Raw genomic sequence first — 115,343 nt, forward strand, 5'->3', positions numbered from 1 at the left:
CGCTGGTCACGCATGCGGGTACCCGCAGCGGTGGCGGCGGCGATCAGCGTACCGGAGGTGACCGCGGCGGTTCCCTGGATATCGTCATTGAAGCAGCACAGCTGGTGGCGGTAGCGGTTAAGCAGTCGGCTGGCGTTCTTCTGGGCGAAATCTTCGAACTGCAGCAGGACGTGCGGCCAGCGCTGTTTCACCGCATCGACAAACATATCCATAAACTCAATATACTGGTCGTCATTGATTCGTGGATGACGCCAGCCCATATACAGCGGGTCTTCCAGCAGTATCTCGTTATTGGTGCCAACGTCCAGCATGATGGGCAGCGTCGACGCGGGGTGAATGCCGCCGCAGGCGGTATACAAGGAGAGCTTGCCGATGGGGATCCCCATGCCGCCAATGCCCTGATCGCCAAGGCCAAGAATCCGTTCGCCGTCGGTGACCACAATCACCTGGATGTCGTTGCGGGAAAAACTTTGCAGCATCTCGTCAATATGGTGGCGGTTTGGCCAGGAAATGAACAGGCCGCGCCCGCGGCGATATATTTCCGAGAAGTGTTCGCATGCTTCGCCCACCGTGGGGGTGTAAATCACCGGCAGCATTTCTTTCATGTGATCGCGCAGCAAATGATAAAACAGCGTCTCGTTGGTATCCTGAATATTCCGCAAATAAATATGCCGGGAAATATCACGTTTGAACTGGCAAAACTGCATCCACGCACGTTCCGTCTGTTCTTCAATGGTTTCGATATTATGCGGCAGTAATCCCTGTAAATTAAATGCCGTACGTTCGCCTTCAGTAAATGCCAGCCCTTTATTTAATAGCGGGTTTTCTAATAGCACGGCACCATTATAGGGAGTGTATACGGTTTCTGTGACTAACATGTTATGACTCCTGAATCTTATTTAAAAATAATATCATGGGTATTTGCTGATATAGGTGTGGCGCAATATTTAAGATATAAAATAAATCATGATGCCTTCGGTAACGACGCCAATGGCGGTGCCAAGCAAAATAGAGGATGAAGCGGATTCAATGTAGGTATCGCTGCGCAGGGCAAACATACCGGCGGCGATCGCTGAAGGGGTTGCCCCGATAATAATCACCTGTTGCATCAGCGTGTGGCTGAGGCCAAAAGCCAGGCCAGCGGCAGCCATCATGGCGGGTTGAATCAGGTTTTTAATACTGATGTTGGTGCAGGTCTGGATATTCAGCGTTGGACGTTCGCCGTAAAACAGCAGGCCCAGAGCAAATAAAGACAGCCCGCCGGCAATTTTTCCGACCATTTCAATCGGCATGCTGAGCATATGCGGCAGCTGGACTCCGGCGAGACTCAGCAGGACACCAGAAATCGGGATCCAGACAATAGGGTTTTTGACAGCATTGAGTAAATTTTGCAGGATCAGCGTGGTGGCATGAACACGCTGGGTCGCGTCTGAATCTTTGTCCCCCATGCGAATCAGGATTATCGTCAGCGGGATCATAAAGACGCTGGTGATTAAATTGCCGATAAGCACACCGAGAAAACCTTCAGGCCCGATCAGCACCGCCAGCACCGGCGCGCCGAAATAGGCCATATCAGGAAATGCGCACACCAGGGATTGAATGGCGCTGGTTTTGATATCGTGGCGAAACACGTAGCGGGAGATCAGTAGGGTGAGGAAGTAAGACCCCATCAAGCCAATGACTAATACCGCCATAAAGGTGAAGTTTTTAATTTTATCGGGATTGGTATGTAAGGCCCCGATAAAAAGATGGAACGGCAGGGCAAACCGAATCACGACGGTGGCTAAAACCGAGGCATCTTCGCGCCGGGTATAGCCTAACTTACCACTGAGCCAGCCGAGCAGCATGATAAAAACTAACGGGAACAATGATTGTAGTAGCAGTGTCGGCATAGGTGATCCTGAAATTATAATATAGGGTTGGTTGTGTTTTTTAATTTAACGATCCCATAAGAATTGAAAGGTGATTGACATCACAGTGGCTAGTGTTTAAATAATTTCGCGTCAGGAACTTTACTTACAAATAACACGGGTGAGAATAACGCCTTGTTTTATATGGCAGGTGTTACAGAATCCTGTTTGCTGATAACTTTAGCTTCACAGCGATAAATTAAATTACTTAAAAGCGAGTTATTGTCTCAGTCACAAAATCGACAGGTAACAGGGGTATTGGCTTTTTAATAGCAAAACCCTGTGTTACCGTTTTGATGGTTTCAATTATAAAAGCACTTAATTTTTAATTTTTATTTCCATTTTTATTTAATGGCGTAATTTTTTATATATCCTAAATAACTCGAGTTGCAGGCAGGCGGCGACGCAAGGAATCCCCAGGAGCTTACTGAAGTAAGTGACTGGGGTGACAAATCTTTCTGGAACAGATTTGAACGCTGCGAGCAGCGGCCCTGATAAGGGTGAGGCTTAAGGATGAGCGGAATAACGAGTCAAGCCAACGCTCATGCAACTTGAAGTATGACGGATATATTGCGCCCCGATCCTACGCAAGCTATTACAACGCAGGTGAGATATGAAAAATAATTCACTGAACCACCCGATTGAAAAAACGCACTCGAGTGGGCAAACCGCGCGGTTTTTTTCGAACGTTGACGTCGGCGCCGTGCCGTTAACCCTGTTTGTCGGTATCGCCACGATTGTGGTGGTGGCGTCGATGGCGGGAGTGTTACCAAAGAATATGATCGGCGGGCTGGCGGTCATCATGACCTTAGGGTTTGCGCTGGCTAAAATAGGGCGGATGGTGCCGGTGCTGAAAGATATCGGCGGTCCGGCGATCCTGTGCCTGATGATGCCGTCGGTGCTGGTCTATTTTGGCGTGTTTGATCCACACACTCTGGGCACCGTGCACTTGCTAATGAAAGAGGCCAATCTGCTCTATTTCGTCATCGCCTGTCTGGTGGTCGGCAGTATTTTGGGCATGAACAGAACCATCCTGATTCAGGGGATGGTGCGGATGTTCGTGCCGCTGGTGGTCGGAACCGGAGCGGCCATATTCACCGGGCTACTGGTAGGCAGCCTGTTTGGCTACAGCCTGTATCACACCTTTTTCTTTATCATCGTGCCGATTATTGGCGGCGGTATCGGGGAAGGGATCCTGCCGCTGTCGTTGGCCTACTCGGCGATCCTCGGACAGACTCCGGATGTCTATGTCGCGCAGCTGGCACCAGCCGCGGTGGTGGGGAACATTTTTGCCATCATCTGCGCCGGCTTCCTGGCACGCCTTGGCGCACGCCGTCCGCAGCTTTCCGGTGACGGCATGCTGATTCGCAGCCATGATGATAACCGCGTCTTCTCGCAGGCGCAGAGCGGACAACCGACCGATTTCCAGCTGATGGGCGCCGGACTGCTGATGATCTGTGCCTTTTTCATCGTTGGCGGCTTGCTGGAGAAGGTGCTGCACATTCCGGGTCCGGTGTTGATGATTCTGGCGGCGGTGCTGTGTAAATACACCAAAGTTATCCCCGCCGCGATGGAGCTGGGGGCGCACAGCTGCTACAAATTTGTCTCTGCCGCGCTGGTCTGGCCGTTGATGATTGGGCTCGGCATGCTGTATGTGCCTCTGGAGAGCGTGGTTTCGGTCTTCTCCGTCGGCTATGTCGTGGTGTGCGGGTCGGTGGTGTTGTCGATGGCGCTCAGCGGCTTTTTTATCGCCTCACGGCTGAATATGTATCCGGTGGAAGCGGCGATCGTCACCAGCTGCCATAGCGGTCTCGGGGGAACCGGGGATGTTGCGATACTCTCGGCATCCAATCGCATGTCGCTGATGCCTTTCGCACAGATCGCCACCCGTATCGGCGGGGCCTCAACGGTGATTGCCGCCACGCTGTTAATGAGCTGGATCGTCTGATTCGCCGGGCTGCAGGTGATTAATCTTCCACGTATCTTTCAACAAAAAAAACCTGCCAGCGTGATGCTGGCAGGTTTCAGGCGTTTCGCGACCGGAATATTATTCGACGGTGAGGATACGCGTGGTGTTGGTGCTGCCGATGGTGCTCATCACGTCACCTTGGGTGACGATAACGAGGTCGCCGGAGACCAGGTAGCCTTTATCGCGCAGCAGAATTACCGCATCGTGAGCCGCAGCAACGCCGTCACTGGTGCTGTCGAAATGCACCGGCGTCACGCCACGGTACAGGGCGGTCAGGTTCAGGGTGCGCTCGTGGCGGGAGAGGGCAAAAATCGGCAGCCCGGAGCTGATGCGAGAAGTCATCAGTGCGGTACGGCCAGATTCGGTCATGGTGATAATAGCGGTGACCCCTTTCAGGTGGTTTGCCGCATACATCGCAGACATGGCGATCGCTTCTTCAACGTTATCGAACTGAATATCAAGACGGTGTTTGGACACGTTGAGGCTTGGGATCTTCTCTGCGCCGAGGCAGACGCGCGCCATCGCGGCGACGGTTTCTGACGGGTACTGGCCGGCGGCCGTTTCAGCAGACAGCATTACCGCATCGGTACCATCGAGGACGGCGTTCGCGACGTCCATGACTTCCGCACGGGTTGGCATCGGGTTGGTGATCATCGACTCCATCATCTGGGTCGCGGTGATCACCGAACGGTTCAGCTGACGGGCGCGGCGGATCAGGGCTTTCTGAATCCCGACCAGTTCCGGATCGCCGATTTCAACGCCGAGGTCACCACGTGCCACCATGACCACGTCAGAAGCCAGAATCACGTCGTCCATCGCGTCCTGATCGCACACGGCTTCTGCACGTTCAACTTTGGCGACGATCTTGGCGTCACAACCGGCTTCACGTGCCAGACGGCGGGCATAGTTCAGGTCTTCGCCGCAGCGCGGGAAGGAGACGGCGAGGTAATCGACGCCAATTTTCGCCGCCGTTACGATGTCGGCTTTGTCTTTGTCGGTCAGCGCTTCCGCAGAGAGGCCACCGCCCAGTTTGTTGATGCCTTTGTTGTTCGACAGCGGGCCGCCGACGGTGACTTCGGTGAACACTTTCAGGCCCTGAACTTCGATAACTTTCAGCTGTACGCGTCCGTCGTCCAGCAGCAGGATATCGCCCGGCACAACGTCCGCTGGCAGACCTTTATAATCAATACCGACGCGTTCTTTATCGCCTTCACCTTTACCCAGTTCGGCGTCCAGCAGGAATTTGTCGCCGATATTGAGGAAAATTTTGCCTTCTTTGAAGGTGGATACGCGAATTTTCGGTCCCTGGAGATCACCGAGGATCGCAACATGGCGGCCCAGTTTAGCCGCAATCTGGCGGACTTTATCCGCGCGAATCTGGTGATCTTCCGGGGTACCGTGAGAGAAGTTCATACGTACTACGTTAGCACCCGCGGCGATAACCTTTTCGAGGTTGTTATCACGATCGGTGGCTGGGCCTAAGGTCGTTACGATTTTGGTTCTGCGAAGCCTTCTGGACATGTAATACTCCGTTGACTAAAACAACTTTGGTGTTGCGTGAACATGGAATCGGTGGTGCCAGCCAGCAAATTTGCTGTACCGGGACAAAACCGAAGGTCTAATAGGTCACTACTTCATTATCAGGTTTTATGGGTTATCGCTGCGTACGGGTAGTTCTTTATCAAAACGCGATTCCTTTAATGCTTCCTTGACCCGCTTCAAGTTATCTCTGAATTTAGCGCCACGACGGAGGGTAAAACCGGTCGCCAGCACGTCAATGACCGTCAACTGGGCAAGACGTGAAACCATTGGCATGTAGATGTCCGTATCTTCAGGGACATCAAGCGTAATCGATAACGTGGCCTCGCGGGCCAACGGCGTGCCTGGCGAGGTAATGGCAATGACCATGGCATCGTTTTCACGCGCCAGCTGCGCCAGTTCGACCTGACTTTTAGTCCGTCCAGTATGGGAGATAATCACCACCACGTCATCGTCATCGCAATTCATACAGCTCATGCGTTGCAGGACAATGTCATCGGAATAGATGACCGGGACATTAAAACGGAAAAATTTATTCATGGCGTCATGGGCGACCGCCGCTGACGAACCGAGGCCAAAGAAGGCAATTTTCTTGGCCTGGGTTAACAGATCGACGGCCCGATTCACCGCTGACATGTCGAGCGAATGGTGGACCTGATCTAAACTGGCCATGGCCGACTCAAATATTTTACCGGTGTAGGACTCGACGCTGTCGTCTTCATCGACATTGCGGTTAACATAGAGGGTCCCGTGCGCCAGGCTTTGTGCCAGATGAAGCTTAAAATCGGGAAAGCCGCGGGTTTCAAGGCTCCGGCAAAAACGGTTAACGGTAGGCTCGCTGACGCCAGCCTCCAGCGCCAGGGCCGCAATGCTTGAATGAATGGCCTGAGCAGGCGTAGCAAGGATGACTTCCGCCACTTTGCGTTCGGATTTGCTAAGGTGTTCCAGTCGGGACTGGATTTTTTCCAGCATATTCATGGGTAACAGGGCGCTCATCAGTGGAAACGATTTCATTAATGGATGAAATCATCAGGCGTTTTAGCAAGAATATACCCCTCTGCTGTCGCCAGCGGGGAGGAATGACGTTAAAAAATGTTGTTTTTTTTCATTACATGATCAGAGTCGTATTTTATTAACTTAAAAGCGGTCGAAACAACGAACTCACCAGGCCGTTTGCCCAAATTGTCGGCGGAACTTTTCTCCGCGTGCGGTTTAGCTGCGGGAATAGGGGCCAGAGGGTTTCGGGAAGTTCGTAAACACAGTACAGTGCAGTGTAATAAAATTACAAATATAGCCTGGCATAAGCACCAGACTATCAACTGAGGAGAATGACATGGCGGTAACGCAAACGGCCCAGGCATGCGATCTGGTCATTTTCGGCGCAAAGGGTGACCTGGCGCGTCGTAAATTGTTGCCTTCCCTGTATCAGCTTGAAAAGGCTGGCCAGATCAACCCTGACACCCGCATTATCGGGGTCGGACGTGCTGACTGGGATAAAGATGCTTACACCAAAGTAGTTCGTGAAGCGCTGGAAACTTTCATGAAGGAAAAAATCGATGAAAGTTTGTGGGATACCCTGAGCGGACGTCTGGATTTTTGTAACCTCGATGTGAATGATACCAAAGCGTTTTCTCGCCTCGGCAAAATGCTGGATCAGGAAAATCGCGTCACTATTAACTATTTCGCGATGCCGCCAAGCACCTTTGGCGCGATTTGCAAAGGCCTCGGCGAAGCAAAACTGAATGCCAAACCGGCGCGCGTGGTCATGGAAAAACCGCTGGGGACCTCTCTGGATACCTCCCGCGAAATCAACGACCAGGTCGGCGAATTCTTCGAAGAGTGCCAGGTCTACCGCATTGACCACTATCTCGGCAAAGAGACGGTGCTCAATCTGCTGGCGCTGCGTTTTGCGAACTCCCTGTTTGTGAATAACTGGGACTGCCGCACCATCGACCACGTTGAAATCACCGTGGCGGAAGAAGTCGGTATTGAAGGCCGCTGGGGTTACTTCGATCAGGCCGGGCAGATGCGCGACATGATCCAGAACCACCTGCTGCAGATCCTGTGCATGATTGCCATGTCGCCGCCGTCAGATCTCAGCGCCGACAGCATCCGTGATGAAAAAGTCAAAGTACTGAAATCACTGCGCCGTATCGATCGCTCCAACGTGCGTGAAAAAACCGTCCGTGGTCAGTACACCGCCGGTTTTGCTCAGGGTAAAAAAGTGCCGGGATACCTCGAAGAAGAGGGCGCGAACAAATCCAGCAATACCGAAACCTTCGTGGCGATCCGCGTGGATATTGATAACTGGCGCTGGGCTGGCGTGCCGTTCTACCTGCGTACCGGTAAACGTCTGCCGACCAAATGTTCTGAAGTCGTGGTTTACTTCAAAACACCGGAGCTGAACCTGTTCAAAGAGAACTGGCAGGAGCTGCCGCAGAACAAATTAACCATTCGTCTGCAGCCGGACGAAGGCGTTGATATTCAGGTGCTCAACAAAGTTCCTGGTCTGGATCACAAACACAATCTGCAGATCACCAAGCTGGATCTGAGCTATTCGGAAACCTTCAATCAGACTCACCTGGCGGATGCCTACGAGCGTCTGCTGCTGGAAACCATGCGTGGGATCCAGGCGCTGTTCGTGCGTCGTGATGAAGTGGAAGAGGCGTGGAAGTGGGTGGACTCCATTACCGAAGCCTGGGCGGCGGATCGCGATGCGCCTAAGCCTTATCAGGCGGGGACCTGGGGACCGGTTGCCTCCGTGGCGATGATTACCCGCGATGGTCGTTCCTGGAACGAATTCGAATAGTCAGCAGCTTATCCGGATGAGTTATTTTACCGGTAACATGATCTGACGCAGTATGTCGCATAATTTTTAGCCTTTTAAGCTCCGGGAGGATTCACCCCCGGGGCTTTTTTTATTACACTGCCTGTAGATATTTTGCCGCTGAGCTGCAGTGCTGGTGCCTTTCACCGAATAAGTCATCGTTAAATCACTGTGGCCGGACAGATAAAAATTCAGGAGCCTTTATGAACTCGACAATGTTACGGGTAACAAATCGCATTATCGAGCGGTCGCGTGAAACCCGCACCGCCTACCTCGCACGGATTAACCAGGCGAAGACGGATACCGTCCATCGCGCCCAGCTGGCCTGCGGTAACCTGGCCCACGGCTTTGCTGCCTGTCAGTCGGATGATAAAGCCTCGCTGAAAAGCATGTTGCGTAACAACATCGCTATCATTACCTCCTACAACGACATGCTCTCCGCCCATCAGCCCTATGAGTACTATCCGGATATCATCCGCAAGGCGTTGCATTCTGTGAATGCGGTTGGCCAGGTTGCGGGCGGGGTGCCGGCGATGTGCGATGGCGTCACCCAGGGGCAGGATGGTATGGAGCTCTCGCTCCTGAGCCGCGAAGTGATTGCGATGTCGGCCGCGGTCGGCTTGTCGCATAACATGTTCGATGGCGCGCTGTACCTCGGCGTGTGCGACAAAATCGTCCCGGGGCTGACCATGGCGGCGCTATCTTTTGGTCACCTGCCGTCCATTTTCGTGCCGTCAGGCCCGATGGCCAGCGGCCTGCCGAACAAAGAGAAAGTACGGATTCGCCAGCTGTATGCTGAAGGTAAGGTCGATCGTATGGCGCTGCTGGAGTCAGAAGCGGCCTCCTATCATGCGCCGGGCACCTGTACCTTCTATGGCACCGCGAATACCAACCAGATGGTGGTGGAGTTTATGGGGATGCAGCTCCCAGGCTCATCTTTTGTCCACCCGGATGCCGAATTGCGTACGGCGCTGACTACCGCTGCGGCCCGTCAGGTGACGCGCCTGACCGGTAACGGCAACGAATGGATGCCGCTGGGCAAAATGTTCGATGAGAAAGTGGTGGTGAACGGTATTGTGGCGCTGCTGGCGACCGGCGGTTCCACCAACCATACGATGCACCTGGTGGCGATGGCTCGCGCCGCCGGCATTATCATCAACTGGGATGATTTCTCCGATCTGTCCGACGTGGTCCCGCTGCTGGCGCGTCTCTATCCGAACGGCCCGGCCGATATTAACCACTTCCAGGCTGCAGGTGGCGTGCCGGTGCTGGTGCGTGAATTGCTCAAGGGCGGCCTGCTGCACGAAGATGTGAATACCGTGGCCGGGTATGGACTCTCCCGTTACACCATGGAACCGTGGCTGAATAACGGCGAGCTGGACTGGCGTGAAGGGGCAAGTGCGCCTCTGGACGATCAGGTCATCGCCACTTTCGATAAGCCATTCTCTCGCCATGGTGGGACCAAAGTGCTCAGCGGTAACCTTGGCCGTGCGGTCATGAAAACCTCCGCTGTGCCGGTAGAAAACCAGGTTATCGAAGCTCCCGCGGTGATTTTTGAAAGCCAGCACGACGTGCTGCCGGCGTTTGAAGCCGGGATGCTGGACAAAGATTGCGTGGTGGTGGTCCGTCATCAGGGGCCAAAAGCGAACGGCATGCCAGAATTACATAAACTTATGCCGCCACTTGGTGTATTATTGGACCGCCGTTTCAAAATTGCGCTGGTTACCGATGGGCGACTCTCTGGCGCATCCGGCAAGGTTCCGTCAGCAATCCATGTCACGCCTGAAGCTTATGATGGCGGCCTGCTGGCAAAAGTACGTGATGGCGATATCATCCGCGTGAACGGGCAGACCGGTGAACTGACGCTGCTGGTGGATGATGCTGAACTGGCTGCGCGTCAGCCGCATATTCCTGACCTGAGCGGTTCGCGAGTGGGAACCGGCCGGGAAATGTTCTCTGCGCTGCGTGAGAACCTCTCCGGAGCGGAACAGGGCGCAACCTGCATCACTTTTTAAGACGATTCGAATTGTAGATCTGGCGAGAGAAAATCTGATGAAAAACTGGAAAACAACTGCAGAAGCAATCCTCACCACCGGCCCGGTTGTACCGGTAATCGTGGTGAAAAAGCTGGAACACGCTGTGCCGATGGCAAAAGCGCTGGTTGCAGGCGGCGTGCGTGTACTGGAAGTGACGCTGCGTACCGAATGTGCGCTTGAGGCTATCCGCGCGATTGCCAAAGAAGTGCCGGACGCGATTGTTGGTGCAGGTACCGTTACCAACGTCGAGCAGCTGAAAGCCGTCACCGACGCAGGCGCGCAATTTGCTATCAGCCCGGGCCTGACCGAGTCCCTGCTGAAAGCGGCAACGGAAGAAGGCACCATCCCACTGATCCCGGGTATCAGCACCGTTTCTGAGCTGATGCTGGGCATGCAGTATGGCCTGAAAGAGTTCAAATTCTTCCCGGCAGAAGCCAACGGCGGCGTGAAAGCGCTGCAGGCTATCGGCGGTCCATTCGCTCATATCCGTTTCTGCCCGACTGGCGGCATCTCTCCGGCGAACTACCGTGACTACCTGGCGCTGAACAGCGTGCTGTGCATCGGCGGTTCCTGGCTGGTACCGGCAGATGCGCTGGAAAGTGGCGATTATGACCGTATCACCAGCATTGCTCGCGAAGCGGTAGAAGGCGCGAAGTAATTTTCACGCCCTGATTTATCGTAAAGTACTCACCCGGTAGCATTCGTGCTACCGGGTTTTTTTTATCCTTGAACCACGACGGCAGAGGCGGCGGTTTTTGCCCGCGCCACTGCATCTTCAACGCTGTCAGCGACCGCCAGCGTCACGCCGAGTCGACGGGAGCCGTCAATTTCCGGCTTGCCGAACAGGCGCAGCTGCAGGCCTGCACCCACCGCCGCCTGAATATTGCTAAAGGTGACGTTCTGGCTGGTCAACTGCGGCAGAATGACCGCCGAGGCCGCCGGGCCGTACTGACGAATCGCGCCGATCGGCAGGCCGAGAAACGCCCGGACGTGCAGGGCAAATTCGGAGAGATCCTGCGAGATCAGGGTGACCATGCCGGTATCGTGCGGACGCGGGGAGACTTCGCTGAAGATCACCTCATCGCCACAGACAAACAGCTCCACGCCGAACAGGCCATAGCCGCCGAGCGCCAGTACCACCTTGCTGGCAATCTCCTGGGCGCGGGCCAGCGCCAGTTCGCTCATCTGCTGCGGCTGCCAGGATTCGCGATAGTCGCCATCTTCCTGACGATGGCCGACCGGGGCGCAGAAATGCACGCCATCCACGGCGCTGACGGTCAGCAGGGTGATTTCAAAGTCGAAATTCACCACTCCTTCAACGATAACCCGACCGGCACCGGCGCGGCCGCCTTGCTGCGCATACTGCCAGGTATCAGTCAGCTGTTCAGCGCGGCGAATAAAACTCTGGCCTTTGCCGGAAGAGCTCATGACCGGCTTCACAATGCAGGGCAGGCCAATTTCGTCCACCGCATCGCGAAAAGCGCTTTCGCTATCGGCGAAGCGGTAGGAGGAGGTCGGCAGCTGCAGCTCTTCTGCGGCCAGGCGACGGATACCTTCGCGGTTCATGGTCAGCTTAGCCGCGCGAGCGGTAGGGACCACTTTTTGCCCGGCCTGCTCCAGTTCAACCAGCGTATCGGTGGCAATGGCTTCGATTTCCGGCACGATGAAGTCCGGTTTTTCCTCTGCAATCAGCGCCCGCAGGGCATCGCCGTGCAGCATGTTGATCACGTGCGAACGGTGCGCCACCTGCATCGCCGGCGCGTCGGGATAGCGGTCTACGGCGATCGTCTCAATACCCAGGCGTTGACACTCGATGGCCACTTCTTTGCCGAGCTCGCCGGAACCTAACAACATAACCCGCGTTGCTGCCGGGCGCAGGGCTGTGCCTAATAACGTCATGACTCATTTCCACAGTAAAAAAACATGCGCCGTAGTATAAACGAAAACGTTTGCGTCTGTCTTTATGGCTGTCAGTTGAGTCCAGGGTGAAAATTTGTTATACTGTATAAAAATACAGTATAAAGAGGCTGCACAATGGCGGTTGAAATTAAATATGTGGTGATCCGCGAAGGTGAGGAAAAAATGTCGTTTACCAGCAAAAAAGAGGCCGATGCTTACGACAAAATGCTCGATCTTGCCGAAGTCCTTAACGACTGGCTGGTAGCGTGCCCGCTGACGCTTGAAGAAGCACAGCGTGATGAAATGGCGCTGTGGCTGGCGGAACGCAAAGAGACCCTGCATCACATCCTGAGAACAGGGAAAGCGCCGGAAGCAGAATCAGACGAAGAAACAGCAGGGCAGGAGCCTCAGGCTGACACCGCGGAAGGCGCGGCGGATGAACCAGACGAACCGCAGGTTGCCGCGGCGAAAACCCGCAAGGTGAAGGCCGCCTGATTGCGGCCTGAATTTGCGCATCTTTATCTGCTCATCACATTTCCTGACATCTCGTCGTTTAGGCTGATGGTTTCGCTTACTATGCAACGAGGGAAATCATGTCTAACTGGCTTAATCAACTCCAGTCTCTGCTGGGTCAGCAGGGACAATCTACCTCCTCAGGTGAACGGCAGGAGGGGAAAAGTTTCCTCCTGCCCGGCGCGCTGGGCGGCCTGGCCGGGCTGCTGGTAGCCAGTAAATCATCGCGCAAGCTGCTGGCTAAATATGGCACCAGCGCGCTGCTGGTCGGCGGCGGTGCGGTGGCTGGAAGCGTGTTGTGGAATAAGTATCAGCAGAAATTGCGCGAGAGCGCACCAGCGTCGTCGGCAACGCCAGCATCACCGCCAGCATCACCGACAGCTGCGCCATCGGTTGCATCTGCGTCACCCTCTACCGGGCTTGATGCCCGCAGCGAGCGGCTGATTCTGGCGCTGGTGTTCGCGGCGAAAAGCGACGGCCACATCGACGACCACGAGCGGGCCAACATCGAAGAGCAGCTGCGTGCCGCCAATATTGATGTGCAGGGGCGGGTATTGATCGATCGCGCGCTGGCTCAACCGCTCGACCCGCAGCGTCTGGCTCAAGGGATCAACAGCGAACAAGAGGCGCTGGAGGTGTACTACATCAGCTGCGCGGTGATCGATATCGATCATTTTATGGAACGCAGCTACCTCAACGCCCTCGGGGAGGCCTTACGCCTGCCGGCGGAAGTGCGGACCGAGATCGAACAGGACATCCAGGCGCAAAAACAGGCGCTTTCCACCTAAATAAACAGGTTTTGCTTGCATCGCGGGCCACTTTTGCCACCCTTATAGACACGCCATCTTTCAAGCCGCTTCTTGAATGATTTTGTGTAGTAGAAAAGGATGCAAAAGAGCAGACGATGCCACCAAAAGCAAAACGAATCCCCCACGCCATGAACTTACATGGCGATACCCGTATCGATAATTACTTCTGGCTGCGCGACGACGATCGCGAGCGGCCAGAAGTGCTTGACTATCTGCGCCAGGAAAATGAGTACGGGCATAAGGTCATGTCGACACAACGCAGCCTGCAGGATCGGGTGCTAAAAGAGATCATCGACCGTATCCCGCCGCGCGAGGTTTCCGCCCCCTACAGCAAAAATGGCTACCGCTATCGCCAGGTGTACGAGCCGGGTTGTGAATACGCCATCTATCAGCGTCAGTCGGTGCTGAAGCAGGAGTGGGATGAATGGGAGGTGCTGCTGGATGGTAACCAGCGCGCGGCCCAGAGCGAATTCTATACCCTCGGCGGGCTGGGGATTGCCCCGGACAACATTCTCATGGCGGTGGCGGAGGACTATCTCTCCCGGCGGCAGTATGGCCTGCGCCTGTGCAATCTGCAAAGCGGCGAATGGTATCCCGAGGTGCTGGAGAACGTCACGCCAGAATTTGCCTGGAGCAATGATTCACAGACCCTGTGGTATGTTCGCAAACATCCGACTACCTTGCTGCCTTATCAGGTCTGGCGGCACACCGTCGGTTCGCCGTCCTACTCAGACACGCTGGTCTATGAAGAAAAAGACGACATGTTTTACGTCAGTCTCCATACCACCACTTCCCGGCAGTTCGCGGTGATCTATCTGGCCAGCGCGACAACCAGCGAAGTGCGCTTGCTGAATACCGAAATGCCGGATGCCGAGCCGGTGTGCTTCCTGCCGCGCCGCAAAGATCACGAGTACAGCCTCGATCACTACCAGCACGCCTTCTATCTGCGCTCCAATCGTGAGGGTAAAAATTTCGGCCTCTACCGGACTCACGAACGTGACGAGCAGCAGTGGCAGACCCTGATCCCACCGCGCCCGGACGTGATGCTGGAAGGATTTACGCTCTTTACCGACTGGCTGGTGGTCGAGGAGCGTCAGCGTGGGTTAACCAGCCTGCGCCAGATTAACCGTAAAACCCATGAAGTGGTCGGGATCGCCTTTGACGATCCGGCCTATGTGACCTGGCTTGCCTGGAACCCAGAACCTGAAACTTCCCGCTTACGTTACGGTTACTCGTCGATGACCACGCCGGATACCCTGTTTGAGCTGGACATGGATACCGGCGAGCGGCGGGTGCTCAAACAGCAGGAAGTCAAAGGGTTCGACCCCAGCCATTACCGCAGCGAGCACCTGTGGATTAAGGCGCGGGATGGCGTCGAGGTGCCGGTCTCGCTGGTTTACCGTCGGGAGCATTTTCGCAAGGGCGGCAACCCGCTGCTGGTCTATGCGTACGGATCTTACGGCGCCAGTGAAGATGCGGACTTCAGCGCCAGCCGCCTGAGCCTGCTTGACCGTGGCTTCGTGTTTGCTATCGCCCACGTTCGTGGCGGCGGCGAGCTCGGACAGCAGTGGTATGAAGACGGCAAGTTCCTGTGCAAGAAAAACACCTTCAATGATTACCTTGATGTCTGTGATGCGCTGGTGGCGCAGGGGTATGGCGATCCTCAATTATGCTACGGCATGGGCGGTAGCGCCGGCGGGATGTTGATGGGCGTGGCCATTAATCAGCGTCCGGAGCGCTTTCACGGTATCGTCGCCCAGGTGCCGTTTGTTGATGTCCTGACGACCATGCTTGATGAGTCGATTCCGCTGACCACCGGGGAGTTTGAGGAGTGGGGCAATCCGCAGGATGAAGCGTATTACCACTATATGAAGAGCTACAGCCCCTATGATGGCGTGACCGCTCAGGCCTATCCTCATATGCTGGTGACCACCGGTCTGCATGATTCCCAGGTGCAATACTGGGAGCCGGCGAAATGGGTGGCGAAGCTGCGCGAGCTGAAGACGGACGATAATCTGCTGCTGCTCTGCACCGATATGGATTCGGGCCATGGCGGCAAGTCGGGGCGTTTTAAAAGCTATGAAGGCGTGGCGCTGGAGTTTGCCTTTCTGATTGGCCTGGCGCAGGGGACTCTGCCAGGCCAGGCCGACGTCTAATCGCGCTACTCCCCGAGATAGTGCTTGAGCGTCAGGCGCAGCTCGGGGCTCATCCGATCCAGATTATTGAACAGCCAGCGTAAATAGCCGGGATCGTTTTCCGCGATTTCTGCCACCGCTTTACCGCGATACTTGCCGAACGTGAAGGTGGTCAGGAGCGCCGGGCGGCCGGTGATGGTCACCATGTCGTCAGGCTGCCAGCCGGAGACGTTCATGATATCGAGCAGCAGCGCCGCGGTGATATAGCAGTCGTACAACGCGCGGTGATGATGCAGCCCTGCCGGTGTGGCGACGCTAAGCTTTCGCGATTTATACAGCCCCATATTGCTGTATTTGATTCCTGGCCACAGACGCCGCGCCAGCTTCATGGTGCAGATCCACTCTCCGTGCATTTCGGGTAAGACCCGACGGTCGAAACTGGCATTGTGGGCGACATACCACGGGCTGCCGAGATAATGCGGCAGAACCTCTTCAATCCACGGCTTGTCCGCCACCATCTCTTCGGTGATGTGGTGGATCGCCATGGCCTGGGGGCTGATCGGGCGGTCGGGGCGGACCAGGTGGCTCATCGGGTTGGTTATCTGCCCGTCGACAATGTCCACGGAGGCGATCTCGACAACGCCGCCTTGTAACCCGCAGGTTTCGGTATCTATTACGCGTAGCATGGGCTGCTCCAGGCCAGGGTTACCCGCGTACGGGAATACACCGGCCTTGCCAGGTAGGGTGTCCGCAGGGAATGGCAATTATTTTGCTTTGGGTTCATAAGGTAATCGCGACAGGGAAACGGAGGCCAGTCGATGGGCAATCAGGCGTTCGCGGAACCAGTCGCGCAGGTGCGCTGGCTGCTCTCTTTCCACTAAATCGGCGACAACCGGCATATTGTAGCGTTCTTTAAAGGCGACGCCGGCTGCGGCAAGATCGACATTCACTTTGTCCATCTCATCCTGCGAAAGTTTTGCCAGGTTTTTTTCCAACGGGTTTCTCCTTCATGATGCCGTAAAGCGTTCGGGCGAGTCGTCAGGCTCGGACGCGCCGCTCGACTACGCCATTATACAGGGTTATTCTCTGTGCTACATATCATAACGAAAAGGAATGACGATTATGCGTATCACTGCCGGGCGCGCGCTGCGTGTCTCTGCTCTTCTCGCCGGTTTCTTTGTCAGCGCCGCGGCCTTTGCCCACGCTCATCTGCAACAGCAAACCCCCGCCGCAGATTCGACGGTGGCGGCTTCTCCCGAGACGCTGACCCTCAACTTTTCTGAAGGTATTGAAACGTCATTTAGCGGCGTGACGTTGACCGGGCCGCAGCAGCAATCGGTGGCAACCGGAAAACTGGCCCGCAGCGACAGCAATCCGACCCAGCTGATTGTTCCTTTGACCCAACCGTTGACGCCAGGGACATACACCGTCGACTGGCATGTGGTGTCCGTTGACGGTCACAAGACCAAAGGGCAGTACCACTTTACCGTGAAATAATCGATGCTGACGGGAATTTATATCGGCCTGCGTTTTGTCCACTTCCTGTCGCTGATGGTGGCCTTTGGCTGCGTGCTGTATGGCGGGTGGTGGGCGCCAGTCTCTCTGCGTCGTTTACTGATGCAGCGTTTTTTGCCGCTGCTGCGTCATCTGCTGCTGCTCAGCGCCGTCACGGCCCTGCTAATGCTAATGGCGCAGGGCGGGTTGATGGGAAACGGCTGGGGAGATGTCTGGCAGCCCGCTATCTGGCAGGCGGTCGCCGGCACCCGTTTCGGCAGCGTCTGGGTCTGGCAAATCCTGCTGGCCTGGGTCACGCTGGCGGTGGTGTGGCTGCGACCGCGCCGTCTGGCCCGGCTGCTGCTGGTGCTGCTTTGCGGCCAACTGATATTGATGGCGGGCGTCGGGCACGCGGCAATGAGCGAGGGCCTTCGTGGCGTTCTGCAACGCACTAATCATGCCGTACATCTGTTCTGTGTTGCCAGTTGGTTTGGCGGCTTGCTGCCGTTCATCTATTGCCTGCGGCTGGCGCGAGGGCGCTGGCGTCAGTCGGCAATCAGCACCATGATGCGCTTCTCGCGCTACGGGCATCTGGCGGTGGCGGGAGCGATTGCCAGCGGCGTGGTGAATTCGCTGCTGATTCAGGGGGGACTGATCCACGACTCCCTCTGGGGACAGATGCTGTTGATCAAATGTGCTCTGGTCGCCGGGATGGTGGCAATTGCGTTGGTGAACAGGTATGTTCTGGTGCCACGTATGTCGGTGAGCGCATCGCGAGCGGAACAGCTCATTGTACGCACCACGCAGGCAGAAATTGTGCTTGGCGCACTGGCGTTGCTGGCTGTCAGCCTGTTTGCAACCTGGGAACCTTACTGAATTAACTGGCTAAATCATGAAAAAAACTCTTTTGACGATGTTGTTACTGGCAAGCTCGGGCGTCGCGCTGGCGGCACCGCAAATTATCACCGTCAGCCGCTTTGAGATGGGCAAAGACAACTGGGCATTTACCCGCGAAGAGGTGATGCTGACCTGCCGTCCAGGCAACGCGCTGTTTGCCATTAACCCCAGTACGCTGGTGCAGTATCCGCTCAATGATATTGCCGAGCAGCAGGTGAAAGCAGGTAAAACCAGCGGGCAGCCGATCTCGGTGATCCAGGCGGACGATCTTCAGAATCCGGGACAAAAAAAGAGTCTGGCGCCATTTATTGAACGCGCGCAGAAACTTTGCTGATTCCCGAAGCTATCCTGCTGTATTAGCACATAAAAAAACCGCCGTTATCCTTTGTCAGGATCGGCGGTTTTTTGCTGGCACCGTGATTTCGACAGGAATTATTCGACCACTTTTGTCGCGGACTGGAAAACCTGTCACGGTAATCTATTCTTATAAGGCAAGGCGATTAGCCTGCATTAATGCCAACTTTTAGCGCACGGCTCTCTCCCAAGAGCCATTTCCCTGGACCGAATACAGGAATCGTGTTCGGTCTCTTTTTATCTGTTGCTTATCAAACTGTTATGTCATCTGACCGCAAATAATCCTTCATTTTCCACGGCGGTCTGCCCTTCTTATACCACAACCCAAAACGCCTTAACATTCCCTTTACAGAAAAACGCGGTATTAAAATCTCAATAAGAGACGGTTACGGTGACGGTATCGCTATAGGTTCCGGCCGGCTTGCTGGTTTGGGCTGGATTAATCTTTAGCGTGTAGTTTACATCCTGAGCGGTGCCGGTACCGCTAACGTTAAGGTCGTTGCTCTGGGTCCATGCGCTGCCTGACAGTTGATAGAACTGATACTGCAATGCATAACTGTTCTGATTTATGGTCGCCATCAGCTGGCGCCAGCCTCCGCTGGTGGGGTTGGTGCTGGTCAGGTTTACGGTAAAGGCCGCGTTCTTAGTGCAACGAACCGAAAATTTGCCGCTCAGGTCGGAAAAACTGGAAGGCAGGGAGGCGGGCACAAAGGCGACATCCGGCGCACTATCAAGGAAACAGTAGTTCGTCACTTTCAGCGCCACGTTAAGCACTACTTGCTGATGGCCGGTGGCGTAGTTACAGGTGATGATACCTGAGACGCAGATTCTGTAATCCCACAAAATGTTGATATTGTCGGTATAGGTTCCGGCGGGCATATTGAGTCCTGACGGAATTTTCAGAAAAATGGGCAACGAACCATCGCTGGCGTTGAATAATCCCAGCAGCCCGATAAGTGAGGTGATACTCCAGGTTTTGATATAGCCGATGGGATAAACCTCAGAACAACTGTCATCTGAGCAAAGGCTATAGGGTACAAAATCGGTCCCGCTGGCGCTCATCATCTGCGGAACCGTGCCATTTGGATGATCTGATGAGACGATTTTAGCGCTAATGGTATTGGTGCTGAGTAGCGACAGCGCGCTGCCGGAGCAGGCGAAACCTGATGCCGATTTAACCGTTTGCGGCGTACTGGCGAGAGTAAATGAGTTAACGGAACCAAAGCTTGCCGCGTTGGTGAGCTGAAATGAACAGCTGATATCCGCGCGAGCGAGTGGGCTGAATAAAAACAGCAGCGTGCATAAAATCAGAATGCGTTTCAACATCGTCTCCGCGTTTTTCATTGGCAACTGATTGGCCCCACCCGCTGCGGGACCGGGGTCTGTTCGGGTAGTTCAAAGTGCACAACGCACTGGCCTTTGTCGGCATTGATAACCAGCTTATTCTCTCTGTTGAGGTGTGAAAGCCAGACGATACCGTCATATCCCACTACGCTGACCTGATGACTGGTGGTTTCCTCTACCGGGGTGCCGAGTGCCAGGGGCTGGCCGGCACCATCGACCAGCGTGATCGTGGCTGAGCGAACCCGGCGGACCGGGAATTCCACCAGCGCGCCGCTGGACTCCCGTACGGCGATCCGCTGTTCCACCAGCGGAACTTCGGTATCCGTGGGCAGGGGCAGGGTATCCAGCGTCACTTTGCCTGGGTACCACGCCGTAGCCCATGGAATAAGAAGATGGCCATTCTTATCGGTGGCACCCACTTTGCGGTTTTCATAATTCACCGTGACGTCAGGGTAACCATCGGTCGACACGACGATAAACGCATCGTTAATTCGGCGGGCGAAAAACAGGCTGTTATCCATCAGCACCACCGAGCCTGCGGCTTCAAACCAGCCGTGACGATCGTCGCGTGAGCCGTAATAACCGCCGCTTAACGTTGCTAGCTTATTGACCCACGTAAGATCGGCCTGGCTATAATTATCACCGCTTATGGAATGGGCGATATTCCAGCCGAGTCCGCCCTCGACCGGGGCTGAGCGGTTATAGGCGATGTTTTGCCCCCATTCGCCAGAACTGGATCGTTGCCCGCTGATTTGTACGCTACCCAGCTCATCAAACGGGATAATCAGCTGCAGCATACTGGAATAAGAGTTAGCCTGCAGATCGTGGTTAACGCTGATATTAACACTGCTGTTTTTCCACAATCCCCGACTCCACGACAGGTTCATCAGGCGGGTACGGCTACTGTCCTGCGCCTGGATATCGAAGTAGCCCAGGCTGAATGATCCCAGCACACGGCCCCACGGGCTGAAACTTAAGGTCGCTTGATCTGACTGGCGGCTGAGGGTTGAGGTCGAACGATAGCTGCTGAGGTTATCGAAGTCGGCGCTGCGCTGAATATGCTGATAATTCACTCCCCAAATACCGCTGTAATAGGAATAGCCCGAGGTCAACTGGCTACCTTTTCCCTCTCCCTGGCTGGCGCTCGCAGAGAGGCTTAAAGTGCCTAACGTCCCGACGCTAATATCACTGCCGATACCCGCATTGGTTAGCCCTTCGCGGTCCTCAGTGTGTGTTGATAGCGTTAACCAGTTGCTCACACCGTAACGGTAAATGGCGCTGACCGCGCCGGCGCCATAGTCAGCATTTTTGATGCCGTAGTTATTGCGTAGCGCGCCGATAGAAAAGTCAAAATCACTCAGACCCTCGCGTAGTAGGGTATTCGAGACGTAAAAGGGAACGCTGGTGGTCACCTGGCGGCCCAGGGCATCGGTGGTCACCACCGTTGCCTCACCCGCTCCGCTGATAAAGGGCACGTTCGTCAGGGTATAGGGGCCACCGTTGATCTGGGTTGAGCTGGCCTTATAACCGTTGATAAAGAGATCCACGCTCGAAGGGACTTCCGCGCTGCCCGACAGATTGAGCAGCGGATAGGTCACCAAATCCGGGCGAACGCTGAAATTACGGCTAAAACGCAGGCCGCCAAGGCGGACAGAGCTACTCCAGGTTAGGGCATCGCTAACCACATCGCCTGCCTGATAGCTCAGCATTCGCTCGGTATCGCTATATTTCCACTGGGTGTCGTAGCGGATATAGCCCTGCTGTTCAGCGTTCCCAGAAGACCAGTTCTGCCGGATCACGGCGAAGTTGGAAAAGGTACCTGCTGCCCCGAAAAAGCGTGTTTCCGTTGAGGTGCTGGTGGTTTTGCTATCGTCAGACGAGACGAGACTGTAAGAGTCATAGTTGAAAAGCAGCCCAGGTGTACTGAGCGGCCGATGGTAATTCTGCTCGCCGGTGTTATCAATCCGTTGTTCCGGTAGCCAGCTATCGGGAACTTTCAGCTTGAGCATTTGCCCGGCCTGATCGTACTCGAACTGCACCGAAGGGATCTGCGAAACATCGACCAGCGTTTCACCTTCCGGGAGGGGAATGTAGGCCTGTCTTAACACGGAGGCTGAAACCCAATAGCGATCGTTGCTCACTTTTACCGGAACCGTGCCAGCCAGAGTATTGCCATTTACGGACAGGCCCAGATACAGCACATACTCCAGCTTCGGGCTAAATGAAGCCATCGGTGCCGGTAAGCTGTCGTAGGTTGCTGCATGGCTGGTCGACGATGCGATTGCCAGCAGTCCCCCCGTTGCCGTCCCTGCCAGGAGCCGCATAATCAATGGATGGCCGGAATTTCCACCGCCTGGCTATTGTCGGTTAATTTGGCGAACAGTCGCTGGCCTCCTGATACTGACGTTTTGCTTGCCACCGGGAAGCAGACATTGCGCTGCGCCAGCACATAGCCGAGTAGTCCCTGGGTTTGGGTGGTTTCCCGCTTACCTGCGTTTTTAGCCCAGTACACATCGCTAAGTCTCGCATGCTGGTTGCCTGAATTTTTAATACACAGCATCTGGCGACCCTGTTGGCTTGAAAGCGTCCAGCCCAGGTTTGCTCTTACTGGTTCGACAGGGCTTTCGAGCTTCAGCGGAGAGAGACCCTGTCCATAGGTAAATAGCGGCAGCACGTAACGCATACGCATTTTCAACCCGGCGGAGCTTTTCTCCGTTTGAACCGTCGGTTGGTTAGACGGAACTTCATCAATCACGATGCGATACGATTTTTCTTTTCCGCCGGCGACGGGCGCGATGCGCATCAGACGCACCAGTTGGCGCTGTCCAGGCTGCACGGTGGTGAAAGGGGGGCTGGCAACCACCTCGCTCTGATCGGCGTAGGCGTCAGAAGAGTCTTTTTGATCCCAGGAGAAAATCCGTAACTGCAGATTGACCGGGGCAGTACCGCGATTTTCCAACCAAAGTTCAGAGCCTTTTTCATTGTCGCTGATGGTTTGAAAAATCGGCCACACCAGAACGGAACTGGCGGCATGGGCGGCAGAGAATAGCGAAGAGGAGAGCAACAACAGGGCAACACTACTGCGAATCATATATAACCTGCTTATTATCTAATATGTCAGTGTGACCGTGACGGTATCGGTATACGAACCCTGCGCCGGGAAGCCATTCGTGGCAAAAAGGCGGCCATAAACCGTATAGGTTTGGGTGGTGTTCGGAAATGAAGCCACGCTGTACGCCAGGGCGTTAGTTCCCCACACGTTGGAGCGATTGGTATCCTGAAAGAGCTGATAGGCAAGGGTATTACCGCTACCGTTTGCCAGGTAGCGCTGAGTGGCTGAGCCACCGTTGACGCCATAATCGAGGGCGATTGAGATAGCCATTCCTGGCGTGCAGGCGACGACAATAGAGCCAGCCCCTGAGGAGCTGGCAACATCGACGTTATTGTAAAGAGAGGACATCGACCCGAAGCTTAGCGTGCCGAAATCCGCCGTTGGGGCACCGCTGCTGCCTAATAAGCAGCCCGTCGTAATTTGCGCCGAGACTTTAAAACTCTTCTGGGCTACATCAGCGCAAGCGCCTGCGCTAACGAGCATGATAAAAAACAACCACTCCGATCGTACCATGACGTCCATTTCCTCGTGCCGTTACCAGGTCAGGGTAGCAATAACCATATCTTGATATAAACCTGGAGACGGCGCGGTTACAGCGCCCTGATCTACTGGCAGAATACGCGCATAGATCGGAATGTTCTGCGCTGTACCTGTGCCCACAATGGCAATCTCGCCATCAGGAGTGACTTCAGTGAGGCGGCTGCTATCCGAGTAGAGACGGTAGGGAATCTGATCGCCATCGGCGTTCTCCAGCCTCCTTACCGTTCCTGAGCCGCTATGCTCCCCGCCATTAAGGGTTAACGTTGAATTGAGACCGTCGCTGCAGGTTACTGAGACCGCATTGGCTCCAGAGCTACCTAACATATCGGCGTCAATAGCGTTGACCAGATCGCTATAGCTGCCGAAATCAATGGTGCCCCAGCTGTTGGTGCCAGTCGCGCTGGTACCATTATTCACCGTACACCCGTCTCCGATAGTAAGCTGTACCCCCACCTGGCCGGTTAATGTGCCGGTCTCTAATGGGAGTGCAAATGCAGATTGAGTCACAACAATGGCGCCGAACAAGCCACTTAATACGCTGCCTGTCATCGTTTTGACGTTCATGGCGAACCTCTTTAAATGTGAAAGCCGCAGAGAGAAACACAACGAGAATTCTTCTAAACCAATCACTAAGGCTGGTTTTTATTTTTTAACGTATAACGACTAATAGCGGATAAGGGTAATTTTAGATAATATATTTCAGTTTGTTTTTTTAATGGTTTTTTATGCTGGATTATTTAATTAAAATGGTTGTTTTTGTGTGTTTTCTGATTTGTTTGTGGTTTTTTGTTTCTTGTTTTTCCGTTTTAATCCTGCCGGCTTTCTTAAAATTTTTAAAAACCTGTATCTGGTGCAAATTTCAGAACAAAAAAATTGGACAAAAATGGGGTTCTAGTTAAGGCATTAAGGTTCTAACCAGATGATTCATAGGCGAAGAGGTATCTGAAACTTGGTGGATTAGTCAGTTTTGGATGAATAAAACGATATTGGTGAGTCATTTTTACTTATTTGGGAATGAATAATATGGCGGTGCAAGAAACTGGCGGTTGAACTGTAAAATGAAAAGTATTTATTCTGGTGCGACCAACGTGGGGTATAGCTGTGTCTCCAGATAACTGACAAGGGACCAGATTTCACCGCTGAAAATAAACCACAGGGAAGCCGTCAAAATAATTAAAAGGATAGCCAACAGCACGGCTTCTGCTTTACTCATAACTTCAATGGCTACCTGAACGGAAACGATGAAGGTACGATAGTAACGAAACCACGGTGCAGGATGCAAACGCCGCTGCGCAAAACGGCGTTTATTTGATTTAAACCGGGCCCACGCCATTAAAGACGGGAGATGAGCCTGTTGACCTGCCCGGCCAAATCATCAAGCAACTGAAAACGACGGCGGTACTCCGACCGTTTTTTGCTGGCAATGTCGTCCAGCGATTTTCGTTCCAGGCGTAGCGGTAAACGCCAGATCCAGCCATCTGCCGGTACGCCGTCAATCGAGCGCCAGAACTCATCATAGCTGGCGTGAAAATGACGACCCTTGCTCAGACGATAGCGCAGCGCGCGGAAAACATGGCCGTTATCGCTCACGCCATCAATGGCCTGGATATTGCTTCGGGCCGCCAGCGCCCAGATAAACTCCAGCAGCAGGCGCTTCGGGAACAACCCGTAGCAGGCGCGGGTAGCAAGCTTAATCACCTCATGGGACACGTTGCGCCGCGGCCCCTGAAGGCCACCGATTACCAGGTGCCACCGATCCTGCTGGCGCACGATACTGAACGTTGCGCTGGCCAGCAGCGTCTGGTTGCCATCGCGCAGCCATAGCGTGGTTTCACCTTCACGCTCGGCTTTACCGGCGGAGGAGGCCGACAGGGTGAAGCGGGCCTCATCTTTGCCCTGCAGCTCCAGCAACGGCATCTCTTTAGCAGAGGTCATGGCGGCGGCCAGCGGCGTACCGGAAAGCGAATCTACAAACTGATAGTGGCTGATTATTGCCTGGGCGCGCTGTCGGGCGTTGAGTCCCCGGTTCAGATACTGGCGATGGACTTTCCCCGGTAGCGTCACCTGTGCGGCAAGCAGCTGTTTAAAATCAGGACGTAGCGAAAGATAATCTAACATCTCCCGGGTCGGGGTATAAAATAAAAGCGTGCGCAGCAAAAACTTAAAGCGATATTGCCGCTTGTGCCAGATCGGAGCGGGAATAACTCGGCCCATCACCAGATCGGCAATCAAATTTGTGGATGGCTGTTGGGTGTAGACTGAATGCAGGCTATTGTCCGTCACGATAAAATACCTCGTCGTTATTATGCCCCTATTTTAAGGGCTGCTCGCGGCGAGATTAATATCCCGGCGGACTATATTTGTGTTTCGTTTAAATTTGATTGAGGTGGCTGGCGACGGGGTCGCGAACGATAATTAATGATAAGTGTATCGGGAGGATAAAATATGTATCAGCGTATTGATGGCTCATCCTGGCGCTATATCTGGGTGGTTGGCGATCTGCACGGCTGCTTTTCCCTGCTGATGGCCCGATTGCGCCACCTTAAATTCGACCCCTACCAGGATCTTCTGATCTCGGTGGGGGATCTGATCGACCGCGGCCCACAAAGCGCGAAATGTCTGGGGCTGCTGCGTTGCCATTGGTTTCTCGCGGTACGCGGCAACCATGAACAGATGGCGCTGGATGCACAAGAGCAGGGAGAGCAAATGTTATGGATGATGAACGGCGGTCAGTGGTATCAGGCGAGTTCGCGAGCCGAGCGCCAGCAGGTCGATGCGCTTTTCGTATGTTGTCGCCAGCTGCCGTCGATCGTCGAGCTAAACTGCGGAACGACGCGGCATATTGTGGCTCACGCCGACTATCCGGCACAACGTTACCGCTGGCAACAGCCGGTGGATGAACAGCAGGTACTGTGGAACCGCCAGCGTCTCACCGATCATCTTGCCGGGCGGCATGGTGCGATTGATGGGGCGGATCATTTCTGGTTCGGCCATACGCCGTTGCAGCAGCGCTATGACAGCGATAATCAGCATTACATCGATACCGGGGCGGTATTTGGCGGTGAGCTGACGCTGGTGCAGCTGCAATAAGGGATCTAAAAATCGCTGTATTCGCTGGCGGGTTGCCAGAAACTATCGACAAAATCCTCGACGGGGAAGCAGCCTCCGTGGCGTATTCGCTGATCGTCCATGGCGACCAGGCACCGGGGTTCGTTATCGTAAACATCCACGACAATATCCTCGCAACCACCATCCAGGTAACAAATAAACAAAACTAAGGCAAACATCCTGGCCTCATGTCCGGGTTTGTTAATCAGTATAGGGTAGTTCAGAAGCGGCGGGGATAAATAACCCGTCTCAGGCGACGGGTTCTTTTTGAATCAGGCTACGCGCATGACCCAGGCATCGGATTGTTGATCGTAATGTTTACGGTAGAGAACGGAATGTTGGCCATCAAGAATCGCGGGTACGCTGGTTTCTGTGTCCCAGCCATCCAGCTGCATGCATAAATCCGGATCGGATTTACAAGGAATACTTAACGTTCGCTCGCCCTGCTGTTCACCGTGCAGTTCGGCATCGTCTATCTCAAACGCGCCGATACGTATGCTGGTTTTGCTCATACACTCACCCCATTGGTCTGCTGAATTGTGGTACGACCAGTTAAGGTCGACATTTTTCAGCGTAGACAATGGGGCGTAAATCGCCAGTCAAAAAGTGCGGTATTTTTGCACTCGATCACGCCTGACCAGCAAAAAGTTTCCCGTCGCGCACCAGTTCTCGCGGGTAGCTGTTTTTCAGCCGCGAACCTACTTTTTTCGCCAGCCCCAGAGTGGCGCCCTGGAAAGTGACGATGACTTCATCCTGGCGCGGTGGCGTCTCGGGGTAAACATCGCGGCCCCGGTACCACTCTTCGGCTTCCGCCTGGGTCAGTTCGAAAGGGGTGTCCGGCGCGGCCAGAGCGATGACAGCTTCATGCTGCCAGCGATATCCCTTGTTGTGGGTCTCTGCCAGACGCAGGCCAATGCGTGAAAAACGGACCTGGCCTATCAACGACTCCAGCGCTTTCGGGAACAGCCAGATCTCTTTGTCGCGCTGCCACAGGTTATGGCTGTCGTCCCAGTGCAGGCCGACGGCGGCGGCCGCTGCGCGAACGGCGGCGCTTTCCCGGCCCTTCAGCGGTGAAAACGGAAACTTGCCCACTTTGTAGCCGGGAGCAGGCAGCGCTTCAATGGCGGCGGTTTTGCGCAGCCTGGCGACAAAAAAGCCTTCGCAGTCGAAAATCTGCGGGAAGACGTGGAGAAAACCCTCGGCGGTTAAGGCCTCTGTGGCCTGCGGGAACAGTTCGCCAAGCGGCAGTACTTCAACCGCCTCGGGGTAACGCGCTAGCAGCCACTGTACGACGGCTTCGTTTTCCTGCTGGTTGAGGGTGCAGGTGGAGTAAACCAGGGTACCGCCGGGGCGCAGCGCGTGAAAGGCGCTATCGATTAACTCTCGCTGGGTGTCGGCGATCTGCTGGTTGCTTTCCGGCGACCAGTTTTTTAAGGCGTCAGGATCTTTACGCACCACGCCTTCGCCGGAGCAGGGAGCGTCGAGCAGAATGGCATCGAAACACTCCGGTAGCGCGGCACCAAATACCCGGCCGTCAAAGTGGGTCAGCGCCACGTTGCTGATGCCACAGCGGCTGATATTGGCATGCAGGACCTTCACCCGGCTGGCGGAAAATTCATTGGCCAGGATCCCACCTTCGTTGCCCATACGGGCGGCGATCTGGGTGGTTTTCGACCCCGGCGCGGCGGCGACATCCATCACCCGCTGCGGCATCTCGCCATCGGCAAACAGCGCGGCAACCGGCAGCATGGAGCTGGCTTCCTGAATATAAAACAGGCCGCCCAGGTGCTCGGCGGTGCTGCCCAGTGGCAGGGCGTCTTCATCGTCCCGTTCGATCCAAAAACCTTCTTCGCACCACGGGATCGGCGTCAGTTGCCAACCGTAAGGCGCGACCAGTTGCAGAAAATCGGCAACGGTGATTTTCAGCGTGTTGACACGCAGGCTGCGGCGCAGCGGGCGCTGGCAGGCGGCGATAAAATCATCGAAGGAGAGATGCGCGGGCATAGCGTCACGCATTTGGGCGAGGAATTGTTCGGGAAAATAGACTGCGTTATGAGCCACTGCTGCGCACCACAAGAAAAAAGGGTGCGCAGTTTAGCATAAACGCTCCGGCGGGGGACACCGGAGCGTTAGGTTGACTACTGCGGCAGGGCGGTGCCCCATTCGCGCCACTCTTTTGGCTCGCTCTCCAGCAGCAGGAAGTGCTTACCATCCTGAGCCTTCGGCGCCAGCGGCGTGCCAGGCGGTGTCGCAAAGGAGATGCCGCCACGAATGAACTGGTTAAACGTCCCGGTTTTCACCACTCCGCCAATCAGTCCAAAGTCGAAGTTATAGCCGGAGGAGAGCCAGAATACCGAGTTGTTGCGCACCAGGTACTGGTAGCGTTTACTGATTCGCATTTTGACCATCACCCGATCCGACATGGAGCCGAGTGTCAGGCTGGTGACGGTCCCGACTTCAAGCCCACGGAACAGCACCGGCGTACCGATATCCAGTGAACCTGCTTCCGGCACTTCAACCACGATGCTCAGCCCGTCGATATAGCGCGAGTCGCTGATGGTCGTTTCCTGAATCTCAAAATCACGACGGGGTGAGCCGCGGCCCGGTTCGACGTTGAGATAAGGCTGGAAAATGGTATCCAGATGTTCAACACCGGCAGCCGAAATTTGCGGCGTGATCACCGAGAAACGCGTCCCGGCACGGGCGAAGGTGTTGACGTATTCCGGGTAGAGCACCGCTTTCGCCTGCACTTCGTTTTTCGCGGTAATCAGATTCAGGGTTTGAATCTGGCCGATGTTAATCCCGAGGTAGCGAATCGGCATCCCTTCAGAAATTTTGCCGGCGTCAAACGCATGCAATGTAATCTGCCCGCCGACAGCGCGCGCGGCAGTTTCTGATGCATAGAGAATGCGCTTATTGTCCACCCGGGCACTGGCGCTGTTGCCGCTGAGTTCGTCAAAGCTGATAGCTCCTCGCAGGGCGCGGGACAGCGGAGATGCCTGTACGGTCAGACCGTTGCCGTCGAGCTGCACCTTAGCCCCGCCTTCGGCCCAGAAGACGCTGTTGCTGGTCAGCAGGTGGCGGTATTCCGGTTTGATATGCAGGTTGATATCGAAGGCATTGCGTCGTGGCTTAACGGAGATAATCTCGCCGACGGCGAATTTACGGTACAGCACGACCGAGCCTTCCTGCACGTCCGGTAGGGTCTCCGCCGTCAGGCTCAGGGTGGTGGTGGGGACGTCGCTGAGACTATTTTCTTCCGCTTTTTCCATATTGGCATACAGGGGATAGCTGGACTGAATCGCCCCTTTTTCACCAGGAATAATGCGGATACCACCATCGACCCACTCGCTGGCGCTGGCGCCCAGAACTTTAATGCCGTCCAGACCGACTTTGACATCCAGGCGGCTGTTGACGACAAACTTACTGTCGCCGCGGACCAGATCACGATATTCCGGGTTAATCGCCACCTGGAAGGTGACGCCTTTGGCCGTGAGCTTGCGTTCAAGAACCTGACCTACTTTGACGCCGTGCAGCACCAGCGGTTGCCCGGCATCAATGCCGTAACTTTCCGCCGCCGTCAGGGTAAGCGTGGCAACGTCCGGCTCTTCAAGCAGCGCTTTGTCTGCCGGCAGTACCACGAAATGATTGCGATTTTCTCCTTCGCCGGGCACCAGTTCAAAGGTATTGCCGGTCAGCAGGGCGCTCAGGCTTGGGTTATCCAGCGAAATCTTGGGTTTTTTCATCTGAATAAGCGTTTTATCCCGCAGCAGGGTAACCACGCTCGGGTCGACCGTCATCTCACCGGTGACTTTACTGCCGGGAGTGAGGTTGAGTTTGGTCAGTTGCCCGACTTCCAGCCCCTGATACATCAGTGGCGTAGAACCGGCTTTCAGTCCTTCGCCGCCCGGCAGGTCAAGGGCAACCAGCACGCCGCGCTGGCTATGGGCCAAATCTTCGTATAACCCGTATTCGGCATTTTGCGGTGCGGTTTGGGAACTGGCTGGTGAGTCAAAGGCAATCGCGCCATTGACCATCGCCGACAGGCTTTCCAGCTGGACCTTCGCGCCGCTCAGGCCGACATCTGCCTTAATACCGGAGACATTCCAGAAACGGCTGTCTTTTTTCACCAGATTGGTAAAGCGACGCTCGATCAGCACATCGATGTTGACGCCCTGATTGTTCGCATTGAGCGCAAAGTCGTACACCCGGCCCACCGGAATTTTGCGGAAATAGACCAGCGAGCCGCTGGTCAGCGAACCGAGGTCAGGCGCCTGAAGATGAATCATCAGCTCGCCGTTGCTGATACGGTATTTCGGCTGGGTATCGAGGGCGACGAAATGGTCCTGGGCTTCACCTTTCCCCGGCATCATGCCGATATAGTTGCCGCCTACCAGGGCATCAAGACCCGATACGCCGGCCAGAGAGGCTTTTGGCGTCACCAGCCAGAACTGAGTGTCCTGGCGCAGTGCCCCTTTCATGTCGCCTTTAACACTGGCAGACACTTCGATTTTGCTCAGGTCTTTGCTTAATGAAATATTTTCAACGGTACCCACTTCTACCCCTTGATAGCGGATAGGGGTACGCCCCGGGACAATGCCGTTGGCCGACTGGAAATCAATCGTAATGGTGGTTCCGCGATCGTTATAGCTGGTCCAGATGAGCCAGCTGGCGATCATCAGCGCAATCACCGGCAGCAGCCAGAAAGGTGAGATGCGACGTTTGGTTTTAATTCTGGCTTCAGTCGGTGAAGCCGGCGTTTCCTGACTCATGTGCGTCCCAAAGTAAGCGGCTGTCCAGCCATTCAACAGCAAGGATAGTTAATATTACTGCGGCGCCGAAATATACCGCAGCGGGCCCCATCGTAAAAGCGAGGAGTTGGTCGCGATTAATCAGTGACATGGTTAATGAGATAACAAACAGATCTAACATTGACCACCGGCCAATCCAGGTAATCAGCCTGAGCAGCAGGATGCGGGTGCGCAGACCCTGCTCGCACTTGAATTGTATGCTGACCAGCAGCGTAAACAACACAATAACTTTGGTAAATGGCACCAGAATACTGGCGATAAACACCACGGCGGCGATCGCCACGTTACTGTTTGCCAGCGACATAATGCCGGACAGAATCGTATCATTCTGCCGCGCGCCGTTCACGTAGATGACCGATATCGGCAGCAGGTTTGCGGGCAGCAGAAAGACCATGGAGGCAATCAACCCGGCCCAGCTGCGCTGGAGACTTTGCGGCCGCCGATGGTGTAACGGCGTATGGCAACGGCGACAGCGCCCGCGAGCATCGCGAAAACCGGTGTGATGACAGCCGGTACACACCTGCAGCGCCGGGTCGGGACGCAGGGCGGGCCGCTGGGGGTAAAAGCGCTCCCAGAGCTCTTCCACATTCATATGAATGATCGTCAGAATGCTGAGCAAGGTCAGTGAAATGAAGGCCACAAGCCCGACGCCAGGCTGCAGAAACGCATAGTCCTGCACCTTGATGGACGCCACGCCAATGCCGACCAGATAAATATCCAGCATCACCCACTCTTTAAGCTTTTCCAGCATCAGCAATACCGGGCGGAGATTCATGCCCAGCACGTTTCCCAACCACAGGTAGGCGATAGCGATGACCAGGATTGCCGGAGCGCCAATGGCGCAGAACAGCACCATCGCAGCGGTGAGCGGATCGCCCTGGTCGGTCATTTGCCAGATGCCCTGTAAAACGTTAGCGTCGATGCGCACGCCGAGCAGATGCAGGCGCAGCAGCGGTTCAGTCCAGGCGAAGGGCATCAGCAGCAGCATGGCGATAGCCATACAGCCCAGACGAGTGAGCGACCAGTCGCGGCCATCGCGGATCTTCGCATTGCAGCGCGGACACCAGGCGCTCTGATGGCGCTTCAGCACCGGCAGGCTGAACAGGATATCGCACTGCGGGCAGCGGTGATAATGCGCTTGCGGCAGTGGACTACTGACCGCATGCACGATCATTTTTTTCGCTGGCGTCAGCGGTTGTGTTTTTAGTGGCATTTATTACGTACAGGGATGAATGTATCTCACTATATTAACCCAGGATTGAATTCATCTTGAGCCTGAACGCATTTAATGCTTATTTTATTAGGCTGTACGTATTTGGCAGTAAGACAACTAAGTGATTACATAATGAACAAAACAGAGTTTTACGCGGAGCTTAACCGTGACTTTCAGGCATTAATGGCAGGTGAAACCAGTTTTCTGGCGATGATCTCTAATACCAGCGCGCTGTTGTTTGAGCGTCTGACTGAGGTCAACTGGGCAGGCTTCTACCTGCTTGAAGACGATACGCTGGTGTTGGGTCCATTCCAGGGCAAGCTGGCGTGCGTGCGGATCCCGGTCGGACGTGGGGTTTGCGGTGCAGCTGTTGCGCAAAACCGTGTACAGCGTGTGGAAGATGTCCATGCCTTCGACGGGCACATTGCCTGTGATGCCGCCAGCAATTCGGAAATCGTTTTTCCTTTGCAGGTGAACAACCAGATTATTGGCGTTCTGGATATCGACAGTACCGCGTACGCCCGCTTCACTGCTGAAGATGAGCAGGGGCTGGCTGAACTGGTCGCGCATCTGGAAAAACTCATTTCTGCGACCGACTACCAAAAAATATTTGCCCGCGTCGCAGGATAATCAACGGATAACGTAGCATTTAGCGATGGCGTCATTATAATGTCGCCTGTTCATGCCTGCGGCTTGTTGGCTACGTCCGTTGTAATCAGGAAATTTCATGGAAAATCAACCTAAGTTGAATAGCAGTAAAGAAGTTATCGCGTTTCTGGCCGAACGTTTCCCTCAGTGCTTCAGTGCTGAAGGTGAAGCTCGCCCCCTGAAAGTCGGTATTTTTCAGGATCTTGTTGAGCGTGTTGGGGGGGAGATGAATCTCAGTAAAACCCAACTTCGTGCCGCTTTACGTCTTTATACTTCGAGCTGGCGTTATCTGTACGGCGTTAAACCAGGCGCTATCCGCGTTGACCTTGATGGCAACCCGTGTGGTGAACTGGAAGAGCAGCACGTTGCTCATGCCCGTCAGCAGCTCGAAGAAGCAAAAGCTCGCGTCCAGGCGCAGCGCGCAAGCCAGCAGGCTAAAAAGCGCGAAGCCGCCGCTGCTGCAGGTCAGCAGGAAGATGGTGCGCGTCGCGAGCGTAAGCCACGTCCTCAGGTTCGCCGCAAAGAAGGCACCGAACAGCGTAAGCCGCGTCCTGCCGTTGCGAAAGCACCGCGTGAAGAGCCGCGCCTGACTCCAGTCTCAGATCTGACCGCGTTAAGCGTTGGTCAGGCGCTGAAGGTGAAAGCAGGCAACAACGCGATGGACGCCACCGTTCTGGAAATCACCAAAGATGGCGTTCGTGTACAGCTGACTTCTGGTTTGTCAATGATTGTACGCGCAGAACACCTGGTGTTCTGAAACGGAGGCCGGGCCAGGCATGAACAAACTCTTTAAGCTCACCGCGCTTGCGGGCCTGCTAGCAATAGCAGGCCATGCGTTCGCCGTGGACGATATTACCCGAGTCGATCAAATACCGGTGCTGAAAGAAGAGCCGCAGCACGCGACGGTGAGTGAACGTGTCACTTCCCGCTTTACGCGTTCTCACTACCGGCAGTTTGATCTCGACAACGCCTTCTCGGCAAAAATTTTCGATCGTTATCTGAACCTGCTGGACTACAGCCACAACGTGCTGTTGGCCAGCGATATTGCTCAGTTTTCGGCAAAGAAAAATCAAATCGGCGATGAACTGCGCACCGGAAAGCTGGACGTTTTCTACGACCTGTATAACCTGGGGCAGAAGCGTCGTTTTGAGCGCTATCAGTACGCGCTGAAGGTGCTGGAGCGTCCGATGGACTTCACCGGCAACGATAGCTTCAATCTTGACCGCAGCAAATCGCCCTGGCCGAAAGACGAAGCCGAGCTGAATGCGCTGTGGGACGCCAAGGTGAAGTTTGACCAACTGAGCCTGAAGCTCGCTGGCAAAGATGACAAAGAGATCCGCGAGACCTTAACGCGCCGTTATAAATTTGCGATTCGCCGTCTGGCGCAATCCAACAGCGAAGATGTGTTCTCGCTGGTGATGACCGCGTTTGCCCGCGAAATCGACCCGCACACCAACTATCTGTCACCGCGTAATACTGAGCAGTTCAACACCGAAATGAGCCTGTCGTTAGAGGGGATCGGTGCGGTATTGCAGATGGACGACGACTATACGGTGATCAACTCGCTGGTGGCCGGTGGCCCTGCGGCGAAGAGCAAGTCAATTAGCGTTGGCGATCGTATTGTGGGTGTCGGCCAGTCTGGAAAAGGCATGGTCGATGTTATCGGCTGGCGTCTGGATGACGTGGTTGCCCTGATTAAAGGGCCGAAGGGCAGCAAGGTTCGCCTTGAGGTTCTGCCGGCTGGCAAGGGCGCGAAAACCCGCATCGTGACGTTGACCCGTGAGCGGATTCGCCTTGAAGACCGCGCGGTGAAAATGTCGGTGAAAACCGTCGGTAAAGAAAAAGTCGGCGTGCTGGACATTCCTGGCTTCTACGTTGGTCTGACGGATGATGTGAAAGTTCAGCTGCAGAAGCTGGAGAAGCAGAACGTCAGTAGCGTGGTTATCGACCTGCGCAGCAATGGCGGTGGGGCACTGACCGAAGCGGTTTCGCTTTCTGGTCTGTTCATTCCATCAGGGCCGGTAGTCCAGGTGCGTGATAACAACGGCAAAGTGCGCGAAGACAGCGATACCGATGGCGTGGTCTATTACAAAGGTCCGCTGGTGGTGCTGGTTGACCGTTTCAGTGCTTCCGCGTCTGAAATTTTCGCCGCCGCTATGCAGGATTATGGCCGCGGGCTGATTGTTGGCGAGCCGACCTTCGGCAAAGGCACCGTTCAGCAGTATCGCTCTCTGAACCGTATTTACGATCAGATGCTGCGTCCTGACTGGCCTGCGCTGGGTTCGGTACAGTACACCATCCAGAAGTTCTACCGCATCAACGGCGGCAGTACTCAGCGTAAAGGCGTGACGCCGGATATCATGATGCCAACCGGTACCGAAGATCGTGAAACCGGCGAGCAGTATGAAGATAACGCGCTGCCGTGGGATAGTGTGAATGCCGCGACCTACGTGAAATCCGGTGATTTGCAGCCTTTCGACCCGGAACTGCTGAAGCTGCACGATGCACGCATTGCCAAAGATCCGGAATTCCAGTACATCATGAAGGATATTGCCCGCTATAACGCAATGAAAGATAAGCGTTATATCGTCTCTCTGAATTACGCCCAGCGTGAGAAAGAGAACGAAGAAGACGATGCGACCCGCCTGGCGCGGATCAATGACCGTCTGAAGCGTGAAGGCAAGCCGGCGCTGAAGAAACTGGACGATCTGCCGAAAGATTACCAGGAGCCGGATCCGTATCTCGATGAAACGGTCCACATCGCGATCGACCTTGCGCATCTTGAGAAAGCGCAGCCGGCGGTAGAGCCGCCGGTAGCAAAATAAGTACCCAACGGGCACAAATCATGTGCCCGTTTTCTTTTCTGTTTCCCGCCGGTTATTCCCACGTCGAATATACAAAATGTCAACAAGCTGTGCTGGTGTCAGAACAGTGCGACAAAATGTAAAGTTGTGTTTTTCTCGTGACTTAGCAGGGGCTGATAGTTGAAAATTAGCCTACTACCCATACGATATGGGTAATCGCATAGTGCGTTTTGTTAAATCGAGGTTAAAAGAAAATTATGATGCGAATCGCGCTTTTCCTGATGACCAACCTGGCAGTTATGGTGGTGTTCGGGCTGGTGCTAAGCCTGACGGGAATTCAGTCAAGCAGCATGACCGGATTACTGATCATGGCGCTGCTTTTTGGTTTTGGTGGCTCGATCGTTTCGCTGATGATGTCGAAATGGATGGCGCTGAAATCAGTGGGTGGGGAAGTGATTGAGCAGCCGCGTAACGAAACCGAACGCTGGCTAATGAATACCGTCTCGCAGCAAGCGCAGCAGGCGGGTATCGGTATGCCGCAGGTAGCTATTTACCATGCGCCTGACATCAACGCTTTCGCTACCGGTGCGCGCCGTGATGCGTCGTTGGTGGCCGTCAGTACCGGACTGCTGCAAAACATGAGTCGTGACGAAGCTGAAGCCGTTATCGCTCACGAAATCAGCCACATCGCCAACGGCGACATGGTCACCATGACCCTGATTCAGGGTGTGGTGAACACCTTCGTTATCTTTATCTCGCGCGTTATCGCGCAGATTGCGGCCGGGTTCCTTGGCGGCAACCGTGATGACAGCGAAAGCAGTAACGGCAACCCGCTGATTTACTTCGCGGTGGCGACGGTGCTGGAACTGGTGTTTGGTATTCTGGCGAGCATTATTACCATGTGGTTCTCGCGTCATCGTGAATTCCACGCCGATGCCGGCTCTGCGAAGCTGGTTGGCCGTGAGAAAATGATTGCGGCGCTGCAGCGTCTGAAAACCAGCTACGAGCCGCAGGAAGCCAGCAGCATGATGGCGTTCTGCATTAACGGTAAAGCGAAGTCAATGAGCGAACTGTTCATGACTCACCCGCCGTTGGATAAGCGTATCGAAGCGCTGCGTAGCGGTGAATACCTGAAGTAACACAGTACTTGCAGACAAAAACGCGGCCTTCGGGCCGCGTTTTTTTATGCCGCACGAACGCCGTCGATCAGGACTCAGGACGAGGCTGAGTGACCCGAAGCCCGCTGACTGCGGCGGCCATCACCGCCAGCCCGCCGGCCAGCAGCAATGCGCTGTGGGTGCCGCCGTTGCCCTGTAAATTCAGGAACAGCGCCACCAAAGCCGCGCCGGCACTTTGCCCCAGCAAACGCGCGGTCCCTAACATGCCGCTGGCGCCGCCGCTGCGATGGCGAGGGGCGGAAGAGATAATGGTGTGGTTATTCGGCGACTGGAACAGACCAAAACCGGCACCGCACAGCGCCATGCGCCAGATAATATCCAGGTCAGAGGGAGAGGCGGGCAACAGCGCCAGACCAAACAGGCCCCCGGCCATCACCAGCATGCCGACCGCGCCAAGTAATCCCGCATGAACTTTCTCTATCAGATAACCTGCCAGCGGCGCCATCACCATCGTGGCTAGAGGCCACGGTGTCAGCAACAGCCCGGTTTCCACTTCGCTACGCCCCAGCATCGACTGCAGGAAGAAGGGCAGGGAGACCAACGCCAGCATTTGCGCGCAGAACGAGCAAATTGAGGTGCAGATAGAGAGTGAAAACAGCGGGATCCGCAGCAGATCTATCGGTAACAGCGGCACCGGCATTTGCAGCTGGCGGCGGACAAAAAAGAAGCCGATCACGACGACCGCGGCCACTTCAGCCAGCACCAGTTTACCGGACTGACCTTGCGCAAAACCGCCGAGGGCGGTAATCAGCAGGCCAAAGGTCAGCGCATTCATAATGGCGCTGGGAAGGTCGAAGCGGGTGATCTTACTCCGCCCGGTGTTGGCGGGCAGGAAGCGCATGGCGAGGATCAGCGACACAATCCCCAGCGGAATATTAATCAAAAACAGCCATTGCCAGGAGGCGACGGAGAGGATCGCTGCAGCAATTGTCGGACCTGCCGCCGATGACACCGCCACCACGAATGAGTTAATCCCCATCCCGCGCCCGAGGAAACGCTGGGGGAAGATAAGGCGGATCAGCGCCGTATTCACGCTCATCAACGCCGCGCCGCCAAGACCCTGAGCGACGCGCGCGAGGGTCAGCATCTCCAGGCTACGGGAGAGGGCGCAGGCTAACGAGGTCAGGGTAAAAAGCGCCAGGCCGATTTTGTAGACCCGACGGTAGCCAAACATGTCGCCCAGAAAGGAGAGCGGCAGCAGAGCGATGACGATGGCTATCTGGTAAGCGTTGACTATCCATATTGATGCCGCGGGGGAGGCATTCAGGTCCGTTGCAATGGTCGGCAGCGCGACGTTGGCTATCGCGCCGTCGAGGACCGCCATGGCCAACCCCAAAATGATGGTCAGGATGGCACCATGGCGCTGGGGCGTCGGCAGGCCATCAGAAATATTTTTATCCATGTCAAATATGTGTCTTTAAGGGGGTATTATTCTATGGATAATAATTTTAGCATTGATTATTCGGTTGTATGTCGCAGATTTGTAACGAATGGGCAGAAGATCGATTGCGGGGGCGCTGATGCGAATTTATAATAAAAACCGGTTCTAATTTTTATAAAACAGTTACGATGAGGTGATAAATGGCAGTTGCAGATTTGGATAAACAGCCAGATTCTGTCTCTTCGGTATTGAAGGTTTTTGGCATTCTGCAGGCGCTTGGTGAAGAGCGTGAAATTGGCATTACCGAACTGTCCCAGCGCGTCATGATGTCAAAAAGCACCGTTTATCGCTTTTTGCAGACCATGAAATCGCTGGGCTATGTGGCTCAGGAAGGCGAATCGGAGAAATACTCTCTGACCCTGAAGCTATTTGAGTTGGGTGCCCGTGCGCTGCAAAATGTCGACCTGATCCGCAGTGCCGACATTCAGATGCGTGAACTTTCACGTCTGACGAAAGAGACTGTCCACCTGGGCGCGCTGGATGAAGACAGCATTGTCTATATCCACAAAATTGACTCAATGTACAACCTGCGTATGTACTCGCGCGTTGGCCGTCGCAACCCACTGTACAGTACCGCTATCGGTAAAGTGCTGCTGGCGTGGCGCGATCGCGCGGAAGTCGAGCAAATTCTGGAAGGCGTTGAGTACAAGCGTAGCACCGACCGCACCATTACCAGCACGGAAGAGCTGATTGGGGTACTGGAGCAGGTGCGTCAACAGGGTTATGGCGAAGACAACGAAGAGCAGGAAGAAGGGCTGCGCTGCATCGGCGTACCGGTATTCGACCGCTTTGGCGTGGTGATTGCCGGCCTGAGTATCTCATTCCCGACGCTGCGTTTCTCTGAAGAGCGTCTGCACGAGTATGTTGAGATGCTGCACACCGCGGCGCGCAAAATTTCAGAACAGATGGGATACAACGACTACCCATTCTGATGTGAATGGCCGTCGGGTTCACCGGCAACAGCAGGAGTCGCGCTTCTGCTGTTGCCGGAATGCGTTAGCCTTTGTCGATGACCGTTTCACTTTTGCGTAAAACCGGGCAATCGGTCAGCCCGATAATTCCGCTGTCGGAGTGCACGTATTGCGCTGTGCTGGTGCCGCGAGCGGTCAGGTATTTACACTGAAGCCCCAGTCCTGCGGCGTTCTCATTACTGCCGATCAAAATCCCATAACCGCTTAACAGAATACCAATCCACACGATGGCCAGTACTACAATGGAACGAATGATTAATCGCATTGTTGCCTCATTGTTTGCATTATCCTTGACGATATATTGACAGTTAGATGTCTTGAAACAAGTCTATGATTCCTAAACTTACCTTTCGTATTACAGTTAGTCACGGTTTAAGATGCGCATGTTATCCTGGAAACATCTGATACTGATGCGGAGAGTGGAGTGAAAAAATTACGCTGGGTTTTGCTGATCGTCGTCATAGCCGGTTGCTTATTGCTATGGACTCAGATGCTTAACGTAATGTGCGATCAAGATGTACAATTTTTCAGCGGCATCTGCACCATCAACAAGTTTATCCCCTGGTAAGACATTTTTATTACGACGGATTTTCTTCTGCTCTGCGAGTGGTAGAATAAACGCCTTCTCTTTGAGGTGGTGAAATGAGTGAGTTACTAAATCCTGGGATCTTAAATCTGGCTTCGCTGGCGCTTTCCATCGTGCTGGTGCTTGTCGGTTTGTTGTTGTGGTTTTTTGTTAATCGCGCAAGTTCGCGCACCAATGAGCAGATTGAACTGCTACAGGCGTTACTGGACCAGCAAAAGCGGCAAAATGTGCTGCTGCGTCGTCTCTGTGAAGCCAATGAACCTGAGAAGGAAGAGGTTGCCAACGCATCAGTGGCAGAAAAAGACGGGGATGACTTCATCCGTCTGGTCGCTGAACGGTAGGTAACACGCTGACAGGTGTGCACCGCCCGGTGTACACCTGGATTACCCCATAACGCTATAACTTTTTCTTATCTTTTTTCTTACTCCGATCGCCCAATTCTTGTGCGTTAATGTGGGCTGGCTCTCAATTCTTCCTGTCAGCGTCACGGCTTTTTAGTAAATCAAATAAAGTAATAACAATATGTTTTAATTACCTGATGGACAATTATGTCATTAATACTTCATGTTTAAATAGTATTATCCATAATATTCATACTGTGACCGCTGCGTCGGTTTTATATCACCATACAGGCTCCATTTAAGACAATATTCAACTATCGATATACACCAGCATGTGCATCATTATGCGCATGCCATTGCACATACGCTCGCAGGACACCGCGCATATGCCGGCGTGTTGAACCGACAGAAGTTGTTGAGCAATGGTAAAAAAGTTGCAATCTTTGCGCGCATTATCAGGGCCAGAGCGGGGTGCTGACGCGTGCCGTCCGCAGTAGTTAAGCACGCATAAATGTGCAGGTGATCAAATGATTCCCTTATAATCTGTGCGAAGGATCGAGACACCTTTAAAAATGGCTTGCCATTATTTACGTTGTATGTGATAACACGTTTCGGGTTAAACGAGGTACAGTTCTGTTTATGTGTGGCATTTTCAGTAAAGAAGTCCTGAGTAAACACGTTGTCGTTGAATACTGCTTCTCTGCCGAACCTTATATTAGTGCCTCATGCAGTAGTGTGTCAGAGTTTTATCTATGTAAGCGCCGATGGGCGAAGAAAACAGTCTAAGGAATTTTGCAAATGGCAAAGATTAAAGGTCAGGTTAAGTGGTTCAACGAGTCTAAAGGTTTTGGTTTCATTACTCCGGCTGATGGCAGCAAAGATGTGTTCGTACACTTCTCCGCTATCCAGGGTAATGGTTTCAAAACTCTGGCTGAAGGCCAGAACGTTGAGTTCGAAATTCAGGACGGCCAGAAAGGTCCGGCAGCAGTTAACGTTACTGCTATCTGATTCAAGACCACTCATCTTGTAAGAAAAGCCTCGCCTCTGCGGGGCTTTTTAGTTTTTATTGCAAAACATTTCCATTCTCCCTCCTTTGTCGCGCCTTGTTGCAAAACATCACCGTTATTCGCACTGTTTCGCATCCTGATTTGGTGATTTCCTGTTAAATCAGGTGGTTGCAAAATAATGCTGGAGCTATGGTGCCAAAGAATAAAAATCAGTCAGCCGCTCATTTCACCCCGGTCCGTTTTGGGTTGTTGTGCGTAGCGATTTTGGGTTGTCTCGGATTCCTGTTAGGCCGCGTGGCCTGGCTGCAAATCATTTCACCAGATAACCTGGTTAAACAAGAAGATATGCGCTCGTTACGGGAAGAACCTATTGACGTTCAGCGGGGCACCATCAGCGATCGTGAAAACCGTCCGCTGGCGGTCAGCGTCCCGGTCAGTGCCATCTGGGCCGACCCGCAGACGATGATGGAAAAGGGCGGCGTTGGCTATGGTCCGCGCTGGCAGGCGATGGCGGAGGCGCTACACCTTAACCTTGGGGACCTGGCCAAACGCATCGAAGCTCATCCCCACATGCGTTTTATTTATCTGGCTCGTCAGGTCAATCCGGAACAGGCTGAATGGATCGATAAACTCCATCTGCCGGGGATCAACCTGCGCGATGAGTCGCGGCGGTTTTATCCGGCAGGGCACGTGGCGGCCAACCTGCTGGGATTTACCAATATTGATAACCAGGGCATTGAAGGGGTTGAGAAGAGTTTTAACAGTCAGCTGACGGGGAAAGCCGGGCGGCGACTGGTGCGTAAAGACCGTCATGGCCACGTGATCGAAAATATCACCGAGGTGCCGGCGGTGCCCGCGCACACCATTCAGTTAAGTATTGATGAGCGCCTGCAAACGGTGACGGAAGATGCGCTGGATAATGCCGTGAAGTGGAATAAGGCTGAGTCTGGTGCCGCGGTGCTGATTAAAATCGACACCGGAGAGATTCTGTCGATGGCCAGCTATCCGGATTTCAACCCTAACAACCGTGATGACGCGAAACTGGATGATTTCCGCAATCGGGCCATCAGTGACACCTTTGAACCTGGTTCGACGGTTAAGCCGCTGGTGGTCATGACGGCTCTCCAGCAGGGGATCGTGCAGCCGGACAGCGTGGTCGACACCCACCCGTTTGTGCTGGATGGTCACCGGATCCGCGATGTGGGCTATTACCCGGAACTGACGTTGACCGGCATCCTGCAGAAATCAAGCGATACCGGAGTCTCGCACCTTTCACTGGCGATGCCGGTTCAGCATCTTCTCGATACCTACAAAGCGTTCGGGTTTGGCGAACCGACCGGTCTGGGCCTCACCGGCGAAAGTTCGGGCCTGATGCCGCAGCGTCGCTATTGGGGGCAGCTTGACCGGGCGACCTTTGCGTTTGGCTATGGTCTGATGGTTACGCCGCTCCAGCTGGCGCACGTCTATGCCACCATTGGCGGTTTTGGTATCCAGCGCCCATTATCGATAACCCGAATCGACCCGCCGGTGATCGGCACCCGAGTGATGCCGGAACCGATCGTGCATGAAGTGGAGCACATGATGGAGAGCGTGGCTCTGCCTGGCGGCGGTGGGACCAAGGCGGCAGTTCGTGATTACCGTATTGCGGTAAAAACCGGGACGGCGAAAAAAATCGGCCCGGACGGCAGATACATCGACAAATATATTGCCTATACGGCAGGGGTCGCCCCCGCCAGCCACCCGCAGTTCGCGCTGGTGGTGGTGATTAACGATCCCAGCAACGGGGCCTATTATGGCGGAGCGGTTTCCGCACCGGTATTCAGCCAGATCATGGGCGATGTGCTGCGTCTGGAAAATGTCATGCCGGATGGTATGCCACAGGGGTCAGAGAATCTTATCGTGATGCACAACGGAGAAGCCGCGCCGCCTGCGTTGTAACAGTGGTCTGAAAGGGCGAATAGCGCTACACTTTCGCCCTTTTAGCGACACCGGAGTTGTTATGTCATACAGTTGCCCGCTTTGCCACGCGCCGCTTGTCCGCCGCGACAACGGTTTTACCTGCCCGCAGCGGCACCAGTTCGATCTGGCGAAAGAGGGGTATGTCAATTTACTGCCGGTGCAGTTCAAACGCTCTCGCGATCCGGGTGATAGCGCCGAGATGATGCAGGCCCGCCGGGCGTTTCTTGATGCCGGTCACTATCAACCCCTGCGCGATGCGATCTGCGAGTTCTTGCGCACCGAAACGCCGTCACGTCTGCTGGATATTGGCTGTGGGGAAGGGTACTACACTCACGCCTTCGCAAGTATTGTCGGGCACTGTTGGGGCCTGGATGTCTCTAAATCAGCCATTCGTGCGGCAGCGAAACGCTATCCGCAGGTGGATTTTTGTGTTGCTTCCAGCCAGCGTCTGCCGTTTGATGACGCCAGCCTTGATGCGGTGGTGCGGATTTATGCCCCCTGCAATGCCCAGGAGCTGGCCCGGGCGATCGTCCCTGGTGGCTGGGTGATTACCGCTACGCCGGGGCCTCGCCATCTGATGGAGCTGAAAGGGTTGATTTATGATGAAGTGCGCCTGCATGAGGAAAATCATGAGGCAATGCCCGGCTTTGTCTTACGTCAGCAGCAACAGCTGGCCTATCCGATGCAGCTGAGCGGGCAAGAAGCCGAAGCGTTACTGCAGATGACGCCGTTTGCGTGGCGGGCAAAGCCTGAGGTGCGTGAAACACTACGAGCGCAGGACATTTTTAGCTGCCAGACGGATTTTATGCTCCACTTCTGGCAGCGCGAGGCCTGAGAATTAGCCGGCGAAGTGGCTCCAGAGAATTTCGCTGCCGATACCAATCAAGACGATACCACCAAGGATCTCTGCCCGTTTGCCAAGCAGCGGGCCGATAAACCGTCCGACCATAATCCCCAGCGTTGACATGATAAGCGTTGCGCAGCCGATCGCGAGGGCGGTGGCGATGATGTTCACCTGCAGGAAAGCCAGGCCCACGCCGACGGCCATTGCATCGAGGCTGGTGGCGAAAGCGGTCGCCACCAGCAACCAGAATCCATGACGGAGAGGAGCCTCACAGGCTTCGCTGTCGCCTGTGCGGAAGCCTTCAACCACCATCCTGCCGCCAAGAAAAATCAGCAGTGCAAAGGCGATCCAGTGGTTCCACTCGAGGACAAACTGACTGGCGAGCATTCCCATACCCCAACCAACGAGTGGCGTGAGGGTTTCGATCGCGCCGAAAATCAGTCCGGTGCGTAAGGCTTCAGAAAATTTAGGTTTGTGTAAAGTGGCGCCTTTCCCGATTGATGCGGCGAAAGCGTCCATGGACATGCCAAAGGCAAGAAGAATCGTGGCAGATAGGTTCATACATGCGTCCTGACCGGGGAAAATCCATATGACACATCACTACCCCCAGTAAACATACGCGACCCGGTAAAGAGGTATGGCGTATAGCGGTGATGTGTCTATGGTCTCGCCTGATCGAACTTCTTTTCGACCCGTACGTGCCACGTTTTGCAACGAGTATGTTGACACGTACATTTCCTGGCAGGCAGGAAATCGGCTACTCCCCAACGACGGGCGCAACCTTAACATATTTTTAGAATATAAAACAATAACAGGATTTATTTATTTCGACAACCAAATGATAACGATTTTCATTTGAAGTTACAAGTAAATGATTCGTTAATTAATATCGGCGAAGTGGGCGAATGAAATATAGCCGATGCTATATTTCATTCGCTGGAATTGGTTAAAAATTGACGAGATATAGCACGGGTTATATTTTTAAGTTATTGAGTTGAAACGAGAAGTTTGTATATCTTCTCAAGGTCATCAATGTTTTTGACCCGAATAAGCAAACGCCGCTGTTCTAATTGCATCACCAGCACGCCATCTTCCGATAAATTCATTTCTTTAATGCGGCTATATTCAATCCAGATATTGGCGAAGAAAAAACCACTGGTTTTGAAGATGATTTTCGGCGTGCGGATCCAGAACAGGTACAAGCCCATCAACGCCAGTGCAGATAATAACCATGTGGTGATTAACGCGCCGTGGTTGGTGATATTGTTGTAAATCAGAATAGCCACCAGGCCGACGAAGATGATCCCATCGACACGGCTGCGGCGGAGCAGGGGGATAGTCAGGAGCTGCGGACCGTTGCGCCGCGGCATAATAAACTGGTCATAAATTGCAAACGCCAGCAGAACAAGAATAAACAGAACCAGCACCAGATCCGTGATTGTCATCCATCCTCCGGTAAAAAAAAACCGGGGGCTAAGCCCCCGGCGTACAACAGGATACTTACAGGCCCAGCAGGCCGATAGCATAGCCCACGATACCGATGACGAAGAAGCCAACGATGATCCACAGGGCGTTCACTTTCTTACGCAGCAGCCACATACAGGCGAAGGTCAGCAGCAGAGGAACCAGGCCAGGCATCAGCTGGTCAAGAATGGTCTGCACGGTGGTGACGCGAGTCTGGCCATCCTGACCGGTGATTGTTGACACCACCAGCGGGATATTCACGTGCGTCCACTTGTTAACCAAAGCCCCCATGACAAACAGGCCGAGAATTGACGCCCCCTCGGTCAGTTTTTGCAGGAAGCCGCCGCCCATATCTTTAACGATGTCGATACCTTTACGGTAGCCGTATGCCACGCCGTAGTAACGGGTCAGCAGACGTACTGCGTTAAACAGGATGAAGAACAGCAGAGGACCCAGCAGGCTGCCGCTCATCGCGATACCTGCGCCCAGTGCAGCGAATACCGGACGAACGGTACCCCAGAAGATCGGGTCGCCGACGCCGGCCAGCGGCCCCATCAGACCTACTTTGATGCCGTTAATCGCACCATCGTCGATCTCTGCACCGTTAGCACGCTGCTCTTCCATCGCCAGCGTTACGCCTAGAACCGGCGCCGCGACGTACGGATGGGTGTTAAAGAACTCCAGGTGACGTTTAATCGCCTGTTTACGGGCATCGTTGTTCTCCGGGTACAGACGACGAATTGCCGGTACCATTGCGAAGCAGAAGCCCAACGCCTGCATACGTTCAAAGTTCCATGACCCCTGGAACAGGTTAGAACGAATGAACACGCCACGAATATCACTCTGAGTGAGTTTTTTCTCGGTGGTATTTTTAGTCATATCAACCATTTCGCTCACCTGTTAGTCCAGTTCGTTATCGAGATCGTTATTACCAGCAGCCTGCGCTGGCGCACCCGCTACGCGGTTGTATTTCGGGCTCAGCTGGATATAGAGGATAGCCATTACGGTACCGATCACACCCAGAGCAACCAGGTTGAAGTCGGTGAACGCGGCAGTAACGAAGCCCAGGTAGAAGAACGGCATCAGGTAGCCCGCACGCATCATGTTGATGACCATTGCGTAACCAACGACGACGATCATACCGCCCGCGATGTTCAGACCACCGGTAACCACTTCAGGAATCGCATTCAGCAGACCCTGTACTTCGCTGGTGCCGACAGAGATTGCCACGATAACCGCAGGGATAGCGATACGCATTGCCTGCAGGAACAGGGACGACACGTGCAGCCAGGAAATCGCTGTCAGGTTGCCGTTTTCGGCGGCCTTATCAGCGGCGTGCTGGAATGCCACGGTAATAGTACGAACGATAATGGTCAGTACCTGGCCTGCTGCTGCCAGCGGGATTGCCAGGGCGATACCGGCGCCAATGCTTTGATGGCCGGCGATAACCAGAACGGTGGAAATAATAGATGCCAGTGCCGCATCAGGTGCAACGGCAGCACCGATGTTCATCCAGCCCAGAGCGATCATTTCCAGCGTACCACCGATGATGATACCGGTTTTCATATCGCCGAGAACGGCGCCGATCAGCGTACAAGCGATCAGAGGACGGTGGAACTGAAACTCATCAAGTACCGACTCCATACCCGCAATACACGCGACGATGAACACCAGCACAATCTGAAGAAGGGTAATCTCCATTGTACTTCTCCTGTTGATTAAGTCTTAAGTTGAAAACGGGGACGCGACTTGCAAGGTTATTTTGCTACCTTGCTAATCAGGTCCATCATTTTCAGTTTCTGGTCGGTGGAAACTTTACGGACTTCCAGTTCGATACCGCGAGCATTCAGCTTTTTAAATGCTTCAATATCTTTTTCATCGACCGAAACGGCGTTGTTCACCTGCGTTTTACCCTGACGGAAAGCCATACCACCGATGTTGATGGAGGTGAGTTTCACGCCACCTTCAACGATACGTTCTACGTCGGTTGGATTGGTAAACAGCAGCATGACGCGATCGCCTGCGTATTTCGGGTTGTTGTAGACGCGGATCATTTTTGCCACATCAACAACGTGGGCGGTGACGCCCGGAGGAGCAACCTGGGTCAGTAACGTCTTACGAACGTTATCGGCCGCGACTTCATCGCTCACGACAATAATGCGGGTGACGTTGGTTTCTTTGGTCCAGCGAGTCGCGACCTGACCGTGGATCAGTCGGTCATCGATACGTGCCAGTCCGATAACCATATAGTCATCGGGGCCCATTGGTTTTAACGGCGCTGCCGCTTTCGGTGCTGCTGCCTGAACCGGTGCCGGAGCGGCTTTTTCCACGGTTTTCGCTTTCAGCGCTTTCACGCCTTCACGACCCGTTTCTACCGCCAGCGCCACCAGTTCGTCGAAAGAGGGATCGTCGTCACGCGCCATCAGCGTTTCGACCAGCATGGGAATGTTGACGCCGGCAATGACTTCGTACTGTTCTTTATCAACGACAATGCGGCTGGCAGCGTTAAACGGACTGCCTCCCCATGTATCGACGAGGAACAACACGCCTTTCGACGTATCAAGCTTTGCCAGCTGTGCGTTGTACTTCTCGATCAGCGTTTCTGCGTTTTCACCAGGAACGAAATCAATCCAGCCAACGTTTTCCTGCTCGCCCAACAACATTTCTGCTGTTTTTAGCAGTTGTTCTGCAGCCCAACCATGTGTGCCTATTACAATAGCAATCGTCACTTGCTACCTCCTTTATTATCGTGAATGCATCATCTGTGTTGATACATCCTGAATCACTCTTGCGAACAAAATCGATTCAGTAAGGGTGTAAGATCGAAAATATTGACTACCGTGATTTATTTTAGATAGTGAAAAAATAATTAATGTGATGAAGATCCGTAAATCACTCATCTGCAATTAATAATTTCGCAGCGCAAAAAATAGCCTTAGCTATTGCAAAGACTGGTAAAGTTTTTTCCAAACTCTCTACATTTTTTGCTATGTTTAGCTTCCGTTTAATTACTCAGGAGTATAGGGCATAGCCCGCTGTATGGACCCTCATCGACGTCTTTTCACTTTCTGGCACTATTCTGCCGCGACAACCTGCTACGCTTTTTTACCCGCAACCATTATCTCTGTCGTGCGTGACATCACGATGACTTCGTCTGTCGTCAACTGGAGCAACTCATGGAACTCTTGATGGATCCCTCTATCTGGGTCGGCTTGCTGACGCTGGTCGTACTGGAGATCGTGCTCGGTATCGACAACCTGGTTTTTATCGCCATCCTGGCGGATAAGCTGCCACCTAAACAGCGTGATAAAGCGCGTTTGATTGGTCTGTCGCTGGCGTTGTTTATGCGACTTGGTCTGCTGTCGGTTATTTCGTGGATGGTGACCCTGACTAAACCGCTGTTTAGCGTCGCCGATTTAACCTTTTCCGGACGCGACCTGATCATGCTGGGCGGGGGGCTGTTCCTGCTGTTTAAGGCCACCACGGAACTGCATGAGCGGCTGGAGAATCGCCAGCACGACGAAGGTCATGGTAAAGGCTATGCCAGCTTCTGGGTGGTGGTACTGCAAATCGTGGTGCTGGATGCGGTCTTCTCGCTGGATGCGGTGATTACTGCCGTTGGTATGGTGAACCATCTGCCGGTGATGATGGCGGCGGTAGTGATTGCCATGGCGGTGATGCTGTTGGCATCGAAGCCGTTAACCCGCTTCGTTAACCAGCATCCGACAGTGGTCGTGCTGTGCCTGAGCTTCCTGTTGATGATTGGCCTGAGCCTGGTGGCTGAAGGCTTTGGTTTCCATATTCCGAAAGGCTACCTGTACGCCGCGATTGGCTTCTCGATCACCATCGAGTTCTTCAATCAGATTGCGCGTCGTAACTTTATTCGCCATCAGTCAACGCTGCCGCTGCGCGCCCGTACGGCGGATGCGATTTTGCGCCTGATGGGCGGACGTAAACAACACGCTGTGAGCCACGATGGTGATAGCCCGGCGCCGGTTCCGGTGCCTGAAGGGGCGTTTGCCGAAGAAGAACGCTACATGATCAACGGGGTTCTGACCCTGGCTCAGCGTTCGTTGCGCGGCATCATGACCCCGCGCGGTGAAATTAGCTGGGTGGACGTGGAGCAAAGCGAAGAAGAGATTCGTCGCCAGTTGCTTTCTTCACCACACAGTTTGTTCCCGGTGTGCCGCGGCGAACTGGATGAAATCATCGGTATCGTCCGGGCGAAGGAGATGCTGGTGGCGCTGGAAGCGGGTGAGAATGTCGCGGCGCTGGCCTCGGCTTCACCGGCAATTGTGGTGCCGGAAACGCTGGACCCGATCAACCTGCTGGGTGTACTGCGTCGGGCACGTGGGAGCTTTGTCATCGTCACCAATGAATTTGGTGTGGTACAAGGTCTGGTTACGCCGCTGGACGTCCTGGAAGCGATTGCCGGTGAATTCCCGGATGCCGATGAAACCCCGGAAATCGTCGCCGATGGCGACGGCTGGTTGATTAAAGGTTCTACGGACCTGCACGCGTTGCAACAGGCGGTGGGGCTGGACGATTTGGTCAATGAAGAGGACGATATCGCGACGGTAGCCGGACTGGTCATTGCCGTGAACGGCCATATCCCGCGCGTTGGCGATGTGGTGGAGCGGGATCCGCTGCAGTTTACTATCGTGGAAGCGAACAACTATCGTGTCGATCTGGTGCGGGTGATTAAAACCCAGCACGAGAATCACGAAGACGAGTAATCGGCTCTCGCCGTCATGCTGACCGGTCAGCCTCCTCAGGGGGCTGGCCGGTTTTTTTATCAGCCTTCACCATGCTCTGCCAGCCATTGCGCAAACGCCGCGACTGGCATCGGTCTGGCGTAGTAGAACCCCTGCAGGACATCAACCCCGTGCTGCTGCAGATACCGCGACTGAGCTGCGGTTTCAACGCCCTCGGCAACCGTCAGGATATTCAGGCGGCGCGCCAGGGCAATGATCATATCAGTCACCGTCGTATTCACGCTATCGACGCCGATGGCGCTGGTGAAGGACTTATCAATTTTCAATACGTCCGGGCGCAGCTTCTCCAGCCATGTCAGTGAGCTATTTCCGGTACCGAAATCATCAATCGCCAGCATCACCCCTTTAAAGTGCAGCAGCTCCGCCATATGGTGATCCCCCTCCTGCAGCACATCGCGTTCGGTTAGCTCCACCACCAGTTGCTGCACCGGGTGGGCGCTGAACCACAGATGATGCAAATCGCGCATCAGTTCGCCGTTGGCAAAATGGCGGGCGGCGACGTTAATCGAGATATGAAAATTTTTATCCTCCGGGAACTGCGATAGCTGGCGTGCGGTTTCCTTCAGAACATAGCGGGTGAGGGGCACAATTAAGTTCGCCCCTTCCGCGAGAGGAATGAATACATCGGGAGGGATATTTCCGCGACGCGGATTGTTCCAGCGCAGCAAAATCTCGACGCCGACGCATTTTTGCGACCGCAGATCTTTTAGCGGCTGGCACCACAACGTAAATTCGCGGGCGGCGATACCGAGGCTGATCTCCCGGGCAAAGCTCATTCTCCCCGCCGTAATCAGCCACATCATGCCACCCAGCATCACGCTGAGGATCAGCGCCAGCGGCAGTGCGCCAGGAAGTTCCGCAAGGGCGATAGCCGTGGCACCGGGGCCGCTGACGTTAATGGCGAATGGAAACTGGGTTGACTGCTGGTGGTAAATCATCTTCTCGCCGGGCGGCACTTGCTGCTCGGTGATGCCGATACCATGAATAAAATTCTGCGCGCCGACGCTCAACCCGATACCGGTAATCAGGGGTGATTTTGCGGCGAGAATTAACTCCCCTGGCAGTTCAATGTTGATGACGATCATCACGCCATCGGCGCTGTTAAACCGGGAGGGATACCATTGCACTAATACCGGCGAGCCGAGCAGCAGCGAGTGATCTGTTGAAAGCATCAGCAATGGCTGCGGAGAAGGGAGCGCCGACTGCAGCTGATGAATGGCAAGGTTACGGTCGCCAAAGATACTGGAGCAGTACAGCGTCTGGGACTTTACCAGGGCGATGGAGCGTACGGTTTGCAGTGACGCCGCCAGTTTGCGCAGCGGCAGGCGGACATCCTGGCACGGTTTCCCTACCAGCTGTAGCAAGGGATGCTGTTGCTCTGATAAAGGGCGCAGCATTTTATCCATGGCCACCACCATCTGATGAGTGGTGCTCTGGATACGTTGTTGATTTAAACTACGCTGTGAAATAAATCGGATAACCAGTGTGGTCGTTAACGTCAACAACGCCACAATCAAACAAATGACAACGCGTTTACGGCGGTAAGTCGAAATGACTTTCTGAGCATTGTGCATGCGCGACACCCTGTCGGCTCTGAATGCGGACGAGAATAACAACCGCGAGTGAGCAAGTGTAGTGGGTGTAAATAAATACCATAAAAAATGCGCCCGGTGGGCGCATTTGGATAAAAAATAGTTTAGTCACACTGAACTTTGATGGCCAGGCCGCCGCGAGACGTCTCGCGATACTTGGCGTTCATGTCTTTACCGGTTTCGTACATGGTCTCGATAACTTTATCGAGGGAGACGCGCGGTTCGCTGGTGCGACGCATCGCCATCCGTGAGGCGTTGATCGCCTTCACCGAAGCGATGGCGTTACGTTCGATACACGGAACCTGTACCTGTCCGGCCACCGGGTCGCAGGTCAGACCCAGGTTATGCTCCATACCGATTTCCGCCGCGACGCACACCTGCTCCGGGCTGGCGCCAAGCAGTTCAGCCAGGCCCGCCGCCGCCATTGAACAGGCGACGCCGACTTCACCCTGACAGCCCACCTCAGCACCGGAAATGGAGGCGTTCATTTTGTATAACGTCCCCACGGCTCCGGAGGCCATAAAGTAACGAATATAGATATCCGGGCTGACCGACTCGATAAAGTGGTCATAGTAGGCCAGTACGGCAGGGACGATACCGCACGCGCCGTTGGTCGGTGCGGTGACCACGCGCCCGCCGGCGGCGTTCTCTTCGTTGACCGCCAGGGCGAACATATTCACCCAGTCAACGACGTTCATCGGGTCATTGGACAGTTTATCGCTGGCTACCAGCAGGCGACGCAGTGCCGATGCCCGACGCGGTACGCGCAGAGGACCAGGCAACACGCCCTCGGTGTTCATGCCTCGATCGATACAGGCACGCATGGTCTGCCAGACGTGAGCAAAATAGTCTTCAATCTCTTTCTTGCTGTGCAGCGCCAGTTCGTTCTGCATCACCATACCGGAGAGCGACATCCCGGTTTCTTTACAGTAAGCCAGCATCTCTTGCGCCGACTTGAAGGGATAAGGCACGCTTAACTCATCCACGCTGTCTTTGCCGAAATGTTCTTCATCGACGATAAAACCGCCGCCGATGGAGTAATAGGTTTTGCAGTAGATCTCTTTCTCGCCAGCCCAGGCATGAATGGTCATACCGTTTTCGTGCAGCGGCAGGTTGTCGCTACGAAAACGCATGCCGTCATCGTGCGGGAAATCAACTTCGTGCTGACCTTGTGCCAGCAGCAAACGTCCGCGGGTTTCGACATCGCGGATAAATCCAGGTATGGCATCAATATCGACCGTATCGGGCTGATTGCCCGCCAGGCCCATAATAATGGCGATATCCGTATGGTGGCCTTTGCCGGTTAATGAAAGCGAGCCGTAGACGTCAACCGCCACCCGGGTCACTTCATTAAGCAATCCTTTTTCGACCAGGTCATCGACGAACTGTTTACCGGCCTTCATCGGCCCTACAGTATGGGAAGATGAGGGACCGATCCCCACCTTGAACATGTCGAATATACTAATCACGATAACACTCCTGACAGGGTTACCGCAGTGGCGGTAACGATGTGAAAACTGCGCATAGTGTAAGAGGGAACCGCACCATCAGCTTAACTATTCACATGAATTAAATTAATGGATAACGGCGAAATTACTAATGGTGAGAGCGCAATCTCATTTTAAGTATATACGCTATCTCAGAGGGTGGATTGCACAGGGGAAACCGGCTGTCGCGGGTCAGGGTTACCTTTGCGTCAGCCGTAAACAGGAAGGCTAGGGTTTGATGCCGATTTGCAGGGCCAGTTCGCGAATAATACCGGCGGTCATGCCCCAGACAAAATAGTGCTGATACCACGACAGCCAGACACGATGCGAATTCCCGCGGCGATGGATATCCAGCGGATGGTAGCGGCTTAAGCTCAATGCTTCAGCAAGCGGCATTTCGAACACTGCCGACACTTCATCCTGGCTGGCATGATAGTGAAGATTGGGCGGAATAATGCCGACCACCGGCGTGACCTGAAAGCCGGTGACGCTGTCCACCGGCGGCAGAACGCCGATAATCTCCACCCGATCGGGAGGAATCGCAACCTCTTCCTGGGCCTCACGCAGCGCGGCGGCAATCAGGGTTGCATCGGTGTTATCGACGGCCCCGCCGGGGAAGGCGACCTGACCCGGGTGCTTACGTAACCGCGGCGATCGCTGCGTCAACAGCAGGCCGGGCTGCGGCCGACGCACGATGGGCACCAGCACCGCCGCCTGGCGCTGATTGAGCGCGCTGCGCGATGGCTGCGGGCGCAGTAGTTGAAAGCGAGAAAGAAAGTCGTCCAGCGCGAGGGCGTCATCCGCCATGGTCTAGCTCTCCAGTTGTTGCAAGATTCGATTAACTTTATCAAAGGTTTCCTGATACTCAGCGGCCTCTTCACTGTCGGCCACAATACCGCCGCCGGCAGAACAGTATAGCGCTCCCTGGTACGCCGTCAGCGTGCGGATCGTAATGCTGGTGTCCATATTGCCACACAGGCTGAGATAGCCGATACTGCCGCACCAGGCGTTACGCCGCTGGGGCTCCAGCTCGTCAATAATCTGCATCGCCCGCACTTTAGGGGCGCCGGTAATGGAGCCGCCGGGGAACGCCGCGCGCAACAGATCGCTGGCGTGAAGACGGGCCGGCAGCCTGGCGGTAATGGTGCTCACCAGATGATGCACCGCCGGGAAGGGTTCCACGACGAACAGTTCCGGAACCCGGACGCTACCGGGCTCGGCAACCCGGCCAATATCATTGCGCATCAGGTCGACTATCATCAGATTCTCTGCCCGATCTTTTGCTGAGTGGGCCAGTTTTTCCGCCTGCAGGGCATCCTGTTGCGGATCGGCCAGCCGCGGCAGCGTGCCTTTGATCGGGCGAGTCTGGATCTCACCTTGATGAAGCTGGATAAAACGCTCCGGAGACAGGCTGAGCACGGCGCCGTCCTCGAGGCGAATAAAGGCGCTGAACGGCGCGCGATTGGCGCGATTCAATTGGCAAAACGCCTGCCACTCATCGCCACGGTAGCTGGCCTGAAAACGTTGGGCCAGGTTGACCTGGTAACAGTCGCCACTGTGCAGCCAGGCCTGAACCTGACGGAATTTCTCGCCATATTGCTCGCGGCTCATATTAGAGCGCCAGGCGGAAGTCAGAGCGAACGGCGCGGTAGCTGCGGCGGACTGTGCTTGCAGCCATTGTAGACGGGCATGCGGATCGCCGTAGCTAAGCAGCGAGACTTCCTGGCGTTGATGATCGATAATCAGCGCCCAGTCGTAGATCCCCACGGCCATATCGGGCAGGGCGATATCCGCCACCGCGTGCGAGGGCAGAGATTCAAAGCGCCGGCCAAGGTCGTAACCGAACAGTCCCAGCGCGCCGCCGAGGAACGGCAAATGGGGATGCGCCACGGGTGTTAATCCCCGCTTGTCCAGCTGCGTTTGTAACAGTGTCAACGGATCTTGCGTCGACTGGCTGCGGCTCTGGCCGTCATCCACCGTGGTTGTCCCGCCGCGCGTAAGCAGCGTGGCGCACGGATCGGCCACGATGATGTCAAAACGGTTATGGGGATGGTCGGCAAAGCCGGAATGCAGCAGCATGGCCCATGGGGCGGTGCTCAACGGCGTAAAGTAGCGCTCGGCAGCATCCGGGTGCCAGGGCAGGGTAATAATAGCGGGGGACAACATCTTCCTCGATCCTAAGCGTTGCCGTCCTCTGGAATATCAGACGAGCGGCATGAAATAATGACGCCACACAATGTAGCAGGAGTGAGTTATGTTTGCAGGTTTACCTTCGCTGAGCCACGAGCAGCAGCAAAAAGCGGTAGAACGTATCCACGAACTGATGTCCCAGGGGATGAGCAGCGGTGAAGCGATTTCGCTGGTCGCCAATGAACTGCGCGCCAGCCATACCGGTGACCGGATCGTGGCGCGCTTTGAAGATGAAGATGAAGATGAAGACGAGTAATTAAACCGCAGCGATAATTTTAATTTCGACTTTGTATTCCGGCTTCATTAAGGCGGCCTGAACGGTGCAGCGCACCGGGGCATGGCCAGCCACAACCCACGCGTCCCATGCCTGGTTCATCGCCGCGAAATCGCTTTTATCCGCAAGGAAGATGGTGGCATCAAGAATACGCGACTTGTTGCTGCCCTGTTTTTCCAGCACGGCGTCAATCTGTGCCAGGGTGTTCGCGGTTTGCTCAAACGCATCCGCTTCGAGGTTTGCCGGCACGCCGGTGTAATAAATGGTCTGGTTGTGAATTACTACATCAGACCAGCGGGCTTCAGCATCGATACGCGTAATTGTCATTATCATTTCCTTGGTTTCATTCCATCAGACTGCGGGCAAGACTGCCATAATGTGCCGCCTGCGTCACTACCCGGACTGGTGAAAAGGTCTGCTGCCTGACATAATCACTGTCCAAATCACCAGGGGGTATTGTGATCGACGATTTTGCAGCAGACGGCCAGTTGGCCAAAGCGATTCCCGGATTCAATCCACGCGAGCCGCAGCGCCAGATGGCGATCGCGGTGGCTGAGGCCATCCAACAGGCGCAGCCGCTGGTGGTGGAAGCGGGGACCGGTACCGGCAAGACTTACGCCTATCTGGCACCTGCGCTGCGGGCCAATAAGAAGGTGATTATCTCCACCGGTTCGAAAGCGCTGCAGGATCAACTGTACAGTCGCGACCTGCCGACGGTGGCAAAAGCGTTAAAATTCACCGGTAAGCTGGCGTTGCTCAAAGGTCGCTCGAACTACCTGTGTCTTGAACGCCTGGAGCAGCAGACCCTGGCCGGCGGCGATCTGCCGGTGCAAACCCTGAGTGATGTTATTCTGCTGCGTTCGTGGTCAAATCAGACCCTCGATGGCGACATCAGCACCTGCGTCAGCGTTGCCGAAGATTCTCAGGCCTGGCCGCTGGTCACCAGCACCAACGATAACTGTCTCGGCAGCGACTGCCCGGTGTATCAGGACTGCTTTGTCGTCAAAGCGCGTAAAAAAGCGATGGATGCCGATGTGGTGGTGGTGAACCATCACCTGTTCCTCGCCGATATGGTGGTAAAAGAGAGCGGCTTTGCCGAGCTTATCCCCGAGGCTGAAGTGATGATCTTCGATGAAGCCCATCAGCTTCCCGACATCGCCAGCCAGTATTTTGGTCAGTCGCTCTCCAGCCGTCAGCTGTTGGATCTGGCAAAAGACATCACCATCGCCTACCGCACCGAGCTAAAAGATACCCTGCAGTTGCAAAAATGCGCCGACCGCCTGGCCCAGAGCGCGCAGGATTTTCGCCTGCAGCTGGGGGATCCCGGCTACCGGGGCAATCTGCGCGATCTGCTGGCGGACAGTCATATTCAACGTGCGCTGCTGCTGCTCGATGATGCGCTTGAACTCTGTTACGACGTGGCGAAGCTGTCGCTTGGCCGCTCGGCGTTGCTGGATGCGGCTTTTGAGCGCGCCACGGTTTACCGTGCGCGGTTGAAGCGCCTGAAAGAGATTAACCAGCCGGGCTTTAGCTACTGGTACGAATGCACTTCCCGTCATTTTACCCTGGCGCTCACCCCGCTGACCGTGGCGGAAAAATTCAAAGAGGTCATGGCGCAAAAATCAGGCAGCTGGATTTTTACCTCGGCCACGCTGTCGGTAAATGACGATCTGCACCACTTTACCGCCCGCCTCGGCATTGAAGAGGCGCAATCGCTGCTGTTGCCAAGCCCGTTTGACTATGCCCACCAGACGTTGCTCTGTGTGCCGCGTAATCTGCCGCTGCCCAATCAACCTGGGGCGGCGCGTCATCTGGCGGCGATGCTCAAACCGCTGATTGAGGCGAACGACGGGCGCTGCTTTATGCTGTGTACCTCTCACGCGATGATGCGCGACCTGGCCGAACAGTTCCGCGCCACCATGACGTTGCCGGTGCTGCTGCAGGGCGAAACCAGCAAAGGCCAGCTGTTGCAGCAGTTTGTCAGTGCCGGTAACGCGCTGCTGGTGGCGACCAGCAGCTTCTGGGAAGGGGTGGACGTGCGCGGCGATGCGCTGTCGCTGGTGATCATCGATAAGCTGCCGTTTACCTCGCCGGACGATCCGTTGCTCAAAGCGCGGATGGAAGATTGCCGTCTGCGCGGCGGCGATCCCTTCGACGAAGTGCAACTGCCGGATGCGGTCATTACCCTTAAGCAGGGTGTCGGGCGTTTGATCCGTGATATCGACGACCGCGGCGTGCTGGTGATTTGCGATAACCGTCTGGTGATGCGTCCCTATGGTGCAGTGTTCCTGGCCAGCCTGCCGCCGGCACCGCGAACCCGCGATATTCGCCGGGCCGTGCGTTTTCTCGCCGTGCCGCCAGCAAGGTAATCTGTCGCAAAATGTGGTAAGCTGCGCGCCATTTTGTCAATCTGCTATAGCGAGAGCGCGACAACCCATGCGAATTTTGGCTATCGATACCGCCACGGAGGCCTGCTCCGCGGCGCTGTGGAATGATGGCACTCTTTGTGCTCATTTCGAAATTTGTCCCCGTGAACACACCCAACGTATTCTGCCACTGGTGCAGGATGTCCTGACGGAAAGCAAACTGTCGCTGACTGACCTCGACGCGCTGGCCTTTGGCCGCGGTCCCGGCAGTTTTACCGGGGTGCGTATTGGGATCGGTATCGCACAAGGACTGGCGCTGGGGGCCGAATTGCCGATGATTGGCGTGTCGACGCTGGCAACCATGGCGCAGGGCGCATGGCGTAAAACCGGGGCTACCCGTGTACTGGCGGCTATTGATGCGCGAATGGGCGAGGTCTATTGGGCCGAATACCAGCGTGATGAGCAGGGCGTCTGGCACGGTGAAGAAACTGAAGCGGTGCTGAAACCCGAAGCCGTCAGCGAGCGCCTGCAACAGCTCGAAGGTGACTGGGCGACCGTCGGGACCGGCTGGCAAGCCTGGCCCGATCTGGCTAAGGACTCAGCGCTGACATTAACTGATGGTGACATTACGCTCCCGACAGCAGAAGACATGCTGCCGCTGGCCTGCGTGCTGCTTGCCAGTGGCAAAACCGTTGCCGTAGAGAAAGCCGAACCGGTTTATTTGCGTAACGAAGTGGCGTGGAAGAAACTTCCTGGCCGAGGATGAATCTCAGTAAGCATAAGACTGAGAGAAGGAGTCGCATCATGGCGGGTCAAAGCAAAGTAGTACGTTGGTTTTTAGCGGGCGCCGTTGTCGCTGCGTTAAGTGGGTGCGTTTCCGTGCCGGATGCCATTAAAGGTACCAGCCCGACGCCACAGCAAGATTTAGTCCGGGTGATGGCCGCACCACAGCTGTATGTCGGCCAGGAAGCCCGTTTTGGCGGCAAAGTCGTCAACATTCAGAACCAGCAGGGCAAAACCCGGCTGGAAATTGCGACGGTCCCGCTGGACAGCGGCGCCCGACCTGAGCTGAATGAGCCTTCGCGCGGGCGTATTTATGCCGATGTGAACGGCTTCCTCGACCCGGTCGATTTCCGCGGTCAACTGGTCACCGTCGTCGGCCTGATTACCGGGACGGTGGACGGCAAAGTCGGCAGCACACCGTATAAATTCATGCTGATGAATGCGACCGGCTACAAGCGCTGGAACGTGGTGCAGCAGGTGGTGATGCCACCGCAGCCGATTGACCCATGGATGATCGGTCCGCGCCCCTGGGCTTACGGCTATGGCGGCTGGGGCTGGTACAATCCAGGCCCTGCAGAAGTCAGAAATGTCGTAACTGAATGATTTTGCAGTTTTTGTAAGCCAGACGAAACAGCGGCTTGTCCGCTGTTTCGCCATTTCTGGCCTGATAAGAAAAATAAATAGTGACGCGCTTCGCAACCTGTAAAACGCCTAATTAATAAACTGGTACGCTGAGTTAATATAATGTTAACAGAATGTTTGTTGATCAGGGGCTGTGATGACGACGAATAACTATTTCAGAGGTGATGCAGTGAAAAAGGTTTGGCTAAACCGTTATCCCGCCGATGTTCCGGCGGAGATAAATCCTGACCGCTACCAATCCCTGGTTGAATTGTTTGAACACGGCACCGCTCGCTACGCCGACCAACCGGCGTTTATCAATATGGGCGAGGTGATGACCTACCGTAAGCTGGAAGAGCGCAGTCGGGCCTTCGCCGCTTACCTTCAGCAGGGGCTGGGGCTGCAAAAGGGCGACCGTGTCGCGCTGATGATGCCAAACCTGCTGCAATACCCGATTGCGCTGTTCGGTATCCTGCGTGCCGGGATGATCGTGGTGAACGTCAACCCGCTGTATACCCCGCGCGAGCTAGAGCATCAGCTGAATGACAGCGGCGCAGCGGCGATTGTGATCGTCTCCAACTTTGCGCATACCCTGGAAAAAGTGGTTGATAAAACCCAGGTGAAGCATGTGATCCTGACCCGCATGGGCGATCAGCTCTCCACGGCGAAAGGCACGCTGGTCAATTTCGTGGTCAAGTACATCAAACGGCTGGTGCCGAAGTATCACCTGCCAGATGCCATCTCGTTTCGCAGTGCGCTGCATAACGGCTACCGGATGCAATACATCAAGCCGGAAATTGTCTCTGAGGATCTGGCGTTCCTGCAGTACACCGGCGGCACCACCGGGGTGGCCAAAGGGGCGATGCTGACCCACCGCAACATGCTGGCCAACCTTGAACAGGTCAATGCGACCTACGGCCCGCTGCTGCACCGGGGCAAAGAGTTTGTCGTCACCGCGCTGCCGCTGTACCACATCTTTGCGCTGACCATGAACTGCCTGCTGTTCATTGAGCTTGGCGGGCAGAACCTGCTGATTACCAACCCACGTGATATTCCGGGGCTGGTGAAGGAACTGGCGAAATATCCGTTCACCGCGATGACCGGGGTGAATACGCTGTTCAACGCTTTACTGAATAACAAAGAGTTTCAGCAGCTTGATTTTTCCTCGCTGCACCTGTCTGCCGGCGGCGGAATGCCGGTACAGCAGGTGGTTGCCGAACGCTGGGTTAAACTCACCGGGCAGTATCTACTGGAGGGCTACGGCCTGACCGAGTGCGCGCCGCTGGTCAGCGTGAACCCACATGATATTGACTATCACAGCGGCAGCATCGGCTTGCCGGTACCGTCGACCGAAGTCAAACTGGTGGACGATGACGACAACGAAGTACCGCTGGGTATGCCTGGCGAACTGTGCGTGAAGGGGCCGCAGGTGATGTTGGGTTACTGGCAGCGTCCGGACTCCACCGATGAGATTATCAAAGACGGTTGGCTGCACACCGGCGACATCGCGGTGATGGATGAAGAAGGCTTTATGCGCATTGTCGACCGTAAAAAAGACATGATTCTGGTCTCCGGCTTCAACGTTTACCCGAACGAAATTGAAGAGGTGGTGATGCAGCACTCCGGGGTTCAGGAAGTGGCTGCCGTCGGCGTACCGTCAGGAAGCAGCGGCGAAGCGGTGAAGATTTTCGTGGTCAAAAAAGACGCGGCGCTGACCGAAGAGGCGCTGGTGACGTTCTGTCGCCGCCATCTGACAGGCTATAAAGTCCCGAAACTGGTTGAATTTCGTGATGAGCTGCCAAAATCCAATGTTGGAAAAATTTTACGGCGAGAACTGCGTGACGAAGCGCGCGCTAAAGTAGACAATAAAGCTTAAGGTATACACGAGTCGCCAGACGCCGGCCAAGCCGGCGTTTTTTATGGGCGCAAGTTAAGAGAGCATGATGTGAACTATCAGATGATCACCACCGACGATGAGCTGCGCGCCATCTGTGAAGCGGCTAGCGCGGCCCCGGCGATTGCGCTGGATACCGAATTTGTCCGTACCCGCACCTACTACCCGCAACTGGGCCTGCTCCAGCTGTTCGACGGAGAACAGATTTCCCTGATCGACCCGTTGACCATCACCGACTGGGCACCGATGCGCGAGCTATTGCTGAATCAGCAGGTCACCAAATTCCTGCACGCGGGTAGTGAAGATCTGGAAGTGTTCCTTAACACCTTTAATCTGATGCCGCAGCCGTTGATTGATACCCAGATTCTGGCAGCCTTTTGCGGTCGTCCGATGTCCTGGGGATTTGCCTCGATGGTTGAGGAGTACTCGGGCGTGGCGCTGGATAAGAGCGAATCGCGGACCGACTGGCTGGCGCGCCCGCTGACTTCGCGTCAGTGCGACTATGCCGCCGCGGATGTCTGGTACCTGCTGCCCATCGCCAGCAAACTGATGGCGGAAACCGAAGCCGCAGGCTGGCTGGACGCCGCGCTGGACGAATGCCGCCTGATGCAGCAGCGCCGCCAGGAAGTGCAGGACCCGGCGCAGGCGTGGCGCGATATTGGCAACGCCTGGCAGTTACGCACCCGTCAGCTTGGCTGTTTGCAGCTACTGGCAGAGTGGCGTTTACGCAAGGCGCGCGATCGTGATATGGCGGTGAATTTTGTCGTTCGCGAAGAGCATCTGTGGAACGTTGCCCGCTATATGCCGGGGAGCCTCGGCGAGCTGGACAGCCTTGGGCTTTCCGGCAGCGAAATTCGCTTCCACGGCAAAACGCTGATTAGCCTGGTAGAGAAAGCCCAGCAACTGCCTGAATCGGCGCTGCCGGAGCCGCTGCAAAACCTGATTGATATGCCGGGCTACCGCAAAGTCTTTAAAGAGATTAAAGCGCTGGTGCAGGAAGTGAGTACCGAGACGGGGCTGAGTGCGGAGCTGCTGGCATCAAGACGGCAGATTAACCAGTTGCTGAACTGGCACTGGCAGCTGAAGAGTGGGGCGACCTTGCCTGAACTGATTTCCGGCTGGCGTAGCGATCTGATGGCCGATCGCCTGAAAGCGCTGCTAAGCGAATACCCGCGCTAAACGCTATCTAAGCCACAGCAAATAGCCCGGATGCGTTATCCGGGCTATTTTCAAACCGCCCCGATAGCGCAAGGCTACCGGGTGAATCCAGCGTCAGGGTTTCGACTCTTCCGGTTCTGGTAAAGTCACGTTCAGCTCCAGAATCGAAATATCACCATCCCGTTGTTCCAGCTGGACGCTAACCATTTCCGGGTCAATCTGCACATACTTACAGATCACTTCCAGAATATCTTTGCGTAACTGCGGCAGATAGTGTGGTTCAGCATCGCCGCGACGACGCTCGGCGACGATGATTTGCAGGCGCTCTTTCGCAATATTGGCCGTGTTCTTTTTCCGCGAGAGAAAAAAGTCGAGTAATGCCATAATTTATCCTCCGAACAGGCGTTTGAGGAAACCTTTCTTCTCTTCTTCAATGAAGCGGAAAGGACGTTCTTCTCCGAGCAGACGTTCAACCGTATCGGCATAGGCCTTACCTGCGTCTGACGTATCATCCAGAATCACCGGCTCACCCTGGTTTGAGGCGCGCAGCACGGACTGATCTTCCGGAATAACGCCTACCAGATTGATGCGCAGAATTTCCAGAACGTCTTCCATGCTTAGCATGTCGCCTTTATTGACGCGACCTGGGTTATAGCGAGTCAGCAGCAGGTGTTCTTTGATCGGCTCATCGCCATTTTCCGCGCGACGGGATTTAGACGCGAGAATGCCGAGAATACGGTCGGAGTCACGAACAGAGGAGACTTCCGGGTTAGTGGTGATGATGGCTTCATCGGCAAAGTAGAGCGCCATCAGGGCACCGGTTTCGATGCCTGCTGGTGAATCGCAGACCACGAAATCAAAATTCATTTTTTTCAGTTCTTCGAGAACCTTATCTACGCCTTCGCGGGTCAACGCATCTTTATCACGCGTCTGGGAAGCCGGGAGGATGTAGAGATTCTCGGTGCGTTTATCTTTGATTAACGCCTGGTTCAGGGTCGCATCGCCCTGAATCACGTTGACGAAGTCATACACCACCCGACGCTCGCAGCCCATAATCAGGTCGAGATTACGCAGGCCGATATCGAAGTCGATAACGACGGTCTTCTTTCCCTTCTGAGCCAAACCAGTAGCGATGGCCGCGCTGGAGGTGGTCTTGCCGACGCCCCCTTTACCCGAAGTCACAACAATAATGCGTGCCATAGAAATTCCTTGTTAAAAAGGGACTAACTCAATGGTTGAATAGTCAAAGCGCTGTCGCCTAAACGCAGACGCGCCGCTTTGCCATAAAATTCGGCCGGGATGTTATCACTCAGCCAGTATTCCCCCGCGATGGACACCAGCTCCGCCGTGAGGTTTGAACAAAATATTTGTGCTTCTCTATCGCCACCCGCACCCGCAAGCGCACGCCCTCGCATCATGCCATATACATGGATATTACCGTCTGCAATAAGTTCCGCACCGGCACTCACATGGTTTGTAACAATCAGATCACAGTTTGGTGCATAAATGCGCTGACCGGAACGTACCGGCAGATCAATTAAACGCGTTTTTGTGATCGGAGTAACAACTGGCGCTGGCGCAACCGGCTCTGGCGGCGCCTGACGGGGCATTTTCTCTTTCCCTTCCGTTAGTAAGGGAATGCCGGTGCGGTCGATTTCCGTTTTAAGCCGAGGGATTTTGCATCCACTCACGCCCATAATCCGTAAACCGGTGCTGGCGATAGCCTCATGCATGACGCGCCAGTCAAGGTCGCTTTCGACATTGCTGATGTTCACCACCACGGGGGCATGACGTAAAAAAGCGGGAGCCTGGGCGATTTTGTCTTCTAACGCCTGACGAATAATCTCGGGATTTGCATCGTGCAAATGAACGACAGATAAGGTGAAGCTACTGCCCTTAAGTTCGATTGGCGTATTTGACATCCTGGCCTTACTCAATTTGCTGTTTATCACTCGCCGAAGTGCGGTGATATTCCGAAGACTAAAAGGCATGTTATAGTCACTGATATATTGAGGCAAGTGACCACGGGTCTAATTCCGAGTAAAACTATGTTTTGTGTGATTTATCGAAGTGCCAAACGCGATCAAACCTATTTATATGTCGAAAAAAAGGACGATTTCTCTCGCGTTCCTGCTGAACTGCTTTCGAGCTTCGGTACGCCGCAACTGACCATGCTGTTACCGCTTGACGGGCGTAAGCAACTCGTCGGCGCTGACCTGGAAAAAGTCAAACAGGCGCTAACCGATCAGGGCTATTATCTGCAACTTCCTCCTCCGACTGAAAATCTACTGAAGAAACACCTGGCGGAACAGGGGAATAAATCTGATTAACCCACTGAGGGGAAATAATGTACCAACATCATAACTGGCAGGGAGCATTACTGGATTATCCGGTAAGCAAAGTGGTTTGTGTGGGCAGTAACTATGCCAACCACATCAAGGAAATGGGCAGTGTCATGCCGGAAGAACCGGTGCTGTTTATTAAACCTGAGACGGCGCTATGCGATATCCGTCAGCCGCTGGTGCTCCCTGAAGGTTTGGGTTCGGTGCACCATGAAGTGGAACTGGCGGTGCTGATTGGCGGTACGCTTCGCCAGGCAACGGACGATCACGTGTTGAAGGCGATCGCCGGCTACGGCGTCGCGCTGGATCTGACGCTGCGTGACCTGCAGGGCAAAATGAAAAAAGCGGGTCAGCCGTGGGAAAAGGCCAAGGGCTTTGATAACTCTTGTCCGGTTTCCGGTTTTATCCCCGCGGCGGAGTTTCACGCCGACCCGCAAAATACGGCATTGAGCCTGAAAGTGAACGGCGAGATTCGCCAGCAGGGGACCACGGCGGATATGATCCATAAAATCGTGCCGCTGATCGCCTACATGTCGCGTTTCTTTACTCTGAAAGCCGGAGACATCATCCTGACCGGGACGCCAGAAGGCGTTGGCCCGCTCAGCAACGGTGATGAGCTGGAAGTGGGTTTCAACGGGCTTACGCTCTCTACCCGCGTGCTGTAACGTCCTCTTGCCGCCTTCACGGGCGGCAAAACTTGCATCAGTGTGCCAGACTGGTTATAAGGTGCACCCTGAATTGCAATGACGGACATCCCCTATGAGCGAACAACCTTTCTGGCAGCACAAGACACTTGATGAAATGACCGACGCGGAGTGGGAATCTCTGTGTGACGGCTGCGGACAGTGCTGCCTGCATAAGCTGATGGATGAGGATACCGATGAAATATATTTCACCAACGTTGCCTGCCGTCAGTTAAATATCAAAACCTGCCAGTGTCGCAACTATGAGCGACGCTTCGAGTATGAACCCGACTGCATTAAGCTGACGCGCGACAACCTGCCGACGTTTGAATGGCTGCCGCCGACCTGCGCCTACCGCCTGCTGGCTGAAGGAAAACCGCTGCCGCACTGGCACCCGCTGCTGAGCGGCTCGAAAGCCGCGATGCATGGCGAGCGGATCTCGGTGCGGCATATCGCGGTAAAAGAAGAGACAGTGCGCGACTGGCAGGACCATATCCTGAATAAGCCAGACTGGGCGCAGTAAGGTACCCGGTTAGTTTTTCTTCGCGTGGAACAGCCCGCTTTCACCGTCGGCATCATCTTCGACCCAAAAGTTAATATTGAACTGTGCATCATCGCTTAGTTCGATACGGTGCCAGTATTGCGGCGGGCTGGTCGCGAACTGACCGGCATTGATGACCACTTTCGCCTCTGGCTCAGTTGCCTGCTCATTGGCGAAACCGTAATAGGTTACCGTCCCCTCCATTACGCATAGCTGACCGAAAACACCCGCAGCGGTGTTGTGATGTGTCAGCAGGGCGGCAGGAACATTTTGTTTGGTAAAGAATGGGGTGGAGCGTTTTACTTTCCAGTTAGCGGGAATACGCAAATGAGACATCATGTGCTCCTTAGTTAATGCATATAAGATGCATTTAATTTGCATCTTTAAGGTTGTGGGGTCAACTCACGGGCAAAAAAAACGCTCCCGAAGGAGCGCTTTATCAGCAATTGGGCTTAGCGGCCGAAGAGATCGCGTTTTTTTGGTTTGAAAGGCTGAGCAATCAGGACCAGCGCACCCACGATCAGGTAGGCGGCGAAAATCCCCACCAGCCACTGCGGCATCTCCAGGGTCAGAAACTCCCACTGACGAACGGAGCAGTCACCGCTGGCGACGAACATCTGCGGTATCCACTTATCCAGCGGCAGCCACGTCGGGAAGCGGGCGGCGAAATCACAGGTCTGGAACGGGGAAGGGTGCAGCTGGATCATGGTGTGCTCCCATGCCAGTTGCAGGCCCCGCAGCGCGCTGTACAGCCAGATAACCAACGCCACATAACGCAGCGGTGTTTTCGGCGCGATAGCACCGACAATCCCGGCGCCCATAATGCCCAACAGCGCGCAGCGTTCATAAATACACATCACGCAAGGTTGCAGCAACATCACATGCTGGAACCACAACGCGACTAACTCAAGAGCGAACGCGGTTAACGCCATCAGGAGCCAGGCTCCGCGTCCCCTTGAGCACTGGTTTAAATATCGCAACATATGTCATTTCCCTGGAACATGCTAAATCATGGCAGTGTAAACGAAAACCGAACCGACGCCAGCAGCTAGTCCGAAATTAATACGAAAAGAATCGTAGCCATTTGTCACAATGCGGCAAATGGCCAGTCGGGCCTTAAGGGAGTACCGGCGTGACGATCCATTGGTGATCGAGCATCCACTGGGTCACCGGCATCAGGGTGTATTCAACACACAGCAGTCCCACCAGCGTCATCACAATGGTGTAAGGCAGCGCCATCCACACCATACGGCCGTAAGAGAGGCGAATCAGCGGCGCCAGGGCGGAGGTCAGCAGGAACAGAAATGCTGCCTGACCATTCGGCGTTGCCACCGAAGGCAGGTTGGTGCCGGTATTAATCGCCACCGCCAGCAGTTCAAACTGCGGCAGGCTGATCACGCCGTGCTGCAGCGCGGTTTTGGCTTCGTTGATGTACACCGTCCCGACGAAGACGTTATCGGAAATGGACGACAGCAGGCCGTTGAACAGGTAGAACAGCGACAGCTGGGCGTGAGGCGAAGCCTGAAGGACAAACTGAATCACCGGCGTAAAGAGATGCTGGTCGATAATCACCGCCACCACCGCGAAAAATACGGTCAGCAGGGCGGTGAACGGCAGCGCCTCGGTAAAGGCTTTGCCAATGGCGTGTTCATCGGTGACGCCGGTGAGGCTGGTTGCCAGAATGATCACCGACAGCCCTACCAGGCCCACTTCCGCCAGGTGCATCGCCAGAGCAATCACCAGCCAGATACCGATAATCCCCTGGGCAATCAGGCGCAGGCGGTCCTGGCGGGTGCGTTGCTGGGTACTGCGATCGTCAAAATCTTGCAGCACCTTACGCACCGCCGGCGGCAACGGCTCGCCGTAGCCGAACAGCTTCCATTTTTCCAGCAGCAGACAGGTCAGCAGGCCGCAGATCATCACCGGCAGCGTCACCGGGGACATGCGTAAAAAGAACTCGCCGAAGTGCCAGCCTGCCGCTTTGGCAATAATCAGGTTTTGCGGCTCGCCGACCATGGTCATCACGCCACCCAGGGCAGTACCGACACCGGCATGCATCATCAGGCTCCGCAGAAAGCCACGGAACTGCTCCAGCACGTCGCGATAGTGCTGGTCGATATGGCTGTCGTCCAGCATATCGTTATCATCCGGACGGGCGGAGGCCACGCGATGGTAGATGCCATAGAAGCCGACCGCGACGCTTATCACCACCGCCACGACGGTTAACGCATCAAGGAACGCGGAGAGGAAAGCCGATGCCAGACAAAACGCGAGCGACAGCAGCATCTTGCTCCGGATGCCTAGTAGCAAACGGGTAAAGATAAACAGCAGCAGCTGCTTCATGAAGTAGATACCCGCCACCATAAACATCAGCAGCAGCAGCACCTCAAGGTTATTGGCGATCTCGTCCCGGATATGCTCGGGGCTGGTCATGCCGATAAACACGGCTTCAATCGCCAGCAGGCCGCCTGGCAGTAGCGGGTAGCACTTCAGCGCCATCGCGAGGGTGAAGATAAACTCAACCACCAGCATCCACCCGGCAATGAAAGGGTCGACATAAAAGGCCAGCGGGTTAATGAGTAAAACGATCAGTAACGTTAGTTTATACCAGTCCGGTGACTGGCCAAGAAAATTGCGCCATAGTGCGCGGCCATACGATATTTCCACGACAGATATCCTTCCCGTCAATTTAATGACATGATTTTGCACGTAACTATGTGCAAGATTACCAGTTGAGCAAAATGAGAAGCAACTTTCTTCGCCTCGCGTTGTGGGAATGCATTCTGTGACGGAAAGCGGAAAATGAAACAGCGAACCCTTTTTAATTACCTCGCGGCGCTATCTGCACTATAACGGCTCTGGTATGATGAGTAGAATTTGCAACGCTGTGTAATGGAAATCTAACTATGGTCATTAAGGCGCAAAGCCCTGCGGGTTTCGCGGAAGAGTACATTATTGAGAGTATCTGGAATAATCGTTTCCCCCCAGGCACCATCCTCCCTGCTGAACGTGAACTTTCTGAACTGATCGGTGTAACCCGCACGACCTTACGCGAAGTGTTGCAGCGTCTGGCCCGTGACGGCTGGTTAACCATCCAGCACGGTAAGCCGACGAAGGTGAACAATTTCTGGGAAACGTCCGGGCTGAATATCCTCGAAACTCTGGCGCGTCTTGATCATGACAGCGTTCCACAGCTGATTGATAATCTGCTGTCGGTGCGAACCAATATATCCACCATTTTCATCCGTACCGCCTTCCGCCAGCATCCTGAAGATGCGCTGAAAGTGCTCGCCAGCGCGCGTGAGGTCGAAGACCACGCTGACGCGTTTGCCGACCTGGACTACAACATTTTCCGCGGCCTGGCGTTTGCCTCTGGCAACCCGATCTACGGCCTGATCATCAACGGGATGAAAGGCCTGTATACCCGCATTGGCCGCCACTATTTTGCCAACCCGGAAGCCCGCAGTCTGGCGCTCGGTTTCTACCACCAGTTGACAAAAGTATGTGAAGAAGGGCAGCACGAGCAGGTTTACGAAATCGTCCGTCGCTACGGGCATGACAGTGGCGAAATCTGGCATCGGATGCAGAAAACCATGCCGGGCGATCTCGTGATCGGCATGCGCTAACTGTCGCAGATTCCAGAATGACAACGCCCGGTGATGAACCGGGCGTTTTTGTTTGCTGCGTTAGGGCTTGTTACAGCGAGTTCGGGCGCGGCGGGCTGCGTTCCAGCAGTTCGATGCTGCCATCGGCATTTTGTTGCTCCAGCAGGATATCAAACCCCCACAGGCGATGAACGTGCTTGAGCACTTCCCGACGCCCCTTATCCAGCGGCGCGCGGTTATGCGGCACGTAGCGCAGCGTCAGGGAACGATCGCCACGCAGATCGACGCTCCAGACCTGAATATTCGGCTCCAGGTTGCTGAGGTTGTACTGGGCGGACAGTTTCGACCGAATCTCCCGATATCCCTCCTCGTTGTGGATCGCGGAAATCTCCAGATAGTTGTTATGATCGTCATCCAGCACCGTAAAGAAGCGGAAATCACGCATAATTTTCGGTGACAGGAACTGACTGATAAAACTCTCATCTTTAAAATCGCGCATCGCAAAATGCAGCGTTTCCAGCCAGTCGGAACCGGCAATGTCCGGGAACCAGTAGCGGTCTTCTTCGGTCGGAGACTGGCAGATGCGTTTGATATCCTGGAACATGGCGAAGCCAAGCGCATACGGGTTAATCCCGTTATACCACTGGCTGTTATAGGGCGGCTGGAACACCACGTTGGTGTGGCTGTGCAGGAACTCCAGCATAAACCGCTCGGTCACTTTCCCTTCATCATACAGATGGTTGAGGATGGTGTAGTGCCAGAAGGTCGCCCAGCCTTCGTTCATCACCTGGGTCTGCTTCTGCGGATAAAAATACTGGCTGACCTTACGCACAATACGCAGGATTTCACGCTGCCACGGCTCCAGCAACGGCGCGTTCTTCTCCATAAAGTACAGCAGGTTTTCCTGCGGCTCTGACGGGTAGCGACGGGCAGATTCGATGGTCTTCTCTTCTTCACGCTTCGGCAGGGTTCGCCACAGCATATTCACCTGACTCTGCAGATACTCTTCCCGGCTTTTCTGCCGCGCTTTCTCCTCCTGCAACGAGATTTTCTGCGGACGTTTATAGCGATCGACGCCGTAGTTCATCAGGGCATGGCAGGAGTCGAGCAGCTTCTCGACCTCATCGACGCCATAGCGTTCTTCGCAGTCGGTAATGTATTTGCGGGCAAAAATCAGGTAGTCAATGATGGAGCTGGCGTCGGTCCAGCTGCGGAACAGATAGTTATTTTTGAAGAAGGAGTTATGCCCGTAGCAGGCATGGGCCATCACCAGCGCCTGCATGGTAATGGTGTTCTCCTCCATCAGATAAGCGATGCAGGGGTTTGAGTTGATGACTATCTCATAGGCCAGGCCCTGCTGACCGTGCTTATAGGCCTGTTCGGTTTCGATAAATTTCTTCCCGAACGACCAGTGCGGGTAGTTGATGGGCATGCCGACGCTGGAGTAGGCGTCCATCATCTGCTCGGAGGTAATGACTTCGATTTGGTGTGGATAGGTGTCGAGACGATACAGCTTTGCTACCCGGTCAACCTCGGCAAGGTAGGTTTCCAGCAGTTCAAAAGTCCAGTCGGGTCCATCGCTTAAACGAGTGGTGTCCCTGTTCATGGAATCAATCGTAGCCATTAGCGCGCCCTCGTTGTAGGTGGCCCTCTCTGTACGGAGAGCCTCCCAATAAGCATAGAACACGGCATGACAAACTGCGCCTGCGGACAATTTCTTTTCTTCGCGATTTAGCAATCTTAAAGGCCTGTTTGTGGCTTATTTGCAGAATATTATTCTGAGTAAAAATGAAGTGCAGCAGGAGATAGTAAATCCATAGGGGCAGGGCTGGTGCGGTGTGCTGTGAGTTAAGTCACCATAAATAAAGCGTATGTTGAATAATATTTTCAACTGAGTTATCAATTTGTAATCAGATGATTGTTCTTTAACTATTACGGAGTCGCTATGCGAGTCGTCATACTGGGAAGTGGGGTCGTTGGAGTAGCGAGTGCCTGGTATTTAAGCCAGGCAGGACACGAGGTGACGGTCATTGAACGCCAGCCAGGTGCGGCGGAAGAGACCAGCGCCGCCAATGCCGGGCAAATTTCTCCAGGCTATGCGGCACCGTGGGCAGCACCTGGCGTGCCGCTGAAGGCCATCAAATGGATGTTCCAGCGCCACGCGCCGCTGGCGATTGGCCTCGACGGTACGCAGTTCCAGTTGAAATGGATGTGGCAGATGCTGCGCAACTGCGATACCCGCCATTACATGGAGAACAAGGGGCGAATGGTGCGTCTGGCTGAGTACAGCCGTGACTGCCTGAAAGCGCTGCGCGAAACGACCGGTATCCAGTATGAAGGGCGTCAGGGCGGCACCCTGCAGCTGTTCCGTACCGAAAAACAGTATGAAAACGCCACCCGCGATATCGCGGTTCTGGAAGAGGCCGGGGTACCGTATCAGCTGCTGGAGGCGAAACGCCTGCTGGAAGTCGAGCCGGCGCTGGCGGAAGTGAGCCACAAGCTTACCGGCGGCCTGCGTTTGCCGAATGATGAAACCGGCGACTGTCAGCTGTTTACCACCCGGCTGGCAGCCATGGCGGAGCAGGCGGGCGTCACGTTCCGCTTTAATACTTCGGTTGATGCGCTGCTGTACGAAGGCGAGCAGATCGCCGGGGTAAAATGCGGCGATGAAATTATCAAAGGCGACGCCTACGTGATGGCCTTTGGCTCTTACTCCACCGCGATGCTGAAGGGGCTGGTGGATATTCCGGTCTATCCGCTGAAGGGGTATTCCCTGACGATTCCGATCGCCGAGGAAGACGGGGCGCCAGTTTCGACTATCCTCGATGAGACATATAAAATTGCGATTACCCGTTTTGACCAACGCATTCGCGTCGGGGGCATGGCGGAAATCGTCGGTTTTAATAAAGAGCTGCTGCAACCGCGGCGTGAAACGCTGGAGATGGTAGTGCGCGATCTGTTCCCGCGCGGCGGTCATGTCGAGCAGGCGACCTTCTGGACCGGGCTGCGCCCAATGACCCCAGACGGTACACCGGTCGTCGGGCGCACGGCGTATAAGAATTTATGGCTGAATACCGGGCATGGCACCCTGGGCTGGACCATGGCCTGCGGTTCCGGGCAGCTGCTCAGTGATTTGATTTCCGGCCGCACGCCGGCCATTCCGTATGATGACCTTGCCGTTGCGCGTTACAGCCCCGGTTTTGTCCCGGCACGCGCGCAGCACCTGCACGGTGTGCATAACTAAGGAGTCTTCATGTCCCGTCCCGTACTGGCCAGCATTGATGTGTCGGCCTTGCGACAGAATTTGCAGATTGTCCGGCGAGCGGCTCCCACCTCGCGCCTGTGGGCGGTGGTGAAAGCCAACGCCTATGGCCACGGGCTATCGCGCGTGTGGAGCGCGCTCAGCGGTGCCGATGGTTTTGCGATGCTCAACCTCGAAGAGGCGATCCTGCTGCGTGAGCATGGCTGGAAAGGGCCGATTCTGATGCTGGAAGGTTTCTTCCATGCCGATGAACTGGCGCTGTTTGATAAGTACCGTCTGACCACCAGCGTTCATAGCAACTGGCAAATCAAGGCGCTTCAGCAGGCGAAGCTGCACGCGCCGCTGGATATCTACGTCAAGGTGAACAGCGGCATGAATCGCCTTGGCTTTATGCCGGACCGCATCCACATTGTCTGGCAGCAGCTGCGGGCGCTGAGTAACGTCAGCGAAATGACGCTGATGTCGCATTTTGCCGATGCGGAAAATCCGCAGGGGATTATTGAGCCGATGCGGCGCATCGAGCAGGCGGCGGAGGGGCTGGACTGCCCGCGTTCGCTGTCCAACTCCGCAGCGACCCTGTGGCATCCGGAAGCCCATTTCGACTGGGTCAGACCGGGAATTGTGCTGTATGGCGCTTCTCCGTCCGGGCAGTGGCAGGACGTTGCCAACAGCGGCCTCAAGCCGGTAATGACCCTCAGCAGCGAAATCATTGCCGTACAGAACCTGAAGGCGGGCGACGCGGTGGGTTACGGCGGTATATACCGGGCCTCTGGCGAGCAGCGCATCGGGATTGTGGCCTGCGGTTATGCCGACGGCTATCCGCGCCTGGCGCCGGGCAATACGCCGGTGCTGGTGGACGGCGTGCGCACCACCACGGTGGGGCGGATTTCGATGGATATGCTGGCGGTGGATCTCACGCCTTGCCCACAGGCCGGTATCGGCGCGCCGGTGGAGCTGTGGGGCAAAGAGATTAAAATTGACGATGTCGCCAGTGTCTGCGGCACCGTCGGCTACGAGTTAATGTGCGCGCTGGCGCCTCGCGTGCCGGTAGTGACAGGGTAACTTCCCCTAAGACGGCTCCTCCGTCAAACCGATAAGCCAGAATTTCAATTGGTTGCTGAAATTCTGGCTTTTCCATCACTACGGTCAAAAAATCAATCCTCAGGCCTGCCAACTGGCAAGAATGCCCATGACATGACTACAATGCACGTGCAAACAGCGTCGATTATGGGATAGCAATGATGAGTTTTGCCCGATACCTCAATAAAGCGGGTCTGACAGTGGCCTCGCTAATCAAAAAGATGGCGATTGGCCTGCTTATCATGGTGATCGTTTTTTTTGCCGGGCGGATTTATGAGACCCAGCGGGGGCCGGCACTGCATCCGTGGCATACCTGGTCCGCTGATGAAATGTCCGCCGCTGAGATTGATCGCACCACCTTCGCGGGGTATCAGGCGCGAGAAGCGGCGATTTTTCGCGATATGAAGACCGAGCTGACGGACAGGCTTGATGATGATGAAAAAACGCCGCTTAACCGTTTTTACGCCCACAGTCAGGTCTACCCGCAACAGTTTCATCCTGACTGGAATCGCTCCTTTGTGCTGCTACCCGAGGGGACCCCGCGCGGTGCCGCGGTGCTGCTGCATGGGCTGACGGACTCGCCCTACAGCGTGCGCTATCTGGCAGCCGCCTACCAGCAGCAGGGGTTCGTTGCCGTGGTGCCGAGGCTGCCGGGGCACGGTACTGCCCCAGGATCGCTGACTGCCGTAGACTGGCAGCAGTGGCTGGCGACAACCCGACTGGCGGTGCGCGAAGCTACCCGGCTGGCCGGAGGAAAGGCACCGCTGCATGTGATCGGCTATTCCAACGGTGGTGCGCTGGCGCTGAAATATGCGCTCGACGCGCTAGATGATAAGACCTTGCCTGAGCCGCAGCAGATAGTCCTGCTGTCGCCGATGATCGGGGTGACCGCCTTTGCCCGCTTCGCCGGGCTGACGGGGTTACCGGCGGTGTTTCCGGCTTTTGCGCGGGCGGCATGGCTTAACGTGGTGCCCGAGTTTAACCCTTATAAATACAACTCCTTCCCGGTGAAGGCGGCCCGACAGTCATGGCTGTTAACCCAGGCGTTGCAGGAGCAAATCGTGCAGGACTCCCGCACGCAGCGTCTGGCGGCGCTGGCGCCGGTGCTGACGTTTCAATCAGTGATGGACTCCACGGTCAGCACCCGGGCGGTGGTGGAGTCGCTGTATCGCTATTTACCGGATAACGGCAGCGAGCTGGTGGTGTTTGATATCAATCAGGCCGCGAATTTGCGCGCGCTGTTTCGACCTGCGATCTACACCGCGCTCAGCACCCTCCTGCCGCCGGTGCCGCGTCGATACAGCACCACGGTGATCACCAATGCCTCGCCCACGACCTACGATGTCGTGGCTCGTACTACGCCGGCAGGCGAGAAAACGGAACAGGTGGTGCCGTTGAACCTGGCGTGGCCGCAGGATATGTATTCCCTTTCGCACGTGGCGGTGCCGTTCCCGATGAGCGATTCGCTGTATGGCCGCCAGCCGACGCAAAAGAATCGTTATGGCATCAGCATCGGTACTATTTCGCTGCGTGGCGAAACCTCCACCCTGAGCGTCGGGCTGGATACCCTGATGCGCGTCACCTCCAACCCGTTCTTCCCGTATATGATGGCGCGTATTCAGCAACATAATGCCCCGCCGCCAGCAAAATAGATCTTAGCGATCGGCCATAAGCACAGCGTATTACCAGGAATTGGGATCGGCGCGATTTGCAAAGCGTGGTTATTATTTCCAGAATAAATAACTTACCGCTGATTTTTTTCTTTAAGGAAAAACCTATGCAACAGTGTCGGCCGATCGTGTGGGGAACTCTGATGCTTTTCGCTTCTGCTGTGCAGGCTGAGGAGCCGGTTTACGGTGAAAAGCGTATCAGCGGCTGGTGGAACTGGCTGAAAAATGACGTTTCGCAAACCTGGAACCAGCCGCAAAACTATGACCTGTATCTGCCGTTTCTGAGCTGGCACAACCGCTTAACCTACGATAAAGAGAAAACGGATAACTACAATGAGATGCCCTGGGGCGGCGGCTTCGGCTTCTCTCGTTATCACGATGACGGTGACTGGAGTTCGCTGTATGCCATGATGTTTAAGGATTCGCATAACAAATGGCAGCCGATCGTCGGCTACGGCTGGGAGAAGGGCTGGTATCTGGATAGCCAGAAGGATTTCCGCCTCGGACTCGGGGTGACCGCCGGGATCACCGCCCGTGATGATTTCGCGAATTACGTCCCTTTGCCGATTATTCTGCCGCTATTCTCCGCCAGCTACCGGCGGCTGAGCGTACAGTTCACCTATATTCCCGGCACCTACAACAACGGTAACGTCCTGTTTGCCTGGCTCCGTTATGGCTTTTAAACCCGCACTATTAAAGGGTGATCACTTTTTTAGCGACAGAATTTGATAGCGCCAGCATTGAAATCAATACCGAGGCGATAAACGTCAGGGCAATCAGAATTAATTTTGTTGTCAGCGACCCGATGGGAATAAGAGTGCTAAGCAGATGGAAAATGGAGTAATGAAGAATATAGACCCCGGTCATCGTTTTGCTGATTGCCGCCAGAATACTCTCTTTAAACTCACTGTTTTTGCGAAAACGGACGCCGTTTGCCGCAATAACCAGCGCGACAACCAGAATATAAATTTGTGAACCCGTCAGAATGAACGCATTTCTATCGGCCTTAAACAGCGCAAAAAAGAAATGACGTTCATAAAACCAGGTGAAAATATAAATAAACGGGATGGCGATCATCGCGGCTTTAACCACCTTATCGCGACTAAGCCAGCGAACAACCAGCGGATCGTTAAACAGCTGGCCGGTTAAATAGAACAGCAGCCAGGTCCACAGGCGATACTGCGGCGCCAGAGTCAGCGCATGAATGTCGGGGTAGAGAGCCGCCAGCAGATCGTAGCCGTATGAGAGAAGCAGCAAGCCGGACACCACGCTAAAAAACAGCCTTCTGCGCAGGCTTAGCCATTCGACCACCGGGTGAAAGGTATAAATCACAATAAAGGCGAAGACAAACCACGGCTGGATAAGATAGCCGCGTTGGTAAGGCTCCCAGAGATAGTAAATCGTCACCCAGAACAGAAAGACGATCACCACGCTTTTAATTTTGCCCATCTGCCAGCGGGCGTTGTGCCGGGACTGCGCATCGAGATAGCCCGCCACCACAAAAAACAGCGGGGTGGCGATGGTCGAGATAAACGTCAGAAAACCGAGGATCCAGTGATAGTCGTAATCATAGCGATCCCAGGTGTTATAGATGGTAAAGAACGTTACCGCCGTCATGCATCCCAGCGTTTTAATAATATTCAACCCGGTGGTGTTCATTGTGGTTGCGACTTATCCTCGTGGTGGAAACAGGCGTAAATCACCGGCAGAACCAGCAACGTCAGGATGGTCGCGAAACCGAGCCCAAACATGATAACTACCGCCATACTCTGGAAGAACACGTCCAACAGCAGCGGCGCCAGCCCGAGCACGGTGGTGAAGGCGGTGAGCAGAATAGGGCGCAAGCGCGAGGTTGCCGCATAGAGAATCGCCTCGTGCTGCGGTTTTTCCTCTTTTTGCTGTTCAATCTCTTCCACCAGCACGATGCCGTTGCGGATCAGCATGCCACTCAGGCTCAGTAAACCGATAAGCGCCATAAAGCCGAACGGGATGCCGGTCATTAAAAAGCCCGGCGTCACGCCGATCAGCGCCAGCGGCACGGTCAGCCAGATGGCAACGGCATTTTTCAGCGAGCTGAACATCAGCACGGTGATGACAAACATCACCAGATACCCTAATGGCAGGGTGGTGAACAGTCCTTGCTGCGCTTCGCTGGAGTTCTCCGCATCACCTCCCCACTCAATGCTGTATCCGTGCGGCAGGCTGAGCGCGTTAATCTGCGACTGCACGCGCGCCAGAACGTCGCCCGGGGTTTGATTGCTCAGCGGATCCGGATCGGTCATCACCGTGAGTACGCGGCTGCGGTCGCGGCGGAGAATCAACGGGTCTTCCCATTCGAGGTTAAAGCCGCTGACGACGTTGCTCAGCGGAATATATTGCTGACGGCTTTGGCTCCACACCAGCACGTTGTTCAGATGGTTCGCATCCTGACGTTCATCGGCTGGCGGGCGCACCACTACCGGTAGCAGGTCTGCCCCTTCGCGGTATAGCCCCGCGCGGCTGCCGGAAAAGTTCATCTGCAGCGCCTCATCGATATCCTGCTTATCGACGCCCAGTTCCCGGCCCAGAGTGGGTGAATACTGCGGGCGAATCGTTTTGCTGCGGTTTTGCCAGTCGTTACGCACGCTGCTGATAGCCGGATCTGCCGTGAGGATCGTGCTCACCTGGCTGGCTATCAGTCGCAATCTGTCGGGGTCTGGGCCTTTAACTCGTACCTCGATGGCGCTGTCACCGGACGGGCCGAACATCACCCGCTTGCTGCTGGCATTCACCTGCGGATAGTTGCGGGCAATATAGGCATCCACGTGGCGAGTGAGGGCGGCAATGTTGCGCTGGTCGTCCATGCGCACCATGATCTGCGCATAGTTGCTGTACTGCCGCTGGCCGCTGTAGGTGAGGATAAAGCGCATGCTGCCCTGGCCGACGGTTGCCACGGTAGTGACCACGCCGGGCTGGCCGTTAATCGCGGTTTCGATATCGCTGGCCATTTTTTCCGTCGAAGCGATATCGGTGCCGTAGGGCAGCCACAGATCAACAAAAAAGATCGGCGTGTTGGATGACGGGAAAAAGTTCTGCCGCACCGAGCCGAATCCCCAGATAGCGGCGGCCAGCAGCGCGGCCATCACCACCAGGGTGGCGGTTTTCTGCAGCAACAGGGCGTTGAGGATCTTCTGATAGCTGCGGTAAAAGCCGCCACGGTAGGGATCGGCCTCGGCGGTGGGCGCCGGGGAGGCGCTGCCTTTGAACAACCACCATTTGATCAGCACCGGGGTAATGGTGAGCGCCGAGAACCAGCTGAGCATCAGGGAAATCAACAGCACCTGGAACAGCGATTTGCAATATTCCCCGGTCGAGTCCTGCGACAGGCCGATAGGCGCAAAGGCGAGGATCGCAATCACGGTTGCCCCCAGCAGAGGCAGGGCGGAACGGCGGATCACATAGTTGATGGCGGTGAGCAGCGTCGATCCCTGCTGGCGAGCAATCAGCACCCCTTCGACGATCACAATGGCATTATCGACCAGCATACTGAGGGCGATAATCAGCGCCCCCAGCGAAATCCGCTGCAGCTCAATGCCCCACAGATACATAATCAGCAGCGTGCCCAGCACGTTGAGGGCCAGCGAGAAGGCAATGATAATCCCGCTGCGAACCCCCATAAAAATCAGCAGCACGCCGACAACAATAGCCAGCGCCATCAGGAAATTAGTGATAAAGCCGTTAACCGAGTGGCCGACTTCCGCCGCCTGATCGTAGAACAGATCGATATGGATCCCGGCAGGTTTTTCCGCCGACATTTGGGCAAGCTTTGCCTCCAGCGCGCGGCCAACATCAATGACGTTGACGCCTGGAATAAACGACACGCCCATCGTCACCGCCTGGCGACCATTGGCGTGGTAGATGCTGGAGGGCGTTTCGCTCAGGCCGCGGGATATTGTCGCAATATCCCGCAAACGGGTGGCGGCCCCCGTACCGTGCGGGTTGATCGGCAGGTCGCCCAGCTCGTCGATATTCTCAAATTCCCCGGTCGGATGCAGGCGAATGGACTCGCTACCAGATCTGATCTCCCCGGCGCTGGAAACGACGTTCAGGCGGCCGAGAATGGCTGAAAGCTGGCTGAGCGTAATGCCGCGGGCGGCCATTTTAGGCAAAGAGATATCAATATTAACTTGCTGGGGGATCTCGCCGCCGATGGCGACTTTGCCGACGCCGGGCACCAGTACCAGCTCCCGACGCAGCTGTTCGGCGTAGCGGGCTAGCTCTGGGTTGGTAAAATTATCGCCGGAAATGGCAAAGAAGAAGCCGAACACGTCGCCGAAATCATCGTTTACGAAAGGAGTAACCACCCCTGGCGGGAAGAGGCGGGCCGCATCGCCGACCCGGCGCCGCAGCTCATCCCAAATTTGCGGCAGCTCGTTGGAGTGGTAATTCGAGGCGATATTAACGGTAATCTGCGACAGTCCGTTGGATGAAATCGAGCTGACGTTATCGAGATAGGGCAGCTGTTGCAGGGCGTTTTCCAGCGGAAGGGTGACCTCTTCTTCGACCTGCTGCGCCGATGCGCCCGGATAGTGGGTAATGACCACCGCCGTTTTGATGGTAAAGGCCGGGTCTTCCAGGCGGCCGATATTGAGCAAGGCGAAGATACCGCCAACGCCCAGCAGCAGAATGGATAACCACACGCGAACGGGATTATTAATAAACTGGCGAGAGATATCCATTACAGGCCTCGTTCACGCGTCCAGATACGCACCGGCTGTTGCGCATGCAATTCGTTTACGCCAGCCGCCACCACGCGCTCGCCGACGCTGAGTCCCTCGGTGATCACCACCCCCTGGGTTGTGACCTGCCCGACCCGCACTTTGCGGTCTTCCAACTGCAGCTGTTCTCCATCACCTTTGATCACCCACACGTGTGGCTCATTGCGTTGATGATTATCGGGATTGAACACCGCTTCAACCGGAACCACCAGCGCTTCGCGTCCCGCGTTGGCGGGCAGGTTTGCCAGATTTATCGTCACGGTGCCGCTGACGCCGCCCACCGTCGGGAAGTCTGCCGGGCGTGGCATGGTCAAAATCACCTGCCAGGTGAGGGTATTGTTGTCGCTGCTGCCGGAATGCTCTTTGTACTCGGCGGTGAACTGGCGATCCGGCAGGGAGTTGATTTTCACGATCGGGCGATACTGCGCGTTGCGGATATCAAAGGCGGTAAACAGGTTTTCCGGGATGCTGAACACCACGTCGAGGAGATCGGTGCGCGTCAGGGTCACAACGGTCTGGCCAGCGGCAACCACCTGGTGATTGCGGACCGGCACGCTGGCCGCAATCCCGCTAAACGGCGCGTTAAGCGTCATCTGGTCGAGCTCTTCGCGGGCAATTTTCAGCGCGGCATTGGCCGAATCACGGCTGGCACGTTGGACGTCCATTTCGGCTTTTGAAATTGCCTGGCGGCCTGCGAGGGTCTGAAAACGGTCGAACTGCCGCTGTGCGAGTGTGGCGGCGGTTTGTCGTTCATTTAAACGCTGCTGAGCTTCCCGCGCGTTGAGACGGGCTAGCGCCTGTCCTTGCGTGATACTTGCCCCCTGGCGCACGTCGAGTGATTCAATCTGGCCGCCGCGTTTAAACGATAGATCCGTAGAGTCCCCGGACTCGATACGCGCAGGGAAAATACGCTGCTGTGAATCGCCGACGGCAGTCACCTCCACCACTTTGACCATTCGCGGAAGTGGTGTGACCTGCGGCGTTTTCTGATCGCAAGCTGTTGTTATTAAAATAACAACAGGAATGAGAGAAAAATAACGGTTCACTGTATTCCCCTCAGAGCTAAATGGTTTGTTTTACATATTGTTTACAATCGTTAGGCTTATTCAGCCAAAGCAGAAACAACGACATAAGTTAATAACCCTGTGGCCGTGCAGGCGATTATTGCCAGGGCGATAAAGAGGCTCAGGCGAAACAGATTATAACCAAACATCGTTACTCCTTCAGTGTTAATCATATGGCAAGAAATATCTCATCTACTTAATTATTGAATGGTTTTTGCAGGCGCTGTTGCTCCTGATTATGAGCATAGTCGTAGAAAAGCGGAAATGTTAAAAAGAGTAAAAATTGCCCTTATGTCGACGATTTGCTGCGGTTTTCAGCTGATTTGTCTGAGAGTGGCGGACTCTGTGATATTTTTTAATATAATAATTGGTAGTTTCATAATGTTAACAGTCCTGTGCTACGTTTAATTATACCGACTTCTGCGCCAGCTTTGGTTCTTGAGATTCTTTCCTCAATACGACACGTTGGGCGTTATTCGCTCTCTATTCTATTGGTAACAAAAGGATTGTTTCTATGTATAAAAATATACTGGTCCCGGTTGATGTCTTTGAAATCGGCCTGGCCGACAAAGCGTTATCCCATGCACAATTTCTGGCTAAAAGCGCTTCCGGGAAAATTCACTTACTACACGTAAACCCACTTTTCTCTCCTGAACTAACCCGCGGATTTATTTCTGATGCGCGAAAAATGGATGACTATCTGATTAAAAACTCTGAGGAAAAACTTAGCGAGTTGGCCAAAAAGTCGACCCTCGACGAGAGTGATATCCGCATTCATGTACGCAGCGGCAATATCCGTGATGAAGTGATAAAGCTGGCCGATGAACTGCAGGCTGACGTGGTGATTATTGGCTCGCGCAACCCCAATATTCAGACGCATTTGCTGGGTTCTGAGGCGGCAAGCATCGTTCGTTATGCTCACGTTCCGGTTTTTGTTGTGCGTTAAGGGCGGCCTGACGCTGTTCTGATTTCCGTTACAGGAGTGAGGGGATAACTATGAGTACAGACAAACCGGCAGGCCCGTTCTACAGGCTCTCCGTCGATGAAACCCTGACCAGCACCAACAGTTCCTCCGAAGGTATTAGCAGCGCTGAAGCGGCCTCGCGACTCCAGCAGTACGGCGAGAACGCGTTACCGCAAAAGCCGGGCAAGCCCGCGTGGCTACGCTTCCTGGCGCATTTCAACGATGTCCTGATTTACGTCCTGCTGGCTGCCGCGCTCTTGACGGCGGTCATGGGGCACTGGGTCGATACCCTCGTGATTCTGGGGGTCGCGGTTATCAACGCCCTGATCGGGCATATTCAGGAAAGTAATGCGGAAAAATCGCTGCAGAGCATTCGCAATATGCTGTCCAGCGAAGCGGTGGTCGTCCGTCAGGGCAACCATGAAACGGTGCCAACCACCGCGCTGGTGCCTGGGGATATCGTGGTGATCCGCGCCGGCGACCGAATCCCGGCCGACCTGCGGGTGATTGAAGCCCACAATCTGCGGGTGGAAGAGGCGATACTCACCGGCGAGTCGACGGTGGTGGAAAAAAGCACCGACGCGCTGAGCGGCGACCTGCCCCTCGGCGATCGCACCAATCTGCTGTTTTCGGGAACTACGGTCAGCTCCGGCGGGGGCAAAGGCCTCGTGGTAGCGACCGGCGGCGATACCGAGCTTGGCCATATCAACCAGATGATGGCGGATATTGAAAAGCACCGGACACCGCTGCTGGTTCAGATGGATAAGCTTGGCAAAGCCATCTTTATCATCATTCTGGTGATGATGGCGGCGCTGTTTGTCTTCAGCCTGCTGTTCCGCGATATGCCGGTTTCAGAGCTGATGCTCTCACTGATCAGCCTTGCGGTGGCGTCGGTGCCGGAAGGGTTGCCGGCGATCATCTCGATCATTCTCTCGCTCGGCGTGCAGACCATGGCGCGGCAGAAAGCGATCATTCGTAAGCTGCCGACCGTTGAGACCCTCGGGGCGATGACGGTGATTTGCTCGGACAAAACCGGGACGCTGACCATGAATGAGATGACGGTCAAAGCCGTCATTACGGCGGATACCGTCTATCGGGTTGAAGGCGATAGCTATGAGCCGATTGGTAATATTCATCCTGTAGATGGTTCCGGGCCGGTGGTGGTTGCCCCCGGTACGCTGCTTGAGCGCTATTTGCGAACCATAGATCTCTGTAATGACAGCCAGCTGATCAAGGATGAAACCGGGTTATGGAAAATCACCGGCGGCCCAACGGAAGGGGCGCTGAAGGTGCTGGCAGCGAAAATCGCGCTGCCAGCGCTGACAACCGAGTTGCGCAGTAAGATCCCTTTCGATTCGCAGTACAAATATATGTCTACGCTGTATCGGATCGGTGATGAAGAGATGATCTTAATTACCGGCGCGCCGGATGTACTGTTCCGGCTGTGTCAGCAGCAGCAGACGGATGATGGTCTGCAGCCGCTGGATCAGCCCTACTGGGAAGCCAAAATTGAAGAGTACGCGCGGGAAGGGTTGCGCATGGTGGCGGCGGCGTGGAAACCTGCGGCCAGCGGGCAAACTGAGCTGACGCACCAGGATTTACAGCAAGGGGTGATCCTCCTCGGTATTGCCGGGATGATGGACCCGCCGCGTCCGGAGGCGATTACGGCGATTGGCGACTGCCTGCAGGCGGGGATCCGGGTGAAGATGATCACCGGCGATCATCCGCAAACGGCGATGAGCATCGGCAAAATGCTCGGCATTGGCAATGCGGAAAATGCCATCACCGGACGTGAACTGGAGGTGATGGACGACCTGCAGCTCAGCGAAGCCGCGCAGAAATTTGATATTTTCGCCCGTACCAGCCCGGAAGATAAATTCCGCCTGGTGCAGGCGCTGCAGAGCAGAAAAGAGGTAGTAGGGATGACCGGCGACGGGGTCAACGATGCGCCGGCGCTGAAGCAAGCTGATGTCGGGATTGCCATGGGCATCAAGGGCACCGAGGTGACCAAGGAAGCGGCCGACATGGTGCTGACGGATGATAACTTCGCCACCATCGCCAGTGCGGTCAGAGAAGGGCGGCGGGTGTACGATAACCTGAAGAAAACCATCCTCTTTATTATGCCGACTAACCTGGCGCAGGGGCTGTTAATCATCATTGCGCTGCTGGCGGGCAATTTAATCCCATTGACCCCGGTGCTGATCCTCTGGATGAACATGGCGACCTCCGCCACGCTCTCCTTCGGTCTGGCGTTTGAGGCCGGCGAGAAGAACATTATGCAGCGGCCGCCGCGGGATCCAAAACTGCATGTGATGGATGGTTTTGCTATCTGGAGGGTGATATTTGTTGGTTCGATGATTGCCGTGAGCGCCTTCGTTCTGGAAGCCTGGCTCCAGCCGCGCGGCTACTCGCCGGAGTTTATTCGCACCGTCCTGCTGCAAACCCTGGTAACGGCCCAGTGGTTTTATATGCTCAACTGCCGCATATCCGACGGCTTTTCTCTGAGTAAAGGATTGCTGGCAAATCGCGGTATCTGGATCGTCAGCGGCGTCCTGCTGGTGTTGCAGCTGCTGATCATCTACGCGCCGTTTATGCAGATGCTGTTCGGGACCACCGCGCTGCCGTTCCGCTACTGGGTGATCACCTTTATCATCGGATTTGTGATGTTCCTGATTGTGGAAGTGGAAAAGCCGTTAACCCGCAAATGGCGTACCGCCTGAAGCAAGGGGCCACCGAGTTGCGCATTACCCAGCCCGCTTATGTTCAGACTGAGCGGGCTTTTTCATGATGACGCGGGGTTGTGCAAAAGAGAAAAAAGGCTCTGGAGCGTATAATATTGGCAGGGCGCACGGGTTACTTGCGATGGACTTTTGTCACTGGCTATTTAATGCGCTACCATGAGACCTCATTTACCAGGTTTTAAATATGAAAAAAATGAAAAAGAGCAGAGCAGCATCTATGGCAGCGTTAATGGCGCTGTCGATGGGGCCGATCCCTGCTAATGCTGTGGGTTATCGGGATATCACGCCGCACAGCACTGATGCGAATACCACACTGCAGTCGCTGCATGAAGAAGTGGTATATATCTCAATCAGCGAGGCAACCAGACTACTGGCTGAAATTGCGGAGCGTCAGCGTTTCCACCTGATAAACTTGCGTACTGAATGGGAAGTAAAACAAACGCCCATTGATATGAAAAAGCAGTCCCCCCTTGTTCAGAAACATCTGGTAAAAGAGTATAAACAACGGATTACCATTGCAGCGGGTTATATCGAAGCGGTAAAAATGGCCCTTCAGGAAACCAAGGATGAAGCGCTACGAAAAGAGATAACCACGTTCGGGCGTGCAGCTGCAAAATTACGTAATACGGCAGAAGATACACTGGCGTTCATTGAACAGACCAACCCGCCCAAAAAAACGTCATCAACGCCGATTAGCGCCAGTGGGGATGATGTCAGAGCGTTAATTCACGCTGAGCATAAAGCGCTGGGGCTTAATCCACCGGGTTTTGATCGGGTTTCATAATGGTGAGAGTTTCTGTTCACAAGGATGTTGAACTGCCTGAGATCGCTGCGCAATATGCCCAGGTGCTGGAGATCTGGAAGAAACACCACGCACTCCCTGATTTTTTCGGCAATGAGGGGCAGTGGGAAGAGAATCGCAGGTTGTGCGATTCTTACGTTTACAAAATCCATATTCAGCTTCCCGATCAACCAGCCTGGAAGCAGCACACTCCTCAGGCAGCCAGAAAATCAAATCATTATCTCGTCTACTCGCGGCACTGGCTGGATGACGATCGCTATCAGGTTATCAGCATCATGAGTCCTGATGCCCATGAAAAAGCCAAAACCTCATTTATAACTGAGCTTGAGCGCCGGGCAGAAGAATTCCAGAACAGTTAAACAAAAGCCTCGCATCTGCGAGGCTTTTGTTTTTTCGCGTTCTTTATGTGGACCGTTGATTTATAAAATATAAATATCAAGTGATTAGGTGTTGATATGAGGCGGGTTACTCCGCCTCATCTTCTGCGACGCGAACCCCGACCTTCAGAACGTGGTCATCCTCTTTTTCCGCGACCGTCCACAGCATGCCGGCGAATTCTACCTGGTCACCGACAACCGGGGCGGCGCCGAGCAGATGCTGAACCACATCGCCCAGCGACTGCTGGCTATCGTTAAAATCATCCACGCCATCGAGGCCGTAAATTTGCGCCACATCGACGAATTTGGCGCTGGCATCGAGAATAAAGTCCCCGAAGAAACGCTGGTCGAGCGCCACCGGCGGCGACTGGCTGAACATTTTACCCAGCGCCGGCAGGTCACGCTCGCGGCCAATCACGCACAGAATATCCCCTTCCAGCAGGCGGGTGCTGCCGGTCGGGTGCAGCAGGACATTGTCGCGGAACAGGGCGGCAATACGGGTTTCCGGCGGCATATGTAAATCACGCAGCGCCGCGCCAACACACCATTTGTCTGCGCTGAGCTGGTAGACGAACTGCTCCCAGGGATTTTCCGGGTGAATATCCAGCCCGACGCGGGAAATAGGCCAACCGACCGGCGGTACCACCACTTTGGCTTTTTTGGCCGCCCAGGAGAGGGACGTCCCCTGTAGCAGCAGCGATACCAGCACCACGAAGAAGGCGACATTGAAAAACAAGCGCGCGTTTTCAAGGCCGGCCATCATCGGGAAGACGGCGAGAATGATCGGCACCGCGCCGCGCAGCCCCACCCAACTGATAAACACCCGCTCGCGCAGGTTAAACCCGCGAAACGGCAGCAGACCGGCAAACACCGACAGCGGACGGGCCACAAAAATCATCCACATGGAGAGCAGCAGCGCCGGGATGGCGATAGGCCACAGATCCGACGGGGTGAGCAGCAGCCCGAGCACCAGGAACATGGCAATCTGCGCCAGCCACGCCAGTCCGTCGAAGTTTTGCAGGATCCCATGACGGTTACGAATCGGTCGGTTCCCCAGCAGGAAGCCGCACAGATATACCGCCAGAATGCCGCTGCCGTCGAGGGTGGTGGTCACCGCAAAAATCATAATCCCGCCGCTGAGCGCCAGCAAAGGATAGAGCCCGGTCGGTAGCACGATGCGGTTTATCATCTGCAACAGCAGATAACCTCCGCCGAGGCCAATCGCAATCCCGAGGCCGAACTGCTGCACGATATGGACGGCGAACATCCAGCTCAGGCCGCTTTCATGCTGCTGAATCATCTCGATAAGCGTAATGGTCAGGAACACCGCCATCGGGTCATTGCTGCCGGATTCGATCTCCAGGGTGGAGCCGACGCGTTCGTTCAGGCCTTTGCCGCCGAGCAGCGAGAATACCGCCGCCGCATCGGTGGAGCCGACAATCGCGCCGATCAGCAAGCCTTCGATAAGATCGAGATGGAACAGCCAGGCGGCCATTAGCCCGGTCAGGCAGGAGGTGATCAGGACGCCGACGGTCGCCAGCGAGAGCGCGGGCCAAAGGGCAACGCGAAAAGAGCTGGCCTGGGTGCGCATACCGCCGTCAAGCAGGATCACCGCCAGCGCCAGGTTACTCACCATGTACGCGAAAGGGTAATTGTCAAAAGGGATGCCGCCGATACCGTCAACCCCGGCCAGCATACCAATGGCAAGGAAGATAACCAGAATCGGGATGCCCAGGCGCGAAGAAAAGGAACTCAATAAAATGCTACAGGTTACTAATACAGAACCCAGAATAAACAGGCTAATGATCGCACCGGCGTCCAATGTTGACGTACTCCTTACTGCGTGAATTTTTTAGACAATGAGGCTCAGTTTACCAACCCTCGGAGTATCCTGAAATGTGTAACAGAAGATTTTATTCTGTTAGCACCGGATGCCCGCTGAGCGTTAAGGTGGTGGTGATGTCGCGATGCACCAGCCGCGCGTTTGCGCCAAGCGGCAGAGTGACGGTTCGCTGTTCGTGGCCGAAATCCAGCCCGCTAATCACCGGGATATCCAGTTGCGTGCGCAGATAGTCGTAGACCGCCGGCAGGTCATAACCGGCGTCGTAATCGTTCGGGTTCGCGCCGCTGAAACTGCCGAGGATCAGCGCCCGCTGGCGGGCGAGAACGCCGCTGTGCAGCAGTTGCAGCAGCATGCGCTCGACGCGGAACGGATGCTCGTTAATATCTTCCAGCACCAGAATGCCGTCGCTAATCTGCGGCATCCACGGGGTGCCCATCAGCGACGTGAGCATCGCCAGGTTGCCGCCCCACAGGGTGCCTTCGACATCACAGGGCTGGCCATCGCCCGGCCATTCAAGGGTAAATTCCGGGCTGCGCAGCGCCTGCCAGAAATGGTGCCATGTAAACGCGTTCATCGTTTCCGCACCAAAGTTACCTGCCAGCATCGGACCGCTGAAGGTGATTATGCTACCCTTTGCCAGCAGGCCCATTTGAATCGCTGTGAAATCACTGTGGCCACAGATTAAAAGCGGATTTTCCCGCTGGCGTGCGGCCAGGGCCTGCCAGTCGATATCCGGCAGCAGGCGGCTGGCACCGTAGCCGCCGCGCACTGGCATCACGATGCGGTTACGGCCTTCGAGGGTAGCCAACTGGTTAATATCGTTCAGGCGCTCATGTTCAGTTCCGGCAAAGCGCTGTTGCCGACGGGGGATGACCTCCTGGTGCATCACCTGATGTCCGGCCTCCTGCAGACGTTCAACGCCGCGGAGCGCCGCCTCCTGGTTAATGCAGTAGCCTGAAGGGGCAACCAGATAAAACTGAGACATGACAATTCCTTGCTAAGAATGAAAGGGTTATCATGCCGCCTGGAGGGATTATTGTCATCTCCAGACGGCAAACTTCAGCCAATAAGGATAGATGTGTGAAATTGAGATGGTGTGTTTTTTTGATGGTATTGTTGGCCGGTTGTAGCTCGAAAAAGGATTATCGTAACCCGCCGTGGAACGCTGAAGTTCCGGTCAAGCGGGCGATGCAGTGGATGCCGATCAGTGAAAAAGCCGGTGCGGCGTGGGGAGTTGACCCGCAGCTGGTGACGGCGATTATCGCCATTGAATCCGGCGGTAACCCAACGGTGGTCAGTAAATCCGGCGCGGTAGGCCTGATGCAGCTGAAGCCTTCAACATCGGGTCGCGACGTTTACCAACGTATGGGCTGGCGGGGTGAGCCGTCGGTGAGCGAGCTGAAAAATCCCGAACGCAATATCTCGATGGGGACCGCTTACCTGAGCATCCTCGAAAACGGCCCGCTTGCCGGGATCAAAGACCCGCAGGTGATGCGCTATGCGGTAGTCGTTTCCTATGCCAACGGCGCCGGGGCGCTGCTGCGCACGTTCTCTTCGAATCGCCAGGATGCGATTGATGAGATCAACGATATGGATGCCGATGAGTTCTTTGAACACGTGGCGAAAAAGCATCCGGCACCACAGGCCCCCCGCTATATCTGGAAGCTGCAGCAGGCGCTGGACGCCATGTAGCCATCTGGAGCAGGCCCCCGGCTGGTACCTGACCACCGGGGGCGTTTATCAGAAGTCGTAGCCGACGGTGGCGGTGATGCTACGCTCGGCGCCCCAGTAGCAGTTGCCGGTGCCGTAGCAGCCGGAGACATACTCCCGGTCGCTGAGGTTGTTGGCATTGACCTGAACAAAAGCCCCTTTCAACGACGGTGACCAGACGCCGAGATCGGCGCGGACCATCGCATCCAGCAGCGTTACCGACGGCAGACGCTCGGTGTTGGCATCATCAGCCCACTGTTTACCAATATAGCGCACGCCAGCTCCCGCGCTGATCCCGGCCGGGAACTGATAACGAGCCCAGAATGAAGCCATCTGATCCGGCGTGAGCTGCGGCGTATTGTCGTTGGTACCATCTTTGGTGTCCTGGAAGCGCAGGCGGTTCCAGGTGTAGGAGGCCAGGGTGCTCAGCTCAGGCGTAATCTGGTTATGCATCTCCAGCTCGACCCCTTGCGAGTGAACTTTGCCGGCGGGAATAAAGGTGGCGGTGGCGATATTCGGATCGCGGGTAGCCACGTCTTTCTGGGTTAAATCATAGATGGCGATACTGTACATATCGCGGGTCCCCGGCGGCTGGAATTTCAGCCCCGCTTCCAGCTGTTCGGCGGTGGTCGGTTTCAGCAGCGTTCCGTCGGCGCCCGGCAACATCGCAGGCGTAATGGCCTGGCTGTAGCTCAGGTACGGCGAGAGGCCGTTTTCCAGGGCATACAGCAACGACGCGCGACCGCTGATATGATCATCGGAACGGCGGCTGGAGGTGCCGAAGGTATCGCTGACCTGCTGCGACACGATGCGGTCGTAACGGCCGGAAACATCGAGATGCCAGCGATCCCACACCATTTCATCCTGCAGATATATCCCGGTCTGATAGTAGCGACGATTATTGTTATCGCTGTAGGTCACGGTGTGCCCGGTTTGCGCGGTATAGCCGCTAAATGGATCGAGCGGCGAGGCGCTACCGGCACCGGTCCACAGGTCGTTGCGGAAGCGGTGATATTCCGCACCGAGGATCAGCGTATGGGCCAGTTCACCGGTGGTGAAGTCGGCACGCAGGCGGTTGTCGGTGGACCACGCATCCAGCGAGCCGCGAGAGCCGCTGTAGCCGCGCGCCAGCATATCGCTGTCGCCAACCCAGCCAACCTGGTAGACCTGATCGAGGGAGACGTTGGTATGGGTGTAGCTTCCGGCGGAGTAGGCCGACCAGGTATCGTCGAACTGATGGGTAAACTCGTAGCTGTAGATCTGCTCGCGACGCTGATAACCGTCGGACGGATCGCCTTCATTGGTACTGGTGGAGAGCTTGCGCCCGTTGTGCGCGTAGCGGGTGCCGTCCAGCGGCAGCGAGCCGTGGTAGCCACCCGACGGATCTTTTTGCAGGTAAGCGCGCAGTAACAACGAGGTGTCGGCATCCGGCTGCCAGAGCAGGGACGGAGAGATGGCATAACGCTCTTCACGGGTATTGTCGTACTGGGTGTCGCTGTTGCGCGTCATCCCGATGATCCGGTAAGCCCACTGGTCGTTAATGGCATCGGTATAATCGAAGGCGGCCCCTTTGGTGTTTTGCGTCCCGCCGCTCAGGCGGAAATGGCCTTCGGAAGTAAACTGTGGGCGTTTCGAGGTCAGGTTAACCACGCCGCCGGGCACGCTCTGGCCATACAGCGCCGAAGAGGGGCCTCTGATCACGTCAACCCGCTCGATAAACCACGGGTCAATCTGCAGGACGTTGTGGCTCCCGCCATCGCTCATCAGGCGCATGCCGTCGAGGAACAGGTTATCCACGTCGCCGCCGTGATAGCCGCGCAATGACACCGTATCAAAACGGGTCGCGCCGCCGCCAAAGCTGGAGTACACGCCTGGGGTATATTCCAGCGCCTGGCTGATGGTGTTGGCCCCCTGGTCATCCATCTGCTGGCGGGTGATCACCGAGACCGACTGCGCGGTGGTGATTAACGGCTGGTCGGTTTTGGTGGCCCCGGCGGAGGTTTTCGCGCTATAGCCCTCGGTGGGAGCGGTGGCGGAGTCAACGGGTTGCGCGGTGACGACCACTGTCTCTTCCGCCAGGCTGGCGAGAGGGAAAGCGGCGGCCAGGGCGCACAGGAGCGCGGAGCGTTTAAAGGTAGTGCGGGCGATCATGGCATAATCCTGAGTAACCGCAGCCTGGTACTCCTGTACGCCGCTACGGAAAAGGCGAAAGTGTCTTCTTTCGTAAAAAAGTAATGCGAATTATTATTGTTACTCTTTGCGTTATCAAGTGATGATTGCGTAGCGTGACAATCAAAACCCATGAAAAGGTTACTGTTTACTGAGTACATCTGGGACAGCGCGGGGCGTGCGGGGCAGTCGACGGGATGACTGGCTACCAGATCTGGTAGCCAGGGTGAACGAAGACCAGGGGGATTTACGGCGCTGTTTTTGCTGCCGGAGCCGCTAGCGCATCGTTGGCGGCAGGTGCGGTGGTGGGGGACGTGCTGGTGGCAGTGGCCGGTTGGGCTGTACTGGCGACCGGGCGCGTGGCCGGTAGCGAGTCACAAGGTTTGTCCTGCGGGCAGACCAGATCCAACATTTTCAGCGTCACGCCGTTGGTCCAGCCGAAGCCGTCCTGCAGCGGATATTCTCCGCCGCCTCCGCCGGTACCCGTCGAGCTGACATCATACTTTTCAACCAATTTTTGCTGGCTGTTATAAGTGTGCTGGACGTTGCTGAGGAAGCGCCAACTGACCTCGAGGGCGACCTTTTTCTGACCGTAGTTCTGCAACCCTTCTGCGGCCACCCACTGCAGCGGCGCCCAGCCGTTGGGAGCATCCCATTGCTGGCCGCTGTTGACGGTGGTGGTGGTTAAACCGCCGGGTTTCAGCAGCTGCGATTCGGCGGCAGCGGCCACCTTCGCGGCCCGCTCGCTGGAGGCGGCATTGACGTACAGCGGGAACAGGGCGGCGGCGGTCAGCTGGTTTCTGACCTTATGGGTCTTGAGATCGTAATCGGCGTACCAGCCTGCCTTATCGTTCCACAGATATTTCTCCAGCGCCTTCTGACGGGCGTTGGCCTGGGCGTCATACTGCGTCGCTTTGGCGTTATCCCCGGCCGCTTTGCTGGCCCGGGAGAGCACCTTCTCCATGTGGAACATCAGGGCGTTCAGGTCCACCGGCACGATGCTGGTGGTGCGAATGGTACCCAGCTGCTGGGGGTTATCCATCCAGCGCGAGCTAAAATCCCAGCCCGAGGCGGCGGCGGAACGCAGGTCACGATAGATCTCGGTGGCCGGGCGATTAGGGTTGTTCTTCGCGGTGGTCACATCATCAAGCCAGGATTCCGGGCGCGGGGTATCATTATCGTCCCAGTAGCGGTTCAGCAACGCGCCATCTTCCATGCGCACTACCCGCTGGTTGGCTTTCCCCGGCTCAAGCGTATCGGCGCCTTTCATCCAATACTGGTACTCTTTTTCCATCTGCGGCAGGAAAGTTTTTAGCGCCTGATCGCCCTCGTGGCTGGCGAGCAGCTCCACCATAAACGGGAAGAACGGCGGCTGCGAGCGGCTCAGATAGTAGCTACGGTTGCCGTTGGGGATATGCCCCCAGGTGTCAATTTCAGAGGCGAAATTCGCCACCATATCGGCGACTTTATCCCAGTGGCCGCTCTCCGCCAGGCCCAGCATGGTGAAGTAGCTATCCCAGTAATAAACCTCGCGGAAACGCCCGCCGGGAACCACGTATGGTTTGGGCAGCGGCAGCAAAGAATCCCACTTCTCGACCTCAACGGTACTGCGGGTCAGCACCGGCCACAGGCCGTTAATATGCTGACGCAGCGTCTGGCCTTTCGGCGGCACATACTGGTCATTCTCTCGCGGCAGGGTGAAATTGAGCTCGACGAAATGGCGCAGGTCGAAGCTGGTCTGGCTTTTTTGCATCCGATAATCGGCGAGGATCATCAGCGGGTCGCTATTGGGGATGGCGTCGGCAAAGGTTTTTTGATCGGCGAAGAGCCGGGCGCTTTGCACATCGTTGAACAGCGGTCCGAGCAGAATATCCGGGGATTGCGGCGCGGGGTGATTTTCCAGGGCCTGGGCGCTCAGCGTCGATAGCGCAAACAGCGCGCCTCCCAGCGCTAAAGCGTAGGGCAGCGTAGGGGGGCGACGTGAAACCTGACTCGTCATGGGGCGTTCTCCTTATTATTTCAGACGGTCTTACCACTGCGTTTGACCATCAGAAAACCTTAGACGAAGATCCGTCGTCCGGGGTGTTGCAGATAACATTTTGCGTGAAAACAGATAATTTACCTGCCATTCCCCGCAGGCTGGCGACATGACAAAACAAAAAACCTATGCTGATCGGCAGCTAATGTTGGCCGGAATTTGCCGGGTGAGGAGGGTGCAGGTGAATCGACGTCATTTTCTGCTGCTGGGGGCCGCGTCGCTGCTGGCGGGCCGAGCGGCTCAGGCCCTTGATGCTCCGCAGCAGCGATTAAATCTCTGGCCGGGAGAACCGCCGGGCGGCGGCGGCCCTTCCGGCGGGCCAGTGCTATCGGCAAGCGGCGCCCTCAGCCAGGTTGCCGTACCGCAGCTGTCGGTCTGGCAACCGGCGACAGCCCGTAGGCACGGCGTACTAGTTGCCGCCGGGGGCGGGTATCGCCATATCGAACTGGCGAAAGAGGCCTGGCCTGCCGCACGCTGGCTGACGTCGCGCGGCTATACCGCCTATGTGCTGAGCTACCGTCTGCCTGAGGAAGGCTGGCGGGCCGGGGCGCTGGCACCATTACAGGACGCCCAGCGGGCGCTGCGTCTGATCCGTCAGCGCGAGCAACGAGTCAGCCTGCTGGGGTTTTCCGCAGGCGGACATCTGCTGGGCATGGCCGCCTGCCGCGCTGCTTTTGCGGCGTACCCGGCGATAGATGCCCTCGATACGCAGCCCGCCCGCGCCGACGGCGCGGCGCTGATCTACCCGATCATTTCCCTGCTGCCGCCCTACAGCCATACTGCGACGCACCGGATCCTCGCCGGGCCGCATGCCTCCGAGGCGGTTGACCGCGCCTGGTCGGTACAGAGCTATGTGAATGCGCATACCCCGCCTTGTTTTCTGGTTCAGGCCGAAGACGATCCGGTGTCCGATCCGCATAACACGCTGATCATGGCCGACGCCTGTTGCCAGCATCAGGTACCGGTCAGCCTCTATCGGTATCCTCACGGCGGGCACGGCTTTGCCATGGGGCGTGCCGGTACTCAGACCGTAGAGTGGCCGGAGCACTATGCACAATGGCTGAAGGGGCGATAACCGGCATGGCGCAAACGGCCAGTTTTTTGCCTCATGGTGGTGCAAAAGGGGCCTGGATCCAGCCCGCGAGCTGGTGGTTTTTTGCACAGTTTCGCGGCACCTTCAGGAGGCATTGCACGCCGATCTCGCGACCCGCTACCTGGCATAATAAATGCTTATCTCTTACCGGGGTTACCCCAAAGTGAGTATAACCGGAGGAGACGGCCATGATAAAAATAACGCTTCCTGACGGGCATTATTATGATGAGATGCTTACCGCGCAGGGACAGCAGCGTCAGCACTATAACGCTTGGTGGCAATGGTTCCACAGCACAGATCAATTCTCTATCCGGCAAAAGAAACAGCAGGCGGAACTGCTTTTTCACCGTATCGGCATCACCTTTAACGTCTATGGGGAAGATGAGGGCACCGAGCGCTTAATTCCGTTCGATAGCGTACCGCGCATTATTCCCGCCGCAGAGTGGAAGAGAATCGATCGCGGGATCCGCCAGCGGGTCAAAGCGCTCAACGCTTTTTTATACGATATCTATCATGAGCAGAATATCCTGCGCGCCGGGCTAATCCCGGCGGAGCAGGTGCTGGCCAATGAGCAATATCAGCCCTGCATGCAGGGCATCGACCTGCCCAATAATACCTATGCGCACATCACCGGCGTCGATATGGTGCGCGACAGCGACGGCCAGTATTACGTGCTGGAGGATAACCTGCGGACCCCGTCAGGGGTGTCGTATATGCTGGAAAACCGCAAGATGATGATGCGTCTCTACCCGGAGATGTTCGAAAATCACCATATTGCGCCGGTGGAACGCTATCCGGGCTATCTGCTGCAGACATTGCGTGAAAGCTCTCCGGTCGACGATCCCTGCGTGGTGGTGATGACGCCGGGACGTTTCAACAGCGCCTATTTCGAACACAGCTTCCTGGCTCAGCAGATGGGGGTTGAGCTGGTGGAGAGCGCCGATCTGTTTATTAAATCGGGCGCCGTCTATATGCGGACCACCGAAGGGCCGCGTCGGGTGGATGTGATTTACCGGCGTATCGACGATGCCTATCTCGACCCGCTGGCCTTCCGTGCCGATTCGATGCTCGGGGTGCCGGGGCTGCTGTCGGTGTACCGCGCCGGTGGTGTGGTGCTGGCCAATGCCATCGGCACCGGGGTGGCGGACGACAAGTCTATCTATCCTTTTGTGCCGGAGATGATCCGCTTTTATCTCGGCGAGCAGCCAATCCTCAACAATATTCCGACCTGGCAGTGCCGCAAGCCGGAGGATCTCCAGTACGTGCTCGGCAATCTGGAGACCATGGTGGTCAAGGAAGTGCATGGCGCCGGGGGCTACGGCATGCTGGTGGGGCCGCGCTCAACCAAAGAGGAGCGCGAGGCGTTTCGCCAGCGTCTGCTCGCCAACCCGGCCAACTATATCGGACAGGATACCCTCGCGTTATCGACCTGCCCGACCTTCGTGGAAGACGGCCTGGCGCCGCGACACATTGATTTACGTCCCTATGTGCTCTCCGGTCATGAGATCCGCCTGGTGCCCGGCGGCCTGACGCGGGTGGCGCTCACGGAAGGCTCGCTGGTGGTGAACTCATCGCAGGGCGGCGGCACCAAAGATACCTGGGTAATGGAGGATGACGAATCATGCTGAGCCGGACTGCGAGTGAACTTTTTTGGATGGCGCGCTATCTGGAACGTGCGGAAAGCTATGCCCGGGTGCTGGACGTGACCTGGAAGTTGTCGATGATCCCGCGCCACAGCCAGCAGTCCAGGGACCTGGCGTTGCCGCTGAATTTATCCTCAACCCATGAGCTGTTTCAGGCTCGGCATGCGCGTTTTACCATGAGCAATTTGCTCAATTTCTTCGCCCTCGATGGCAACAACCCGTGCAGCATTTACAGCTGCGTGGAGATGGCCTGGAACAATGCCCACGCGGTGCGCGGCAGCCTGTCAGCGGAGGTCTGGGAGTGCATCAACGCCACCCGCATTGAACTGCGTAAGCTACGCCAGCAGGGGATTAGCGAGCTGGGCCCCGACGGCTTTTTCGAATGGGTCAAAGAGCGGGTGCACCTGTTTCGCGGGGCGGTTATCGGCACGCTGCTGCGCAACGATGCGCTGAGCTTTATCGGCATCGGCACGTTAATCGAACGGGCCTATTCCACGACGCAGCTGCTGTTGATTAAGGACCAGCAGCTGAACAGCGACCCGGATTCGGTGCGCGAATACTATCGTCTGGATACGCTGCTGAGCGCGGTCAGCGCCCGGGAAGCCTACAACAGTATTTATCGCCAGCCGGTCAGCCGGGAAACGGTGATGGAGCTGCTGATCCTGCGCAATGACGTGCCGCGATCGCTTCGGGCCTGTATCTCTGACCTGATTGGTCAACTGGAGCATATTGCCAACGATCGCTCCCATCTGCCGCTGCGCCTGGCGCATCAGCTGAATGTCGATCTGCGTTTCAGCACCCGCGACGATCTGGCGAGCGCGGATATCCAAAGTTATCTTAACGGGCTGCTGGCGCGCATTAACGCCCTGTCCGACAGCATCAGACAAACGTATCTGGAGGCGCTATGAAACTGGTCATCGATCACCTGACCCGCTATGGCTATGATGAAGAAGTGAAGTTTTCGACCCAGTATCTGCGCCTGACGCCGCGCAGCACCGGGCGGCAAACCGTGAGCTCATGGACGCTGACGCTTCCGGATGGCTCAGCGATAACCACCACCGATACCTGGGGCAATGTTCTGCATGTGTTAACCCTCGACAACCCGCATAAGGAGATTGCGATCCGCGCCAGCGGTGTGGTGGATATCGCTGAGGACGAGGAAGAGAACGAGATCCTGGAGGCAGAGTTGCTCTCGCCGCTGGTCTTTTTGCGCAGCACGCCGCTGACGCGCGCCGACGAGCAGATCCGTGAATTTGCCCTGCGCCTGTATCGTGGCGACGATCCGGAGGAGAGCCTGAATCAGCTGATGGCCGAGCTGCAGCTGAGAATGCCTTACTCTCCGGGTTCCACCCAGGTGCAGGACAGCGCCGCCGATGCCTTTGCGCGTGCCAAAGGGGTCTGCCAGGATCATACCCATGTGTTCCTCGCCTGCTGCCGGGCGCTGGAGATCCCAGCGCGCTACGTCAGCGGCTACGTCTACAGCGATAATGCCCAGCACGTCGCGATGCACGCGTGGGCGGAAGTGTGGTTGAACGGGCGCTGGAAATCCTTTGATATCACCAACAACACCCGCCATCTGAACCAGCATTTGCGTCTGGCGACCGGGCTGGACTATCTCGATGCCTGCCCGGTACGCGGAACCCGGCTGGGCGGCGGCGGGGAAATTATGTTAACCAATGCTGAAGTGCGCGAACATTCGCAACAGGCGCAGCAGCAATAAGGGCAGGAACAAACGACGATGACCTACTGTGTGGCCATGTGTTTAGAAGACGGGCTGGTTTTTGCCTCCGACTCCCGCACCAACGCGGGGGTGGACCATATCGCGACCTTTAAAAAGCTCCATGTTTTTGCCAAAGACGGTGAACGGGTGATGGTGCTGCAATCCGCCGGCAATCTGGCTACTACCCAGAGCGTGATAAGCCTGCTGACGACGCGAATGGCGACGCAGCAGGAACCGCATCTGATGCAGGTCAGCTCACTGTATGATGCGGCGATGCTGATTGGTAAAACTTTGCAGGAGGTGATTCAGCGAGACAGCAGCAACCAGCAGAACTGCGGCAACACCAACTTCAACTGCAATCTGCTGCTGGGCGGGCAGATTGCCGGTGAAACCCATCGTCTGTTCCATATTTACCCGGAAGGCAACTTTATCGAAGCGTCGAGCGATACGCCTTATTTCCAGATTGGCGAAAGCAAGTACGGCAAACCGATCATCGATCGGGTATTAAGCCGCGAGACATCGCTGGAGCAGGCGATGTGCTGCGCCCTGATTTCGATTGACTCTACGCTGCGCAGTAATCTCTCCGTCGGGCTGCCGCTGGACACGCTGCTGTACCGCAGCGACAGCCTTAGCAGTGGCGAGCAGCACCGCATCACCGACAACGATCCCTACTTCAATACCATCCGCAAAGCGTGGTCCGAAGGGCTGCAACACACCTTCCTGACACTGCCGCCGTTTGGGGCCGGCAATCAGCAGTAGGGCGGCCGGTGGCTGATACCACGGTGGCCGATGCCAGCGCGGTATCGGTCGCGGCGCGGGCGTTATCTGCTGATGACATATTTTGCCTGATAAACGTCGCGCTCAGCGTCTGATATTCCGTTTCTGCAAAAGCTAAGTGATTTAAATACTTTGTTTTTTTCTTTCATTTCTCACATCGTCGGGAGGTCAACGTCACGCGCAAAGAGTCCCGGTAGTCATGACAAAAAAATCGTCGATGTATCTGCATCCACAGCAACGTGCGCTTCTCCGTCAGCTGTCCCGTCGCTGGCTATGGCGCAGTGAATTACCCACCTGGTTATTAATTATTGTGGTCTACGGCGGCTGGTTTATGACGCTGGCGTACTGGCAGACGCTGGGGATTATCCCGGCGACGGTGCTGCTGATCTGGTTTACCGCCTGGTATATGTCGTTGCAGCATGAGCTGATTCACGGCCACCCCACCAACCGGGCGTGGTGTAACCAGCTGCTGGGCACGCTACCGCTGGCGGTGTGGTATCCCTACGGCCTTTATCGGGATTCCCATCTGGCGCACCATCATAACGAGCGTCTGACGTTGCCGGTGGATGACCCTGAATCCTACTATTTTACCGACGAGAGCTGGCGGCGTTTCTCGCCCTGGCAGCGTAAGGTGATTCATCTGCGCAATACCTTTATCGGCCGGCTGCTGCTGGCCCCGCTGCTGGATATCGGGCAGACGCTCGCCAGCGCGGTGAAGGCGTTTCGCTATCGGCAGGGCAAGGCGATGGCGATGTGGCTGATTCACCTCGGCCTGCTGGCCGGGCTGCTGGTGTGGATCGCGCACTGTGGTTTTTCACCGCTCTATTATGTGGTTGCGGTCAGTTATCCGGCGCTGGCACTGACCAAAATTCGTTCCTTCTTTGAGCACCGGGCCGCAGACGACCCGCTGGCCCGGTCGGTCATCAATGAGGCCGGACTGGTGTGGCGGGTGCTGTTTCTTAATCTGAACTACCACGCGGTACATCATGATCTGCCCGGCGTTCCGTGGTACGGCCTGAGAAAAATCTACCTGCTTGAACGCGAGCGCTACCAGCAGCGTAATCACGGATTTCTGGTGCGTGGCTATGGGGAATGGTTGCGCGCTTTTCTCTTCAAGGCGGTGGATGTCAACGCCCATCCCGGCGTCAAAAGCGTCAAGCCGGACGGAGAGCATGATGCGCCATAATGTCGATTTACCGATGTACGCCATTCACCCTCAGGAGAATCAGGCAGTAGAGGCTGCGGTACAAGAACTCCTGCAGGCCCGGGGGATTGCCGCGAGCCTGCCGTCAATCGCCACGGATTTACTCTCCCACTGGCGTCAACCGGATCTGTTGCTGAGTCAGACTTGTGGCTACCCGCTCGTGACTTTGCTGCCCGACGTACAGACGGTAGGGTGCTTTCACTATGGGGCCCCCGGTTGCGAAGGGATCGAATATCGCAGCCTGCTGGTGACGCGTGCGGCAAATAGCCCACGGCAACTGGCCGATTTTCACGGACTGCGGGCCGTCTGTAATTCGCCCGATTCGCAGTCTGGCTACAATGTGCTGCGAAAGATGATCGCGCCGCTTGCCCGCAACGGACATTTTTTTGGCGAAGTCATTTTCAGCGGCAGTCACCGACAGTCACTTATCGATTTACAGCAAGGCGTGGGGGATATTGCCGCCATTGATTGCATCAGTTGGGCGCTGCTGGCCCGCCATGAACCTGCGGTGCTGGAGGGGTTGCGCGTCATTGACCGAAGCCCACTGGCGCCAGGGCTACCGCTTATCACCGGGCCGCAAACGTCAGCGGAGACTCTGGCGGGCTTGAGAGCGGCGTTGCAACAGTTGGTCAGCGACCCACAGTATCGTGAACGTTGCGACGCGCAGTTTATCTGTGGGTTTAGCCCGCTGACCCGGGCACCCTATAAGCGGCTGCTGGCATGGCGGGAAGAGGCGCAACTGCAAGGGGTAAGCCAATTGTAAGTGACCGGAGAAGCGGGCTTCTCCGGGGCGAGTATTAGCGTGGATCTGCCGGTGGAGGGTGATGGGTAAAGCGGTTTTCCGCTGGCGGTAAGCCCAGCTTTTCCCGCAGCGTACCCGGCGGATAGCTCGTTCTCATGACGCCGTTGCGTTGAAGAATCGGCACGACCAGCTCGACAAAACGGTCGAAATCACCCGGTAGTAACGGGAACATCAGATTAAACCCATCGGCAGCACCGGCGCGCCAGGTCTCGGTCAGCGCGCTGGCGACTTCCTCCGCGCTGCCAATCAGCAGCCAGCTATCGGAACTTTGCAGCAGTAAACGACCCAGTTGCAGGATGGTCAGCGACGGATCATAATGGCGGATCAGCCGCAGTGCGGTACGGATCCCGTCGAAAGTCTCTTCGTCCGGCAGTGGCGGCAGCGGTTGGTCGACCGCATAGTCTGAGAGATCCATTCGCAGGTATGAAGAGAGCAGATCGATAGCCATCCGGTCGCTCATCAGACGGTTATTAAGCTGTTGTCGCTCCGTTTTTTCCGCCTCAGAATTCACCACTACCGGCAGCACGCCAGCGATGATCTTAAAATGGGCCGGGTCACGTCCCTTGGCCCGCAACCGTTGATTCATCTCCTCGCGATAGCTCAGCCCCTCCTCGATGGACTGAATAAACACGAAGTGCATATCTGACCACGTTGCCGCCAGATCTTTCCCCGCTTCTGATGAGCCTGCCTGCACCAACACCGGATGGCCCTGCGGCGGACGCGGCAGATTTAGCGGTCCGCGAACGGTAAAATACTCACCGCGATGATCGAGGTGATGCACTTTCTGTTTATCGGCAAACAGGCCGCTCGCTTTGTCGTACAGCACCGCATCCTGTTCCCATGAGTCCCAAAGCCGGGTGACGACATCAATAAATTCACCGGCTCGTCGATAACGGTTGCCGTGCTGTGGCAACTGGTCGAGGCCGAAGTTGGCGGCTTCTTCCTCCAGCCACGAGGTCACGATGTTCCAGCTCGCCCGGCCGTTGCTCAGAAAATCGAGTGACGCAAAATAACGAGCAAGGTTATAGGGTTCGTTATAGGAGGTGGACGCCGTGCCCATCAGGCCAATGTGTTCGGTGACGGCCGCCAGCGCACTGAGTAAGGTGATGGGCTCCAGGCGCGCGTTGGCGTAGTGGGTCAGGCCGCTGGGCACCTTGTCCCAGATAGCAATATGGTCTGCAACAAAAATGGCATCTAAAGTGGCCGCCTCGGCTTTTTTAGCCAGCCCGGCATAGTAGTCCAGGCTGAAAATCTCGGTTGTCGGGGCCTGCGGGTGGCGCCAGGAGAAGCGGTAATCGCCCTGGGGATTAAAGAAGAACAGGTTTAAAATCATATGCTCTGTAGACATCGTCATGCTCTTTTGCTGATAGCCACTCCCTGGCCGTGATGATTAGTGGCCTGGCAGATTGGTATTAACCCACTGTTCGGCAACGGTTGCCGGGTCTTTATGCTGCAAATCAACCTGCTGGTTCAGCGCGATCAGCGCCGCATTATCAAGCCGGGAGGAGACCTGATTAAGGACTCTGCTGACGTTGGCGGAAAGGCTGGCTTTGCGCACCAGCGGCACGACGTTCTGGCTGGGTTGCTCATGCTTATCATCGGCTAACACCACCCAATCTTCTTTCGCCAGGTTACCCTGGGTAGAGATCACCGTGGCCACGTCGATCTTGCCGGAGTTCAGCGCCAGACGGGTTAACGGTCCCCCCATATCAAGTGACTTCACCGCCTTAAACTCAAGGCCGTAGACGCGCTTGAGACCCGGAAGCCCGAGGGCGCGCACCGCCAGCTCTGGCGGCCCACCGATAGTCAGTTGATGGGCAATCGGTTGCAGATCGGACAAGGTCGTCAGGTTGTATTTCTTCGCCGTTTCAGCGCGCACTGCCCAGGCGGTAATCGATGTGGCCGGAGAGGGGGTGAGCAGCGTGAATTCGCCGGGCAGTACTTTCGCCAGTTCGGCGCTGACATCGCTCTGGCTGGTGGCCAGGGTTTTCCCGTCATAATAGTTGAGCAGCGCGCCCAGATATTCCGGCACGATATCGATCTCGCCGCTCTTTAATGCCGGCAGGATGATTTCGCGGTTGCCGAGATTCAGCCGCGTTTTTACCTCAATATTATTTTTCTTTAGCGCACTGGCATAAATATTCGCGAGAATAGAACTCTCCGTGAAATTCGCGCCGCCGATCGTTACGCTTTCTGCCAGCGTACTGAAACTAAGACTAAGTAATCCCGCGGTAAGGATCGATAAGCGCCACCGACGGGTGTTAACAGGAAACCCTAATATATGCTTCATAATGCCTCTTTATATGCAGATGATTGGTGGAGTCAGGGCCTATTCTATTAGGCTCTTAATGCTCGGCTACGAGCGTGGTACGGCGATATTTTGGGTTGAAACAGGAAAAACATAATTCACTGCCGATAGCCAGCAGCGAGACCACCAGCGACCCGGCAATAACCTGCGGGAAATCGCGTTGCCCAAGGCCGTCGATCAGGAAACGACCCAGGCCGCCAAGGCCGGCGTAGGCGGCGACTACGGCGGTGGCGATAAGCTGGACCAGCGCGGTACGTATCCCGGCGATAATCAGCGGTGCAGCCAGCGGGATACGCAGCTGCCACAGGCTTTGCCATGGCGTCATTCCTAACGCGGTGGCGGCATCGCAGAGCGGGCGGTCGGCATGATAAATACCGACCCAGGCATTGGTCAGGATCGGCGGGATCGACATCGCCACCAGCGCCGCAAAAACCGGAATGTCGTTAAAGCCAAAGACAATAATGCATAATAAAATGAGTCCTAATGACGGAATGGCGCGACCAATATTAAACAGATTAATAATAATAAACGCACCTTTACGCCAATAACCGAGCGCAATGCCTAGCGGCAGGGCAATTACCGATGACAACACGATGCTAATGAGGACATAATAAATATGCTCGCGCAGGCGTATTAATATTCCCGTATCACCAAGCCAGTGCTCAGGTTGCAAAAGCCAGCGAACCGTCGCAAGTAATATATCCATTAGCGTGTCCAGGGCGTGAGCCAATAGCCGACATGGGCTATCAGGGAGTCCAGTAAAAATGACAGCATGAGGCTTAATACCACGCTGGCAATAATGGGCGTAAGAAAATCCTGATTAAATCCTGCCAGCAGCAATTGCCCCAGCCCGCCCTGGCCAATCAGGGCGGTCACGGTCACCAGCCCGACCAGCGTCACGGAGGCAATCCGCAGCCCGGCAAACAGCGAGGGCACCAGCAGGTGCAGCTCAATATCAATAAAACGATACCCACGGGTGTACCCAAGTGCGCGCGCCGACTCGAGCACGGCGACGGGCAGCTTTTCTATGCCGGCAATGACATTACGTAACAGGATCAACAGTGAGTAAACCGTTAAACCAATGACTGACGTCGTGAGCGACAAGCCGGTAAAAGGTAATAAGAGAATAAATAACGCCAGCGACGGGATGGTAAAGATAACCCCGCAAAGATAAATCAACGGTTGGGTGGTTACCGGCCAGCGTAACGTGAGCACCATGAACGCGCCCGTCAACACGGTTCCAAAAAACAGTGAGATGGCGACCAGCTGCGTATGCTGCCATAGCAGCTCGCCAATCAGGGTTTTGTTGGTATAAATCCACGACCAGTCAATCATAGCGGCGAATTTCCACGTCGCCGTCCAGCACATTGCGCAGCAGAATATGAGAGACGCTGCCCTGGTACTGCCCGTTGCTATCTACGTGGACCAGCACGCCGCCGGGCGCATCCAGCAGGGCGCTATAGGCAAAGCGCAAAGAGTTCAGGGCCGAAAGCGGCTGGGCTATTGGCAACGTAATACGCTTTTCTGGGTCAAACCAGTGCAGGGGACGCTGCTGTTGATCCAGCACCAGCCGCAGCGGGCTGGCGACCGTTGGATGTGCGCTGGCGATCGGTGACAAACCTTCATCCAGAAGCGGGACATCGTGTCGTGGCAACTGACCGACCTGGAGCATCCCGAGGCGCTTAAGATTTGGTTCGGGACCAATAAAACGCTGCACAAACTCGCTGGCCGGGTGCGCCAGAATCTGCTCTGGCGTATCGCACTGCGCCAGCACGCCTCCCTCCTGGAAAATAGCGATTTTATCGCCTAACCGGATGGCTTCATTAATGTCATGCGTTACCAGCACAATGGTCTTATGCAGGCGCTGTTGTAGCAGTAACAGTTCATCCTGCAAGCGTTCGCGTACCACCGGGTCAATGGCGGCAAAGGGTTCGTCCATCAACAGAATCGACGGGTCGGCGGCTAGCGCCCGGGCGATGGCCACGCGTCCTTGTTGCCCGCCAGAGAGTTGGTGCGGATAGCGGGTTAACAGATGACGGTCCAGCGACATCAAGTCCACCAGTTCATCTATACGTGCGCGAATGCGTGATTTGTGCCAGCCAAGTAAGCGCGGCACCGTGGCGATATTTTGTGCCGCTGTCCGGTGGGGAAACAGTGCGGCGCTTTGCATCACAAAGCCAATGTTGCGGCGGACCTGAATAATGTCAGCCTGCGCGATGTTCACCCCCTGCACATAAACGTTGCCGGAATCGGGTTTATCGAGCTGATTGATCATGCGCAATATGGTCGTTTTGCCACAGCCGCTGGGGCCGACGAAAGTACAGAGTTCACCGCTGTTAATGACCAGGTTAAGGCCGCGTATTGCCGCATGCATGCTACCCGGGTAGGTCTTTTGAATGTTTTCTAATCTGATCATCTGGTGTTGTAACACTCTGAATTTATAGATAAGTAATGGCTTTTATCGCGGAGTTGACACCTTACAAACTACCGACAGGTTTCAGGGAGGGCAAATACGTTATTCGCATTTGCATAGTTGGAATCTGAACAATTCTTGAACCGAAGGAATGCGCTTTGATCTGGCATAAAGCCACTGGTGATATTTGCATCTGCCGGCATGGGCGAATGGCCGTACGGCGGCCATTTTTCTGCCCGTCAGCGAGGTCAGCCGAATATCGATTTGCCAATTTGTGATAAGTAGCACAAATTGCTGTGGGTTGTTTATTTGAGCGTATGAAAAATTGCATTTGATTTTAATCAAAAAATAACCTGCTGCATTATGGCCATAATGCAGCGATAAAAGTGTTAACTAAATGCTGATTTGTTGTGTCTTACATATTACGTGATAATGAATAAAATAGTTTTTTAGCCACAACCAGGGGTGAAAAGTGTGACCTCTTACGGTTATTACACCCTGCTTGCTGTTATTTGTCATAATATTTTATTAATTACATTAACAGTTTAATGACGATGCCGGCGAATAATTATACGGCTAATGGTTAAATATCAGTCTTAATACCCACAAGAATAGATCAAAAATTAACCGTTGTTATCCCCATAAAATATTTTTATCCCCCGCATAGATTCTTGATTAAAGTCATGCCTGAAGCGGCTATTTAATATCTAATTGTTTGATTTACATTATTTTATTTTCAATGGTAGTGGGCTGATAAATACGCGAAGGGGGTGTTTGTGAGTGGTCTCACATAACCACCGGATCGCCATTTGGTACACTTCACCCCGTCGAGAAAATAATGGAAGCAGGTTGCTATGAATACGATTACTCTACCAAAAACACAGCATCTGGTGGTATTCCAGGAAGTCATCAGAAGTGGCTCCATCGGCTCAGCAGCAAAAGAATTAGGTTTAACGCAACCTGCCGTCAGTAAGATAATTAATGATATCGAAGCCTATTTCGGAACCGAATTAGTGGTGCGAAAAAATACCGGCGTCACCTTGACCAATACCGGACAAGTACTGCTGTCATGGTCCGAATCGATCACCCGTGAAATGAAAAATATGGTCAATGAGATGCACAGCATGACCTGCAACACGGTGGTTGATGTCTCTTTCGGTTTTCCGTCGCTGATTGGCTTCACCTTTATGTCTGACATGATCCACAAGTTCAAAAAGGTGTTCCCTAAAGCTCAGGTCTCGATGTACGAAGCCCAGCTCTCCTCGTTTCTCCCGGCGATCCGCGACGGCCGTCTCGACTTCGCTATCGGCACGCTGAGTGACGAGATGAAACTTCACGATCTTCACGTGGAACCGCTGTTTGAATCCGAGTTTGTACTGGTGGCCAACAAGTCCCGAACATGCAGCGGCACCACCACGCTGGCATCGTTGCAGAACGAACAGTGGGTGTTGCCGCAAACCAATATGGGTTACTACAGTGAACTCCTTACCACTCTCCAGCGCAGCGGCATCAACAGTGAAAACATCGTTAAAACCGACTCGGTCGTCACCATTTATAATCTTGTTCTCAATGCTGATTTCCTGACGGTCATTCCCTGCGATATGACCACACCGTTTGGCTCCAGTCAGTTTATTACCATCCCGATTAGCGAAGCATTACCGGTTGCCCGTTATGCGGCAATCTGGTCGAAGAATTATCGTATTAAAAATGCCGCCTCGGTGCTGGTGGAATTAGCGAAAGAGTATTCAGCATTTAATGGCTGTAGGAAGAGACAATTAATAACTGTTGATTAAATGAATTTTCTTTTCTGATTATTAATATTCAGAACATCGGTTGATATTCAGCCGGTGGTTACGGTGAACTTTACGGTTAAATATTCGATCCTTAATGGCGGAGGGGGCTTTCTACGCTGCGATTACGGATTGAACGTCATCTTTATTATTTTATACCAAGGTTAAGAGGCTCTAATGCACATTACATACGATCTCCCGGTTGCCATTGAAGATATCCTCGAAGCGAAAAAAAGACTGGCGGGTAAAATTTATAAAACAGGCATGCCGCGCTCTAATTATTTTAGCGAACGTTGTAAAGGTGAAATATTTCTCAAATTTGAAAATATGCAGCGTACCGGCTCGTTTAAGATCCGCGGTGCATTTAACAAACTGAGTTCGCTCAGCGAAGCGGAAAAACGCAAGGGCGTAGTGGCCTGCTCTGCCGGCAACCATGCGCAGGGCGTCTCGCTCTCCTGCGCTATGCTTGGCATTGATGGCAAAGTGGTGATGCCAAAAGGGGCGCCGAAATCAAAGGTTGCCGCCACCTGCGATTACTCGGCAGAAGTGATTCTCCACGGTGAAAACTTCAATGACACCATCGCCAGGGTGAGCGAAATTGTCGAAATGGAAGGGCGTATTTTTATTCCGCCTTATGACGACCCGAAAGTCATTGCCGGGCAGGGCACCATCGGTCTGGAAATAATGGAAGACCTGTATGACGTCGATAACGTAATTGTGCCCATCGGCGGCGGCGGTTTGATTGCCGGCATTGCGGTGGCGATTAAATCCATTAACCCGACCATTCGCATTATTGGCGTGCAGTCTGAAAACGTCCACGGGATGGCCGCCTCTTATTATGCTGGCGCAATTACGTCGCATCGGAATACCGGCACATTAGCCGACGGCTGCGATGTTTCTCGCCCCGGTAACCTGACCTACGAAATCGTCCGCGAGTTGGTCGACGATATTGTGCTGGTCAGTGAAGATGAAATTCGTAACAGCATGATTGCCTTAATTCAGCGCAATAAAGTGATTACTGAAGGCGCCGGCGCCCTGGCCTGCGCAGCATTATTGAGCGGGAAGTTAGATAGCTATATCCAGAACCGTAAAACAGTCAGCATTATTTCTGGTGGCAATATCGACCTTTCACGTGTTTCGCAAATTACTGGTTTAGTTGACGCTTAATCTTATGTGAGGACAGGATATGAGTACTACAGATAGCATTATATCCAGCGAGACAAGAGAATCATCGTGGCGTAAATCGGACACCACGTGGACCCTGGGCCTGTTCGGGACCGCCATCGGAGCCGGGGTGCTCTTCTTCCCCATCCGTGCCGGCTTTGGCGGCCTGATCCCCATCTTACTGATGCTGGTCTTAGCCTACCCGATAGCCTTCTATTGCCACCGGGCGCTGGCTCGCCTGTGCCTGTCCGGTTCGAACCCGTCCGGTAACATCACCGAGACGGTAGAAGAGCATTTTGGTAAGACCGGTGGGGTGGTGATCACCTTGCTGTACTTCTTCGCAATCTGCCCGCTGCTGTGGATTTATGGCGTCACCATTACCAACACCTTTATGACCTTCTGGGAAAACCAGTTGCAGATGCCGGCGCTTAATCGTGGCTTTGTGGCGCTGTTCCTGCTGCTGCTGATGGCCTTTGTTATCTGGTTCGGCAAGGACCTGATGGTCAAAGTGATGAGCTTCCTGGTGTTCCCGTTTATTGCCAGCCTGGTGCTGATTTCGCTGTCGCTGATCCCTTACTGGAACTCTGCGGTTATCGATCAGGTCAATCTCAGCGATATCGCCCTGACCGGTCACGATGGCATCCTGGTGACCGTATGGCTGGGGATCTCCATTATGGTCTTCTCCTTTAACTTCTCGCCGATTGTCTCCTCGTTCGTGGTCTCCAAACGCGAAGAGTATGAAAAGGAGTTTGGCCGCGACTACACCGAACGTAAGTGTTCAAAAATCATCTCTCGCGCCAGTATGCTGATGGTTGCCGTGGTGATGTTCTTTGCCTTCAGCTGCCTGTTTACGCTGTCGCCGGAAAACATGGCGGACGCGAAAGCGCAGAACATCCCGGTGCTCTCTTACCTGGCAAACCACTTTGCCTCCATGACCGGCAGTAAATCGTCATTTGCCACGGTACTCGAGTACGGAGCGTCGATTATCGCGCTGGTGGCTATTTTCAAATCCTTCTTCGGCCACTATCTCGGCACACTGGAAGGGCTGAACGGCCTGGTACTGAAATTCGGTTATAAGGGTGACAAAACCAAGGTCTCCACAAGCAAACTGAATACCATCAGCATGGTCTTCATTATGGGCTCCACCTGGGTGGTGGCTTATGCGAACCCCAATATCCTCGACCTGATTGAAGCGATGGGTGCACCGATTATTGCCTCGCTGCTGTGCCTGTTACCGATGTATGCCATCCGTAAAGCACCGTCACTGGCGAAATACCGTGGCCGCCTCGATAACGTCTTCGTCACCGTCGTGGGTCTGCTGACCATTCTGAATATCGTCTACAAACTGTTTTAATTAAGCTCAGGATGAGCGGAGTCAACCATGAATGAATTCCCGGTAGTACTGGTCATTAACTGCGGATCGTCTTCAATTAAATTTTCAGTCCTTGATGCAATGAGCTGTGATGTTTTAATGGCCGGTATTGCCGATGGGATTAATTCTGAGAATGCGTTTTTAGCCATTAATGACGGCGCGCCAGTTAAACTGCCGCAACATAGCTACGAAGGCGCATTAAAGGCCATTGCCTTTGAACTGGAAAAACGCGAATTAATCGATAGCGTGGCATTAATTGGTCACCGTATTGCGCACGGTGGAAATATCTTTACGGAGTCCGTTATTATTACCGATGAGGTTATCGATAATATCCGCCGGGTGTCGCCATTAGCCCCGCTGCATAATTACGCCAATCTCAGCGGTATTACGTCGGCCCAGCACCTGTTCCCCGGCGTCAGGCAGGTGGCCGTGTTTGATACCAGTTTCCACCAGACCCTGGCGCCGGAAGCTTATCTCTACGGGCTGCCGTGGAAATATTATGAGGAACTTGGCGTGCGCCGCTATGGGTTCCACGGGACCTCCCATCGCTATGTTGCCCAGCGAGCGCACGACCTGCTGGCACTGGATGAAGACGATTCCGGGCTGGTGATCGCGCATCTGGGCAACGGTGCCTCGGTTTGCGCGGTGCGCAACGGGCAAAGCGTCGATACCTCCATGGGGATGACGCCGCTGGAAGGGCTGATGATGGGAACCCGCAGCGGAGATGTCGACTTCGGCGCGCTGGCGTGGATCGCCAGCGAAACCCAGCAGACCCTGAGCGACCTTGAGCGGGTGGTCAATAAAGAATCCGGGCTGTTAGGGATCTCCGGTCTCTCATCAGACCTGCGGGTACTGGAGAAAGCCTGGCACGCGGGGCATGAACGCGCCCGACTGGCGATTAAAACCTTTGTCCATCGCATCGCCCGCCATATTGCCGGTCATGCGGCCTCGCTCCAGCGCCTGGACGCGATTATTTTCACCGGCGGTATCGGTGAAAACTCATTATTAATTCGCCGGCTGGTGATCGACCATTTAGCCGTACTGGGGGTGACCCTGGATGTGGAAATGAATAATGTACCGAATTCCCATGGTGAAAGAATTATTTCCACGCCAAATACCAGAGTCAGCTGCGCCGTTATTCCCACCAATGAAGAGAAAATGATTGCCCTCGACGCCATTCATTTAGGGGCAATGCACGCGCAAGTGGAATTTGCTTAATTAATTTTTGTTCTGTAGAGAGATGATTTTTCATGAAGGTAAATATCGATACCAGCGACAGGCTGTATGCCGATGCGTGGCAAGGTTTTCACGGTACGGACTGGAAAGAAGAAATTAATGTCCGCGATTTTATTCAGCACAACTATACGCCATATGAAGGAGATGAATCTTTTCTGAGCGAAGCCACGCCGGCGACCACCGCGCTGTGGGGTAAAGTGATGACGGGGATTCATATTGAAAACGCGACCCATGCGCCAGTCGATTTCGATAGCAATATCGCGACCTCGATTATCGCACATGATGCCGGCTACATTGACCCGGCGCTGGAAAAAATTGTCGGGCTACAGACCGATAAACCGCTTAAACGCGCGCTGCACCCGTTCGGCGGCATCAACATGATCAAAAGCTCGTTTGAGGCTTATGGTCGTGAGATGGACCCGCACTTTGAGTACCTGTTTACCGATCTGCGTAAAACGCACAATCAGGGAGTATTTGATGCGTACTCGCCGGATATGCTGCGCTGCCGTAAATCCGGGGTGCTAACCGGTTTGCCGGACGGCTATGGCCGCGGGCGGATTATTGGCGACTACCGCCGCGTGGCGCTGTACGGTATTCGTTACCTGGTGCGCGAACGTGAACTGCAGTTTGCCGACCTGCAATCCAACCTGGAGTACGGGCAGAATCTGGAAGCGACGATTCGTTTGCGCGAAGAGCTGGCGGAACACCGCCGTGCGCTGTTGCAGATGCAGGAGATGGCGGCGAAATATGGCTGCGATATCTCCCGCCCGGCGTCCACGGCCCAGGAAGCGGTGCAGTGGGTCTATTTTGCCTACCTGGCGGCGGTGAAATCACAAAATGGCGGCGCTATGTCGCTGGGGCGTACCGCCACCTTCCTCGATATCTATATTGAACGCGATCTTAACCGCGGCCACCTGACCGAGCAGCAGGCCCAGGAGCTGATCGACCACTTCATTATGAAGATCCGCATGGTGCGCTTCTTGCGCACGCCGGAGTTCGACACCCTGTTTTCCGGCGACCCGATCTGGGCCACCGAAGTCATCGGCGGCATGGGGCTTGACGGGCGGACCCTGGTCACCAAAAACGCCTATCGCTATCTGCATACCCTGCACACCATGGGGCCGGCACCGGAGCCAAACCTCACGGTGCTGTGGTCCGAAGCCCTGCCGATTGCCTTCAAAAAGTATGCGGCTCAGGTCTCGATCGTCACCTCATCGCTGCAGTATGAGAACGACGATTTGATGCGCACCGATTTTAACAGCGACGATTACGCCATCGCCTGCTGCGTCAGCCCGATGATTATCGGCAAACAGATGCAGTTCTTCGGCGCCCGCGCCAACCTGGCCAAAACGCTGCTGTACGCAATCAATGGCGGCGTAGATGAGAAACTCAAGATTCAGGTGGGGCCGAAAACCGCGCCGTTGCTGGATGAGGTGCTCGATTACGACACGGTGATGGAGAGTCTCGACCACTTTATGGACTGGCTGGCGGTGCAGTACATCAGCGCGCTGAACATCATCCACTACATGCATGACAAGTACAGCTATGAAGCCTCGTTGATGGCGCTGCATGACCGCGACGTCTACCGCACCATGGCCTGCGGCATGGCCGGTTTGTCGGTGGCGGCGGATTCGCTGTCGGCCATTAAGTACGCGAAGGTGAAACCGGTCCGCGACCATAACGGCCTGGCGGTCGATTTTGTCATCGAAGGCGACTACCCGCAGTATGGCAATAATGACCAGCGGGTCGACAGCATCGCCTGCGATCTGGTCGAGCGCTTTATGAAAAAAATCAAAGTGCTGCCAACCTATCGCAATGCCGTGCCGACCCAGTCGATCCTGACCATCACCTCCAACGTGGTGTACGGCCAGAAGACCGGTAATACCCCGGATGGTCGCCGTGGCGGGACGCCGTTTGCCCCAGGGGCTAACCCGATGCACGGGCGCGACCGCAAAGGCGCGGTGGCGTCATTAACCTCGGTCGCTAAGCTGCCGTTCACCTACGCCAAAGACGGCATCTCCTACACCTTCTCCATCGTGCCGGCGGCGCTGGGTAAAGAGGAGACGGTGCGTAAAACCAACCTCGTGGGACTGCTGGACGGCTACTTCCACCATGAGGCCCACGTTGAAGGCGGGCAGCATCTCAACGTCAACGTGATGAACCGGGAGATGCTGTTGGATGCCATCGAACATCCGGAAAACTACCCGAACCTGACCATTCGCGTTTCTGGTTACGCGGTGCGTTTCAACGCTCTGACCCGTGAACAGCAGCAGGATGTCATTTCCCGTACCTTTACCCAGGCGCTATAACGCCGGAGGAATCATGAGAAAGATAATCGCAACCCAGGATGCGCCGGGGGCAATCGGGCCGTATGTTCAGGGCGTTGATCTCGGCACGCAGGTGCTGACATCGGGGCAGATCCCGGTCTGCCCGTAGACCGGTGCCATTGCCGACAATGTGGCCGATCAGGCGCGTCAGAGCCTGGAGAACGTGAAAGCCATTGTCACGGCGGCAGGGCGGGAACTTCCCGTGCCGCCGCACCGGAGCGCGACCCGCGCTCTTCTCTGAACGGCAATCCGAGGCGGTAAATATGATTAGCGCATTCGATATTTTCAAACCGGGAATCGGTCCTTCCAGCTCGCATACCGTGGGGCCGATGAATGCCGGGAAACGTTTTATCGACCAGTTGGTTACCCAGGGCGAACTGGTGCACATCACCCGTATTGTGGTCGATCTGTATGGCTCGTTGTCGTCGACCGGCAAGGGCCATGCGACCGATGTCGCTATTCTTCTGGGACTGGCGGGCAACAGCCCGCAACATGTCGACATCGACGCGATTCCGGCTTTTATTCAACAGGTCACGCAGAGCGGGCGTCTGCCGCTCGCCCGGGGCGCGCAGACCGTTGATTTTCAGATGGCCGACGATATGGTGTTCCACTCCCATACCCTGGCGTATCACGAAAATGGCATGCGCATTACCGCGTGGAGCCACTCCGGCCCGTGGGCCAGCCAGACCTATTACTCGGTCGGGGGTGGGTTTATCGTTGCCGAAGGGGAGACCGGGGAGAGCCACGATGACGTCATCCAGGTGCCGTTTGAATTCCGCTCTGCCAGTGAACTGCTGCATCTGTGCCAGCACAACGGGCTGTCGGTCTCCGGACTGATGATGCAAAACGAGCTGGCCTTACGCAGTAAGGCGGAGATCGATGCCGGGTTGCAGCACATCCACGCGGTGATGTGGGACGGTATTGAACGCGGCATGAATACCGAAGGCGTGCTG

Annotated in this window: 104 protein-coding genes and 2 pseudogenes (2 of these 106 cut by a window edge); 56 read left to right on the plus strand and 50 right to left on the minus strand. The window is 55.3% G+C overall.

All coding sequences use genetic code 11. The annotated features are described in order from the left end of the window. Positions 1–878, minus strand: the 5' portion of a protein-coding gene (locus ACMYSN_RS24275) for an NAD-dependent malic enzyme (protein ID WP_462496458.1). 808 nt of this gene lie to the left of the window's left edge; only the first 878 of its 1,686 coding nucleotides appear in the window; it begins with the start codon at positions 876–878; its stop codon lies beyond the left edge, outside the window. A gap of 69 nt (positions 879–947) precedes the next feature. Next, the gene (locus ACMYSN_RS24280; RefSeq protein ID WP_462496459.1) at positions 948–1,892 is read right to left on the minus strand and encodes an AEC family transporter; all 945 of its coding nucleotides are present in this window, start codon (positions 1,890–1,892) and stop codon (positions 948–950) included. A 631-nt stretch (positions 1,893–2,523) separates the two neighbouring features. On the opposite strand from ACMYSN_RS24280, the gene ACMYSN_RS24285 reads away from it, so the two are divergent. Then, positions 2,524–3,858 carry a 2-hydroxycarboxylate transporter family protein gene (locus tag ACMYSN_RS24285; protein WP_462496460.1) on the plus strand — a complete coding sequence of 445 codons (1,335 nt, stop codon included), beginning with the start codon at positions 2,524–2,526 and terminating at the stop codon, positions 3,856–3,858. Between the two features lie 99 nt (positions 3,859–3,957). Here ACMYSN_RS24285 and pyk read toward each other — a convergent pair whose 3' ends face one another. Continuing rightward, positions 3,958–5,400, minus strand: coding sequence for a pyruvate kinase (gene pyk / locus ACMYSN_RS24290; protein ID WP_123754904.1), 1,443 nt, complete (start codon positions 5,398–5,400; stop codon positions 3,958–3,960). Positions 5,401–5,526: 126 nt separating this feature from the next. Further along, entirely contained in the window at positions 5,527–6,432 is a 906-nt protein-coding gene (locus ACMYSN_RS24295; protein WP_174508033.1) for a MurR/RpiR family transcriptional regulator, read from the minus strand. Positions 6,433–6,751: 319 nt separating this feature from the next. Here ACMYSN_RS24295 and zwf point away from each other — a divergent pair, with 319 nt between their 5' ends. From zwf to ACMYSN_RS24310, 3 genes are all read left to right on the plus strand, one after another. Further along, positions 6,752–8,227, plus strand: a complete 1,476-nt coding sequence (zwf, locus tag ACMYSN_RS24300; RefSeq protein WP_123754903.1) for a glucose-6-phosphate dehydrogenase — start codon at positions 6,752–6,754, stop codon at positions 8,225–8,227. Positions 8,228–8,448: 221 nt separating this feature from the next. Further along, positions 8,449–10,260: a phosphogluconate dehydratase gene (gene edd / locus ACMYSN_RS24305; RefSeq protein WP_462496461.1), complete on the plus strand. Its 1,812-nt coding sequence runs from the start codon at positions 8,449–8,451 to the stop codon at positions 10,258–10,260. Positions 10,261–10,297: 37 nt separating this feature from the next. Next, positions 10,298–10,939, plus strand: coding sequence for a bifunctional 4-hydroxy-2-oxoglutarate aldolase/2-dehydro-3-deoxy-phosphogluconate aldolase (locus tag ACMYSN_RS24310; protein WP_174508035.1), 642 nt, complete (start codon positions 10,298–10,300; stop codon positions 10,937–10,939). A gap of 62 nt (positions 10,940–11,001) precedes the next feature. Here ACMYSN_RS24310 and purT read toward each other — a convergent pair whose 3' ends face one another. After that, positions 11,002–12,180: a formate-dependent phosphoribosylglycinamide formyltransferase gene (gene purT / locus ACMYSN_RS24315; RefSeq protein WP_462496462.1), complete on the minus strand. Its 1,179-nt coding sequence runs from the start codon at positions 12,178–12,180 to the stop codon at positions 11,002–11,004. 135 nt (positions 12,181–12,315) lie between these two features. Between purT and ACMYSN_RS24320 the strand changes: the two genes are divergently transcribed. The 3 genes from ACMYSN_RS24320 (at position 12,316) to ptrB (ending at position 15,658) form a co-directional block, all read left to right on the plus strand. Next, positions 12,316–12,675, plus strand: coding sequence for a YebG family protein (locus ACMYSN_RS24320; RefSeq protein WP_462496463.1), 360 nt, complete (start codon positions 12,316–12,318; stop codon positions 12,673–12,675). A 98-nt stretch (positions 12,676–12,773) separates the two neighbouring features. Continuing rightward, the gene (locus ACMYSN_RS24325) at positions 12,774–13,481 is read left to right on the plus strand and encodes a tellurite resistance TerB family protein (RefSeq protein ID WP_462496464.1); all 708 of its coding nucleotides are present in this window, start codon (positions 12,774–12,776) and stop codon (positions 13,479–13,481) included. A 116-nt stretch (positions 13,482–13,597) separates the two neighbouring features. Further along, on the plus strand, positions 13,598–15,658 hold the full coding sequence (gene ptrB / locus ACMYSN_RS24330; protein ID WP_462496465.1) for a S9 family peptidase: 2,061 nt from the start codon (positions 13,598–13,600) through the stop codon (positions 15,656–15,658). 5 nt (positions 15,659–15,663) lie between these two features. On the opposite strand, the gene exoX is transcribed toward ptrB, so the two are convergent. Together exoX and ACMYSN_RS24340 are read right to left on the minus strand one after the other, a co-directional pair. Then, positions 15,664–16,323, minus strand: a complete 660-nt coding sequence (gene exoX / locus ACMYSN_RS24335) for an exodeoxyribonuclease X (RefSeq protein WP_123754896.1) — start codon at positions 16,321–16,323, stop codon at positions 15,664–15,666. 78 nt (positions 16,324–16,401) lie between these two features. Further along, positions 16,402–16,632, minus strand: coding sequence for a DNA polymerase III subunit theta (locus ACMYSN_RS24340; RefSeq protein ID WP_123754895.1), 231 nt, complete (start codon positions 16,630–16,632; stop codon positions 16,402–16,404). Positions 16,633–16,759: 127 nt separating this feature from the next. Between ACMYSN_RS24340 and yobA the strand changes: the two genes are divergently transcribed. From yobA to ACMYSN_RS24355, 3 genes are read left to right on the plus strand one after another with little or no spacing between them, the layout of a single operon-like run. Next, complete coding sequence (gene yobA / locus ACMYSN_RS24345) at positions 16,760–17,134, plus strand: CopC domain-containing protein YobA (RefSeq protein ID WP_462496466.1); 375 nt, start codon at positions 16,760–16,762, stop codon at positions 17,132–17,134. Between the two features lie 3 nt (positions 17,135–17,137). Continuing rightward, complete coding sequence (gene copD, locus ACMYSN_RS24350) at positions 17,138–18,007, plus strand: copper homeostasis membrane protein CopD (protein ID WP_462496467.1); 870 nt, start codon at positions 17,138–17,140, stop codon at positions 18,005–18,007. 16 nt (positions 18,008–18,023) lie between these two features. Then, positions 18,024–18,362, plus strand: a complete 339-nt coding sequence (locus ACMYSN_RS24355) for a YebY family protein (RefSeq protein ID WP_462496468.1) — start codon at positions 18,024–18,026, stop codon at positions 18,360–18,362. Positions 18,363–18,754: 392 nt separating this feature from the next. On the opposite strand, the gene ACMYSN_RS24360 is transcribed toward ACMYSN_RS24355, so the two are convergent. From ACMYSN_RS24360 to ACMYSN_RS24390, 7 genes are all read right to left on the minus strand, one after another. Next, positions 18,755–19,708, minus strand: coding sequence for a Csu type fimbrial protein (locus ACMYSN_RS24360; protein WP_462496469.1), 954 nt, complete (start codon positions 19,706–19,708; stop codon positions 18,755–18,757). 14 nt (positions 19,709–19,722) lie between these two features. Then, complete coding sequence (locus tag ACMYSN_RS24365; protein ID WP_462498336.1) at positions 19,723–22,050, minus strand: fimbria/pilus outer membrane usher protein; 2,328 nt, start codon at positions 22,048–22,050, stop codon at positions 19,723–19,725. Positions 22,051–22,052: 2 nt separating this feature from the next. After that, a complete protein-coding gene (locus tag ACMYSN_RS24370) occupies positions 22,053–22,817 on the minus strand; it encodes a fimbrial biogenesis chaperone (protein WP_462496470.1) in 765 nt (254 codons plus the stop codon). An 18-nt stretch (positions 22,818–22,835) separates the two neighbouring features. Beyond that, positions 22,836–23,351 (minus strand): Csu type fimbrial protein, encoded by a 516-nt coding sequence (locus ACMYSN_RS24375; RefSeq protein WP_462496471.1) that lies wholly within the window; start codon positions 23,349–23,351, stop codon positions 22,836–22,838. Positions 23,352–23,372: 21 nt separating this feature from the next. Next, positions 23,373–23,942: a Csu type fimbrial protein gene (locus ACMYSN_RS24380; RefSeq protein WP_462496472.1), complete on the minus strand. Its 570-nt coding sequence runs from the start codon at positions 23,940–23,942 to the stop codon at positions 23,373–23,375. A gap of 505 nt (positions 23,943–24,447) precedes the next feature. Further along, the gene (locus tag ACMYSN_RS24385; protein WP_148060384.1) at positions 24,448–24,591 is read right to left on the minus strand and encodes an Ecr family regulatory small membrane protein; all 144 of its coding nucleotides are present in this window, start codon (positions 24,589–24,591) and stop codon (positions 24,448–24,450) included. A 119-nt stretch (positions 24,592–24,710) separates the two neighbouring features. Beyond that, positions 24,711–25,661, minus strand: a complete 951-nt coding sequence (locus ACMYSN_RS24390) for a VirK/YbjX family protein (protein WP_462496473.1) — start codon at positions 25,659–25,661, stop codon at positions 24,711–24,713. Between the two features lie 162 nt (positions 25,662–25,823). On the opposite strand from ACMYSN_RS24390, the gene pphA reads away from it, so the two are divergent. Then, positions 25,824–26,468, plus strand: coding sequence for a metallophosphoesterase family protein (gene pphA / locus ACMYSN_RS24395; RefSeq protein ID WP_462496474.1), 645 nt, complete (start codon positions 25,824–25,826; stop codon positions 26,466–26,468). A gap of 5 nt (positions 26,469–26,473) precedes the next feature. Here the strand turns inward: pphA and ACMYSN_RS24400 are convergent, their stop codons facing one another. The 5 genes from ACMYSN_RS24400 to yebS all read right to left on the minus strand — a co-directional run bounded on the left by ACMYSN_RS24400 (position 26,474) and on the right by yebS (position 32,510). Next, positions 26,474–26,665, minus strand: a complete 192-nt coding sequence (locus ACMYSN_RS24400; protein WP_123754884.1) for a YdfD/YebW family protein — start codon at positions 26,663–26,665, stop codon at positions 26,474–26,476. Positions 26,666–26,758: 93 nt separating this feature from the next. Further along, entirely contained in the window at positions 26,759–26,998 is a 240-nt protein-coding gene (locus tag ACMYSN_RS24405; protein WP_154144702.1) for a YebV family protein, read from the minus strand. Positions 26,999–27,113: 115 nt separating this feature from the next. Further along, on the minus strand, positions 27,114–28,547 hold the full coding sequence (rsmF, locus tag ACMYSN_RS24410) for a 16S rRNA (cytosine(1407)-C(5))-methyltransferase RsmF (protein ID WP_462496475.1): 1,434 nt from the start codon (positions 28,545–28,547) through the stop codon (positions 27,114–27,116). A gap of 77 nt (positions 28,548–28,624) precedes the next feature. Next, positions 28,625–31,258: a PqiB family protein gene (locus tag ACMYSN_RS24415; RefSeq protein WP_462496476.1), complete on the minus strand. Its 2,634-nt coding sequence runs from the start codon at positions 31,256–31,258 to the stop codon at positions 28,625–28,627. Then, positions 31,227–32,510, minus strand: a complete 1,284-nt coding sequence (gene yebS, locus ACMYSN_RS24420) for a membrane integrity lipid transport subunit YebS (RefSeq protein ID WP_123754880.1) — start codon at positions 32,508–32,510, stop codon at positions 31,227–31,229. Before yebS ends, ACMYSN_RS24415 begins: the two co-directional genes overlap by 32 nt. 132 nt (positions 32,511–32,642) lie before the next feature. On the opposite strand from yebS, the gene ACMYSN_RS24425 reads away from it, so the two are divergent. From ACMYSN_RS24425 to htpX, 4 genes are all read left to right on the plus strand, one after another. Continuing rightward, a complete protein-coding gene (locus tag ACMYSN_RS24425) occupies positions 32,643–33,140 on the plus strand; it encodes a GAF domain-containing protein (protein ID WP_462496477.1) in 498 nt (165 codons plus the stop codon). A 97-nt stretch (positions 33,141–33,237) separates the two neighbouring features. Next, positions 33,238–33,915, plus strand: coding sequence for an RNA chaperone ProQ (gene proQ / locus ACMYSN_RS24430; protein ID WP_434584142.1), 678 nt, complete (start codon positions 33,238–33,240; stop codon positions 33,913–33,915). A 19-nt stretch (positions 33,916–33,934) separates the two neighbouring features. Next, complete coding sequence (gene prc / locus ACMYSN_RS24435; RefSeq protein WP_462496478.1) at positions 33,935–35,983, plus strand: carboxy terminal-processing peptidase; 2,049 nt, start codon at positions 33,935–33,937, stop codon at positions 35,981–35,983. 236 nt (positions 35,984–36,219) lie between these two features. Then, entirely contained in the window at positions 36,220–37,101 is an 882-nt protein-coding gene (gene htpX / locus ACMYSN_RS24440) for a protease HtpX (protein ID WP_123754876.1), read from the plus strand. Positions 37,102–37,168: 67 nt separating this feature from the next. Here the strand turns inward: htpX and ACMYSN_RS24445 are convergent, their stop codons facing one another. After that, complete coding sequence (locus tag ACMYSN_RS24445; protein ID WP_462496479.1) at positions 37,169–38,542, minus strand: MFS transporter; 1,374 nt, start codon at positions 38,540–38,542, stop codon at positions 37,169–37,171. Positions 38,543–38,721: 179 nt separating this feature from the next. Between ACMYSN_RS24445 and kdgR the strand changes: the two genes are divergently transcribed. Next, the gene (kdgR, locus tag ACMYSN_RS24450; protein ID WP_123754874.1) at positions 38,722–39,513 is read left to right on the plus strand and encodes a DNA-binding transcriptional regulator KdgR; all 792 of its coding nucleotides are present in this window, start codon (positions 38,722–38,724) and stop codon (positions 39,511–39,513) included. 64 nt (positions 39,514–39,577) lie between these two features. On the opposite strand, the gene ACMYSN_RS24455 is transcribed toward kdgR, so the two are convergent. Continuing rightward, entirely contained in the window at positions 39,578–39,817 is a 240-nt protein-coding gene (locus ACMYSN_RS24455) for a YobH family protein (protein WP_123754873.1), read from the minus strand. Positions 39,818–39,976: 159 nt separating this feature from the next. On the opposite strand from ACMYSN_RS24455, the gene mgrB reads away from it, so the two are divergent. From mgrB to rlmA, 6 genes are all read left to right on the plus strand, one after another. Continuing rightward, positions 39,977–40,120: a PhoP/PhoQ regulatory lipoprotein MgrB gene (mgrB, locus tag ACMYSN_RS24460; RefSeq protein WP_041146201.1), complete on the plus strand. Its 144-nt coding sequence runs from the start codon at positions 39,977–39,979 to the stop codon at positions 40,118–40,120. 74 nt (positions 40,121–40,194) lie between these two features. Beyond that, the gene (locus tag ACMYSN_RS24465) at positions 40,195–40,479 is read left to right on the plus strand and encodes a YebO family protein (RefSeq protein WP_123754872.1); all 285 of its coding nucleotides are present in this window, start codon (positions 40,195–40,197) and stop codon (positions 40,477–40,479) included. Between the two features lie 639 nt (positions 40,480–41,118). Next, entirely contained in the window at positions 41,119–41,265 is a 147-nt protein-coding gene (locus tag ACMYSN_RS24470) for a DUF2627 domain-containing protein (RefSeq protein ID WP_154144708.1), read from the plus strand. A 12-nt stretch (positions 41,266–41,277) separates the two neighbouring features. Then, positions 41,278–41,487, plus strand: coding sequence for a transcription antiterminator/RNA stability regulator CspE (cspE, locus tag ACMYSN_RS24475; protein WP_001062678.1), 210 nt, complete (start codon positions 41,278–41,280; stop codon positions 41,485–41,487). 188 nt (positions 41,488–41,675) lie between these two features. After that, positions 41,676–43,424, plus strand: a complete 1,749-nt coding sequence (ftsI, locus tag ACMYSN_RS24480; RefSeq protein WP_462496480.1) for a peptidoglycan glycosyltransferase FtsI — start codon at positions 41,676–41,678, stop codon at positions 43,422–43,424. 61 nt (positions 43,425–43,485) lie between these two features. Beyond that, on the plus strand, positions 43,486–44,280 hold the full coding sequence (rlmA, locus tag ACMYSN_RS24485; RefSeq protein WP_462496481.1) for a 23S rRNA (guanine(745)-N(1))-methyltransferase: 795 nt from the start codon (positions 43,486–43,488) through the stop codon (positions 44,278–44,280). 3 nt (positions 44,281–44,283) lie between these two features. Here the strand turns inward: rlmA and mntP are convergent, their stop codons facing one another. From mntP to manX, 5 genes are all read right to left on the minus strand, one after another. Beyond that, the gene (mntP, locus tag ACMYSN_RS24490) at positions 44,284–44,850 is read right to left on the minus strand and encodes an MntP/YtaF family protein (protein ID WP_462496482.1); all 567 of its coding nucleotides are present in this window, start codon (positions 44,848–44,850) and stop codon (positions 44,284–44,286) included. Between the two features lie 425 nt (positions 44,851–45,275). Further along, on the minus strand, positions 45,276–45,734 hold the full coding sequence (locus ACMYSN_RS24495; protein WP_462496483.1) for a DUF986 family protein: 459 nt from the start codon (positions 45,732–45,734) through the stop codon (positions 45,276–45,278). 55 nt (positions 45,735–45,789) lie between these two features. Further along, positions 45,790–46,641, minus strand: a complete 852-nt coding sequence (locus ACMYSN_RS24500) for a PTS mannose transporter subunit IID (protein WP_123754868.1) — start codon at positions 46,639–46,641, stop codon at positions 45,790–45,792. Positions 46,642–46,653: 12 nt separating this feature from the next. Continuing rightward, positions 46,654–47,454, minus strand: coding sequence for a PTS mannose/fructose/sorbose transporter subunit IIC (gene manY / locus ACMYSN_RS24505; RefSeq protein ID WP_462496484.1), 801 nt, complete (start codon positions 47,452–47,454; stop codon positions 46,654–46,656). A gap of 56 nt (positions 47,455–47,510) precedes the next feature. Then, a complete protein-coding gene (gene manX / locus ACMYSN_RS24510) occupies positions 47,511–48,482 on the minus strand; it encodes a PTS mannose transporter subunit IIAB (RefSeq protein ID WP_462496485.1) in 972 nt (323 codons plus the stop codon). Positions 48,483–48,929: 447 nt separating this feature from the next. On the opposite strand from manX, the gene yoaE reads away from it, so the two are divergent. Beyond that, positions 48,930–50,489: a TerC family protein gene (gene yoaE, locus ACMYSN_RS24515; RefSeq protein WP_462496486.1), complete on the plus strand. Its 1,560-nt coding sequence runs from the start codon at positions 48,930–48,932 to the stop codon at positions 50,487–50,489. Positions 50,490–50,548: 59 nt separating this feature from the next. On the opposite strand, the gene ACMYSN_RS24520 is transcribed toward yoaE, so the two are convergent. The 4 genes from ACMYSN_RS24520 to pabB form a co-directional block, all read right to left on the minus strand. Continuing rightward, positions 50,549–52,102 (minus strand): EAL domain-containing protein, encoded by a 1,554-nt coding sequence (locus ACMYSN_RS24520; RefSeq protein ID WP_462496487.1) that lies wholly within the window; start codon positions 52,100–52,102, stop codon positions 50,549–50,551. A gap of 122 nt (positions 52,103–52,224) precedes the next feature. Continuing rightward, complete coding sequence (gene sdaA / locus ACMYSN_RS24525) at positions 52,225–53,589, minus strand: serine dehydratase alpha family protein (protein WP_462496488.1); 1,365 nt, start codon at positions 53,587–53,589, stop codon at positions 52,225–52,227. Positions 53,590–53,835: 246 nt separating this feature from the next. Continuing rightward, on the minus strand, positions 53,836–54,414 hold the full coding sequence (locus ACMYSN_RS24530; protein WP_123754862.1) for a CoA pyrophosphatase: 579 nt from the start codon (positions 54,412–54,414) through the stop codon (positions 53,836–53,838). A gap of 3 nt (positions 54,415–54,417) precedes the next feature. Continuing rightward, complete coding sequence (gene pabB, locus ACMYSN_RS24535; protein ID WP_462496489.1) at positions 54,418–55,773, minus strand: aminodeoxychorismate synthase component 1; 1,356 nt, start codon at positions 55,771–55,773, stop codon at positions 54,418–54,420. Between the two features lie 88 nt (positions 55,774–55,861). Between pabB and ACMYSN_RS24540 the strand changes: the two genes are divergently transcribed. After that, entirely contained in the window at positions 55,862–56,053 is a 192-nt protein-coding gene (locus ACMYSN_RS24540; RefSeq protein WP_462496490.1) for a YoaH family protein, read from the plus strand. Here ACMYSN_RS24540 and ACMYSN_RS24545 read toward each other — a convergent pair whose 3' ends face one another. Next, a complete protein-coding gene (locus tag ACMYSN_RS24545) occupies positions 56,054–56,398 on the minus strand; it encodes a RidA family protein (RefSeq protein WP_174508055.1) in 345 nt (114 codons plus the stop codon). Positions 56,399–56,529: 131 nt separating this feature from the next. On the opposite strand from ACMYSN_RS24545, the gene ACMYSN_RS24550 reads away from it, so the two are divergent. From ACMYSN_RS24550 to rnd, 5 genes are all read left to right on the plus strand, one after another. Next, complete coding sequence (locus tag ACMYSN_RS24550; RefSeq protein ID WP_462496491.1) at positions 56,530–58,440, plus strand: ATP-dependent DNA helicase; 1,911 nt, start codon at positions 56,530–56,532, stop codon at positions 58,438–58,440. Positions 58,441–58,507: 67 nt separating this feature from the next. Beyond that, positions 58,508–59,203 carry a tRNA (adenosine(37)-N6)-threonylcarbamoyltransferase complex dimerization subunit type 1 TsaB gene (tsaB, locus tag ACMYSN_RS24555; protein ID WP_123754858.1) on the plus strand — a complete coding sequence of 232 codons (696 nt, stop codon included), beginning with the start codon at positions 58,508–58,510 and terminating at the stop codon, positions 59,201–59,203. A gap of 38 nt (positions 59,204–59,241) precedes the next feature. Next, the gene (locus ACMYSN_RS24560) at positions 59,242–59,823 is read left to right on the plus strand and encodes a Slp family lipoprotein (protein WP_462496492.1); all 582 of its coding nucleotides are present in this window, start codon (positions 59,242–59,244) and stop codon (positions 59,821–59,823) included. Positions 59,824–60,031: 208 nt separating this feature from the next. After that, complete coding sequence (gene fadD, locus ACMYSN_RS24565) at positions 60,032–61,717, plus strand: long-chain fatty acid--CoA ligase (protein ID WP_462496493.1); 1,686 nt, start codon at positions 60,032–60,034, stop codon at positions 61,715–61,717. An 81-nt stretch (positions 61,718–61,798) separates the two neighbouring features. Then, a complete protein-coding gene (gene rnd, locus ACMYSN_RS24570; RefSeq protein WP_462498337.1) occupies positions 61,799–62,914 on the plus strand; it encodes a ribonuclease D in 1,116 nt (371 codons plus the stop codon). Between the two features lie 93 nt (positions 62,915–63,007). On the opposite strand, the gene minE is transcribed toward rnd, so the two are convergent. The 3 genes from minE to minC are packed head-to-tail and all read right to left on the minus strand — an operon-like array spanning position 63,008 to position 64,815. Continuing rightward, on the minus strand, positions 63,008–63,277 hold the full coding sequence (gene minE / locus ACMYSN_RS24575; protein ID WP_123754855.1) for a cell division topological specificity factor MinE: 270 nt from the start codon (positions 63,275–63,277) through the stop codon (positions 63,008–63,010). A gap of 3 nt (positions 63,278–63,280) precedes the next feature. Next, positions 63,281–64,093: a septum site-determining protein MinD gene (gene minD / locus ACMYSN_RS24580; protein WP_462496494.1), complete on the minus strand. Its 813-nt coding sequence runs from the start codon at positions 64,091–64,093 to the stop codon at positions 63,281–63,283. A 23-nt stretch (positions 64,094–64,116) separates the two neighbouring features. After that, a complete protein-coding gene (minC, locus tag ACMYSN_RS24585) occupies positions 64,117–64,815 on the minus strand; it encodes a septum site-determining protein MinC (RefSeq protein WP_462496495.1) in 699 nt (232 codons plus the stop codon). A gap of 126 nt (positions 64,816–64,941) precedes the next feature. On the opposite strand from minC, the gene ACMYSN_RS24590 reads away from it, so the two are divergent. The 3 genes from ACMYSN_RS24590 to ACMYSN_RS24600 all read left to right on the plus strand — a co-directional run bounded on the left by ACMYSN_RS24590 (position 64,942) and on the right by ACMYSN_RS24600 (position 66,441). Next, entirely contained in the window at positions 64,942–65,223 is a 282-nt protein-coding gene (locus ACMYSN_RS24590; RefSeq protein ID WP_123754852.1) for a YcgL domain-containing protein, read from the plus strand. A gap of 17 nt (positions 65,224–65,240) precedes the next feature. Then, complete coding sequence (locus tag ACMYSN_RS24595; protein WP_123754851.1) at positions 65,241–65,900, plus strand: fumarylacetoacetate hydrolase family protein; 660 nt, start codon at positions 65,241–65,243, stop codon at positions 65,898–65,900. 94 nt (positions 65,901–65,994) lie between these two features. Then, a complete protein-coding gene (locus tag ACMYSN_RS24600) occupies positions 65,995–66,441 on the plus strand; it encodes a YcgN family cysteine cluster protein (protein WP_123754850.1) in 447 nt (148 codons plus the stop codon). A gap of 9 nt (positions 66,442–66,450) precedes the next feature. Here ACMYSN_RS24600 and ACMYSN_RS24605 read toward each other — a convergent pair whose 3' ends face one another. From ACMYSN_RS24605 to nhaB, 3 genes are all read right to left on the minus strand, one after another. Further along, on the minus strand, positions 66,451–66,795 hold the full coding sequence (locus ACMYSN_RS24605; RefSeq protein ID WP_154144947.1) for a TehB-like domain-containing protein: 345 nt from the start codon (positions 66,793–66,795) through the stop codon (positions 66,451–66,453). A gap of 116 nt (positions 66,796–66,911) precedes the next feature. After that, on the minus strand, positions 66,912–67,442 hold the full coding sequence (gene dsbB, locus ACMYSN_RS24610; protein WP_462496496.1) for a disulfide bond formation protein B: 531 nt from the start codon (positions 67,440–67,442) through the stop codon (positions 66,912–66,914). Positions 67,443–67,575: 133 nt separating this feature from the next. Beyond that, positions 67,576–69,126 (minus strand): Na(+)/H(+) antiporter NhaB, encoded by a 1,551-nt coding sequence (gene nhaB / locus ACMYSN_RS24615; RefSeq protein WP_462496497.1) that lies wholly within the window; start codon positions 69,124–69,126, stop codon positions 67,576–67,578. A gap of 239 nt (positions 69,127–69,365) precedes the next feature. Between nhaB and fadR the strand changes: the two genes are divergently transcribed. Beyond that, the gene (gene fadR, locus ACMYSN_RS24620) at positions 69,366–70,085 is read left to right on the plus strand and encodes a fatty acid metabolism transcriptional regulator FadR (protein ID WP_123754845.1); all 720 of its coding nucleotides are present in this window, start codon (positions 69,366–69,368) and stop codon (positions 70,083–70,085) included. Between the two features lie 70 nt (positions 70,086–70,155). Here the strand turns inward: fadR and ACMYSN_RS24625 are convergent, their stop codons facing one another. Then, a complete protein-coding gene (locus tag ACMYSN_RS24625; RefSeq protein ID WP_123754844.1) occupies positions 70,156–71,688 on the minus strand; it encodes a SpoVR family protein in 1,533 nt (510 codons plus the stop codon). 321 nt (positions 71,689–72,009) lie between these two features. Here ACMYSN_RS24625 and ACMYSN_RS24630 point away from each other — a divergent pair, with 321 nt between their 5' ends. The 4 genes from ACMYSN_RS24630 to pagP all read left to right on the plus strand — a co-directional run bounded on the left by ACMYSN_RS24630 (position 72,010) and on the right by pagP (position 76,759). Beyond that, complete coding sequence (locus tag ACMYSN_RS24630; RefSeq protein WP_462496498.1) at positions 72,010–73,308, plus strand: D-amino acid dehydrogenase; 1,299 nt, start codon at positions 72,010–72,012, stop codon at positions 73,306–73,308. Between the two features lie 9 nt (positions 73,309–73,317). Next, positions 73,318–74,388 (plus strand): alanine racemase, encoded by a 1,071-nt coding sequence (gene dadX / locus ACMYSN_RS24635; protein WP_462496499.1) that lies wholly within the window; start codon positions 73,318–73,320, stop codon positions 74,386–74,388. 176 nt (positions 74,389–74,564) lie between these two features. Beyond that, a complete protein-coding gene (locus ACMYSN_RS24640) occupies positions 74,565–76,058 on the plus strand; it encodes an alpha/beta hydrolase (protein WP_462496500.1) in 1,494 nt (497 codons plus the stop codon). Between the two features lie 125 nt (positions 76,059–76,183). Continuing rightward, on the plus strand, positions 76,184–76,759 hold the full coding sequence (pagP, locus tag ACMYSN_RS24645) for a lipid IV(A) palmitoyltransferase PagP (protein ID WP_154144836.1): 576 nt from the start codon (positions 76,184–76,186) through the stop codon (positions 76,757–76,759). A 10-nt stretch (positions 76,760–76,769) separates the two neighbouring features. Here pagP and ACMYSN_RS24650 read toward each other — a convergent pair whose 3' ends face one another. Genes ACMYSN_RS24650 through ACMYSN_RS24660 form a run of 3 tightly spaced genes read right to left on the minus strand, consistent with a single transcriptional unit; the run spans position 76,770 to position 81,879 of the window. Beyond that, positions 76,770–77,693, minus strand: a complete 924-nt coding sequence (locus ACMYSN_RS24650; RefSeq protein ID WP_462498338.1) for an acyltransferase — start codon at positions 77,691–77,693, stop codon at positions 76,770–76,772. A 38-nt stretch (positions 77,694–77,731) separates the two neighbouring features. Continuing rightward, on the minus strand, positions 77,732–80,794 hold the full coding sequence (locus ACMYSN_RS24655) for an efflux RND transporter permease subunit (RefSeq protein ID WP_462496501.1): 3,063 nt from the start codon (positions 80,792–80,794) through the stop codon (positions 77,732–77,734). Next, positions 80,794–81,879 (minus strand): efflux RND transporter periplasmic adaptor subunit, encoded by a 1,086-nt coding sequence (locus ACMYSN_RS24660; protein ID WP_462496502.1) that lies wholly within the window; start codon positions 81,877–81,879, stop codon positions 80,794–80,796. Before ACMYSN_RS24660 ends, ACMYSN_RS24655 begins: the two co-directional genes overlap by 1 nt. A 532-nt stretch (positions 81,880–82,411) precedes the next feature. On the opposite strand from ACMYSN_RS24660, the gene ACMYSN_RS24665 reads away from it, so the two are divergent. The 4 genes from ACMYSN_RS24665 to ACMYSN_RS24680 all read left to right on the plus strand — a co-directional run bounded on the left by ACMYSN_RS24665 (position 82,412) and on the right by ACMYSN_RS24680 (position 86,763). Continuing rightward, positions 82,412–82,843 carry a universal stress protein gene (locus tag ACMYSN_RS24665; RefSeq protein ID WP_154144828.1) on the plus strand — a complete coding sequence of 144 codons (432 nt, stop codon included), beginning with the start codon at positions 82,412–82,414 and terminating at the stop codon, positions 82,841–82,843. Between the two features lie 50 nt (positions 82,844–82,893). Next, positions 82,894–85,581: a cation-transporting P-type ATPase gene (locus tag ACMYSN_RS24670; protein WP_462496503.1), complete on the plus strand. Its 2,688-nt coding sequence runs from the start codon at positions 82,894–82,896 to the stop codon at positions 85,579–85,581. A gap of 205 nt (positions 85,582–85,786) precedes the next feature. Then, positions 85,787–86,386 carry a hypothetical protein gene (locus ACMYSN_RS24675; RefSeq protein ID WP_462496504.1) on the plus strand — a complete coding sequence of 200 codons (600 nt, stop codon included), beginning with the start codon at positions 85,787–85,789 and terminating at the stop codon, positions 86,384–86,386. Next, positions 86,386–86,763, plus strand: coding sequence for a type II toxin-antitoxin system YafO family toxin (locus ACMYSN_RS24680; protein ID WP_462496505.1), 378 nt, complete (start codon positions 86,386–86,388; stop codon positions 86,761–86,763). Before ACMYSN_RS24675 ends, ACMYSN_RS24680 begins: the two co-directional genes overlap by 1 nt. Before the next feature lie 172 nt (positions 86,764–86,935). Here ACMYSN_RS24680 and ACMYSN_RS24685 read toward each other — a convergent pair. Both ACMYSN_RS24685 and ldcA read right to left on the minus strand, forming a co-directional pair. Further along, a pseudogene (locus ACMYSN_RS24685) lies at positions 86,936–88,603 on the minus strand (potassium/proton antiporter); the annotation flags it as partial. Between the two features lie 91 nt (positions 88,604–88,694). Next, positions 88,695–89,609: an LD-carboxypeptidase gene (ldcA, locus tag ACMYSN_RS24690; protein ID WP_462496506.1), complete on the minus strand. Its 915-nt coding sequence runs from the start codon at positions 89,607–89,609 to the stop codon at positions 88,695–88,697. 95 nt (positions 89,610–89,704) lie between these two features. Between ldcA and emtA the strand changes: the two genes are divergently transcribed. After that, positions 89,705–90,316, plus strand: a complete 612-nt coding sequence (gene emtA / locus ACMYSN_RS24695) for a membrane-bound lytic murein transglycosylase EmtA (protein WP_123754838.1) — start codon at positions 89,705–89,707, stop codon at positions 90,314–90,316. 48 nt (positions 90,317–90,364) lie between these two features. On the opposite strand, the gene ACMYSN_RS24700 is transcribed toward emtA, so the two are convergent. Beyond that, positions 90,365–92,485: a TonB-dependent siderophore receptor gene (locus tag ACMYSN_RS24700; protein ID WP_462496507.1), complete on the minus strand. Its 2,121-nt coding sequence runs from the start codon at positions 92,483–92,485 to the stop codon at positions 90,365–90,367. A 265-nt stretch (positions 92,486–92,750) separates the two neighbouring features. Continuing rightward, positions 92,751–94,502: an alpha,alpha-trehalase gene (locus ACMYSN_RS24705; RefSeq protein WP_462496508.1), complete on the minus strand. Its 1,752-nt coding sequence runs from the start codon at positions 94,500–94,502 to the stop codon at positions 92,751–92,753. A 220-nt stretch (positions 94,503–94,722) separates the two neighbouring features. Here ACMYSN_RS24705 and ACMYSN_RS24710 point away from each other — a divergent pair, with 220 nt between their 5' ends. From ACMYSN_RS24710 to ACMYSN_RS24740, 7 genes are all read left to right on the plus strand, one after another. Continuing rightward, positions 94,723–95,616: an alpha/beta hydrolase gene (locus tag ACMYSN_RS24710; protein WP_462496509.1), complete on the plus strand. Its 894-nt coding sequence runs from the start codon at positions 94,723–94,725 to the stop codon at positions 95,614–95,616. A gap of 206 nt (positions 95,617–95,822) precedes the next feature. Beyond that, positions 95,823–97,262, plus strand: a complete 1,440-nt coding sequence (locus tag ACMYSN_RS24715) for a circularly permuted type 2 ATP-grasp protein (protein WP_462496510.1) — start codon at positions 95,823–95,825, stop codon at positions 97,260–97,262. After that, positions 97,256–98,185, plus strand: a complete 930-nt coding sequence (locus ACMYSN_RS24720) for an alpha-E domain-containing protein (RefSeq protein ID WP_123754827.1) — start codon at positions 97,256–97,258, stop codon at positions 98,183–98,185. The genes ACMYSN_RS24715 and ACMYSN_RS24720 overlap by 7 nt, the downstream gene beginning before the upstream one ends. Then, the gene (locus ACMYSN_RS24725; RefSeq protein ID WP_462496511.1) at positions 98,182–98,997 is read left to right on the plus strand and encodes a transglutaminase family protein; all 816 of its coding nucleotides are present in this window, start codon (positions 98,182–98,184) and stop codon (positions 98,995–98,997) included. The genes ACMYSN_RS24720 and ACMYSN_RS24725 overlap by 4 nt, the downstream gene beginning before the upstream one ends. A gap of 18 nt (positions 98,998–99,015) precedes the next feature. After that, positions 99,016–99,756 (plus strand): proteasome-type protease, encoded by a 741-nt coding sequence (locus ACMYSN_RS24730; protein ID WP_123754825.1) that lies wholly within the window; start codon positions 99,016–99,018, stop codon positions 99,754–99,756. A 217-nt stretch (positions 99,757–99,973) separates the two neighbouring features. Next, complete coding sequence (locus tag ACMYSN_RS24735; RefSeq protein ID WP_462496512.1) at positions 99,974–100,960, plus strand: fatty acid desaturase; 987 nt, start codon at positions 99,974–99,976, stop codon at positions 100,958–100,960. After that, on the plus strand, positions 100,950–101,741 hold the full coding sequence (locus ACMYSN_RS24740) for a phosphate/phosphite/phosphonate ABC transporter substrate-binding protein (protein WP_462498339.1): 792 nt from the start codon (positions 100,950–100,952) through the stop codon (positions 101,739–101,741). Before ACMYSN_RS24735 ends, ACMYSN_RS24740 begins: the two co-directional genes overlap by 11 nt. A gap of 34 nt (positions 101,742–101,775) precedes the next feature. On the opposite strand, the gene ACMYSN_RS24745 is transcribed toward ACMYSN_RS24740, so the two are convergent. From ACMYSN_RS24745 to ACMYSN_RS24765, 5 genes are read right to left on the minus strand one after another with little or no spacing between them, the layout of a single operon-like run. Continuing rightward, complete coding sequence (locus ACMYSN_RS24745; RefSeq protein ID WP_462496513.1) at positions 101,776–103,128, minus strand: LLM class flavin-dependent oxidoreductase; 1,353 nt, start codon at positions 103,126–103,128, stop codon at positions 101,776–101,778. A gap of 42 nt (positions 103,129–103,170) precedes the next feature. Continuing rightward, positions 103,171–104,070, minus strand: a complete 900-nt coding sequence (locus ACMYSN_RS24750; protein WP_462496514.1) for an ABC transporter substrate-binding protein — start codon at positions 104,068–104,070, stop codon at positions 103,171–103,173. A 55-nt stretch (positions 104,071–104,125) separates the two neighbouring features. Further along, positions 104,126–104,794, minus strand: coding sequence for an ABC transporter permease (locus tag ACMYSN_RS24755; protein ID WP_462496515.1), 669 nt, complete (start codon positions 104,792–104,794; stop codon positions 104,126–104,128). Continuing rightward, a complete protein-coding gene (locus ACMYSN_RS24760) occupies positions 104,794–105,423 on the minus strand; it encodes an ABC transporter permease (protein WP_462496516.1) in 630 nt (209 codons plus the stop codon). Before ACMYSN_RS24760 ends, ACMYSN_RS24755 begins: the two co-directional genes overlap by 1 nt. Beyond that, complete coding sequence (locus ACMYSN_RS24765) at positions 105,416–106,504, minus strand: ABC transporter ATP-binding protein (RefSeq protein WP_462496517.1); 1,089 nt, start codon at positions 106,502–106,504, stop codon at positions 105,416–105,418. The genes ACMYSN_RS24760 and ACMYSN_RS24765 overlap by 8 nt, the downstream gene beginning before the upstream one ends. Positions 106,505–107,355: 851 nt before the next feature. Between ACMYSN_RS24765 and tdcA the strand changes: the two genes are divergently transcribed. The 7 genes and pseudogenes from tdcA to tdcG form a co-directional block, all read left to right on the plus strand. Beyond that, the gene (gene tdcA, locus ACMYSN_RS24770) at positions 107,356–108,294 is read left to right on the plus strand and encodes a transcriptional regulator TdcA (protein ID WP_123754817.1); all 939 of its coding nucleotides are present in this window, start codon (positions 107,356–107,358) and stop codon (positions 108,292–108,294) included. Between the two features lie 174 nt (positions 108,295–108,468). Next, positions 108,469–109,458, plus strand: coding sequence for a threonine/serine dehydratase (tdcB, locus tag ACMYSN_RS24775; RefSeq protein WP_462496518.1), 990 nt, complete (start codon positions 108,469–108,471; stop codon positions 109,456–109,458). Between the two features lie 19 nt (positions 109,459–109,477). Then, complete coding sequence (gene tdcC / locus ACMYSN_RS24780) at positions 109,478–110,809, plus strand: threonine/serine transporter TdcC (protein WP_462496519.1); 1,332 nt, start codon at positions 109,478–109,480, stop codon at positions 110,807–110,809. Positions 110,810–110,836: 27 nt separating this feature from the next. After that, positions 110,837–112,045 (plus strand): propionate kinase, encoded by a 1,209-nt coding sequence (gene tdcD / locus ACMYSN_RS24785; protein WP_462496520.1) that lies wholly within the window; start codon positions 110,837–110,839, stop codon positions 112,043–112,045. A gap of 32 nt (positions 112,046–112,077) precedes the next feature. Continuing rightward, a complete protein-coding gene (gene pflB / locus ACMYSN_RS24790) occupies positions 112,078–114,372 on the plus strand; it encodes a formate acetyltransferase (protein WP_462496521.1) in 2,295 nt (764 codons plus the stop codon). 13 nt (positions 114,373–114,385) lie between these two features. Continuing rightward, positions 114,386–114,580: pseudogene (locus ACMYSN_RS24795) on the plus strand (Rid family hydrolase); the annotation flags it as partial. A gap of 73 nt (positions 114,581–114,653) precedes the next feature. Next, a protein-coding gene (gene tdcG, locus ACMYSN_RS24800) for a serine dehydratase alpha family protein (RefSeq protein WP_462496522.1) crosses the window boundary here: on the plus strand, positions 114,654–115,343 show its 5' portion. The gene runs 675 nt beyond the window's last position; only the first 690 of its 1,365 coding nucleotides appear in the window; its start codon is at positions 114,654–114,656; the stop codon falls past the right edge of the window.

Source organism: Klebsiella sp. R445 (genome assembly GCF_051131755.1).
GTDB classification, from domain to species: Bacteria; Pseudomonadota; Gammaproteobacteria; order Enterobacterales; family Enterobacteriaceae; genus Klebsiella; species Klebsiella lignicola.

Excerpts from the sequence above, each read along its gene's own strand:
- minC (WP_462496495.1), bottom strand. The coding sequence starts at position 64,815 with ATGTCAAATACGCCAATCGAACTTAAGGGCAGTAGCTTCACCTTATCT.
- pagP (WP_154144836.1), top strand. The coding sequence starts at position 76,184 with ATGCAACAGTGTCGGCCGATCGTGTGGGGAACTCTGATGCTTTTCGCT.
- yebS (WP_123754880.1), bottom strand. The coding sequence starts at position 32,510 with ATGCCACTAAAAACACAACCGCTGACGCCAGCGAAAAAAATGATCGTG.
- ACMYSN_RS24470 (WP_154144708.1), top strand. The coding sequence starts at position 41,119 with ATGTGTGGCATTTTCAGTAAAGAAGTCCTGAGTAAACACGTTGTCGTT.
- pphA (WP_462496474.1), top strand. The coding sequence starts at position 25,824 with ATGTATCAGCGTATTGATGGCTCATCCTGGCGCTATATCTGGGTGGTT.
- ACMYSN_RS24640 (WP_462496500.1), top strand. The coding sequence starts at position 74,565 with ATGATGAGTTTTGCCCGATACCTCAATAAAGCGGGTCTGACAGTGGCC.
- htpX (WP_123754876.1), top strand. The coding sequence starts at position 36,220 with ATGATGCGAATCGCGCTTTTCCTGATGACCAACCTGGCAGTTATGGTG.
- pabB (WP_462496489.1), bottom strand. The coding sequence starts at position 55,773 with ATGTTGTCCCCCGCTATTATTACCCTGCCCTGGCACCCGGATGCTGCC.
- ACMYSN_RS24665 (WP_154144828.1), top strand. The coding sequence starts at position 82,412 with ATGTATAAAAATATACTGGTCCCGGTTGATGTCTTTGAAATCGGCCTG.
- ACMYSN_RS24595 (WP_123754851.1), top strand. The coding sequence starts at position 65,241 with ATGTACCAACATCATAACTGGCAGGGAGCATTACTGGATTATCCGGTA.
- ACMYSN_RS24540 (WP_462496490.1), top strand. The coding sequence starts at position 55,862 with ATGTTTGCAGGTTTACCTTCGCTGAGCCACGAGCAGCAGCAAAAAGCG.
- ACMYSN_RS24365 (WP_462498336.1), bottom strand. The coding sequence starts at position 22,050 with ATGCGGCTCCTGGCAGGGACGGCAACGGGGGGACTGCTGGCAATCGCA.
- ACMYSN_RS24405 (WP_154144702.1), bottom strand. The coding sequence starts at position 26,998 with ATGAGCAAAACCAGCATACGTATCGGCGCGTTTGAGATAGACGATGCC.
- ACMYSN_RS24375 (WP_462496471.1), bottom strand. The coding sequence starts at position 23,351 with ATGGTACGATCGGAGTGGTTGTTTTTTATCATGCTCGTTAGCGCAGGC.
- ACMYSN_RS24425 (WP_462496477.1), top strand. The coding sequence starts at position 32,643 with ATGAACAAAACAGAGTTTTACGCGGAGCTTAACCGTGACTTTCAGGCA.
- ACMYSN_RS24355 (WP_462496468.1), top strand. The coding sequence starts at position 18,024 with ATGAAAAAAACTCTTTTGACGATGTTGTTACTGGCAAGCTCGGGCGTC.
- prc (WP_462496478.1), top strand. The coding sequence starts at position 33,935 with ATGAACAAACTCTTTAAGCTCACCGCGCTTGCGGGCCTGCTAGCAATA.
- yoaE (WP_462496486.1), top strand. The coding sequence starts at position 48,930 with ATGGAACTCTTGATGGATCCCTCTATCTGGGTCGGCTTGCTGACGCTG.
- minE (WP_123754855.1), bottom strand. The coding sequence starts at position 63,277 with ATGGCATTACTCGACTTTTTTCTCTCGCGGAAAAAGAACACGGCCAAT.
- ACMYSN_RS24725 (WP_462496511.1), top strand. The coding sequence starts at position 98,182 with ATGAAACTGGTCATCGATCACCTGACCCGCTATGGCTATGATGAAGAA.
- ACMYSN_RS24740 (WP_462498339.1), top strand. The coding sequence starts at position 100,950 with ATGCGCCATAATGTCGATTTACCGATGTACGCCATTCACCCTCAGGAG.
- proQ (WP_434584142.1), top strand. The coding sequence starts at position 33,238 with ATGGAAAATCAACCTAAGTTGAATAGCAGTAAAGAAGTTATCGCGTTT.
- ACMYSN_RS24655 (WP_462496501.1), bottom strand. The coding sequence starts at position 80,794 with ATGGATATCTCTCGCCAGTTTATTAATAATCCCGTTCGCGTGTGGTTA.
- rnd (WP_462498337.1), top strand. The coding sequence starts at position 61,799 with ATGATCACCACCGACGATGAGCTGCGCGCCATCTGTGAAGCGGCTAGC.
- ldcA (WP_462496506.1), bottom strand. The coding sequence starts at position 89,609 with ATGTCTCAGTTTTATCTGGTTGCCCCTTCAGGCTACTGCATTAACCAG.
- ACMYSN_RS24750 (WP_462496514.1), bottom strand. The coding sequence starts at position 104,070 with ATGAAGCATATATTAGGGTTTCCTGTTAACACCCGTCGGTGGCGCTTA.
- edd (WP_462496461.1), top strand. The coding sequence starts at position 8,449 with ATGAACTCGACAATGTTACGGGTAACAAATCGCATTATCGAGCGGTCG.
- ACMYSN_RS24675 (WP_462496504.1), top strand. The coding sequence starts at position 85,787 with ATGAAAAAAATGAAAAAGAGCAGAGCAGCATCTATGGCAGCGTTAATG.
- minD (WP_462496494.1), bottom strand. The coding sequence starts at position 64,093 with ATGGCACGCATTATTGTTGTGACTTCGGGTAAAGGGGGCGTCGGCAAG.
- ptrB (WP_462496465.1), top strand. The coding sequence starts at position 13,598 with ATGCCACCAAAAGCAAAACGAATCCCCCACGCCATGAACTTACATGGC.
- ACMYSN_RS24670 (WP_462496503.1), top strand. The coding sequence starts at position 82,894 with ATGAGTACAGACAAACCGGCAGGCCCGTTCTACAGGCTCTCCGTCGAT.
- ACMYSN_RS24400 (WP_123754884.1), bottom strand. The coding sequence starts at position 26,665 with ATGTTTGCCTTAGTTTTGTTTATTTGTTACCTGGATGGTGGTTGCGAG.
- ACMYSN_RS24650 (WP_462498338.1), bottom strand. The coding sequence starts at position 77,693 with ATGACGGCGGTAACGTTCTTTACCATCTATAACACCTGGGATCGCTAT.
- ACMYSN_RS24280 (WP_462496459.1), bottom strand. The coding sequence starts at position 1,892 with ATGCCGACACTGCTACTACAATCATTGTTCCCGTTAGTTTTTATCATG.
- ACMYSN_RS24700 (WP_462496507.1), bottom strand. The coding sequence starts at position 92,485 with ATGATCGCCCGCACTACCTTTAAACGCTCCGCGCTCCTGTGCGCCCTG.
- ACMYSN_RS24295 (WP_174508033.1), bottom strand. The coding sequence starts at position 6,432 with ATGAAATCGTTTCCACTGATGAGCGCCCTGTTACCCATGAATATGCTG.
- ftsI (WP_462496480.1), top strand. The coding sequence starts at position 41,676 with ATGGTGCCAAAGAATAAAAATCAGTCAGCCGCTCATTTCACCCCGGTC.
- ACMYSN_RS24385 (WP_148060384.1), bottom strand. The coding sequence starts at position 24,591 with ATGAGTAAAGCAGAAGCCGTGCTGTTGGCTATCCTTTTAATTATTTTG.
- ACMYSN_RS24445 (WP_462496479.1), bottom strand. The coding sequence starts at position 38,542 with ATGGATAAAAATATTTCTGATGGCCTGCCGACGCCCCAGCGCCATGGT.
- ACMYSN_RS24590 (WP_123754852.1), top strand. The coding sequence starts at position 64,942 with ATGTTTTGTGTGATTTATCGAAGTGCCAAACGCGATCAAACCTATTTA.
- rlmA (WP_462496481.1), top strand. The coding sequence starts at position 43,486 with ATGTCATACAGTTGCCCGCTTTGCCACGCGCCGCTTGTCCGCCGCGAC.
- dsbB (WP_462496496.1), bottom strand. The coding sequence starts at position 67,442 with ATGTTGCGATATTTAAACCAGTGCTCAAGGGGACGCGGAGCCTGGCTC.
- ACMYSN_RS24730 (WP_123754825.1), top strand. The coding sequence starts at position 99,016 with ATGACCTACTGTGTGGCCATGTGTTTAGAAGACGGGCTGGTTTTTGCC.
- cspE (WP_001062678.1), top strand. The coding sequence starts at position 41,278 with ATGGCAAAGATTAAAGGTCAGGTTAAGTGGTTCAACGAGTCTAAAGGT.
- ACMYSN_RS24745 (WP_462496513.1), bottom strand. The coding sequence starts at position 103,128 with ATGTCTACAGAGCATATGATTTTAAACCTGTTCTTCTTTAATCCCCAG.
- pflB (WP_462496521.1), top strand. The coding sequence starts at position 112,078 with ATGAAGGTAAATATCGATACCAGCGACAGGCTGTATGCCGATGCGTGG.
- tdcB (WP_462496518.1), top strand. The coding sequence starts at position 108,469 with ATGCACATTACATACGATCTCCCGGTTGCCATTGAAGATATCCTCGAA.
- ACMYSN_RS24625 (WP_123754844.1), bottom strand. The coding sequence starts at position 71,688 with ATGGCTACGATTGATTCCATGAACAGGGACACCACTCGTTTAAGCGAT.
- tdcD (WP_462496520.1), top strand. The coding sequence starts at position 110,837 with ATGAATGAATTCCCGGTAGTACTGGTCATTAACTGCGGATCGTCTTCA.
- ACMYSN_RS24370 (WP_462496470.1), bottom strand. The coding sequence starts at position 22,817 with ATGATTCGCAGTAGTGTTGCCCTGTTGTTGCTCTCCTCTTCGCTATTC.
- ACMYSN_RS24735 (WP_462496512.1), top strand. The coding sequence starts at position 99,974 with ATGACAAAAAAATCGTCGATGTATCTGCATCCACAGCAACGTGCGCTT.
- ACMYSN_RS24545 (WP_174508055.1), bottom strand. The coding sequence starts at position 56,398 with ATGACAATTACGCGTATCGATGCTGAAGCCCGCTGGTCTGATGTAGTA.
- ACMYSN_RS24320 (WP_462496463.1), top strand. The coding sequence starts at position 12,316 with ATGGCGGTTGAAATTAAATATGTGGTGATCCGCGAAGGTGAGGAAAAA.
- purT (WP_462496462.1), bottom strand. The coding sequence starts at position 12,180 with ATGACGTTATTAGGCACAGCCCTGCGCCCGGCAGCAACGCGGGTTATG.
- dadX (WP_462496499.1), top strand. The coding sequence starts at position 73,318 with ATGTCCCGTCCCGTACTGGCCAGCATTGATGTGTCGGCCTTGCGACAG.
- ACMYSN_RS24560 (WP_462496492.1), top strand. The coding sequence starts at position 59,242 with ATGGCGGGTCAAAGCAAAGTAGTACGTTGGTTTTTAGCGGGCGCCGTT.
- kdgR (WP_123754874.1), top strand. The coding sequence starts at position 38,722 with ATGGCAGTTGCAGATTTGGATAAACAGCCAGATTCTGTCTCTTCGGTA.
- ACMYSN_RS24760 (WP_462496516.1), bottom strand. The coding sequence starts at position 105,423 with ATGATTGACTGGTCGTGGATTTATACCAACAAAACCCTGATTGGCGAG.
- ACMYSN_RS24415 (WP_462496476.1), bottom strand. The coding sequence starts at position 31,258 with ATGAGTCAGGAAACGCCGGCTTCACCGACTGAAGCCAGAATTAAAACC.
- copD (WP_462496467.1), top strand. The coding sequence starts at position 17,138 with ATGCTGACGGGAATTTATATCGGCCTGCGTTTTGTCCACTTCCTGTCG.
- ACMYSN_RS24455 (WP_123754873.1), bottom strand. The coding sequence starts at position 39,817 with ATGCGATTAATCATTCGTTCCATTGTAGTACTGGCCATCGTGTGGATT.
- ACMYSN_RS24755 (WP_462496515.1), bottom strand. The coding sequence starts at position 104,794 with ATGGATATATTACTTGCGACGGTTCGCTGGCTTTTGCAACCTGAGCAC.
- tdcA (WP_123754817.1), top strand. The coding sequence starts at position 107,356 with ATGAATACGATTACTCTACCAAAAACACAGCATCTGGTGGTATTCCAG.
- ACMYSN_RS24720 (WP_123754827.1), top strand. The coding sequence starts at position 97,256 with ATGCTGAGCCGGACTGCGAGTGAACTTTTTTGGATGGCGCGCTATCTG.
- ACMYSN_RS24360 (WP_462496469.1), bottom strand. The coding sequence starts at position 19,708 with ATGTTGAAACGCATTCTGATTTTATGCACGCTGCTGTTTTTATTCAGC.
- ACMYSN_RS24310 (WP_174508035.1), top strand. The coding sequence starts at position 10,298 with ATGAAAAACTGGAAAACAACTGCAGAAGCAATCCTCACCACCGGCCCG.
- ACMYSN_RS24680 (WP_462496505.1), top strand. The coding sequence starts at position 86,386 with ATGGTGAGAGTTTCTGTTCACAAGGATGTTGAACTGCCTGAGATCGCT.
- ACMYSN_RS24325 (WP_462496464.1), top strand. The coding sequence starts at position 12,774 with ATGTCTAACTGGCTTAATCAACTCCAGTCTCTGCTGGGTCAGCAGGGA.
- ACMYSN_RS24605 (WP_154144947.1), bottom strand. The coding sequence starts at position 66,795 with ATGTCTCATTTGCGTATTCCCGCTAACTGGAAAGTAAAACGCTCCACC.
- ACMYSN_RS24715 (WP_462496510.1), top strand. The coding sequence starts at position 95,823 with ATGATAAAAATAACGCTTCCTGACGGGCATTATTATGATGAGATGCTT.
- exoX (WP_123754896.1), bottom strand. The coding sequence starts at position 16,323 with ATGCTACGCGTAATAGATACCGAAACCTGCGGGTTACAAGGCGGCGTT.
- ACMYSN_RS24600 (WP_123754850.1), top strand. The coding sequence starts at position 65,995 with ATGAGCGAACAACCTTTCTGGCAGCACAAGACACTTGATGAAATGACC.
- ACMYSN_RS24520 (WP_462496487.1), bottom strand. The coding sequence starts at position 52,102 with ATGCACAATGCTCAGAAAGTCATTTCGACTTACCGCCGTAAACGCGTT.
- fadR (WP_123754845.1), top strand. The coding sequence starts at position 69,366 with ATGGTCATTAAGGCGCAAAGCCCTGCGGGTTTCGCGGAAGAGTACATT.
- yobA (WP_462496466.1), top strand. The coding sequence starts at position 16,760 with ATGCGTATCACTGCCGGGCGCGCGCTGCGTGTCTCTGCTCTTCTCGCC.
- tsaB (WP_123754858.1), top strand. The coding sequence starts at position 58,508 with ATGCGAATTTTGGCTATCGATACCGCCACGGAGGCCTGCTCCGCGGCG.
- manY (WP_462496484.1), bottom strand. The coding sequence starts at position 47,454 with ATGGAGATTACCCTTCTTCAGATTGTGCTGGTGTTCATCGTCGCGTGT.
- ACMYSN_RS24500 (WP_123754868.1), bottom strand. The coding sequence starts at position 46,641 with ATGGTTGATATGACTAAAAATACCACCGAGAAAAAACTCACTCAGAGT.
- zwf (WP_123754903.1), top strand. The coding sequence starts at position 6,752 with ATGGCGGTAACGCAAACGGCCCAGGCATGCGATCTGGTCATTTTCGGC.
- ACMYSN_RS24530 (WP_123754862.1), bottom strand. The coding sequence starts at position 54,414 with ATGGCGGATGACGCCCTCGCGCTGGACGACTTTCTTTCTCGCTTTCAA.
- ACMYSN_RS24380 (WP_462496472.1), bottom strand. The coding sequence starts at position 23,942 with ATGAACGTCAAAACGATGACAGGCAGCGTATTAAGTGGCTTGTTCGGC.
- ACMYSN_RS24465 (WP_123754872.1), top strand. The coding sequence starts at position 40,195 with ATGAGTGAGTTACTAAATCCTGGGATCTTAAATCTGGCTTCGCTGGCG.
- tdcC (WP_462496519.1), top strand. The coding sequence starts at position 109,478 with ATGAGTACTACAGATAGCATTATATCCAGCGAGACAAGAGAATCATCG.
- ACMYSN_RS24495 (WP_462496483.1), bottom strand. The coding sequence starts at position 45,734 with ATGACAATCACGGATCTGGTGCTGGTTCTGTTTATTCTTGTTCTGCTG.
- ACMYSN_RS24630 (WP_462496498.1), top strand. The coding sequence starts at position 72,010 with ATGCGAGTCGTCATACTGGGAAGTGGGGTCGTTGGAGTAGCGAGTGCC.
- ACMYSN_RS24765 (WP_462496517.1), bottom strand. The coding sequence starts at position 106,504 with ATGATCAGATTAGAAAACATTCAAAAGACCTACCCGGGTAGCATGCAT.
- ACMYSN_RS24705 (WP_462496508.1), bottom strand. The coding sequence starts at position 94,502 with ATGACGAGTCAGGTTTCACGTCGCCCCCCTACGCTGCCCTACGCTTTA.
- pyk (WP_123754904.1), bottom strand. The coding sequence starts at position 5,400 with ATGTCCAGAAGGCTTCGCAGAACCAAAATCGTAACGACCTTAGGCCCA.
- ACMYSN_RS24285 (WP_462496460.1), top strand. The coding sequence starts at position 2,524 with ATGAAAAATAATTCACTGAACCACCCGATTGAAAAAACGCACTCGAGT.
- mntP (WP_462496482.1), bottom strand. The coding sequence starts at position 44,850 with ATGAACCTATCTGCCACGATTCTTCTTGCCTTTGGCATGTCCATGGAC.